This is a genomic window from Paracoccus sp. 228, assembly GCF_000967825.1.
Lineage (GTDB): Bacteria > Pseudomonadota > Alphaproteobacteria > Rhodobacterales > Rhodobacteraceae > Paracoccus > Paracoccus marcusii.
Genome location: NZ_JYGY01000006.1, coordinates 1 through 113594, shown reverse-complemented (window position 1 = coordinate 113594; position 113594 = coordinate 1). Strand labels below are relative to the sequence as shown.

Annotated in this window: 104 protein-coding genes; 49 read left to right on the top strand and 55 right to left on the bottom strand. The window is 68.4% G+C overall.

Annotated elements, in window-relative coordinates; translation table 11 throughout:
• Positions 1–99 precede the first annotated feature (99 nt).
• On the top strand, positions 100–357 hold the full coding sequence (locus SY26_RS17275) for a PepSY domain-containing protein (RefSeq protein ID WP_198143198.1): 258 nt from the start codon (positions 100–102) through the stop codon (positions 355–357).
• The gene (locus SY26_RS17270; RefSeq protein ID WP_046001550.1) at positions 347–889 is read left to right on the top strand and encodes a cytochrome b/b6 domain-containing protein; all 543 of its coding nucleotides are present in this window, start codon (positions 347–349) and stop codon (positions 887–889) included. Before SY26_RS17275 ends, SY26_RS17270 begins: the two co-directional genes overlap by 11 nt.
• A gap of 680 nt (positions 890–1569) precedes the next feature.
• On the opposite strand, the gene SY26_RS17265 is transcribed toward SY26_RS17270, so the two are convergent.
• From SY26_RS17265 to SY26_RS17255, 3 genes are all read right to left on the bottom strand, one after another.
• Positions 1570–2289, bottom strand: a complete 720-nt coding sequence (locus SY26_RS17265; RefSeq protein WP_046001549.1) for a transporter substrate-binding domain-containing protein — start codon at positions 2287–2289, stop codon at positions 1570–1572.
• A complete protein-coding gene (locus SY26_RS17260) occupies positions 2279–3382 on the bottom strand; it encodes an isocitrate/isopropylmalate dehydrogenase family protein (protein WP_046001548.1) in 1104 nt (367 codons plus the stop codon). Before SY26_RS17260 ends, SY26_RS17265 begins: the two co-directional genes overlap by 11 nt.
• Before the next feature lie 499 nt (positions 3383–3881).
• A complete protein-coding gene (locus SY26_RS17255) occupies positions 3882–4934 on the bottom strand; it encodes an Ldh family oxidoreductase (protein ID WP_046001547.1) in 1053 nt (350 codons plus the stop codon).
• A 112-nt stretch (positions 4935–5046) separates the two neighbouring features.
• Between SY26_RS17255 and SY26_RS17250 the strand changes: the two genes are divergently transcribed.
• Positions 5047–5967 (top strand): GntR family transcriptional regulator, encoded by a 921-nt coding sequence (locus tag SY26_RS17250; RefSeq protein ID WP_052715346.1) that lies wholly within the window; start codon positions 5047–5049, stop codon positions 5965–5967.
• On the opposite strand, the gene SY26_RS17245 is transcribed toward SY26_RS17250, so the two are convergent.
• A complete protein-coding gene (locus SY26_RS17245) occupies positions 5964–7034 on the bottom strand; it encodes an AbrB family transcriptional regulator (RefSeq protein ID WP_232303380.1) in 1071 nt (356 codons plus the stop codon). The genes SY26_RS17250 and SY26_RS17245 overlap by 4 nt on opposite strands.
• Before the next feature lie 70 nt (positions 7035–7104).
• Here SY26_RS17245 and SY26_RS17240 point away from each other — a divergent pair, with 70 nt between their 5' ends.
• The 3 genes from SY26_RS17240 to tcuB are packed head-to-tail and all read left to right on the top strand — an operon-like array spanning position 7105 to position 10245.
• Positions 7105–7770, top strand: a complete 666-nt coding sequence (locus tag SY26_RS17240) for a GntR family transcriptional regulator (protein WP_045982523.1) — start codon at positions 7105–7107, stop codon at positions 7768–7770.
• Positions 7767–9161 (top strand): FAD-dependent tricarballylate dehydrogenase TcuA, encoded by a 1395-nt coding sequence (gene tcuA / locus SY26_RS17235; RefSeq protein ID WP_046001546.1) that lies wholly within the window; start codon positions 7767–7769, stop codon positions 9159–9161. Before SY26_RS17240 ends, tcuA begins: the two co-directional genes overlap by 4 nt.
• Positions 9151–10245 carry a tricarballylate utilization 4Fe-4S protein TcuB gene (tcuB, locus tag SY26_RS17230; protein ID WP_046001545.1) on the top strand — a complete coding sequence of 365 codons (1095 nt, stop codon included), beginning with the start codon at positions 9151–9153 and terminating at the stop codon, positions 10243–10245. Before tcuA ends, tcuB begins: the two co-directional genes overlap by 11 nt.
• 68 nt (positions 10246–10313) lie before the next feature.
• On the opposite strand, the gene SY26_RS17225 is transcribed toward tcuB, so the two are convergent.
• The 5 genes from SY26_RS17225 to SY26_RS17205 form a co-directional block, all read right to left on the bottom strand.
• Positions 10314–11408 carry a 4-oxalomesaconate tautomerase gene (locus SY26_RS17225; RefSeq protein WP_046001544.1) on the bottom strand — a complete coding sequence of 365 codons (1095 nt, stop codon included), beginning with the start codon at positions 11406–11408 and terminating at the stop codon, positions 10314–10316.
• Positions 11409–11469: 61 nt separating this feature from the next.
• Positions 11470–13470, bottom strand: a complete 2001-nt coding sequence (locus SY26_RS17220; RefSeq protein ID WP_046001543.1) for a tripartite tricarboxylate transporter permease — start codon at positions 13468–13470, stop codon at positions 11470–11472.
• 204 nt (positions 13471–13674) lie between these two features.
• Entirely contained in the window at positions 13675–14772 is a 1098-nt protein-coding gene (locus SY26_RS17215) for a tripartite tricarboxylate transporter substrate binding protein (protein WP_046001542.1), read from the bottom strand.
• A gap of 98 nt (positions 14773–14870) precedes the next feature.
• A complete protein-coding gene (locus SY26_RS17210; RefSeq protein WP_046001541.1) occupies positions 14871–16283 on the bottom strand; it encodes a sensor histidine kinase in 1413 nt (470 codons plus the stop codon).
• Positions 16280–16954, bottom strand: a complete 675-nt coding sequence (locus tag SY26_RS17205; RefSeq protein WP_046001540.1) for a response regulator transcription factor — start codon at positions 16952–16954, stop codon at positions 16280–16282. The genes SY26_RS17210 and SY26_RS17205 overlap by 4 nt, the downstream gene beginning before the upstream one ends.
• A gap of 122 nt (positions 16955–17076) precedes the next feature.
• Between SY26_RS17205 and SY26_RS17200 the strand changes: the two genes are divergently transcribed.
• Positions 17077–18189 (top strand): tripartite tricarboxylate transporter substrate binding protein, encoded by a 1113-nt coding sequence (locus tag SY26_RS17200; RefSeq protein ID WP_052715345.1) that lies wholly within the window; start codon positions 17077–17079, stop codon positions 18187–18189.
• On the opposite strand, the gene SY26_RS17195 is transcribed toward SY26_RS17200, so the two are convergent.
• From SY26_RS17195 to SY26_RS17130, 14 genes are all read right to left on the bottom strand, one after another.
• Entirely contained in the window at positions 18173–19162 is a 990-nt protein-coding gene (locus tag SY26_RS17195; protein WP_046001539.1) for a D-2-hydroxyacid dehydrogenase family protein, read from the bottom strand. The genes SY26_RS17200 and SY26_RS17195 overlap by 17 nt on opposite strands.
• A gap of 72 nt (positions 19163–19234) precedes the next feature.
• Entirely contained in the window at positions 19235–19948 is a 714-nt protein-coding gene (gene arsH, locus SY26_RS17190; protein WP_046001538.1) for an arsenical resistance protein ArsH, read from the bottom strand.
• Positions 19945–21024 (bottom strand): ACR3 family arsenite efflux transporter, encoded by a 1080-nt coding sequence (gene arsB, locus SY26_RS17185; RefSeq protein ID WP_046001537.1) that lies wholly within the window; start codon positions 21022–21024, stop codon positions 19945–19947. The genes arsH and arsB overlap by 4 nt, the downstream gene beginning before the upstream one ends.
• Entirely contained in the window at positions 21021–21383 is a 363-nt protein-coding gene (locus SY26_RS17180; RefSeq protein WP_046001536.1) for a helix-turn-helix transcriptional regulator, read from the bottom strand. The genes arsB and SY26_RS17180 overlap by 4 nt, the downstream gene beginning before the upstream one ends.
• A 46-nt stretch (positions 21384–21429) precedes the next feature.
• Positions 21430–24636: an error-prone DNA polymerase gene (locus SY26_RS17175; RefSeq protein ID WP_046001535.1), complete on the bottom strand. Its 3207-nt coding sequence runs from the start codon at positions 24634–24636 to the stop codon at positions 21430–21432.
• Positions 24633–26141, bottom strand: a complete 1509-nt coding sequence (locus SY26_RS17170; RefSeq protein WP_046001534.1) for a DNA polymerase Y family protein — start codon at positions 26139–26141, stop codon at positions 24633–24635. Before SY26_RS17170 ends, SY26_RS17175 begins: the two co-directional genes overlap by 4 nt.
• Positions 26062–26808, bottom strand: a complete 747-nt coding sequence (locus SY26_RS17165) for an ImuA family protein (protein WP_046001533.1) — start codon at positions 26806–26808, stop codon at positions 26062–26064. The genes SY26_RS17170 and SY26_RS17165 overlap by 80 nt, the downstream gene beginning before the upstream one ends.
• A gap of 84 nt (positions 26809–26892) precedes the next feature.
• Entirely contained in the window at positions 26893–28095 is a 1203-nt protein-coding gene (locus tag SY26_RS17160; RefSeq protein ID WP_046001532.1) for an MFS transporter, read from the bottom strand.
• Positions 28096–28244: 149 nt separating this feature from the next.
• Positions 28245–29324 carry a DUF475 domain-containing protein gene (locus SY26_RS17155; protein ID WP_045981808.1) on the bottom strand — a complete coding sequence of 360 codons (1080 nt, stop codon included), beginning with the start codon at positions 29322–29324 and terminating at the stop codon, positions 28245–28247.
• Positions 29325–29754: 430 nt separating this feature from the next.
• A complete protein-coding gene (locus tag SY26_RS17150; protein WP_046001531.1) occupies positions 29755–30324 on the bottom strand; it encodes a type 1 glutamine amidotransferase domain-containing protein in 570 nt (189 codons plus the stop codon).
• 112 nt (positions 30325–30436) lie between these two features.
• Entirely contained in the window at positions 30437–32236 is a 1800-nt protein-coding gene (locus SY26_RS17145) for a glycoside hydrolase family 15 protein (RefSeq protein WP_046001530.1), read from the bottom strand.
• Positions 32236–33015, bottom strand: a complete 780-nt coding sequence (locus SY26_RS17140; protein ID WP_046001529.1) for an SDR family oxidoreductase — start codon at positions 33013–33015, stop codon at positions 32236–32238. Before SY26_RS17140 ends, SY26_RS17145 begins: the two co-directional genes overlap by 1 nt.
• Positions 33016–33116: 101 nt before the next feature.
• Positions 33117–33977, bottom strand: coding sequence for a gamma-glutamyl-gamma-aminobutyrate hydrolase family protein (locus SY26_RS17135; RefSeq protein WP_046001528.1), 861 nt, complete (start codon positions 33975–33977; stop codon positions 33117–33119).
• Between the two features lie 119 nt (positions 33978–34096).
• On the bottom strand, positions 34097–34315 hold the full coding sequence (locus tag SY26_RS17130; protein ID WP_045981813.1) for a DUF3072 domain-containing protein: 219 nt from the start codon (positions 34313–34315) through the stop codon (positions 34097–34099).
• Positions 34316–34464: 149 nt separating this feature from the next.
• Here SY26_RS17130 and SY26_RS17125 point away from each other — a divergent pair, with 149 nt between their 5' ends.
• The 5 genes from SY26_RS17125 (at position 34465) to minE (ending at position 38636) form a co-directional block, all read left to right on the top strand.
• Positions 34465–35394 carry a DMT family transporter gene (locus tag SY26_RS17125; RefSeq protein WP_232303379.1) on the top strand — a complete coding sequence of 310 codons (930 nt, stop codon included), beginning with the start codon at positions 34465–34467 and terminating at the stop codon, positions 35392–35394.
• Between the two features lie 138 nt (positions 35395–35532).
• Positions 35533–36543 (top strand): peptidoglycan-binding protein, encoded by a 1011-nt coding sequence (locus SY26_RS17120; RefSeq protein ID WP_046001527.1) that lies wholly within the window; start codon positions 35533–35535, stop codon positions 36541–36543.
• 220 nt (positions 36544–36763) lie between these two features.
• Positions 36764–37525 (top strand): septum site-determining protein MinC, encoded by a 762-nt coding sequence (minC, locus tag SY26_RS17115; RefSeq protein ID WP_046001526.1) that lies wholly within the window; start codon positions 36764–36766, stop codon positions 37523–37525.
• Positions 37522–38370 carry a septum site-determining protein MinD gene (gene minD, locus SY26_RS17110; protein ID WP_045981816.1) on the top strand — a complete coding sequence of 283 codons (849 nt, stop codon included), beginning with the start codon at positions 37522–37524 and terminating at the stop codon, positions 38368–38370. Before minC ends, minD begins: the two co-directional genes overlap by 4 nt.
• Positions 38367–38636: a cell division topological specificity factor MinE gene (minE, locus tag SY26_RS17105; RefSeq protein WP_176695051.1), complete on the top strand. Its 270-nt coding sequence runs from the start codon at positions 38367–38369 to the stop codon at positions 38634–38636. The genes minD and minE overlap by 4 nt, the downstream gene beginning before the upstream one ends.
• 39 nt (positions 38637–38675) lie before the next feature.
• Here minE and SY26_RS17100 read toward each other — a convergent pair whose 3' ends face one another.
• Genes SY26_RS17100 through SY26_RS17090 form a run of 3 tightly spaced genes read right to left on the bottom strand, consistent with a single transcriptional unit; the run spans position 38676 to position 42416 of the window.
• Positions 38676–40913, bottom strand: coding sequence for a xanthine dehydrogenase family protein molybdopterin-binding subunit (locus tag SY26_RS17100; protein WP_046001525.1), 2238 nt, complete (start codon positions 40911–40913; stop codon positions 38676–38678).
• Positions 40906–41928 carry a xanthine dehydrogenase family protein subunit M gene (locus SY26_RS17095; RefSeq protein ID WP_046001524.1) on the bottom strand — a complete coding sequence of 341 codons (1023 nt, stop codon included), beginning with the start codon at positions 41926–41928 and terminating at the stop codon, positions 40906–40908. The genes SY26_RS17100 and SY26_RS17095 overlap by 8 nt, the downstream gene beginning before the upstream one ends.
• Complete coding sequence (locus SY26_RS17090; protein WP_046001523.1) at positions 41925–42416, bottom strand: (2Fe-2S)-binding protein; 492 nt, start codon at positions 42414–42416, stop codon at positions 41925–41927. The genes SY26_RS17095 and SY26_RS17090 overlap by 4 nt, the downstream gene beginning before the upstream one ends.
• Before the next feature lie 110 nt (positions 42417–42526).
• Here SY26_RS17090 and SY26_RS17085 point away from each other — a divergent pair, with 110 nt between their 5' ends.
• On the top strand, positions 42527–43066 hold the full coding sequence (locus tag SY26_RS17085; protein WP_046001522.1) for a TetR/AcrR family transcriptional regulator: 540 nt from the start codon (positions 42527–42529) through the stop codon (positions 43064–43066).
• A 12-nt stretch (positions 43067–43078) separates the two neighbouring features.
• Here SY26_RS17085 and SY26_RS17080 read toward each other — a convergent pair whose 3' ends face one another.
• Positions 43079–43969, bottom strand: a complete 891-nt coding sequence (locus SY26_RS17080; RefSeq protein WP_046001521.1) for a LysR family transcriptional regulator — start codon at positions 43967–43969, stop codon at positions 43079–43081.
• 111 nt (positions 43970–44080) lie between these two features.
• On the opposite strand from SY26_RS17080, the gene SY26_RS17075 reads away from it, so the two are divergent.
• The 5 genes from SY26_RS17075 to SY26_RS17055 all read left to right on the top strand — a co-directional run bounded on the left by SY26_RS17075 (position 44081) and on the right by SY26_RS17055 (position 46961).
• Positions 44081–44404 (top strand): nuclear transport factor 2 family protein, encoded by a 324-nt coding sequence (locus tag SY26_RS17075; protein WP_046001520.1) that lies wholly within the window; start codon positions 44081–44083, stop codon positions 44402–44404.
• On the top strand, positions 44401–45177 hold the full coding sequence (locus SY26_RS17070; RefSeq protein ID WP_046001519.1) for an SDR family oxidoreductase: 777 nt from the start codon (positions 44401–44403) through the stop codon (positions 45175–45177). The genes SY26_RS17075 and SY26_RS17070 overlap by 4 nt, the downstream gene beginning before the upstream one ends.
• Before the next feature lie 94 nt (positions 45178–45271).
• The gene (locus SY26_RS17065) at positions 45272–45466 is read left to right on the top strand and encodes a hypothetical protein (RefSeq protein ID WP_046001518.1); all 195 of its coding nucleotides are present in this window, start codon (positions 45272–45274) and stop codon (positions 45464–45466) included.
• Positions 45467–45925: 459 nt separating this feature from the next.
• A complete protein-coding gene (locus SY26_RS17060; protein ID WP_198143197.1) occupies positions 45926–46291 on the top strand; it encodes a hypothetical protein in 366 nt (121 codons plus the stop codon).
• A 292-nt stretch (positions 46292–46583) separates the two neighbouring features.
• Positions 46584–46961 carry a DUF1622 domain-containing protein gene (locus SY26_RS17055; RefSeq protein ID WP_046001517.1) on the top strand — a complete coding sequence of 126 codons (378 nt, stop codon included), beginning with the start codon at positions 46584–46586 and terminating at the stop codon, positions 46959–46961.
• 30 nt (positions 46962–46991) lie between these two features.
• Here the strand turns inward: SY26_RS17055 and malQ are convergent, their stop codons facing one another.
• From malQ to SY26_RS16995, 12 genes are all read right to left on the bottom strand, one after another.
• The gene (gene malQ / locus SY26_RS17050; RefSeq protein ID WP_046001516.1) at positions 46992–48824 is read right to left on the bottom strand and encodes a 4-alpha-glucanotransferase; all 1833 of its coding nucleotides are present in this window, start codon (positions 48822–48824) and stop codon (positions 46992–46994) included.
• A complete protein-coding gene (glgB, locus tag SY26_RS17045) occupies positions 48821–51001 on the bottom strand; it encodes a 1,4-alpha-glucan branching protein GlgB (RefSeq protein ID WP_046001515.1) in 2181 nt (726 codons plus the stop codon). Before glgB ends, malQ begins: the two co-directional genes overlap by 4 nt.
• Positions 50998–54297, bottom strand: coding sequence for a maltose alpha-D-glucosyltransferase (gene treS, locus SY26_RS17040; RefSeq protein ID WP_046001514.1), 3300 nt, complete (start codon positions 54295–54297; stop codon positions 50998–51000). Before treS ends, glgB begins: the two co-directional genes overlap by 4 nt.
• A complete protein-coding gene (locus tag SY26_RS17035) occupies positions 54294–56261 on the bottom strand; it encodes an alpha-1,4-glucan--maltose-1-phosphate maltosyltransferase (protein WP_046001647.1) in 1968 nt (655 codons plus the stop codon). Before SY26_RS17035 ends, treS begins: the two co-directional genes overlap by 4 nt.
• A gap of 205 nt (positions 56262–56466) precedes the next feature.
• Positions 56467–56673, bottom strand: coding sequence for a hypothetical protein (locus SY26_RS17030; protein ID WP_046001513.1), 207 nt, complete (start codon positions 56671–56673; stop codon positions 56467–56469).
• 10 nt (positions 56674–56683) lie between these two features.
• Positions 56684–57541 carry an SDR family oxidoreductase gene (locus SY26_RS17025; protein ID WP_046001512.1) on the bottom strand — a complete coding sequence of 286 codons (858 nt, stop codon included), beginning with the start codon at positions 57539–57541 and terminating at the stop codon, positions 56684–56686.
• A gap of 80 nt (positions 57542–57621) precedes the next feature.
• Positions 57622–58185, bottom strand: a complete 564-nt coding sequence (locus SY26_RS20060) for a hypothetical protein (RefSeq protein WP_052715344.1) — start codon at positions 58183–58185, stop codon at positions 57622–57624.
• 116 nt (positions 58186–58301) lie between these two features.
• On the bottom strand, positions 58302–59045 hold the full coding sequence (locus SY26_RS17015; RefSeq protein WP_046001511.1) for a DUF2243 domain-containing protein: 744 nt from the start codon (positions 59043–59045) through the stop codon (positions 58302–58304).
• Positions 59045–60016: an NAD(P)/FAD-dependent oxidoreductase gene (locus SY26_RS17010; protein WP_157020514.1), complete on the bottom strand. Its 972-nt coding sequence runs from the start codon at positions 60014–60016 to the stop codon at positions 59045–59047. Before SY26_RS17010 ends, SY26_RS17015 begins: the two co-directional genes overlap by 1 nt.
• 210 nt (positions 60017–60226) lie before the next feature.
• Positions 60227–61051, bottom strand: a complete 825-nt coding sequence (locus SY26_RS17005) for a manganese catalase family protein (RefSeq protein WP_045981831.1) — start codon at positions 61049–61051, stop codon at positions 60227–60229.
• Between the two features lie 55 nt (positions 61052–61106).
• Complete coding sequence (locus tag SY26_RS17000; protein ID WP_046001510.1) at positions 61107–61598, bottom strand: ferritin-like domain-containing protein; 492 nt, start codon at positions 61596–61598, stop codon at positions 61107–61109.
• A gap of 75 nt (positions 61599–61673) precedes the next feature.
• Complete coding sequence (locus SY26_RS16995) at positions 61674–61907, bottom strand: hypothetical protein (protein ID WP_046001509.1); 234 nt, start codon at positions 61905–61907, stop codon at positions 61674–61676.
• A gap of 168 nt (positions 61908–62075) precedes the next feature.
• Here SY26_RS16995 and SY26_RS16990 point away from each other — a divergent pair, with 168 nt between their 5' ends.
• On the top strand, positions 62076–62525 hold the full coding sequence (locus SY26_RS16990) for a DUF892 family protein (protein ID WP_045981834.1): 450 nt from the start codon (positions 62076–62078) through the stop codon (positions 62523–62525).
• Positions 62526–62688: 163 nt separating this feature from the next.
• Positions 62689–63480, top strand: coding sequence for a hypothetical protein (locus tag SY26_RS16985; protein WP_046001508.1), 792 nt, complete (start codon positions 62689–62691; stop codon positions 63478–63480).
• Positions 63481–63586: 106 nt separating this feature from the next.
• Here the strand turns inward: SY26_RS16985 and SY26_RS16980 are convergent, their stop codons facing one another.
• Positions 63587–64060 carry a sigma-70 family RNA polymerase sigma factor gene (locus tag SY26_RS16980; RefSeq protein ID WP_046001507.1) on the bottom strand — a complete coding sequence of 158 codons (474 nt, stop codon included), beginning with the start codon at positions 64058–64060 and terminating at the stop codon, positions 63587–63589.
• Between the two features lie 318 nt (positions 64061–64378).
• Between SY26_RS16980 and SY26_RS21240 the strand changes: the two genes are divergently transcribed.
• On the top strand, positions 64379–64540 hold the full coding sequence (locus tag SY26_RS21240) for a hypothetical protein (protein ID WP_157001366.1): 162 nt from the start codon (positions 64379–64381) through the stop codon (positions 64538–64540).
• Here SY26_RS21240 and SY26_RS16970 read toward each other — a convergent pair.
• A complete protein-coding gene (locus tag SY26_RS16970) occupies positions 64537–64959 on the bottom strand; it encodes a response regulator (RefSeq protein WP_052715341.1) in 423 nt (140 codons plus the stop codon). The genes SY26_RS21240 and SY26_RS16970 overlap by 4 nt on opposite strands.
• Before the next feature lie 187 nt (positions 64960–65146).
• On the opposite strand from SY26_RS16970, the gene SY26_RS16965 reads away from it, so the two are divergent.
• Positions 65147–66394, top strand: a complete 1248-nt coding sequence (locus SY26_RS16965; RefSeq protein ID WP_052715340.1) for a glycosyltransferase — start codon at positions 65147–65149, stop codon at positions 66392–66394.
• Here the strand turns inward: SY26_RS16965 and SY26_RS20055 are convergent.
• Entirely contained in the window at positions 66357–66932 is a 576-nt protein-coding gene (locus SY26_RS20055; protein WP_052715339.1) for a DUF2585 family protein, read from the bottom strand. The genes SY26_RS16965 and SY26_RS20055 overlap by 38 nt on opposite strands.
• A gap of 1 nt (position 66933) precedes the next feature.
• Positions 66934–67086 carry a hypothetical protein gene (locus tag SY26_RS21235; protein ID WP_157001368.1) on the bottom strand — a complete coding sequence of 51 codons (153 nt, stop codon included), beginning with the start codon at positions 67084–67086 and terminating at the stop codon, positions 66934–66936.
• A gap of 142 nt (positions 67087–67228) precedes the next feature.
• On the opposite strand from SY26_RS21235, the gene SY26_RS16955 reads away from it, so the two are divergent.
• From SY26_RS16955 to SY26_RS16945, 3 genes are all read left to right on the top strand, one after another.
• Positions 67229–67771, top strand: a complete 543-nt coding sequence (locus SY26_RS16955) for a cysteine hydrolase family protein (protein WP_045981838.1) — start codon at positions 67229–67231, stop codon at positions 67769–67771.
• 163 nt (positions 67772–67934) lie between these two features.
• On the top strand, positions 67935–69035 hold the full coding sequence (locus tag SY26_RS16950; protein ID WP_232303378.1) for an HPP family protein: 1101 nt from the start codon (positions 67935–67937) through the stop codon (positions 69033–69035).
• Between the two features lie 83 nt (positions 69036–69118).
• A complete protein-coding gene (locus tag SY26_RS16945) occupies positions 69119–69961 on the top strand; it encodes a DUF1206 domain-containing protein (RefSeq protein ID WP_045981840.1) in 843 nt (280 codons plus the stop codon).
• Between the two features lie 16 nt (positions 69962–69977).
• Here SY26_RS16945 and argE read toward each other — a convergent pair whose 3' ends face one another.
• Positions 69978–71144: an acetylornithine deacetylase gene (argE, locus tag SY26_RS16940; protein ID WP_046001505.1), complete on the bottom strand. Its 1167-nt coding sequence runs from the start codon at positions 71142–71144 to the stop codon at positions 69978–69980.
• 10 nt (positions 71145–71154) lie between these two features.
• A complete protein-coding gene (locus SY26_RS16935; RefSeq protein ID WP_046001504.1) occupies positions 71155–72111 on the bottom strand; it encodes a LysR substrate-binding domain-containing protein in 957 nt (318 codons plus the stop codon).
• Between the two features lie 144 nt (positions 72112–72255).
• On the opposite strand from SY26_RS16935, the gene SY26_RS16930 reads away from it, so the two are divergent.
• The 6 genes from SY26_RS16930 (at position 72256) to SY26_RS16905 (ending at position 79220) form a co-directional block, all read left to right on the top strand.
• Positions 72256–73860: an ABC transporter substrate-binding protein gene (locus tag SY26_RS16930; RefSeq protein WP_046001503.1), complete on the top strand. Its 1605-nt coding sequence runs from the start codon at positions 72256–72258 to the stop codon at positions 73858–73860.
• 64 nt (positions 73861–73924) lie between these two features.
• Positions 73925–74902, top strand: a complete 978-nt coding sequence (locus SY26_RS16925; protein WP_045981844.1) for an ABC transporter permease — start codon at positions 73925–73927, stop codon at positions 74900–74902.
• On the top strand, positions 74899–75813 hold the full coding sequence (locus SY26_RS16920; RefSeq protein ID WP_046001502.1) for an ABC transporter permease: 915 nt from the start codon (positions 74899–74901) through the stop codon (positions 75811–75813). Before SY26_RS16925 ends, SY26_RS16920 begins: the two co-directional genes overlap by 4 nt.
• Positions 75810–76790 carry an ABC transporter ATP-binding protein gene (locus SY26_RS16915; RefSeq protein WP_046001501.1) on the top strand — a complete coding sequence of 327 codons (981 nt, stop codon included), beginning with the start codon at positions 75810–75812 and terminating at the stop codon, positions 76788–76790. Before SY26_RS16920 ends, SY26_RS16915 begins: the two co-directional genes overlap by 4 nt.
• Positions 76787–77788, top strand: a complete 1002-nt coding sequence (locus SY26_RS16910; protein WP_052715338.1) for an ABC transporter ATP-binding protein — start codon at positions 76787–76789, stop codon at positions 77786–77788. The genes SY26_RS16915 and SY26_RS16910 overlap by 4 nt, the downstream gene beginning before the upstream one ends.
• 16 nt (positions 77789–77804) lie before the next feature.
• Positions 77805–79220 (top strand): M20 family metallopeptidase, encoded by a 1416-nt coding sequence (locus SY26_RS16905; RefSeq protein ID WP_046001500.1) that lies wholly within the window; start codon positions 77805–77807, stop codon positions 79218–79220.
• 333 nt (positions 79221–79553) lie between these two features.
• Here SY26_RS16905 and SY26_RS16900 read toward each other — a convergent pair whose 3' ends face one another.
• Positions 79554–80663 carry a ParB N-terminal domain-containing protein gene (locus tag SY26_RS16900; protein ID WP_046001499.1) on the bottom strand — a complete coding sequence of 370 codons (1110 nt, stop codon included), beginning with the start codon at positions 80661–80663 and terminating at the stop codon, positions 79554–79556.
• A complete protein-coding gene (locus SY26_RS16895) occupies positions 80641–82047 on the bottom strand; it encodes an AAA family ATPase (protein WP_045981848.1) in 1407 nt (468 codons plus the stop codon). Before SY26_RS16895 ends, SY26_RS16900 begins: the two co-directional genes overlap by 23 nt.
• Before the next feature lie 518 nt (positions 82048–82565).
• Between SY26_RS16895 and SY26_RS16890 the strand changes: the two genes are divergently transcribed.
• Complete coding sequence (locus SY26_RS16890) at positions 82566–83732, top strand: replication initiation protein (RefSeq protein ID WP_148911573.1); 1167 nt, start codon at positions 82566–82568, stop codon at positions 83730–83732.
• On the opposite strand, the gene SY26_RS16885 is transcribed toward SY26_RS16890, so the two are convergent.
• The 6 genes from SY26_RS16885 to SY26_RS16860 all read right to left on the bottom strand — a co-directional run bounded on the left by SY26_RS16885 (position 83729) and on the right by SY26_RS16860 (position 90314).
• Positions 83729–84802 carry a Fic family protein gene (locus SY26_RS16885; protein WP_046001497.1) on the bottom strand — a complete coding sequence of 358 codons (1074 nt, stop codon included), beginning with the start codon at positions 84800–84802 and terminating at the stop codon, positions 83729–83731. The genes SY26_RS16890 and SY26_RS16885 overlap by 4 nt on opposite strands.
• Before the next feature lie 69 nt (positions 84803–84871).
• Positions 84872–86089 carry a mannonate dehydratase gene (gene uxuA, locus SY26_RS16880; RefSeq protein ID WP_046001496.1) on the bottom strand — a complete coding sequence of 406 codons (1218 nt, stop codon included), beginning with the start codon at positions 86087–86089 and terminating at the stop codon, positions 84872–84874.
• Positions 86086–87159, bottom strand: a complete 1074-nt coding sequence (locus SY26_RS16875) for an L-idonate 5-dehydrogenase (protein WP_046001495.1) — start codon at positions 87157–87159, stop codon at positions 86086–86088. Before SY26_RS16875 ends, uxuA begins: the two co-directional genes overlap by 4 nt.
• 10 nt (positions 87160–87169) lie before the next feature.
• On the bottom strand, positions 87170–88567 hold the full coding sequence (locus tag SY26_RS16870; protein WP_084693902.1) for a TRAP transporter large permease subunit: 1398 nt from the start codon (positions 88565–88567) through the stop codon (positions 87170–87172).
• Between the two features lie 51 nt (positions 88568–88618).
• A complete protein-coding gene (locus SY26_RS16865) occupies positions 88619–89584 on the bottom strand; it encodes a TRAP transporter substrate-binding protein (protein ID WP_045981855.1) in 966 nt (321 codons plus the stop codon).
• A gap of 37 nt (positions 89585–89621) precedes the next feature.
• Complete coding sequence (locus SY26_RS16860) at positions 89622–90314, bottom strand: GntR family transcriptional regulator (protein ID WP_084693911.1); 693 nt, start codon at positions 90312–90314, stop codon at positions 89622–89624.
• Positions 90315–90432: 118 nt separating this feature from the next.
• Between SY26_RS16860 and map the strand changes: the two genes are divergently transcribed.
• The 9 genes from map (at position 90433) to SY26_RS16815 (ending at position 101664) form a co-directional block, all read left to right on the top strand.
• Positions 90433–91182, top strand: a complete 750-nt coding sequence (map, locus tag SY26_RS16855; RefSeq protein WP_046001494.1) for a type I methionyl aminopeptidase — start codon at positions 90433–90435, stop codon at positions 91180–91182.
• A gap of 103 nt (positions 91183–91285) precedes the next feature.
• Positions 91286–91867, top strand: coding sequence for an ANTAR domain-containing response regulator (locus SY26_RS16850; protein ID WP_046001493.1), 582 nt, complete (start codon positions 91286–91288; stop codon positions 91865–91867).
• The gene (locus tag SY26_RS16845) at positions 91864–93036 is read left to right on the top strand and encodes an ABC transporter substrate-binding protein (RefSeq protein ID WP_046001492.1); all 1173 of its coding nucleotides are present in this window, start codon (positions 91864–91866) and stop codon (positions 93034–93036) included. Before SY26_RS16850 ends, SY26_RS16845 begins: the two co-directional genes overlap by 4 nt.
• Positions 93037–93304: 268 nt before the next feature.
• Complete coding sequence (locus SY26_RS16840) at positions 93305–94609, top strand: CmpA/NrtA family ABC transporter substrate-binding protein (protein WP_046001491.1); 1305 nt, start codon at positions 93305–93307, stop codon at positions 94607–94609.
• 4 nt (positions 94610–94613) lie between these two features.
• Complete coding sequence (gene ntrB / locus SY26_RS16835; RefSeq protein WP_046001490.1) at positions 94614–95501, top strand: nitrate ABC transporter permease; 888 nt, start codon at positions 94614–94616, stop codon at positions 95499–95501.
• A gap of 11 nt (positions 95502–95512) precedes the next feature.
• A complete protein-coding gene (locus SY26_RS16830; protein ID WP_218062271.1) occupies positions 95513–96307 on the top strand; it encodes an ABC transporter ATP-binding protein in 795 nt (264 codons plus the stop codon).
• A gap of 5 nt (positions 96308–96312) precedes the next feature.
• Positions 96313–98742 (top strand): nitrite reductase large subunit NirB, encoded by a 2430-nt coding sequence (gene nirB, locus SY26_RS16825; RefSeq protein WP_046001489.1) that lies wholly within the window; start codon positions 96313–96315, stop codon positions 98740–98742.
• Positions 98743–98752: 10 nt separating this feature from the next.
• Positions 98753–99079 carry a nitrite reductase small subunit NirD gene (gene nirD / locus SY26_RS16820; RefSeq protein ID WP_046001488.1) on the top strand — a complete coding sequence of 109 codons (327 nt, stop codon included), beginning with the start codon at positions 98753–98755 and terminating at the stop codon, positions 99077–99079.
• Complete coding sequence (locus SY26_RS16815; RefSeq protein WP_046001487.1) at positions 99076–101664, top strand: nitrate reductase; 2589 nt, start codon at positions 99076–99078, stop codon at positions 101662–101664. Before nirD ends, SY26_RS16815 begins: the two co-directional genes overlap by 4 nt.
• 4 nt (positions 101665–101668) lie before the next feature.
• Here the strand turns inward: SY26_RS16815 and SY26_RS16810 are convergent, their stop codons facing one another.
• Positions 101669–102304 carry a TetR/AcrR family transcriptional regulator gene (locus SY26_RS16810; RefSeq protein WP_046001486.1) on the bottom strand — a complete coding sequence of 212 codons (636 nt, stop codon included), beginning with the start codon at positions 102302–102304 and terminating at the stop codon, positions 101669–101671.
• Between the two features lie 137 nt (positions 102305–102441).
• Between SY26_RS16810 and hpbA the strand changes: the two genes are divergently transcribed.
• The 5 genes from hpbA to SY26_RS16785 all read left to right on the top strand — a co-directional run bounded on the left by hpbA (position 102442) and on the right by SY26_RS16785 (position 108653).
• A complete protein-coding gene (hpbA, locus tag SY26_RS16805) occupies positions 102442–104478 on the top strand; it encodes an N-methyl-L-proline N-demethylase HpbA (RefSeq protein ID WP_046001485.1) in 2037 nt (678 codons plus the stop codon).
• A gap of 42 nt (positions 104479–104520) precedes the next feature.
• The gene (locus SY26_RS16800; protein ID WP_046001484.1) at positions 104521–105507 is read left to right on the top strand and encodes an ABC transporter substrate-binding protein; all 987 of its coding nucleotides are present in this window, start codon (positions 104521–104523) and stop codon (positions 105505–105507) included.
• Between the two features lie 66 nt (positions 105508–105573).
• Positions 105574–106617, top strand: coding sequence for a proline/glycine betaine ABC transporter permease (locus tag SY26_RS16795; RefSeq protein WP_046001483.1), 1044 nt, complete (start codon positions 105574–105576; stop codon positions 106615–106617).
• Positions 106617–107654: a glycine betaine/L-proline ABC transporter ATP-binding protein gene (locus SY26_RS16790; protein ID WP_046001482.1), complete on the top strand. Its 1038-nt coding sequence runs from the start codon at positions 106617–106619 to the stop codon at positions 107652–107654. The genes SY26_RS16795 and SY26_RS16790 overlap by 1 nt, the downstream gene beginning before the upstream one ends.
• Positions 107655–107702: 48 nt before the next feature.
• Positions 107703–108653: a 2-hydroxyacid dehydrogenase gene (locus SY26_RS16785; protein ID WP_045983667.1), complete on the top strand. Its 951-nt coding sequence runs from the start codon at positions 107703–107705 to the stop codon at positions 108651–108653.
• Here the strand turns inward: SY26_RS16785 and SY26_RS16780 are convergent.
• Positions 108650–109588: a LysR family transcriptional regulator gene (locus SY26_RS16780; protein WP_046001481.1), complete on the bottom strand. Its 939-nt coding sequence runs from the start codon at positions 109586–109588 to the stop codon at positions 108650–108652. The two genes, SY26_RS16785 and SY26_RS16780, sit on opposite strands and share 4 nt — an antisense overlap.
• 119 nt (positions 109589–109707) lie before the next feature.
• On the opposite strand from SY26_RS16780, the gene chvE reads away from it, so the two are divergent.
• Genes chvE through mmsB form a run of 3 tightly spaced genes read left to right on the top strand, consistent with a single transcriptional unit; the run spans position 109708 to position 113531 of the window.
• Positions 109708–110763 carry a multiple monosaccharide ABC transporter substrate-binding protein gene (gene chvE, locus SY26_RS16775; RefSeq protein ID WP_084693901.1) on the top strand — a complete coding sequence of 352 codons (1056 nt, stop codon included), beginning with the start codon at positions 109708–109710 and terminating at the stop codon, positions 110761–110763.
• A gap of 49 nt (positions 110764–110812) precedes the next feature.
• Entirely contained in the window at positions 110813–112330 is a 1518-nt protein-coding gene (gene mmsA / locus SY26_RS16770; RefSeq protein WP_046001480.1) for a multiple monosaccharide ABC transporter ATP-binding protein, read from the top strand.
• A gap of 7 nt (positions 112331–112337) precedes the next feature.
• On the top strand, positions 112338–113531 hold the full coding sequence (gene mmsB, locus SY26_RS16765) for a multiple monosaccharide ABC transporter permease (protein ID WP_046001479.1): 1194 nt from the start codon (positions 112338–112340) through the stop codon (positions 113529–113531).
• Positions 113532–113594 lie beyond the last annotated feature (63 nt).

The window sequence follows — 113594 nt, the reverse complement described above, 5'->3', positions numbered from 1 at the left end:
CGTTCGCGCAGGCACCGCCTGCCCGCCGGGGTTGTAAGGTTGCTGCAAGGTCCGCCGTTCATTGCGGTGCGCATCGAAACACCGATGACGGAGAGATCCATGCGTACCCCCCTTATTGCCCTGATGCTGGCCGGACTGGCCTTTCCCGCCCTGGCCGCCGATCGCTGCGACGTGGTCCAGGCCGACTGGCGCCCGGTCGAGGAGCTGACCGCCGCGCTGACCGCGAAAGGCTGGACCGTCAGCAACGTCAAGACCGAGGACGGCTGCTATGAGGTCTATGGCCACGACCAGGACGGCAAGCGCATCGAGACGTTCTTCGACCCCGCCACCTTCGAGGCGGTGGGCGATGACGACTGACAGGGTGCGCGTGTGGGATGGCTTCGTGCGGCTGTTTCACTGGTCGCTGGTCGCGTTGATCGCGGGGGTCTGGCTGACCGCCGAGGGGCCCAAGGTCGTGCACGAGCGCATGGGCTATGTCATCGCGGCGCTGATCGCGGCGCGCGTGGTCTGGGGGCTGATCGGCCCCCGCCATGCCCGCTTCACGGATTTCGTCCGCGGGCCGCGCCCGGTGCTGGCCCATCTGCGCGACCTGCGGGCGGGCCGCGAACGCCGCTATCTGGGCCACAACCCGGCGGGCGGCGCGATGATCGTGGCGCTGCTGCTGACGGTGGCGGGCACCGCGCTGACAGGCTGGCTGCAGACGACCGACGCGTTCTGGGGATCGTCCACGATGGAGGAGGTCCACGAGGTTCTGGCCACGCTGATCCTGGTGCTGGCGTCGCTGCATGTCGCGGGCGTCCTGGTCGAGAGCCTGCGCCACCACGAGAACCTGGTCCTGTCGATGCTGACCGGCACAAAACGCCCCCTTTCCGACAGGGACCGCGGCTGAGGCGTGGCGCGCCCCGGCCGCGGCCACCGTGCCCCGCAGCATCGTCGCGCGATCCACACCGATTTGATTGTGGCCGGCTTTGTACCGGCCAACCACCCGGTCGGCCGGGGGGCCTCGTGCAAATGGCCCCTGTCGCTGCATCCTTGGAGCACAGTCGAGATGTGAATTTCGTGCAGCATTCTCGCTGCGTGCCGACAAAAGGCAAAGCAAAGCTGCACTCCGGCGCTGACCGGTGAGATGCGGCGTCCGAGGCGATGACATCCTTGCTGATCCTCGCACCCGACACAGGGCATCGAACCATTGCCGCACGCTATTGCCCGTTACCCCTGCCCTGCGCGTGATCCGCGGCGATGATGACGTCGCGATCCCGAATGCAGGCTATCTCCACTGCGGTTCGCGTCGCCCGGATGACCTCGCATCGCGATTGATCGCGGCCATCGTGCGCCACCGATGCCCGTCAGAGGACGGCAGCACGTAGCCCGTTGCAAATGGCAAAGGTGGCCCTCCGGGCCAATCCCAATTCCGCTGCGGCCAAGCACAGACGGCATTCCGCCGGGAACCGAGATGCGGCCGATTCAAAAACCATCGCGTGCATGGCGTTCGCAACCGGCGCCAAGGCGATGCTCCCGCCCTATAGAGCAAAACGTCACGTTGGAGACGAGACCACCACACCCGTGCGGTCAGGGCAGGACCGCACCCTGGGTGGCATTCCGCGTCATCATGTCGGCGATCAGGCCCGACTGCCGGGCATCCGCAAGGAACGCGTTCAGTGCGGCGACCACGGACGCATCGCGGCCGGCCGGCACGCCCAGGGCCTGGGGGATCACCATGAACCGTTCGGGCAGCAGGCGCAGGCCGGGGTGACGGCGCTGGTCGAATTCAAGCTGCTGGCGGATGCCGGCGGCGACCTCGAACCCTTCGCGCAGGGCGAAATCGACGACTTCCTGCGAGGTCGTGACGCGTTCCAGACTTGCCTGCGCGATTGTACGGGAGAGGTGCAGGTCATAGGCGCTGCCCCGCCCGACCGCGATGCGGATGCCGGGACGGTCGACCTGATCCAGCGCGGTGACGGGCGATCCGTCGCGCACCAGATACCACCCCTCGATCAGCACCCAGGGGTCGGTGAAGGCCACGGTCGCGGCACGCGCCGGATCGACCGCGAAGAACCCCAGATCGGCGCGCCCCTCCGACACCATCGCGACCGAGGCGGCGGCATTCGGCACGGTCGCCAGATCCAGCGGCAGCCCGCGCCGCGCGGCCAGGGCGCGGGCCAGATCGACCGAGATGCCCGCGGGCTGCCCGTCCGCCGTGGGGCGGGTCAGGATCGCGTTCCCGGTGTTGATCACCACGCGCAGCGTGCCGGTGGGTGCCAGGGCGGCGTTGAGGTCGTCATCGGTCATGGGTGGCTCCGGGGTTGCGGATGGTGTCGACGATGCGCGCGGCAAAGGCGGCGGTGCCAAGCGGCCCGCCCAGGTCGCCGGTCCGCCAGGCAGGCACGGCGATGACGCGGGCCACGGCATCCTCGATCAGGTCGGCCGCGGCCCCCAGGGCGGAGTCGCCGCGCCGATCGCCCAGCCAGCGCAGAAGCATCGCGGTCGAATTGATCAGCGATGCCGGGTTCGCGCGGTCCTGGCCCGCGATCGACGGCGCCGATCCGTGCTGGGCCTGCGCCATGGCATGGGACTCTCCGGCGTTCAGCGATGCGGCAAGGCCGATGCTGCCCGCGATCTCGGTCGCCTGGTCAGAGAGGATGTCGCCGAACATGTTGGTGGTCACGATGGTGTCGAAGGCCGACGCGTCGCGCACCAGCAGGGCCGCCATGGCGTCGACCAGCACCTCCTCGACCGCGACATCGGGATAGGACTGTGCCACGGCGCGCGTGCAGGACAGGAACAGGCCGTCGCTGATGCGCAGGACGTTGGCCTTGTGGACGACGGTCAGCCGGCCGCCCCGCTGGCGCGCGATCCGGAACCCCGCCTCGGCGATGCGGGTCGAACCCTGGCGCGTCACCTTGCGCATGGCGATGGCCACGTCCTCGGTCGGCATGAACTCTCCGGTGCCGGCGAACATCGTGCGGTCGGCGTAAAAGCCCTCGGTGTTCTCGCGCACGATCACCAGGTCGACGGGTACGCCGCAGCGGGCCGGAAAATCGGGGTGGGACCGGGCCGGGCGGATGTTGGCGAACAGGTCCAGGTGCTTGCGCAGATGCCCCGACGGATTGACGCCGCCCTGTGCCTCGGGGGGATAGTCGTTGTGCGACACCGGCCCCAGGATCACCCCGTCCGCCGCGCGGGCCCGGTCCAGCAGGCCCGTGGGAAAGGTCGTGCCCTGCGCCGCAAGCGGCCGCAGCCCGACCTGGGCGCGGTCCAGGCGGAACCGCAGGCCGGTCCGGTCCTGCACCGCGTCCAGGACGTCCAGCGTCGCCGCGGTGATTTCGGGGCTGATGCCGTCGCCGTCCAGGACCAGAAGCGTGACAGGGTCGGATGGGGTCATGAAGGATCTCCGTTCTAGGAAGGGTCAATGCGGCGGGCGTTGTCCGGCAAGGTGCCAAGCCAGCATCTGTTGCCGGCGCGGCACGTGCTCAGACAGTCGCCGCGGTCGCTCACCAGCGGCAAGTCGTGCCAGCAGGCAGGGATCGCGCTAGGCCGTCCGCACCGCAGATCGCGGATGCAGGTGATGGTCGCGCTGCGGACTGGTTTGTACCGGTGCTCAATCCACCACCGGACACATTGCGGATGAAGACCGCCAGCTGGCCTGGCAGATAGCGGCATAAACAGGGGGCGGAGAGCCGAGCCAAGGCATCGGTTCGCCCGCGCCAAGGGGGATTACCCATCCCATCTGCTGCCCGGCAAGGTCAACCTTGTGCGCGCGGGGGCGGCGGGAATGGCCATCGTGGCCAGCAGCGCAGTCGCCAGGTTCCGTCGTCTGGTTGATCTCATGTCGTGGTTCCTTCGTCGGGAAATGCCCGCTGCGGCCCCGAGGCGGGCGCCTGTCACGGCTTCAGTGTGACACCCGCGCGCGCCGCCTCCTGCGCCAGCAGGCGCAGGTCCTCGCCGTCAAGGCGGATGCCGGCGCGCCTGCGGATCTGGGTCGCGCGCGCCTCGATCTCTCCGGGCATCATGATCCGGTCCACGCCGGCGGCGCGGGGCTGGTCCCTGGCGCGGCGGATCAGCTCCTCGATCCGCGCCTCGTACTGGCCGGTTTCTAGGAACAGGTCCGGGCGGAAGGCCAGGAAGACGTGGCCCACATTCTGGGGGGCGTCGAAATCGCTGTACTGATTGCCCACCGCCCCCCCGAAGGCTGCGCCTGACATCACCCCCGCCATGATCTCCATCATCAGGGACAGCCCCGACCCCTTGGCGCCGGCCAGCGGCAGCACGACGCCCTCGTATCCCTTCTGCGCATCCGTGGTGGGGTTTCCGTCGGCATCCAGCGCCCAGCCAAGCGGGATCGGTTCGTTGCGGGCGGCGGCGCGGCGCACCTTGCCGCGGGCCACGACCGACAGCGCCATGTCCAGGACGATCGGACGATCACCCGCCGGCGCGGCAAAGGCGAAGGGGCTGGTTCCCAGAAACGGCGCCCGCCCGCCCCAGATCGGCATCGCCCGGGACGCGTTGGTGAAGACGAAGGCCGCCATTCCCGCATCCGTCGCCTGCAGCAGATAGCTTGCCGCCATACCGAAATGCGTCGACCGCCGCACCGCGCACATGCCCATGCCATGGTCGCGCGCAATGCCGACCGCTTCGGCCATGGCACGGGTCGCGGCGACAAAGCCAAGCGCGTCATCCGCATCCAGCCGTGCCGCGACCGAGGCCGGGCGGTCCAGCACCATACAGGGCCTGGCCTTGACCAGCCCACGACGCAGCCGATCCAGATAGATCGGGACGCGCGACACGCCATGTGACGACACCCCGCGAAGATCTGCCAGCACCAGGCATTCGGCAACCCGCCGCGCGTCGGCCTGGGGCACGTCATGGGCCGCGAAGATCGCGGCGACCGCAGACGTCAGACCGGCTTCGGTGAAGACTTGGCTTTCCTGCAGCATGCGCGGTCCTTTCGCTGTCGCGCAATTTATCCATTTGCGGTCGTTAAAATGCAATAGTGAAGACGACGACCGCGTGTGTTAGATCGGGCGAACCCAAACAAAGGCCCCGCATTTGTCCCCCACGCCCCCGTCACGCAGCCGCATCGGCCCACATCTAGCCGCCGACATCGCGGCGCATATCACCGCCGAATCTCTGACCGAGGGCACGCATCTGCGCACTGCCGATCTGGCCCGAAGGTTCGCGGTGTCGCGCTGGCCGGTCGAGCAGGCCCTGAAGGAACTGGCAGAGAGCGGCCATGTCCGGCACGAACCGAACCGCGGCTTCTTCGTGCGCGGAAACGGGCCCGCGGCACCGGCCGCGCCGCCCGATCCGGTCCATGCGGCCTATCTGCGCCTGGCGGTCCTGTTGACGGAACAGGCCATCGGTCCGCAGGTTACCGAGCAGCAGATCCGCGACCGCTTTGCGCTGACACGGCGGCAGACCTCGGACCTGATGGGGCGGCTGATCCGCGAGGGGATCGCGGAGAAGCGCGCGGGCTATGGCTGGAACATCAACACCGAACTGACCGCGCCAGACGCGCTGGACCATACCACGCAGATGCGGCTGATCCTGGAACCCGCGGCGCTGCGCCTGCCCCGCTATCACCTGCCCCAAGGCGACATCGCCCGCCTGCGCCGGGTCGAGCACGACCTGCTGGACGGCACGATCGACCGCGCGCCGCCCGACGCCCTGTACCTGCGCGGTGCGCAGTTCCATGAGGCGGTCATGGCCGGGGCGGGCAATCCCTTCATGCTTCAGGCGCTGATGCGGGTAAATCGGGTCCGCCGGCTGCTGACCTATCGTGCGATGGACGACCGCGAACGCTATTACCGGCAGTCGCGGGAACATCTGGCGATCCTGGACCTGATCGAGGCGGGCGACCATGCCGGCGCCGCCCTGCAGATGGAGGCGCATCTGAACAAGGTGCGCCACAGCCTGTCGGCGCTTGGCTTCATCGTCACGCAGGACGTGGCGGGGACGACGCCCGGCTAGGGTCGGCGCCGGACCGGCCGCGGCACGCCCATATAGCGCGCCATCAGCGGCGCGCCGGTGATGACCACGACGATCCGCGTCAGATGGTGCAGCACGACAAAGCCCAGGTCGGCACCCACGACGATGGCCAGCACCGTCAGTTCGGCCTGCCCGCCGGGGGCAAAGGCCAGGAACCCCTCCAGCGGGCGGGCCAGGCCGGTTAGGACCACGAATTCGGTGAAGGCCGCGGCCAGCACCGCCAGCACCATCACGAAGGCCAGCCCCGACAGCACGAACATCCGCAGCTCGCGCAGCGTGACGCCGACATACTGCACGCCGATGCCGATGCCGATGAACAGCTGCGCCAGCATGATCGCCTCGGCCGGGGGGCGCTGCGTGATGATGCCGGCCATCGACAGGGCGGCGGTGGTGATCATCGGACCCAGGATCGAGGCGCCGAACAGCCCCAGGTACTCGCCGCCCTTCCAGCCGACGATCGCGGATACCGCCATCCAGCCCAGCTGCCCCGCGCCGAAATCGCGCAGCGGCGCGCCCATCGCCCCGGTCAGCGGCGCATCGTACAGCCAGACCAGGATCGCCGGCGCGATGGTGACCAGCACCGCGACGCGGGTGGCGTGGATCAGGGACAGCGCCCGGACGTCGGCACCGGCCTCCTGCCCGAAGATGACCATGTCCTGCAGCCCGCCGGGCATGGCGGCGTAATAGGACGTGGCCGGGTCAAACCCCAGCCTGCGAAAGAACGGCACCCCGATCAGGCCGATCAGCAGCACATAGACCGGGACCAGCGCCACGCTGAGCGCCATCTGCGGGATCTGCGCGACGACCTGGGGGGTGATCGACGCGCCGACGGCGACCCCCAGGATGGTCCGCGCCCCGACCGAGACCGGTCCCATCCCGCGCAGCCGCGCGCCCGTCAGCGCCGCCGCCAGGCAGAACGACATCGGCCCGAACAGGAACGGCAGCGGCAGTCCCAGCAGGTGGAACGTCGCCGCGCCCGCCAGCGCCAGCATCAGGGTGCCGGCCCGCGGGACCAGCGACGACAGCATGGAACGGTCGGGCTGCGTCATGGCATTCTCCTTGTTGACGCTTTATGTATCCAACTGTATGCAGCAGGATGCAACAAGGATCTGCAGGCCCATGACCGACGACACCGACGGCCCCCAGGGGCAATCCGCCTATCGCCGCCTGCTGGCCGACATCAAGTCGGGGCAGCTGCTGCCCGGCGCCCGCCTGCGCGAGACCGAACTGGCCGAGCGCTTGGGCATCTCGCGCACGCCGGTGCGCGAGGCGATCCGGCAGCTGGAGGCCGACGGCCTGGTCACCCACCAGGCGCGCCAGGGGGCCACGATCCGCAACCTGGACTATGCCGAGGTGATCGAGCTGTACGAGATGCGGTCGGTCCTCGAGGGCACGGCCTCGCGCCTTGCCGCGCGGATGGCGCAGCGCGTCGAGGTGGTCGAGCTGACCGAGCTGAACGACGCCTTGGCCGCCAGCGAACCGGGCGCCGCCGCGCAGGAGCTGAACCGCCAGTTCCACCGCACCCTGCTGGACGCCGCGCGCAACCGGTTCCTGGTCAAGACCATGAGCGCGCTGCAAAAGACGCTGCTGATCCTGGGGCCCACGACGCTGGCCGATCCGACCCGCCCCGAGGCCGCCGCGGCCGAGCATGCCGCCGTGATCCGCGCCATCGCCGCCCATGACGGCGACGCGGCCGAGGCCGCGATGCGCGCCCATGTCGAGGCCGCCCTGAACGCGCGCATCCGCGCCATGCGCGGCCGTGAAATACCGATGGAGGACGAATGACCCGATACAGCGACCTTTACGACATCGCGGTGGTCGGCGGCGGCAATGCCGCGCTGTGCGCCGCGATCACCGCGGCCGAGGCCGGCGCGCGGGTCATCATCCTGGAGGGCGCGCCCCTGCCCTATCGCGGCGGCAATTCGCGGCACACGCGCAACTTCCGCTGCATGCATCGCGGCCCGATGTCGCCGCTGACCGGCGCCTATGAAGAGGACGAATACTTCAACGACCTGATGCTGGTCACCAAGGGCAAGACCGACGAACACCTGGCGCGCATGACCATCCGCACCTCCGAGGAGTGCCTGCCCTGGATGCAGGACCACGGGGTCCGCTTTCAGCCGTCCCTGTCGGGCACCCTGTCGCTGTCGCGCACCAACGCCTTCTTCCTGGGCGGGGGCAAGGCGCTGGTGAACGCCTATTACAACACCGCCGCCGACCTGGGCGTCACCATCGTCTACGAGGCGCAGGTCCGCCATGTCCACCGCGAGGGCCAGGCCATCACCCATCTGGACGTCGAGATCGCCGAGGCCCCGCCGGTCACCATCCGCGCGCGGGCCTTCGTGCTGGCATCGGGTGGGTTCCAGGCGGATCTGGACTGGCTGGCGCGGGCCTGGGGGCCGTCGGCGCGCAACTTCCTGATCCGGGGCACGCCCTATAACCGCGGCGTCGTGCTGAAGGACATGCTGGACCAGGGCGCCGACAGCGTGGGCGACCCAACGCAGTGCCACGCCGTGGCTATCGACGGCCGCGCACCGAAATACGACGGCGGCATCGTCACGCGGCTGGACTGCGTGCCCTTCTCGATCGTGGTGAACCGCGACGGCCAGCGCTTCTATGACGAGGGCGAGGATACCTGGCCCAAGCGCTATGCGATCTGGGGCCGCCTGGTCGCGGCCCAGCCCGACCAGGTCGGCTATGCGCTGATCGATGCCAAGTCGATCGACCTGTTCATGCCGTCGGTCTTTCCCCCCATCGTGGCCGACACGATCCCCGAACTGGCCGCCAAGATGGGGCTGGACCCCGCCGCGGTGCAGACCACCGTTTCGGCCTTCAACGCCGCCTGCCGCCCCGGCACGTTCCACCCGACAGAGCTGGACGGGATGGCGACCGAGGGGCTGGACATCCAGAAGACGAACTGGGCCCGCCCGTTGGATACGCCGCCCTATTACGGCTATCAGCTGCGCCCCGGCGTGACCTTCACCTATCTGGGCCTGAAGGTGTCCGACAGCGCGCAGGTCCACACGCCCGACGGGCCGATCACCAACCTGTGGGCCGCCGGAGAGATCATGGCGGGCTCGATCCTGGGCCAGGGCTATCTGGCAGGCTTTGGAATGACCATCGGAACTGTCTTCGGACGCATCGCCGGCAAGGAGGCCGCCGCCCATGTCGCTTGATTTCGCCGCAACCACCCCGCTGACCGCCACCGAGGAGGCCCGCCGCCAGATCGAGATCTGCAATGCCTGCCGTTACTGCGAGGGGTTCTGCTCGGTCTTTCCCGCCATGACGCGCAGCAAGGCCTTTGCCGACGGCGACCTGACGCATCTGTCGAACCTGTGCCACAACTGCCGTGGCTGCCATTATGCCTGCCAGTACACCGCGCCCCATGAATTCGACCTGAACATCCCCGCCGCCCTGGCCGAGGTCCGCCAGGACAGCTGGGAACGCCTGGCGCGGCCGCAGGCGCTGGCCCGGATGTTCCATGAACGCGGCGTCGCCATGGCGGGACTGCTGGTCGTCGCGCTGACGCTGTTCTTCGCGCTGATCGCGGCGGCGCGCCCGACCGGGGGCGAGGGGTTCTATGCCTACATGGCGCACAATATGATGATCGCGATCTTCATCCCCGCCTTCGTCGCGCCCCTGGCGCTGATCGGGCTATCGCTGCGCGACTATTGGCGCGAGGTCGGCGGCGGGCGGGTCCGGCTGCGCCACCTGGCCAAGGCGGGCGACATGGCCGGGCGGATGAAGAACCTGAACGGCGGGCATGGCGACGGCTGCAACTTCGAGGATGGCGACCGCTTCAGCCAGAAACGCCGCATCGCCCATCAGCTGATGATGTGGGGGTTCCTGGCCTGCTTTGCCGCGACATCGTCGGGCACGATCCTGCATTACGTCTTCGGCTGGTACGCCCCCTATCCGCTTTGGGCGCCGCCCAAGCTGCTGGGCGTGCCGGGCGGCATCGCGATGGTCGCGGGCGCGATCGGGCTGGCCGCGCTGAAGCTGCGCGCCGATCCCGACCTGGGCGCGCGCCGGGTCTGGGGCGGAGAGATGGCCTTCATCGTGCTGCTGGGCGCGGTGGCGGCGACGGGGCTTGCGCTCTATGCGGCCACGGGCACGGGGGCGGTCGGCCCGCTGCTGGCGTTCCACCTGGCGACGGTCATGACGCTGTTCCTGCTGATGCCCTTCTCCAAGATGATCCACGGCTTCTTCCGCTTCACCGCGCTGGTGGCCGAGGCCGGGAAGCTGGAAAAGACCCGCTGATCCGTCATCCCCGCGCATGAAAAAGGCCCCGGCTGCGATGCCGGGGCCTTTGTCGTCCAGGGGCGGGCCTATGCCCCGGCCAAGGCGGCCGCGGGGACGAAGACCTCTCCGGTGACCAGCTTGCGCGCGGTGCGGATCGCGCCGGCGCTGACCACCTGCAGGTCGTGACCCCGGCCGCTGGTGCGCAGGGCCACGTCGATCATGCCGCTTGGATGCTCGATCAGGATCTCTCGGTCCTCTCCCTCCGGGCGCTGCGCCAGCCCGTCCGAGACCGACCCCTCCAGGACCGACACCGTCGCCACGCACAGCGCTCCGGTCACCGCGAAGGCGGCATGCGCCTTGTGCGGCACGAAATAGCGCGCGGCGACATGGCCGCCGTCGCGCGGCGCGGCCAGGATCGCGACCTTGGGGATGACCTTTCCGGTCACGTCGCCCAGGCCCATGCGGCGCCCGGCCTCCAGCCGCATCGCCTCCAGCCGGGCAAAGAAGTCGCGGTCGGCGTCCAGTTCGGCGGGGGTCTCATAGCCGGTCTTGCCCAGGTCCGCCGCGCGCAGGATCATCATCGGCACCGCCACGTCGATCAGCGTGACGTCGATGCCGTCGATCTGTTCCAGCAGATGGCCCGAAGGCAGCAGCCCGCTGGTCTTGGATCCGACGATGTCCATGAAGTTCAGCCGCACCGCGGCGGCCGTGCCGGGCACCCCGGCGATGGCCTGATCGCCGTCGTAATCGACCGCACCGTCATCCGTGCTGACCACGGCCTCGATCCGGCTGGCGGTGTTCTCGTTATAGATGACGACGCGCGTCTCGCGGCCGGTTGCCGCGACCATGCCGCGTTCGATGGCAAAGGGACCGACGCCGGCCAGGATGTTGCCGCAGGACGGCCCGGTATCCACCACCGCCTCGGTCACCGAGACCTGGGCGAACAGATAGTCGACATCCACCCCCTCGCGCGCGGAGGGACGCACCATCGCCACCTTGGAGGTCAGCGTGTCCGCGCCCCCGATGCCGTCGATCTGGCGCGCATCGGGCGAGCCCATCGCCGCCAGCAGCACGCGGTCGCGCGCGGTCGTGTCGGCAGGCAGGTCGTCGGTGCGGAAATAAGGCCCCTTCGAGGTACCGCCGCGCATGATGATGACGGGAATGCCGTGCTGTTTGGCCATGTTGTTCCTCCGTTCGTTCAACAGGAATGGCCCGCGCCTTTCGGTGCGGGCCAAGCTTTCGTCAAGAGACCAGCGGCCAGGGCAGCCGGTCGTAGAAGTGGTTCTGAAGCAGCCCCTCGGGCAGGATCAGATTCAGCGCCGATGTCAGGATCAGCAGGATAATCGCCCCCATCAGCGTCAAGAGCAGGGTCTGCACCCAGCCAGACCTGGCGACGATGCGCAGGAACGCCACGAAGAACAGCACGACCGCCAGGAAATAGCCGACCAGCGCGATGGTGGCGACAAAGCCCACCAGCCAGCCGATGTATTTCAGCGGCGTCATCGGGCCCAGCTGGTCCGACACCTCCTTGGATTCCGCGTCGAAGACCGCCCCACTGGACCGGTTGCCGCGGATCTGCGGCCACAGGACCATGGCCGCCGTGGCCATGCCCACGACCGCGATGCTGACCGGGAAGATGCGGCCCAGCTGCGACAGGTTGATCGTCTCCATAAAGGTGAAGACGAACAGCGCCATGATGCCCAGGGTGAAGGCGATCTGCGGCCACATGGGCTGGGTCAGGGTCGCGGCGGACTTGCCCTCGACCTCGATCTTGCTGCCGCTCTTCTTCTGGGAATACATGCTGAAGCCGACGGACAGCAGGATGATCGCGCCGATGATCAGCACGATGGGACGCTGGAACGCGTTCCACCCCGAGAACTGCAGCGCCTGGTACAGATAGCGTTCGGCCTGCGTGGCCAGAACGAAGCCGATCAGGAAGGCCGGGCGCGGCCAGCCGAACCGGCGCAGCATCATGCCGACGACGCCCAGCACCACCAGCGCCACCAGATCATAGAGCGAGCGGTTGGGCTGGAACGCGGCAAAGGTGATGACCAGGATCATGAACGGCGCGACCAGGGGATAGCGCACGACCGTGACCTTGGCGATGGCGGGCGCCAGCAGGATGCACAGCGCCGTGCCCAGGACGTTGGCGATCGCCAGCGACCAGACGATCGTGTAGGTCACGTCCAGGTTGGTGCTGACCATCGACGGCCCGGGCTGCAGGCCGATCAGGATCATGCCGGCCAGGAAGATCGCCATGGACCCCGACCCGGGAATGCCGAACAGCAGGGTCGGCACCAGGCCGCCGCCATCCTTGGAGGCGGTGGTCGATTCCACCGCGATGACGCCGCGGATGTCGCCCTTGCCGAACTGGCTCTTGTCGCGCGAGGTCTGCACGACGTGGCCATAGGCGATCCAGTCGACGACCGATCCGCCCAGGCCCGGGATCATGCCCAGCATCGCGCCAAGCGCCGCCAGCCGCAGCGTCAGCCAGCGGTACATCCAGGTGTCCTTCAGCCCCTGCGACCAGCCGGCGCCGATGGCAGAGCCTTCCTGCGCGATCGAGCTGTTGCGGCGCAGAAGGTCACCGATCTCGGGGATGGCGAACAGCGCCAAGCCCACGATGACCAGCGGGACGCCGTTCATCAGATACAGCGAGCCGAACTCCATCCGGTATTCGCCGGTGGCGGGCGCCGCGCCGACCGCGCCAAGCGCAAGCCCCGCCGCGCAGGCGGCGACGCCCTTGGCCAGGCTGGAGCCGGACAGCGCGCCGACCATCGACAGGCCGAACATGGTCAGCATGAACAGTTCGGCCGCGCCGAAGGACAGGATCAGCGGGCGCGCGATCAGCACGCAGACCGTCAGGACCAGCGCCCCGAACAGACCGCCGATGAACGAGGCCGAGAATGCCGCGCTGAGCGCGCGGGCCGCCTGGCCCTTCTTGGCCAGCGGAAAGCCGTCCAGGATCGTCGCCTGCGAGGCCGACGACCCCGGGATCCCCATGAGGATCGAGGCGAAGGTGTCCGATGTGGACAGGACCGGCAGGATGCCGATCAGCATCGCCAGCGCCAGCGTCGGTTCCATGCCATAGACGAAGGGCAGCAGCAGCGACATCCCGACGATGCCGCCCAGGCCGGGCAGGACGCCCACGACCAGGCCGGTCAGGACGCCGATCATCAGGTACTGGATATGTTGGAACGTCAGCACAGTGCCGAGCGCAGAAAGTATCGCGTCAGTGACCATGGTAAGCCCTTGGACCTTCTGATGGGGTGATGGCGCCGTGCAGCACGCGCGTCGCAGGACGCGGCGGCATGCCGCCGGGGGCGATCACCCGGTTTGCGGGGAACCGGCCGCACTCGGGCCCGGGCTGCGTGTCGCAGGGGCATCGTGGCGCGGTCGGAACGGGGGGCGGGCGGCGCGCGTGTCGCGTGCCGCCCGCGGGTCAGGTCAGTCCAGCATCACGCTGTGGTTCTCGCTCAGATAGGTGCGAACCCATTCGCGGGCCTCAGGGTCGATGGTGGTCGCGACCTTGTAAAGATCGACGACCTCGTCGCCCACGGCCTGGTCATAATCGCCCAGCACCTCGCCCGAACTGGCGATCAGCTCCGGATCCTGGACCGCGGCGGCGAATGCGTCGCGATAGGCCTGCACGATGTTCTCGGGCGTGCCGCCGGGCAGCATCGCGGGCTTCTGCGCGGCAAAGCCCGAGCTGAAGAACGCCTTGTACGCCTCGAAGGCCACGCCCGAGGGCGGCTCTCCGTGCATCATCTCGTAGGCTTCGACGAAATGCGGGATGTCCGGGAAGGACGGGTCGCGCTGCACGTTGCCTTCCGCGTCCAGCACCCCGTAGGAGAACAGCGGCACGGCCGAGCCTTCCTCGACCAGGGGTGCCACATTCGTCAGATAGGCCGACGAGGTCTGATAGTCGATCGTGGCCTCGCCACGCTCGAACGCCAGGCGGCCGTCGCCGCGTCCGGTCATGCCGAAAACGTGGCGCACGTTCAGGCCCATCACCTCGAAGGCCAGCATCGGCACCAGGTCCAGCGAGGTCGCGCCCTGGCTGGCATAGACCAGTTCGGTGTCGGCCAGCTTGCCCAGTTCGGACGCGTCGGCCACACCGGCGCTGGCCGGGATGTAGACCACGCCGCCCGTGGGCGAGACCAGCACCGGCTCGAAATCGGCATAGTCATAGCGGACGCGCGTGTCGCCCAGCAGGAACGGGAACTGCGTCGAACCCGACGTGCCCAGCAGCTGCAGGCCGTTCGGACGCGCGCGGGCCGCGAATTCGTTGGTTCCGGTGATCGAGCCGCCGCCGGGGACGTTGCGGATGATCACGTTGGGATTGCCGGGCAGATGCCGCGACAGGTAGGGGGCGAAGAAACGCGCCCAGACATCCGAACCGCCGCCTTCCGAAAAGGGAACCCACCATTCGACGGTCTGGCCCGAGAAATCGACGTCCTGCGCGGTGGCGGGGGCTGCGGTCAGGCTGGCGGCCACGAATGCGGCGGCGACGGCGCCCTTGAGGCGACGCAGTGTTGCTTGCATGTTTTTATTCCTCCCATTGGTCCGGCACCTGGGGCACCGGGCGAACGGGACAGTCATCGCACATGAAGCTGTCCAAAGACTGTCAGGATGCCGCTGCGTTAACTTTTTCTGCCCGATGGGGCATCAGCCGCTGCCAAGGGAAGCGTCAGCAGGATGACGCAACCGCGGTCGGACGGTTCGACACGCGCGTCGCCGCCCGCGCGCCCGGCGATGGCGCGCACGATGGGCAGGCCCAGCCCCGATCCGCCGTCATCCGCTGTGCTGACGCGGAAGAATCGCTCGAACACCGCGTCGTGCAGCTGGGCGGGGATGCCGTCGCCCTGGTCGCGCACGCGCAGCGCGGCCATGCCCCCGTCGCGCGACAGTTCCAGCCGCAGCGCGCTGCCCTGGGGGGTGCCGTATTTCAGGGCATTGTCGATCAGGTTGTCGACCGCCTCCTCCAGCAGGACGGGGTTCGCGGCCACGGGCAGCGGCCCCTCGACCCCGTCCAGGGACAGGTCGACCTCGCGGCGCAGGGCCGCGGGCACATGGCGGCGCGCGACCTCGGCCACGATCTGCGCCAGATCGGCGGGGGCGCCGCCCTGCGCGTCCAGCGCGTCGCTGGCCGCGTCCAGCCGCAGCATCTGCTGGGTCAGGCGCGACAGGCGGCGGGACAGTTCGTGCAGGTCGGTCAGCCGCTGCTGGCGGTCGGCATCCGATCGCGCGTGCAGCGCGGATTCCGCCTGCGCCTGGATCGCGGCCACGGGGTTGCGCAGCTGATGCGCCGCGTTCGAGATGAACGCCCGCCGCCGGTCCAGTTCCGCGCCAAGCCGCTGGAACAGTCCGTTGATGGTCGCGACCAGCGGCACGACCTCGCGCGGGACGCGGCGGCGGATCGGGCGCAGCTCCTGGGGATTGCGCAGGGCGACCGCGTCGCGCAGGTCGGTCAGCGGCGACAGGCCGCGATTGATGCCGAACCAGACCAGCGCCGCCCCCAGGGCCACCATCAGCGCGACGACCGCTGCCGCCTGTCCCAGCATCTGCAGGGTCAGCGCCTCGCGCCGGGTCACGGTCTGCCAGACGCGCACGGTCGTCCAGCCGTCCAGTTCGGGATCGGTGATGTATTCGCGCAGCACCACCGCGCGGACCGGCTGGTCGTTGTAGACGGCGTTGTAGAAGACGGGCACGGCCTCGGGGTATTCGCGGCCCGCCGGGATGGGCGGCGCATCGGTGCGCCCCACGATGAAGCGCCCGCCCGCGGCATGGACCTGATAGAACAGCGGATCCCCGATCGCGCCCTGCAGCGATGTCAGCAGCGATTCCGCGATCAGGTCGCCCTTGGTCACCATGACCTCGCGCGCGACGGCATGGGCCACCACCTTCAGCGTGTCGTCATAGAGGTTGCGCGACATGTCGCGCGCCATCCAGTGCAGCACCACGCTGGCCAGGACCGCCAGCACGAACTGTGGTACCACGATCAGCACGAACAGCCGCGTCCGCAGGCTGACCGCGCGACCGTCGGGCGCGGTCATGCGGGTCCGTCCTGCTGCAGGATATAGCCCAGCCCGCGGATCGACCGGATCTGCACCCCGCCGCCGTCGATCTTGCGCCGCAGCCGCGAGACCAGCAGTTCGACCGCGTTCACGTCCACGTCCGCGCCGGTGCCGTAGATGCTGTCGCACAGGGCCGATTTCGCGACAACGCGTTCGGCGTTGTCGAACAGCGCCTCCCACAGGGCCAGCTCCCGGCGGGACAGCTCGATCACCCCGTCGGGCCCGCTGAGGCGGCGCCCCGCGCGGTCGAAGGACAGCCCGCCGATCGTCTCGACCATCTGACCGCGCTTGCCGCGGCGCCGGCCCAAAGCACGGACGCGTGCGCACAGCTCTTCCATCTCGAAGGGCTTGGTCATGTAGTCGTCGGCCCCGGCATCCAGCCCCGCCACCCGGTCCTCCAGCCTGTCGCGTGCGGTCAGGACCAGCACCGGGATGTCCAGGTCCATTGCGATGGTGCGGCGGATCACGTCCAAGCCGCCAAGCCGCGGCAGGTTCATGTCGACGATGGCCAGATCGGCGCCGTCATGGGTCAGGAAGTCCAGCCCATCCTGCCCGTCGGCCAGCCAGTCGACGGAATGGCCCTGCTCGCGCAGCGCCTGCTCGACCGCGCGGGCCAGCATCTGGTTGTCTTCGATCAGGACGATCCGCATGGCCTTCGCCTCGGCTCGGGGGACTTTTCCCTCTTAGGGGGTGGATCGGCGAAGATACAGCCCCTAAACATGACGCAGCAGGGAGAGACGGCCGCAAGGTCGCCACGCCAGGGAGGCAAGCCATGCGACACGCACCGACCGCGCACGGCTTTGCCGGCGCGCTGATGATCTGCGTCACCGCCGCGATGGCGATTTTGTCGCCGCGCGCGGCCACGGCTCAGGATGTCGACTTTGCCGGCCAGACGGTCGAACTGGTCATCCCGTTCTCTCAGGGCGGGGGGTCGGATGTCTGGGCGCGGTTCCACGCGCCGCTGCTGGCGCGTCACCTGCCGGGGCAGCCCTCGATCGTGGTGCGCAACGAACCGGGCAGCGGCGGCACGCGCGGCTCGAACGCCTTCGCCGAAGACGCGTCGGCCGACGGGCTCAGCCTGCTGGGCACGTCGGGATCGTCGCTGTTCGCCTATCTGCTGGGCGATTTCCGCGTGCGGTACGATTTCGACGACTGGTCGGTGCTGATGGCATCGCCCACGGGCGGCGTGGTCTATGTGGCGGGCGATCTGGGGGTCGCATCCTGGCGCGACATCGCGGCGCTTCAGGACCACCAGCTGGTCTTTGCCAGCCAGGGGATCACCTCGTTGGACCTCGTGCCGATGCTGGCCTTCCGGGTGCTGGGCCTGGATGCGAACTATGTCTTCGGTTATACCGGCCGGCACGACGGGCTGGAGGCGATGCGCCTTCACGAGGTCAATATCGACTATCAGACCACCTCGGCCTATCTGCAGAACGTGGCGCCGATGGTCGCCGCAGGCGATGCGGTGCCGCTGTTCAGCTGGGGAATCGTGGACGCCGATGGCAGCGTCCGGCGCGACCCGACCTTCCCCGACCTGCCCACGCTGGAGGAGCTGTACGAGCACCTGCACGGCACGCAGCCGTCAGGGCCGGAATACGACGCCTATCGCGTCTTTGCATCGGCAGGGTTCGCGGCGCAGAAGATGCTGGTCCTGCCCGGCGACACCCCGCCCGCGATCCGCGAGACCTGGCTGCAGGCGATCCGCGCGGCGCGCAGCGACCCCGAATACATCGCGCGCGCGCCGGCGATCCTGGGCGCCTATCAGTCGCTGGTCGGCGACGATGCCCAGCACCTGGCCGCCAGCGTGACGCGCATCGACGATGCCACCCGCCGCTTCGTGCTGGAATGGCTGGCCGACGAATATTCGATCAGGTTGACGGAGTAGCCTGCGGCCCGCCCCCGATGACGCGGATCGGCCCGCCGGCCTTCCAGGCCTCGACCGCCTCGACGGTCTGGCGGTAGAACATCCGGAACGTCTGGTCGCTGACATAGCCCAGATGCGGCGTGACCAGCAGCTGCCCGCTGTCGATCAGGTCGCGATCCAGGACCGGCGCCCCGTCGGGCAGCGGCTCGACGTCATGCACGTCCAGCGCGGCACCGCCCAAGCGTCCGGCGCGCAGCGCCGCCAGCAGCGGGTCCACCTGCACGATCGGCCCGCGGGATGTGTTCAGCAGCAGCGCGTCGGGACGCATCAGCGCCAGTTCCCGCGCCCCGAACAGGCCGCGCGTCGTGTCGGACAGCACCAGGTTGATCGACACGATGTCCGATCCTTGCAGCAGCGCATCAAGATCGGGCGCATGGCGCACCCCGTCGGCCGCAGCCCGATCCGCCGTCAGGCTGCGCGACCAAGCCAGGATCTCGACCCCGAAGGGCCGCGCCAGCGTGGCGACCTGGCGCCCGATACGGCCAAAGCCCGCGATGCCAAGCGTCAGCCCGGACAGGTCGCGGCCCATGCCCGTCTGCCAGCCCCCGGCGGCGGCGGAATTGGCCTCGGGGACGATGCGCCGGGTCAGGGCCAGCATCAGCGCCATCACGAATTCGGCGGTGGTCGTCCCCCGTGATTGCGTGCCGCAGACGGTGATGCCGCGTTCCTGCGCGGCGGCCACATCGATCGACAGGTTGCGGGCCCCGGTGGTCACGATCAGCTTGAGGTTCGGAAGGGCGCGGATCAGCGCGCCGTCCAGCGGCGTCCGTTCCCGCATGACGCACAGCACGTCGAAGGGCGCCAGCGTCGCGGCCAGTTCGGCGGGGTCGGTCATCGTACGGTGAAAGACCGTGACATCGTCGCCCTGCGGCCAGTCGGCATATCGGCGCGCCACGTCGGCGTAGTCGTCAAGAACCGCTATCTTCAGTGCCATGGAGTGCCTTCCGGGATCGGGTCGGACCGACTGTCGGCAACCCCGGCGGCACCGTCAAGCCTGCACGACCCGTCAGACCGCCTGGCCCTGGTTCACCCGCCGCGACAGCGCCTCGTGGCTTTCGACGCGTTCCGAGTAGCGGTCGACCAGTTGATCGCGGATGTCGCGGGTCAGCAGGGTAAAGCGCACCAGTTCCTCCATCACGTCCACGATGCGGTCGTGATAGGGGGACGGCTTCATGCGGCCGTCGTCGTCGAATTCATCCCATGCCTTGGCGACCGAGGACTGGTTCGGGATTGTCAGCAGCCGCATCCAGCGGCCCAGAATGCGCAGCTGGTTCACGGTGTTGAAGCTTTGGCTGCCACCGCAGACCTGCATCACCGCCAGCGTCTTGCCCTGCGTGGGGCGCACGCCGCCCAGGGACAGCGGGATCCAGTCGATCTGCGTCTTGATCACCCCGGTCATCGCGCCGTGGCGTTCGGGCGAACACCAGACCATCCCCTCGGACCAGCCGACCAGGTCGCGCAGTTCGGCCACCTTGGGATGGTCGGCCTCGGTCGCATCGGCCAAGGGCAGGCCGCGGGGATCGAAGATGCGCGGTTCGGCCCCCAGGGCGGTCAGCATGCGGGCGGCCTCCTCTGTCGCGAAGCGAGAGAAACTGCGCTCGCGCAGCGATCCATACAGCATCAGGATCCGTGGCGGATGGCTGCTGCGGGCGGCGGGCACGAGGTCGGCGGCCCGGACCGGGCGAAAGGCATCGGGGTTCAGGGTCGCGGCATCGCTCATCGGGCAGGTCCTTTCGGTGCGGGGGCTGAAGAGAGGTCCGGGAACCGACCCCGCGTACGGTTGGCGAAGGCGACCAGGGACAGCATCACCGGCACCTCGACCAGCACGCCGACCACCGTGGCCAGCGCGGCACCGGAATTCAGGCCGAACAGGCTGATGGCGACCGCGACTGCCAGTTCGAAGAAATTGGACGTGCCGATCATCGCGCAGGGGGCCGCGATGCGGTGCGGCACGCGCATCAGCCAGGCCGCGCCATAGCCGATGGCAAAGATCAGATAGCTTTGGATCAGGATCGGCACGGCGATCAGCGCGATGATGGCCGGGCGGTCCAGGATGGTCCGGCCCTGCAGGCCGAACAGGATCGCGACCGTCGCGATCAGCCCCAGGACCGACAGGGGCTTGACCCGCGCCGAGAACGCCTCGATCCGGGCGGGGTCGCGCAGGAAGTGCCGCGTCAGCAGGCCCGCCGCCAGCGGCAGCACCACATAGAGGACGGTTGCAAGGACCAGCGTCTGCCACGGCACCGCGATGTCGGTCACGCCCAGCAGCAGGGCCACGATGGGGGCAAAGGCCACGACCATGATCAGGTCGTTCACCGACACCTGCACCAGGGTATAGGTCGCGTCCCCCCGTGTCAGCTGCGACCAGACAAAGACCATCGCGGTGCAGGGCGCGGCGCCCAGCAGGATCAGACCGGCGATGTATTGCTGCGCATCCTGCGGCGCGATCCAGGGGGCGAAGACGTGATCGAAGAACAGCACCGCCAGCAGCGCCATCGTGAAGGGTTTGACCAGCCAGTTCACCACCAGCGTGATCAGCAGGCCCCTGGGCTGCCGGGCGACGCCGCCGATGGCCGCGAAATCGACGCTGACCATCATCGGATAGACCATCGCCCAGATCAGCACCGCGACGACGAGGTTGATCGAGGCGACCTCGGCCGCGGCGATAGCCTGCACGGCGCCGGGTGCCAGTGCGCCCAAGGCCAGCCCGGCGATCATCGCCAGCGCGACCCACAGGGTCAGCCAGCGTTCGAACACGCCAAGGGGGCTGGGCTGTGCGGGGGACGCTTCGGTCATGGGGCGGCATCCGTGCATGTCATGGGCCCGCAAGTGCAGGCGATCTGGTCCAGTACCGGCTGGCACAGGTCGGGGCGGCCGCCGCAGCAGTCCTGCAGCAGAAAACCCAGCAGGCCGCCCATCGTGTCCATTCGCGCGAAATAGCGGATCGAGCGCCCCTCGCGGACCGACCGGACCAGGGCCGCGGCGGTCAGGATGGTCAGGTTGTTCGACAGCGTGTTCGGGCGGATGTCCAGCCGCGTGGCGATGTCGCCGGCCGCCATGCCCGCGGGCCCCGCCTGCACCAGCAGACGAAAGACGTCCAGGCGGATGTCATGGGCCAGCGCGGACAGGACGTCCAGGGTGCGGTTCTTTTCCATACTTCATGTTATACAGAAACGTCATGGCCCCGCAAGGACCGGACCGTCAGCGGAAATCGCGGGTCTTCACGGTGATCCCGTCACGCGGCAGGTCACGGACATAGATCTGGCGGGGCTTGGGGCCTTGGCTGCGCGGATCGGGGGGCGGCGCGCCGCGGTGGAATTCGTCGCCGCGGCCGTGCGGCAGCGGAAAGGCGCCCTGCCGACCGACGGAGGCAAGCTCTGCCGACATGTCGGTCAGGCGGTGGGCGACCAGATGGACCACCTCTCCGGCGCGCTGGACGCGGCCCTCGACCCCGATCATGCCCGCACCCAGGATGATGCGGCGGTGCCGATCGAAGACCTTGGGCCACAGCACCAGGTTCGCGATGCCGCTTTCATCCTCCAGAGTGATGAACATCACGCCCTTGGCCGATCCGGGGCGCTGACGGACCAGGACCAGCCCCGCGACATGCATCCAGCGGCGGTCGGCGCTGGCCATCGCCTCGGCACAGGGGCGGATGCAGCGGCGGGTCAGGCTGTCGCGCAGGAAGGACAGCGGGTGGCGGCGCAGGGTGACGCCGGTATGGGCGTAATCCTGGACCACCTCGCGTCTGTCGGGCATGGGGGATAGGGCGACGGCGGGTTCCGGGGCGGGGATGGCGGCGAACAGCGGCAGGTCCGGCTGATGGCCGCGAATGGCCCACAGTGCCTCGCGACGCGCCAAGCCATAGGTCGGGCGAAAGCCGTCGGCCTCGGCGATGCGGGTCAGGGCGGCGGCGGGCACGCCCGCGCGGCGGCACAGGTCCTGGGCCGTGGCGGCGGGCCGGGCGGCCACGATGGCGCGGGCATGGGTTTCGGCCAGCCCCCTGACCATGCGCAGACCCAAGCGGACGGCGAACCCCTGCCCCGCCGGTTCCAGCGTGCAGTCCCAATCCGACAGCGCGATGCAGACGGGGCGGATCGCCACGCCGTGATCGCGCGCATCGCGCACGATCTGGGCCGGGGCATAGAACCCCATCGGCTGGCTGTTCAGAAGCGCCGCGCAGAACACGTCGGGATGCCAGCATTTCAGCCAGGCCGAGGCATAGGCGATCAACGCAAAGCTGGCCGCATGGCTTTCGGGAAAGCCGTAGCTGCCGAACCCCTCCAGCTGGCGAAATATCTTTTCCGAGAATTCGGGATCATAGCCGTTGGCAATCATCCCCTCGATGACGCGGTCGCGAAAGGCCGACACCCCGCCGGTCAGCTTGAAGGTCGCCATCGACTTGCGCAGCATGTCGGCCTGGCCGGGGGTAAAGCCCGCGCATTCGATGGCGATGCGCATCGCCTGTTCCTGAAACAGCGGCACGCCATAGGTGCGGCCCAGCACCTGTTCCAGTTCCGGCTTGGGATAGACCACCGGCTCCAGCCCGGCGCGGCGGCGCAAATAGGGATGGACCATGTCGCCCTGGATCGGGCCGGGCCGGACGATGGCCACCTGGATGGTCAGATCCGCGATGCTGCGCGGCTTCAGCCGGGGCAGCATCGACATCTGCGCCCGGCTTTCGATCTGAAAGGTGCCAAGCGTGTCGGCCCGACAGATCATGTCGAATGTCGCCTCGTCGTCGGCCGGGATCGTGGCCAGGTCCAGCCGCAGGCCCTTGTGGCGGTCCAAGAGGGCGAAGCAGCGCGCGATGCAGGTCAGCATCCCCAGGGCCAGCACGTCCAGCTTCATGAACCTCAGCGCGTCGATGTCGTCCTTGTCCCATTCGATGATCTGGCGGTCCTGCATCGCGGCCGGTTCGATCGGGACCAGCTCGTCCAGCCGGTCCTGGGTCAGGACGAAGCCGCCGGGATGCTGGGACAGGTGCCGGGGCGTGCCGCGCAGCCGCGCCGCCAGGTCCAGCGTCAGCCGCAGGCGGCGGTCGGCGGGGTTCAGGTTCAGCTCCCGCAGCAGGGTTTCGGGCACGCCGTCCTCGGACCAGGCCCAGATCTGGCCGGAGATGGCGCGGATCACGTCCTCGGGCAGGCCCAGGGCCTTGCCCACGTCGCGCAGCGCGCCCTTGGTGCGATAGCGGATCACGGTCGCGGTCAGCGCGGCGCGATCGCGGCCATAGGTGCGATAGATCCACTGGATGACCTCCTCGCGCCGCTCGTGTTCGAAATCCACGTCGATGTCGGGGGGTTCGTGGCGTTCCTCGCTGATGAAGCGCTCGAACAGCAGGTTGCCGCCCTGGGGGTCGATCGCCGTGATGCCCAGCACGAAGCAGACCGCAGAATTGGCCGCCGACCCCCGCCCCTGACACAGGATGCCCTGGCTGCGGGCGTGGCGGACGATGTTGTTTACGGTCAGGAAATAGGGCGCGTATTCCAGCTTGGCGATCAGGGCCAGTTCGTGGCGCAGGGTCGCCGCGACCTTGGGCGGGGTCCCGTCCGGATAGCGGACGGCCGCGCCCTGCCAGGTCAGCGCCTCCAGCGTCTGCTGCGGGCTGACCGAGGGGTCGGGGCGTTCCTCGGGGTACTGATAGCGCAGCTCCTTGAGCGAGAATCGGCAGCGGTCGGCGATCTGAGCGCTGCGGGCCAGCGCATCGGGATAGCGGGCGAACAGGCGCGCCATCTCGGCCGGGGTCTTCAGGTGGCGGTCGGCATGGCGTTCGCGGCGAAAGCCCAAGGCGTCGACGGTCGTGTTGTGGCGGATCGCCGTCATCACGTCCTGCAGGATGCGGCAGTCGGGGTCATGAAACAGCACGTCGTTGGTGACCACCGTCGGCACCCCGGCCCGCGCGGCCAGCAGGGATAGCCGATGCAGGCGCAGCGGATCGTTGGGCCGCCGCCGCAGGGTCAGCGCCAGATAGGCGCGATCGCCGAAGACCTCGCGCATCCGGCGCAGGCGCAGCGCACAGTCGTCATCGGCCATGTCGGGGACCAGGACCGCCAGAAGGCCCTGGGCGTGGTCCGCCACATCGGCCCAGTCCAGGTGGCACGCCCCCTTGCCCGCCCGCGCCTTGCCCAGGGACAGCAGACGGCACAGTCGGCCATAGCCCGCGCGGTCCATCGGATAGACCAGCACCGACATGCCGCAGCGCAGGTCCAGGCGGCAGCCGACGATCAGCCGCACGCCGGTGTCGTTGGACGCCTCGAACGCGCGGACGATGCCCGCCAGGCTGTTGCGGTCCGTGACGGCCAGCGCCCGCATGCCCATCAGCGCCGCGGTGGCGAACAGCTCCTGCGCGGAGGACGCCCCGCGCAGGAACGAGAAATGCGAGGTCACCTGCAGTTCGACATAGCTCATCCGAAGACACCGTGCAGGAACCAGTTGTGGGACCCGGTGGTCACGTCCTCTCCGTCGCCCTGGCGAAAGATCCAGAACCGGCGCCCGGCCTGGTCCTCGATGCGGAAATAGTCGCGCACCGCGCGGGTTTCGGCATCGCGCTTCCACCATTCGCCGAAGATGCGTTCCGGCCCGTCGGCGCCCTCGACGTCGTGGCGGGCGCCGCGCCAGACGATCCAGCGGGGCGGGTGGTCGGGCAGCAGGGCCATGGTGTCGATCGGTTCGGGCCGCGCCAGCAGCCGCGAGGGGCGCGGCCAGTGGTCGGGCCAGCCCTCGGCGATGACGCTCATCGGCGCCACGCGGATGACCGACCGTTCGGGCACGTCGCTGGCCACCGGCGCCAGGCGATAGACGGCACGCGCGCCGACCCGGTTCGTCAGGCTGTCGATCAGGCTGGACATGTCGGGGGCCGCGGGTTCCAGCAGGCTGTCGGTCTGGCGCGGGGCCAGGGGTTCGGCAAGGGTCGCGGTCAGGGACATGATCTCGATCCCGAAGCCCGGATCGATGGTGGGGATCCTGTCGCACAGCAGGCGCACCAGGCGTGCGGGGTCACGCAGGGGCGCGGCCAGGCCCACGCGCACGGGTTGGGCGCGGCTGTCCACGCGCCAGCAGATCAGGTCCAGCCGCCGCGCGCCCAGGCCCCGCGCCTCCAGCTGGCGGCACAGGTCGCGGACCAGCTTGTCGATATAGCGGGCGATGGTTTCGGCCGCGCCGATCGGTTCGGCAAAGGCACGGCGTGCGGTCACCAGGTCGGCAGGGCGCAGCGGGTCCACAGGTTCGCCCAGGGTGCCCAGGGCCTGGTCCAGGCGGCGCATCACTTGGGGTCCGAACCGGCGGGTCAGCGGCGCGCGCGGCACCGCGATCAGATCCGCGATGGTCGCAAGGCCCAGATCCTGCAGCCCGCCGACGATGGCGGGCGGCAGGCGCAACGCGGACAAAGGCAGCGGCGCCAGCGCCGCCTGCATGTCGCCGGTCGCGACGATGGGCAGGTTCGTGCCGTGGCGGGCCAGGGCATGGGCCGCGCCCCACGTGTCGGCCATGGCCAGCCGCGCGACGATGCCCGACAGGGTCAGCCGGCCCAGGATCGCCTGCAGCATCGCGTCCTCTCCGCCGTGCAGATGGTCGGTGCCGGTCGCCTCGATCACCACCCCGTCGGGCGGATCGACCGCGACGATGGGCGCGAAGCGCTGCATCAGCCACAGGGCCAGCCGTTCCAGCGCCGCCATGTCGGCATCCGGGTCGGCCGGTTCGACGCGCAGGTCGGGGACCATCGCCTGCGCCTTGCTGACCGACATGCCCGGCCGCAGCCCAAGCGCCAGCGCGCGGTCGCAGGCGGCAGTGACCACCCGGCGGCTGCCCGCCCGGCCCGACAGGATCAGCGGCGCGCTATCCGAAGGCGTATCGCCCACCCGCCGCAGCCGGTCGATCGGCCACATCGGCAGGCAGACCGAGATGACCCGTGCCATCGCATGCCTCCACTTCCAGATCGAAGGTCTCGCCCGCCCGTGCGCGCATCAGTTCCACCAACCACAGCGCACGGCCAAGGCCCGGCACCGGCAGCGCGACTGAGGGGCGTTCCGACACGCGCCAGCGCGTCATCGCCGCGGTGGGCTGGCCAAAGTCGTCGGCATCCGCCAGCCACCGCCAGCGGCGCAGCGCGATGCCCGTGGTGCCGGTGTTCTTGGCCGCCAGGTGCAGCCTGCGCGAGGCGGTCATGGACAGGCGCCCGATCTCGGCCACGACGGCGGCCAGGCCGCCATGGCGCAACCCCTCCTCCATGCAGGCCAGGACGGATGTCTCGTCCCCGGCCTCGACATGGATGACCCGGTCGGGGGTCAGACCGGCCTGCGCCAAGCCCGGCGCGAACAGGTCCGCCCGCGTCACGCACCACAGGACCTGACCCGGCAGGCGCGCGGCGATGCCGGCCGCGAAGCAGGCGGCCGCGGCCCCGTCATCGGCGCCCGCACCGCTGCCCGCGACCTCGTGCAGACAGCCCAGGGGCAGCCCGCCTTGGGGCAGGCGGCGGTCCAGCTCGGGCAGCCCGAAGGGCAGCACCGCATGGGCCTGCACATGCCCCTCGAGATGCGAGATGCGACTGCGAAGCGCGGAAAGCGTGGCGGAGGAGGCAGACATGGGGTTACCGGAACAGGGCTGTAAGTTCCTGTTTTGTTCTTTTCACCATCAAAAGTCAACGCATCAGGCCATTCCCCTGCCCGGTCAGTCCGCGGACCGGGGTCCCGGCGCGATGGTCCGGCTGAAGAGCAGGAACACCGCCAAGGCCGCAAGGGCCACGCCCGCGCCGATGAAATGGGACATGCCATAGCCGTGGCCAGACACGATCCAGCCGGCAAAGACGTTGGAGAAGGTCGCCCCGACCCCCTGCACGGTCATCACCGTCGCAAAGCCCAGATTGAACCGCCCGGTCTTGGCCAGCAGCCGTTCCGCGGCAACCGGGGTCAGGATGCCCAGCATGCCGGCGCCGATCCCGTCCAGCATCTGCACCGGAACCACGACCCAGAAATCCGGGACCATCCCCGCCAGGACGCCGCGCAGCGGCAGCGCGCACAGCGCGATGAGAAAGCACGACCGCAACCCAAGACGCCGGATCAGCCACGGGGTCGCCGCGGCCACCGCGATCATCGTCGCCTGTGCAACCCCGGTGATCAGCGCCGTCGTGCGGAAAGGCGTTCCCAGCTGGATCGAGAATTCCTGCGCGATCAGCCGGCTCATCGGGGCATTGCCGAAATGGAACAGCATCATCACCAGCGCCAGCAGGATCAGGCCGCGGTTGTGCAGCAGCACCGACAGACCGGATGGCCGGGCATGGTCGTCCGTACCCTGGCCCCTGACCATGCCGCGTGCCACGTCATGGTCGATCCGATCCGGGCGGATCATCCGCAGCGCGATCAGCGCCCCAAGCGCCGTCACGATCATCAGCCAGACGACTGAGAACTCTCCGAACAGGCTGACGGCCAGATAGATGGCCATCAGCGATGCCAGGTTGCCGCTGTGGTTCCAGAATTCGTTGCGCGAGATCTGGCGCGGAAAGGCGCGCTGCCCGACCAGCCCCAAGCTGAGCCCTGCCAGGGCGGGGGCGATGACCACGCCCAGCACCGCGGTGGCGATGGTGCCGACCCAGACCACAGCCGGATCAGGCACCAGCAGCGTCAGCAGCGCCCCCGCGGTGATGACGATCACCGGGCCGGCGATCAGCGCACGTTTCCAGTGCGACCTGTCGACCAGCGCCCCCGCGAACGGGGTCGCGATCGCTCCCAGGGTCAGCGGCGACCAGCCACGCGTCGCCAGAAAGGCGTCCAGGAACGGGCCAAGCCCGTCCCGCGCATCCGCCAGGAAGAAATTCAGGATCGCCAGGCCCAGCAGGGAGCTGTCCGACAGGCCGGAACGCGAAACTGTGGCCATGGGATGCGCCCTTGTGATCAGTGGTCCGTCTGCCGAACCCGCCGATCACGCCATCGTTCCCGTTCGAACGATGAAATTGCGACATAAATGATGGTGCGCCATTAATGCCGCTCCTGCGGCCGCGTCGGGCGCGGCCGCAGGGTGCGTCGTCACTGGGCGGCGAGCTGTGCCTCGTGCCGATTCCAGCGGATCGACGACCACAGCGAGATGCCGATCAGCGTCGCACCGCCCAGGCCGGTGATGACCTCGGGGATGTGGACAAGGGACTGGGCGAACATCACCACGGACAGCGCGATGATCGCATAGAAGGCGCCGTGTTCCAGATAGCGGTATTCCGACAGGGTGCTGTTCTCGACCAGCATGATGGTCATGGACCGCACGTACATCGCCCCGATGCCCAGGCCGATCGCGATCACGAACAGGTTCTGGCTGAGCGCGAAGGCACCGATCACGCCGTCGAAGCTGAAGGACGCGTCCAGGACCTCAAGGTACAGGAACGCGCCCAGACCGCCCTTGGCGGCACCGTGCAGGGTCTCCTGCGTGCTGTCCAGCAGCCCGCCCAGAACCTCGACCAGCAGGAAGGTCATCAGGCCCCAGATCGCGGCGGTGAAGAAGGTCGTGCGTTCCGCACCCTCCAGAAGATGTGAGAAGCCCAGGACGAACAGCAGGACCACCGCGACCTCGACCCCGCGGATCGAGGCGTACTTGGCCATGTGATGTTCGATCCAGCCGACCCAGTGCACGTCCTTTTCGTGGTCGAAGAAGAAGCTGAGCCCGACCATCATCAGGAACGTCCCCCCGAAGGCGGCGATGGGCAGGTGCGCGTCATGCATGATGCGGGCGTATTCATCGGGCTGGCTGGCGGCCAGCACCAGCGCCTGCCACGGGCCGATGCCCGCCGCGATCACCACGATCAGCAGCGGGAACACGATCCGCATGCCGAAAACGGCGATCAGGATGCCCCAGGTCAGGAAGCGGCGCTGCCAGACCGGCTGCATGTCCTTGAGCTTGTTGGCGTTCACGATGGCGTTGTCGAAGGACAACGAGATCTCCAGCACCGCCAGCACCGTGACGATGAACAGGATCGACAGCATGCCCCCAAGCGTGCCGGTCGTCTGCCATCCCAGCACCGCGCCCAGGGCCAGGCCCAGGAAGGTGACGATGATCGCCCATTTCAAATAGGAAAGGACCGGGCGCTTTTGCGCAGTGGATAGGGTGTCCTGTGTCATGAGGAAAAGTCCAGGCGGTGAATCCGAAAACAGGTGCCGACATCACGAAAGCGCCGCCACTTTCGTCAGAGGGGCCCGGACACCACTCGATGCGTTCACGACGCCGTGCGACCGTGTGTCCGCCGGGAAGATTCGGCAAGCCCTTCGTTCAGCTTTTCCCGCGATGGGCGCCGTTCCGCGGATCGGGCCGGGGGATGTCGTGTCGATAATGGGAGGCATGGACCCTGTGCTGATCTTGTCAGATCGGCGACAACGGTTTGGAAAACGGCCAATGTTGGCGTTGGCACGATTGCACCACTATGGCTGCGTCATCTCAGGAGCAAAAAAAAGGCCCGATGGGCCCTGAATTTTGCGTCCCGATGGGACGCGGCTTGACCGTAAAATGGGTCGGCAGACGCGCCCGTCACGGCTGACGGGCGCGGGCAGCGGATCAGGCGCTGCGGGTCTGGTCTTCGTGGCGCCCTTCGCCGAATTCCTCGATCAGCTTGGCGCAGAAGGCGGGCAGATCGTCCGGGTTGCGGCTGGTCACCAGACCGCTGTCAGTCATGACCTCCTTGTCCACCCAGGTCGCGCCGGCATTGGTGATGTCGGTCTTGAGGCTGGGATAAGAGGTGATAGTCCGCCCCTTCAGCACACCGGCCTCTATCAGCACCCAAGGGGCGTGGCAGATGGCACCGACGGGCTTGCCCTGCGAGAAGAAGTCGTGGACGAAGGCCACCACATCCTTGTCCGCGCGCAGCGTATCCGCGCCCACGGTGCCGCCCGGAATGACCAGCCCGTGGAAATCGCTAGCCGAGACCGACCCGACCGCGCTGTCAACCTGGTGATCCGACCCCGGATCCAGATCGCCGTTCACCGTTTTGGCGGTGCCGGTCTTGGTGCTGACGACCGTGACCTTGGCACCGGCGTCGCGCAATGCGGCCAGCGGCTTGGAAAACTCCGGCTCCTCGGTTCCACGGGGAGAGATCAGCAGGGCGATGTTCTTTCCGTCCAGTTTCATGGGACGTTCCTTTCAGCAGCAACTCGTTCGCTGATGAAACGCGGCCCCCCGGGGGAACGGTTCCTGCGCGCTGACCGGATGGCGCGCAAGCCGCGGGTCATCCTGAAAACTTTCACGGCGCTTGGCGCGACAGGGCCAGGCTGGCCTGCAAGGCCGCCAGATGGCTAAGACCCTGGGGCATGTTGCCCAGCCATTCGCCGCTGTCGGGGTCGATCATCTCGGGCAGGATGCCCGGCGCATCGTCGATACGTGCGCGCAGCCCCGACATCAGCGCAAGCGCCTTGTCGCGCTGATCCAGCAGGACGCGCGCCTCGACCATCCAGAACGAACAGGCCAGAAAGCACCCCTCCTCGGCGTCCATCCCGGTATATCGGTAGTGCAGGTGCCCGCCCGCGCCCAGTTGCGCGTCGATCGCGTCCAGCGTGCTGCGCAGACGGTCATGGCCGTCGTAATCGAAACGCACCGCCAGAATCAGCGCCGCGTCCAGCCGCGTGGTGCCGGGATGCATGACATAGGCGCCGATGTCCGCGTCCCAGCAATGCGCATCGATCCAGGCGGCGATGCGGGCGCGCTCGCGGCTCCAGCGGTCGCGGCAGGTGGTGGGCAGCTGGCCGGCATCGGCCAGTTCGACCGCGCGGTTCAGCGCCTGCCAGCAGCTGATCTTGGACATCGTGTAATGTTCAAGCTGCGGCAGTTCCCAGATGCCGCTGTCCTTCTGCTTCCAGCGGTCGGCGCATTCGTCGGCCAGATGCGACAGCGTCTCGGCGCTGCGGTCGTCGATCAGGCCGCCGGCGCGCACGAATGCCGACACCGTCTCGAAGATGTCGCCATAGATGCCGTGCTGATGCTGACGCGCCGCACGGTTGCCCGACAGGACCGGGCGTGATCCGCGATAGCCGGGAACGGGGATCTCCTCCATGCCCTCCTCGACGCCGCCGTCCAGCGAAAAACAGACCTTGGCCCCATGCGCGCACAGCTGGTTCAAAAGCCAGGTCAGCGCGGCCTTGGCCTCGGCCATGATCCCCAGGTGCAGGAAGGATTCGATGACGTAGCCCGCGTCCCGGACCCAGGCAAAGCGATAGTCGTAGTTCTTGTCGCCCCCGATCCGTTCGGGCAGCGAGGTCGTGGCCGCCGCGGCGATCGCCCCACTGGGCGCATAGAGCAGCACCTTGAGCGCCAGCGCCTGCCGCATCAGGAAATCGCGGTCGGGCAGGTCGGGCGCGATCAGGGCGCACCAGTCGCGCCATTCCTGGTCGGACAGGTCGATCCGGGCGTCGATGTCGGACAGGGGCGGCACGACCAGCGGCTCGTTCGCGCCGGCGACGATGGCGATGACCTCCGTCTGGCCCCGGGTCAGGACCAGCCGCGCCTCGACCCGGTCGTCGCCGCGATGGTCGATCTGCAGCTGTTCGCCATGCAGGAACAGGCCCAGCACCGATCCGACATGGAACGTCTCGTAGGGGCCGCGCTTGGCCATGTAGGGGCTGCGCTTGCCCGACCGGTGGCCCAGCTGCAGCACCACGTCAAAGCTCATCCGCCCGTCCAGAACCTGAATGCGTCGCGCCAGCTCCGCCCAAGGCAACCGTCCTGCGGTGGAGCTGTTCAGGCTTTCGGTCAGCACGGCCACGCCGTCATCGGTGCGAAACCGCGTCTCCAGCACATTGCTGTCGGGCCGGTAACGCCGGGTGGCCGAGAACGACCCCCGCGGCATGATAGTGAAATGGCCGCCCTGCGCGCCGTTTTCCAGCACGTCGTGACCGACCAGAAGGCGATCGAACAACGGCGGGCTGTCCATGTTCGGCACGCACCACCAGTCGATGCCCCCGTCCGCACCGGACAGGGCCACGCCGCGCCCGTCGCCAAGCGCCGCATAATCGGACAGGGGCAGATAGCCCGCGGCGTCGCGCGCCATCAGGCGCCCTGCCCCAGGTTGATCGACAGCCCGCCATCGATGAAGAAGCTCTGCCCCGTCACGTATGCCGCCGCGTCCGATGCCAGAAAGGCGATCAGGTCGGCGACCTCGTGCGGTTCGCCCGCGCGGCCCAGGGGGATGTTCTTCTCCATCTTGCGGCGCAGGTCGGGGTCGTCCTTGGCTGCCTGGTTGATCGGGGTCAGGATCATGCCGGGCGCCACGTTGTTCACGGTGATCGCATCGCCCGCCAGCTCCAGCGCCAGCGTGCGCGTCAACATCCGCAGCCCGCCCTTGGCCGCATCATAGGCGGCCGAGCCGATGCGCGGCGTATCCTCATGGATCGAGCTGACATTGACGATCCGCCCGCCGTTCCCCGCCTTGACGGCACGGGTGGCAAAGGCGCGGCACAGCATGAACGGACCGGTCAGATCCGTGGCGATCGTCTTGAGCCAATCATCGTCGGTCATCTGTGCCGCCGGCGTGCCGCTGGCGTCGATGCCGGCATTGTTGACCAGCACGCGCGCGGCGATCCCCTGGTCATCCAGGTCCGCGAACATCGCGGCGATGTCGTCAGGGACGCTTTGGTCGCAACGCACATGGCGTGCCCGGCGGCCGATCTGGGTGATCTTGGAGACGGTCTCGGACGCGCCGTCGCGGTCCGACCGATAGGTGATCAACAGGTCATGGCCCGCCTTGGCCAGCGCGATGGCGGTTGCCCGCCCGATGCCGGAATCGGCGCCGGTCACGATGGCAAGGGGGTTCTGCAGGGTGTCTGGCATGGGATGCGGTCCGAATGGCTGAGTTCCGAGGCCAACGCCCGCCCCCGACCGTCGTTCCGCGCCGCGGCATCGCGTCCCGATGTTACGGGCCGCAGTCGGGGTCAACGCCCGTGCGGCAGGCGCAGGGCGTCCCCCTCCAGTGCGGACAGGAAATTGCCGATCTCTCGCATGCGGTTGGCCGTATCGGTCACCTGATCATCCACGCCCAGCTGCCAGGCCAGGTCCATGCGGGCGGGGTCGTCGCTGAGCGCCTGCAGCCTGTCCGCATGATCCTCGACCGCCTTGATGCTGGCGGCCAGCCCGGCATCGACAAGGTCGGACGCCTGGCGGCGCAGCGAGGCCGCGACCTCGGCCAAGGTGATCTCGGGGTGATACTGGACGCCCCAGAAGACGCCGTTGCCATGCCGGATCTCGGCCGCCTCGACGGGGGTGTCGGCGTTCCGGGCCAGCACCCGTGCGCCCGGGGGCAGGGTCGTCACGACGCTGGAATGCATTGCGGGCGCCGTCCAGACCGGCGGGCGTCCGGCCAGCATAGGGTGGTTGCGACCGTCATCGGTGGTCAGGATGTTGCGGGCCAGCGCGGCCTCTATGCCCGGCTGTCGCGGGCCGGTCGCGCCCCCGGCGGCAACCGCCGCGATCTGCAATCCCGCACATGATCCAAAGGACGGCGTCCCTGAATCGAAAACCAATCGCATGAATGCTGCGGCTCGGCGCGTCTCGTCGCTGACATGGTGCATCTGGATCGGCGATCCGGCAAAGACGATGCCGTCGAACTGCGCCAGATCGCGCAGGCTCATCTGCGTGCCGTTCTCTACACAGGAGGTCGAATCGACCTCAAGATCATCGCGCAAGGCCCTGAGCGCCAAGGCATAGCTTTCGTGGGAAGCGGTATTGGCATAGCGGCGCCGTTCGTCACGCTGGTCTTTGGTCTCGCTGGCGACAACCAGGATGCGAAGGGGCACGGTTCAGGTCCGATCAACAGGGAAAAGGGTGCCGGCCAACGCGACGGCGATCCGGTCGTTCCCGCACGATCGCGACAGACGGGATCAGGCTGCGGGCCAGCGCAGCCCGCAGCCCGGTCTTATTCAAGGTCCAGCTTGGCCTTCAGCGCATCGATGCGGGTCGACGCCTCGGCCTTGCTGATGCTCTCGTCATAGGCGTCGGGCTGGTGCGCCTGCTCGCTGAGCGTCTTGAGATAGGACGCCTGTGCGCCGGTCATCGGATCGTCGCCGCTGACCCAGGCCGAAGGGTCCTTTTCGGCATTGTCGACGGGATGGGACTTGGGATCGGTATCGTCCATAGGAACAGCCTTTCGTGTTTCAGCATGGTTAACGCGATACGCATGTTCCGGTTCCGTTCCATTTGCACCGTGGACGACGGATGGTTGGGGTTTGCACATCGCAACCGGGACGCCTATGCGCAGGGCGCAAGGCAGCGGTGGGGACCACGATGTTGAAGACGGACACGCCCGCGCGGCTGAACGCCATCGGCGCGGCATGGATGATCGTCGCCATGGCGGCCTTCGCGCTGGAGGATGCGCTGGTCAAGGCAGTGTCGGACCTGCTGCCCGTGGGCCAGATCATGATGCTGTTCGGCCTTGGCGGTGCGGCGCTGTTCGCGGTCATCGCCCGTGCGCAGGGCGACGCGCTGATGGCGCCGGACGTGCTGTCGCGGGCCATGCGGGTCCGAGTATTCTTCGAGATCACGGGACGGCTGTTCTATGTCCTGGCGCTGGCGCTGATCCCGCTGTCCACGGCGACTGTGATCCTGCAGGCGACGCCGCTGGTGGTGGTGGCCTGCGCGGCCCTGATCTTTGGCGAACGGGTGGGCTGGCGGCGCTGGACGGCGATCGGGCTGGGCCTGCTGGGCGTGCTGATCATCCTGCGGCCGGGGACGGGCGGGTTCTCGGCCCTGTCGCTGCTGGCGGTGATCGGCATGCTGGGCTTTGCGGGCCGCGACCTGGCCAGTCGCGCAGCGCCCCGCAGCCTCAGCACCGCGATCCTGGGGCTGTACGGGTTTCTGGCGCTGGCCGTGGCCGGCCTGCTGTTTTCCCTATGGCAGCAGCAGGGCTTTGTGATGCCCGATGCGCGCGCCGCCCTGCTGCTGTCGGCGACCGTCCTGATCGGCATCGGGGCCTATTCCTGCCTGATGAAGGCGATGCGCACCGGCGACGTGTCGGCCGTGACCCCGTTCCGCTATACCCGGCTGCTGTTCGGCGCGGCCCTGGGGATCGCGCTGTTCGACGAGACGCTGACCGTGGGGATGCTGGTCGGATCGGGGCTGATCGTGCTGTCCGGCCTGTTCATCCTGTGGCGCGGCAAGGCCAAGGCCGCCGCCATCGGCGATCCCGTCCCGGTCCGCCCCGCCGCGCGGCGATAGGCGTCGCGCGGGGGCCCTCCGGTCCCGACACGAACGGACACATCTGCTTTATTTTGCGTCTTCGCCGGTTCCGCGGGAAATATTTCGGGTATCACGCACGTTGACAGTACGGCTTTGATCCGCGCGGGAAGGACACACATGATGCGACGCTTTATCATTTCCACGATGCTGGCAGGCACGATGGCCCTGCCCGGCCAGATGGCAATGGCGGAAACCGACCTGGGCGAGATGGTCGGCACGATCGCCAAGACCCTGCTGGAACAGCAGCAGGCCGCCCAGGAAAGCTCGCTGTGGCAGGGCGTGGTCGAGAACGGCTCTGCCGCGGCCTATCGCCAGTATCTCGACGCCTATCCGAACGGCACCCATGCACGCGAGGCCCGCCAGCGGCTGTCGAACCTGGGCGGCGCGCCCGTGGCGCAGAACAACGCCGCACGGGCCGAGGCCGATCTGGACCTGTCGCGGGCCAGCCGCATGGCGATTCAGCGGCGGCTGGCGACGCTTGGCTTCTATCGGTCGGGGATCGACGGCGTCTTCGGGTCCGGCACGCGCCGCGCGATCGCGGCCTGGCAGGATTCCCGACAGCTTCCCGGCAACGGCTATCTGAATGCCAACCAGGCGCGGATGCTGCAGAACGGGGCGGCCGCATCGAACCCCGCCCCCGCCGATCCGGCGACATCCGCGGCGCAGGCCGAACTGGACCTGCGCCTGTCGCGCAGCCAGCGCGTGCAGATCCAGCGCAACCTGATTGCCCTGGGCTATGACCCCAAGGGCGCGGACGGCCTGTTCGGCACCGGCACGCGAGAGGCGATCCGCATGTGGCAGCGCGACACCGGCGAACGGGTGACGGGCTATGTCACCAACGCGCAGGTCCGGTCGCTGCAGAGCGATGCGGCAGGCCGCGACCCGGCGCCGACGGAGAACCGCGCGGCTGCCATCGACGAGGAGCTGCTGGGCCTGACCCGCGACGAACGCGTGGCGATCCAGCGTCAGCTGATCAGCCTTGGCTATCTGAACGGGCGCGCCGACGGGGCGTTCGGACCCTCGACCCGCAGCGCCATCGCCCGCTGGCAGGGCGACAACGGTCTGGCGGCCAGTCGTTATCTGACGGCCGAACAGGTCCGCACGCTGCGGCAGCAGGCGCGCATCTGACCCGACCCGGCCCTGCGCGGCGGTCGCGATCGCTGCGCAGGGGGTCGCGCGCGTCGGCAGGGAACCGCCTGTCTGCCATGGGCGGGCCATTCCGGCGGCAGGTTCCTGCTGAAAATGCGCGGAGATTCTTCCTTTGTCCGCCAGTTCGTGAAAGAGGAGGGTCAACAAAAGCGGCGCGGCACCGAATCGCGACCCGCCCCAGAGCAGGAGCAGCCTCGACGTGTCAGAACGATACGCCCGGAACCGGCAAGATCGCGCGCCGGCCACCGTCGCCGCCTTTCAGGTGCGCGGTCGATTCCTGACTGCGCTTGTCCTGCGCATCGATCGTGACAGCCCGGACCCGGCTTTTTATGCCCAGCTGGACGAACAGCTGCGCACCACGCCCCAGTTCTTTGCCGGCGCGCCGATGGTGCTGGACCTGGCCAACGCCCCCGGCCTGCGCGAGGACGGCCGCATCGGCGACCTGCTGGCGCATCTGCGGACCCGCGAACTGCGGGTCTTCGGCGTCCAGAACGCGCATGGCATGGACGAGGCGCTGCTGGACCGGCACGGGCTGATCCCGGTGACCACCGGACGCGACGCACCGCTGCCCCGCGCGGCCGCCGCTGCCGCCGCCGCGTCGGGTGCCGCGGCTGCAGCCGACGTGCCCCCGGTCCAGAACGTCGTCATCCACGCGCCCGTCCGGTCCGGACAGCGGGTGATGGCCGAACATGGCGACCTGACCATCATCGGAACCGTGGCGTCGGGCGCCGAGCTGGTGGCGGCGGGCAACATCCATGTCTATGGCACGCTTCGGGGGCGCGCGATGGCGGGATGTCATGGCGACGAGGGCGCGCATATCTTCTGCCAGAACCTCAGCGCCGAACTGGTGGCCATCGCGGGCCTTTACCAGACCAGCGAGACGCTGGATGCGGCGGCCCTCCAACGCTGCACGCACATATATCTTAGGGATGAAAAACTTTGCATGGAGGTGATCGCATGACGACAGAACCCAAGACCAACCCGCCCCTTGGGCGGGTCATCGTGATCACGTCGGGCAAGGGCGGCGTAGGCAAGACGACATCGTCGGCGGCGATCTCGGCCGCGCTGGCCAAGAAGGGCTTCCGGACCGTCGTCATCGATTTCGACGTGGGTCTGCGCAACCTGGACATGACGATGGGCTGCGAACGCCGGGTGGTGTTCGACTTCATCAACGTCATCCAGGGCGACGCCAAGCTGAAGCAGGCGCTGATCAAGGACAAGCGGGTCGACACGCTGTCGATCCTGCCGACCTCGCAGACCCGCGACAAGGACGCCCTGACCAAGGAAGGCGTCGAGAAGGTCCTGAACGAGCTGAAGGCCGAATTCGACTATGTCGTCTGCGACAGCCCGGCGGGGATCGAGCACGGCGCCCAGATGGCGATGTATTTCGCCGACGAGGCCGTCGTCGTGACCAACCCCGAGGTCTCGTCGGTGCGCGACAGCGACCGCGTCCTGGGCCTGCTGAGCAGCCAGACCAAGCGCGCCGAGACCCAGGGCGCCGAGCCCATCAAGGCGCAGGTCCTGATCACCCGCTATGACCAGGAGCGCGTTGACCGCGGCGAGATGATGACCGTCGACGACGTGCTGGAGATCCTGGCCGTCCCGCTGCTGGGCGTCGTGCCGGAAAGCAAGGCGATCCTGAAGGCGTCGAACGTCGGCACGCCCGTCACCCTGGACGGCCCTTCCGCCGCGTCCCAGGCCTATAACGACGCCGTCAGCCGCCTGACCGGCACCCAAGTCGAGATGCGCATCCAGGGCGAACGCCGCCCCGGCCTATTCCAGCGTCTGTTCGGGCGGGCGTCATGAACCTGTTCGGATTCGCCCGCAAGAAGACCCCGCCCGCGACCGCGCAGACGGCCAAAGACCGCCTGCAGATCCTTCTGGCCCATGAACGCAGCAGCAGCGGCACCGCCGAGGCGGATTACCTGCCGATGCTGCAGCGCGACATCGTCGCGGCGATCCGCAAGCACGTGCCGATCGGCGACAAGGATGTCGACGTCCGCATGGAGCGCGGCGACAACATGTCCAGCCTTGAGATCAACATCGACTTGCCCGCGGTCAAGTCGAACTGATCCCTGCGGCCGGCCCCTGCGCGGGGCCGGCCCTTTCCGTCAGATCAGGCTTTCGGGATGGATCGGGAACCGTGTCGGGCGGATGCCGGTCGCATGCCAGACGGCATTGGCGATGGCGCCCACCGTGCCGGTGACGCCCAGCTCTCCGACACCCTTGATGCCAAGCGCGTTCACGAACTCGTCGTCCTCGTGGACGGTCAGCGCCTCGACATGCGGCACGTCGGCATTGACCGGGATGTGATATCCGGCAAGGTCGTTGTTGGTGAACCGCCCCGTGCGCGGGTCATGGACCGCCTCCTCGTGCAGCGCAAAGCCGATGCCCCAGATCATCCCGCCCAGCAGCTGGCTGCGCGCCAGATGCGGGTTGACGATGCGACCGGCGGCAAAGGCACCGACCAGCCGGCTGACCCGGATCTGACCCAGGTCCGGGTCGACCAGCACCTCGGCGAAGACCCCGCCATGAGAGAACATCGCCCGTTCCGGCTCGCCCTCGCGGGCGCCCCTGCCCTCTCCGCGCAGCAGGTCCAGCCCGGCGCGGGCCAGAATGTCCTCATAGGCCTCGCTGCGGCTGTCGTCGTCGTTGCGGTACAGGCGCCCGCCCCGCGCGGTGACGCCCGCATTGCCGGCCCCGAACAGCGGTGATCCGGGATCCTTCGTCGCGATGTCGGCCAGCTGCCGCACCGTGTCGGCTCCCGCGTTGAACAGCGCCGTGCCCGCCGTGGCCGTGTGACACGATCCGCCCGCCACCCCGGCATCGGGCAGGTCGGAATGGCCCGACCGGAACTCCAGCCGGTCGACATCGATGCCAAGCCCGTCGGCGGCGATCTGCGCCAGCGCGGTCCAGGCGCCCTGCCCCATGTCCGCGGCCGAGGTTTCGACCACAGCGCTGCCATCGGCACGAAGCGTCGCATGCGCCGCGGCCTGGAACATCGGACAGGGAAACTGCGCCGTGCCCATGCCCCAGCCCTTGAGGAGCCGCCCCTGGCGCATCTGCCGCGGCGCGGTCGGGCGGTCGGCCCAACCGAACAGGTCAGCGGCCCGCGCATAGCATTCGCGCAAGGCCTTGGACGAAAACGCCATCCCCGATGCCGGGTCGGTTTCGGCATAATTCAGCAGGCGGAAGGCCAGCGGATCCATGCCCACCGCATGGGCCGCCCGGTCGATGGCCACCTCCAGGGCCGCCGATCCCGGCGCTTCTCCGGGCGCGCGCATCGGGCCGGGCGTGCCGGTATCGGCGCGCACCGCGCTGTGCGTCGTGCGCATCGCGGTCGTGGCATAGACGCTGTGCGAGGCGTTCGATGCGCTTTCGATGAAATCGTCGAAGCTGGAGGCGACGGCCAGCGTGTGATGGTCCAGCGCCATGATGCGCCCCTTGTCGTCCAGGTCCAGCCGCAGCGTCTGGCGCGTGGCGGGACGGTGGCCGACCGGGCCGTACATCTGGTCGCGCCGCAGGGCAAGCTTGACGGGCCGGCCCAGGTCCCGCGCCGCCAGGACCACCATCAGCTGGGCACCGTAGAGGATTGCCTTGGACCCGAAGCCGCCGCCCAGGAACGGGCTGCGGATCACGATCTGCGCCGGATCGATGCCCAGATAGGCCGAAAAGCTTTGCTTGAGCAGGCCGATGGCCTGGTTCGGCGTGTCGATCTCCAGCCGGTCGCCGATCCACCGGGCGGTGATGGCATGGGGTTCCAACGCGTTGTGATACTGGGCCGCGGTTTCGATCACCGTATCGACATGGTGGGCGGCCCCCGCGCGGACGGCGTCCATGTCCCCCACCTGCAGCGATGGCGGGCGGCCGATGCTGACGGTCTCCGGCTCATAGGGCGCATTGCCGTCCAGGCCGATCCGCGGCGGGTCGGCACGATACTGCGGGTTCAGCAGGCGCGCGCCCTCGGTCGCGGCCTCCAGCGTCTCGGCGACGACCAGCGCGATGGGGTGGCCGGCATAGCGGACCGTGTCGTCCTGCAGCGCCTCGGTCTTCCAGGCAAAGCCGTGGATCTTGGTGTCGGGATGGACCGCCAGCGGGGGTCGGTTCGCGGGGGTATAGACCTTGACCACGCCCGGATGCGCCATGGCCGCATCGGTGTCCAGATGCGTGACCGTGCCCCGCGCGATGCCCGCGACGGCCGTGACGGCATGCAGCACGCCCTCGGGCCGCAGGTCGGCCGCATAGGGCGCCCGGCCCGTCACCTTCAGCACCCCGTCCCGCCGGGTCATCGGCTGACCCGCGTTCGAGCCCAAGCGCACATGCTGCTGGGTGGTCGTCATGTCAGCCATGGTCGTCTCCTTCGAAGACAGAGGCGGGAAGCGCCGGCATCCGGTCGGGCGTGCCCGCCGCGGCCAGCATCAGCGCGCGTAGGGCGATCCGCTGTGCCAGCACGATCTTGGCGGCATTGTCCCCCGACGGCGCGGCACCCTGCACCGCCAGCGCGGCGGCATGGGCAAAGGCGTCCCCGGACGCGGGCTGGCCGATCAGGGCGGCCTCGGCCGCATGGGCGCGCCACGGGCGGGCCGCGACCCCGCCCAGGGCCAGGCGGGCGGCCACGATCCGGCCGTCTTCCACATGGACCCCCGCCGCAGCCGAGACGATGGCAAAGGCATAGGACGTCCGCTCGCGCAGCTTCAGATAGCGGGCGTGTCGGGCCATGCCGCCGGGATCGGGCAGGGTCACATGGGTGATGACCTCTTCGGCTGAAAGGGCGAGCGGCACGCCGACCGCATCGGGCAGCGGGTGGAACACGGCCATCGGCACGCTGCGGGTGCCGGTGGGGCCCGCGACATGGACCACCGCGTCAAAGGCCGCCAGCGCCACGCACAGATCGGACGGGTGCGTCGCGATGCAGGCGTCGGACCAGCCAAGGATCGCGTGGTTGCGCGTCACGCCGCCGATGGCGGAACAGCCCGATCCGGGTTCGCGGCGGTTGCAGGGCGACAGCGGGTCCTGGAAATAGCTGCAGCGGGTCGCCTGCATCACGTTGCCGCCCGTGCTGGCGGCGTTGCGCAGTTGCGGGGACGCGCCGGACAGCAGCGCCTCGGCCACGGCGGGAAACCGGGCCAGGATGCGCGGGTCGCGCGCCAGATCCGCATTGCTGACCATCGCGCCGATGCGCAGGCCGCCGTCATGGTCGTCGATCTCCCGCAACGGCAGCCGCGAGATGTCGACAAGCCGCGACGGCGTCGCCACGCCGATCTTCATCAGGTCCAGCAGGTTCGTCCCGCCTGCCAGGATCGCGCCATCGGCGCCCACCGCGGCCTCCAGCGTGTCGGCGCGGGTGTAATCGAACGGGTTCATGCCGCGTCCTCGCGGGCGGTCATGACGCGGGTCGCGTCCAGCACGGCCTGGGTGATGCCGGCATAGGCGGCGCAGCGGCACAGGTTGCCGCTCATCCCTTCGCGGACGCGTTCGGGGTCCAGCCCGGCCTCGCCCTCGGCGATCAGGGCGACGGCCGACATGATCTGGCCGGGCGTGCAATAGCCGCACTGGAACCCGTCATGGCGGATGAACGCGGCCTGAACGGGGTGCAGTTCCTCGGCCTGGGCCAGGCCTTCGACCGTGGTGATGCTGGCCCCGTCATGGGACAGCGCCAAGGCCAGACAGGCATTCATGCGCCGCCCGTCGATCAGCACCGTGCAGGCGCCGCACTGGCCGCGGTCGCACCCTTTCTTGGTCCCGGTCAGGCCGATCCGTTCGCGCAGCACATCCAGCAGGGTCGCGCGCGGGTCGTCCAGGGCAATCGCCCGGGCGGTTCCGTTGATGGTCAGGTTCAGGGTCTGTGTCATCTTTCCCTCGTTGGCGGTAAGCTATCGGGAAGTCGGGCCGGTGGCGGCCATGGCATCACTATACGGAGGCATCCTCCGTTTCGCAACAACGATGAAGGAGACGCCGGGGGATGGGCGAAGACACGCCAGTCGCGCGCAAGCCGCGGGCCGATCAGGCCCGCAACCGCGACCGCCTGCTGACCGCCGCGCGCGAGGTCTTTCGCAGCGACGCCGCCAGCCTGGAGGCCGTGGCGCGGCGCGCGGGCCTGGGCATCGCGACGCTGTACCGCCATTTCCCCACGCGCGAGGCGCTGTTCCAGGCCGTCTATGCCCGCGAGGTCGAGGTGCTGGAGGCACTGGCCCGCGCCGACGACCTGCCCGTCTGGATGCACGCCGCGCTGGACATGATGGCCACCAAGCGGGGCATGGTCGCGGCCCTGGCCCCGGTGCTGGACAAGGAGGCGCCGTTCTTCACCGAACAGTCGGCGCGCATGCTGGCGGCCGTGGGCGGGCTGCGCGACCGCGCCGTGGCCGCGGGACAGGTCCGCGGCACGGTCACGGCGGACGACCTGATCCGGGTGCTGCTCAGCCTCAGCTATGGTCCCGGCGCGGACCCGGCGCGGGCCGGCCTGCTGCTGGACGTGTTCCTGGACGGGCTGCGGCCGCGATAGGACCGCGGACCATCACGCACGCCCCGCGTCGCGGACCATGGCCAGGAACGCCGAAAACCCCGCCGACGGGTTGCGCCGGTCCGGATAGTACAGGCTGAACCGCGCCCGCGGCGGCGTCCAATCGGCCAGCAGGCGCACCATCCGCCCGGCAGCAATGTCATCGGCCACGTCCTGTTCGATGAAGAACCCGATGCCGGCGCCATCCAGCACCGCGGTGCGGGCAATGGCGGCCTCGTCCAAGGTCAGGCGGCCCTGGGCCTCGATCTGCACCACCTCGGCGCCGCGCTGGAACGGCCAGCGCAGCAGCGCGCCGTTGGGCAGCCGCACCCGGATGCACTCCGCCGGCGGCAGGTCGGCGGGCGTCAGGGGCGTACCATGCGCCGCGATCCAGTCCGGCGATGCGACGACGGCATGGCGCTGCGGCCGCCCCACGGGCAAGGCGATCATGTCACGCGGCACCAGGTCCGCAGGGCGCAGGCCCAGGTCGAACCCTTTGGCCACGATGTCGACCAGCCGCCCTTCGGTGACAAGATCGACCTGCATCCGCGGGTGACGGCGCAGGAAGGCCAGGACCAGCGGCGCCACCTCGCGCCCCGCCTGGACGGATGCGTTGATGCGCAGCAGGCCGGAGGGGGTCGTCCCTTGCGACTGCGCGGTCTCCATCGCGGTGCGGATCTCGGTCACCGCGGGGCCGATGCGGGCGACAAAGGCGCGGCCGGCATCGCTCAGCGACACGCTGCGGGTGGTGCGGTTGAACAGGCGGACGCCAAGCGCCGCCTCTAGCCGTGCAATGCTGTGCGACAGGGCGGTCGTCGACATGCCCAGGTCCAGCGCCGCGGCCCGGAACGATCCGCGCCGCGCGATGGCCAGCACTGCCTCCAGCGCCTTCAGCCCTGCATCCATCGCACGACGCCCATTGTCCCGATCCTGTCATCACCAGATGCCGATCTATCCCGATTATCCGCATGACCGTCCAGCGCTATGTTGGGGGCAGCAGACATGAAAGGACGTCCCATGCAGATGCCGCCCCCGATCCGCACCTATTTCACCGCCCGCGCGCCCCAGGATGGCGACGCCCTGGCCGCCGCCTTCGCCGACGATGCGGTTGTCCACGACGAAGGTGGCAACCATCACGGGCCGCGGCAGATCCGCGACTGGTGGCTGGCCGCCAAGGCCAAGTACCGCCACCATGCCGAACCGATCGACATGATCCAAGCCGATGGCAGGACCATCGTCCGCGCCACTGTCACAGGCGATTTCCCCGGCAGCCCGGCCGTGCTGCGCTTTGCCTTCGCGCTGTCAGACGATCGCATCACCGCATTGGAGATCGGCGCATGACTAGGTTCCTGACGCTGCAGGGCAAGCGTGCCCTGATCACCGGAGGAACGCAGGGCGCGGGCGCGGCCACGGTGTCGCTGTTTCGCGACCTTGGCGCGCGGGTGCTGACCACGGCGCGCAAGGCCGCCGACCTGCCGGACGACCTGTTCGTCGCTGCCGACCTGACCACCCTGGCGGGATGCGACAGCGTCGCGGCCGCCGTGCGGGATCGGATGGGTGGCGTCGACGTCATCGTGCACATGCTGGGCGGATCGTCCGCCCCCGGCGGCGGCTTTGCCGCCCTGGGAGAGGCGGAATGGGAGGCCGAACTGGACCTGAACCTGCGGCCCGCACTGCGTCTGGACCGCGCGCTGGTGCCCGGCATGGTCGCGCAGGGGTCGGGCGTGGTGGTCCACGTGACCTCGATCCAGGCGCTGCTGCCCCTGCCCGAGGCCACGACCGCCTATGCCAGCGCCAAGGCCGCCCTCTCGGTCTACAGCAAGAGCCTGTCCAAGGAGGTCGCGCCCCATGGCGTGCGCGTGGTCCGCGTGGCGCCGGGATGGATCGAGACCGAGGCCTCGGTCCGGCTGGCCGAACGCGTGGCGGCGGATGCGGGAACGGACCTGGACGGGGGCCGGCGGATCATCATGGACAGCCTTGGCGGCATTCCCCTGGGCCGCCCGTCCCGACCCGCCGAGGTGGCCAGTCTGATCGCGTTCCTGGCGTCCGATCGCGCCGCCAGCATCACCGGCACGGAATACGTGATCGACGGGGGGACCGTGCCAACCGCATGACGGTCGGCGCCATTTCCGCCCGGCGTGCGTTGCAGCAGGGATCGGCGGGCGGCAGCCATGCCCGCCCCCATCAGTCCGGACCGGAGAGAGCAGAATGCAGACATTCGTCATCGCCCTGGGCGCCGCCCCGCACATGAAGCTGTCGCAGGCAGGCGACGGCTTCACCGCGACCGACGCGCCCATGGCATTCGACAGCCATCAGGCGGCCTATGACTATCTTGTCCGGCACACCGAGGACGACCCGCTGAAGGGCGTGCGGGCCGAGATCATCGAGGATCTGTCGCTCTAGGCAATCTTGCCCGCATAGGGTGAAACTTTTCCGGACCCCGCCCGTAAACTGTATGTGCAGGGTTTGCCCGATCAGCGAGTTCCCTCTCCTCTCAGCCTTCATTAGGCGGGTGGATCAGGCCCCTGCAGCGGCCCCCGGTCCCGTTTCCGGGGGCCGGTCTTGTTCGTGCCGTCCGATGTGCGATTACCCACCCTGTCGAAACAGATAGGCTGACTGGTCAATCAATTTCAGGCATAAGGTACATAACAACCGGGGACGTTGATTGGTGTTGTTTTAGGTTCTTTCCCCGGTTGTTTATCTGCCCGAACCGGTTTTGTACGCGACGCGTGCGGGACGGGATTGCCGATCGATCCATCCGCGATCACCGCAACGCCCCCTGTCATCATCACGACACTGTGCCGGCCTTCGGGGAACCGGCTGCGATCCCTCCTGTTGAGGTGGAACGCAAACGGGAGATGCATGATGGATGACACACGGGTCTGGAACTTTGAGGAAAGCCTGTGGCGCGCCTCGGAAGGGCGGTACCATGAGCGGGTTGACTCCGAATGCGTGATGGCGCTGAGCCATGCGCCCTATCTGTTTCACGGCGAGGCCGCGGTCGAGGCCGTCACCGGCACGCCGGAATGGGATGAGGTCGCCTTTTCCAACCGCCATATCTCTCGTCCCCAGGAGGGTCTGATCGTCGTCGGCTATGAAGTCAAGGCGCAGAAGGGCGACACCACCTTCACCGCCGCCTGCACATCCGTCTATCGGCAGAAGGCCCATGAGGACTGGACGGTCGTCCAGCACGCGCAGGTCGTGCAGGGGCATGGCGATCAGGCCTGATGACCGGTCAACAGTTCAGGCAGTAGGATCGATCCCGGCAGGAATGCCGGGATTTTCTGTTGGGTTTGAATGGTCCGGGATCGAACCTTTTCCGTAACGCTTTCCTTGTAACGGTCTTGAATAACGCCCCAATGGCCGCGCCGGAGGGCGGACAGGCGATCACCTTTTGGCGTCGGGCATGAGGGCGACGATGTCCGTCGAACCTTGGGTGGTGCATCGGATGCCGTCTTGCTCTATTCCCTGCCTGAACGGACCGAAACGGCATGAACCGGCAGCCACCAGATGAGGCAGCATGACTGACACGACGATGTCCTCCATGGCGGATCACTTGGGCATGGTGGCGACGGGGCTGGAATGGATCGTGATCGCGCTGGAGCTGTTCGCGATCGGAATCCTGCTTCTGGGCGTGGCGCGTTTCGCCACGCGCTTCGTGTCGGGCGACGTGATGCACCGCGACGCGCATGACCGCCATCATCAGCTGAACCATGGGCGGCTGGCACTTGGCCGGCACATTCTGGCAGGGCTGGAGGTGCTGATCGTGGCCGACCTGATCCGCACCATCCTGCATCTCAGCCTGGCAAACATCCTGCTGCTGGGCGCGATCGTGATCATCCGGTCCTTCATCTCGTTCATGATGGAATACGAGATGAAGGCGTTGAAGAACGACTGACGGCCCTTGACGCTGCCTGATCCACAGGGGTCAGACAGCGTTGGGTTCGATCGGCCGTTCCGCCGCCAGTCCGCCTGTCAGATCCCGAAACAGCGCCGTTGCCACCAGATCGTCCAGTGGCATTGACAACTTGCGCCGCCAGTTGGGATATTCGTCCACCGTCGACGGCACGTTGACCGGATGCAACTCGGCCGCCATATCCTCCAGACGCACGGCGAACAGGCGCGACGGCGCGCTGGCCAAATGGCGATGCACGGCGATGGTCAATGTGGCGGGGGCGTCGCTCGGGTCGATCCCCGCCGCGACGTCGGCCGTCAGCAGCCCTGCCGCGACAAGATCGGTCAACAAATCGGCGCGTTGCACCGTACGCGCATCGCGCTGTTCGGTCGCGGCCGCGTCGCTGATGAAGCCGAACCGCTGGCGCAGGGCCACGTCATCGCCCTTCCACCAGCCGCGAAACGTCGGCAGGTCATGCGTGGACAGGCAGGCCAGCGCATCGCGCGGATAGTCCGCAGGCGGGATGAAGCCGTCGTCGCGCCGCTCGAAAAAGAAAATGCGATAGGACAGGATGCGGCACGCCTCCATCACCTCGCGGAAGCCCGGGGGGACGTTGCCCAAGTCCTCTCCGATGATGGTGGTCCGGTTCTGCCGGGACGCCTCGGCCAGGGCAGACAGCATGTCCTCCAGCGGATAGCGGGCATAGGTTCCGTCGGCGGCCCCCGCCCCCTCTGGCATCAGGAACAGCTGCCACAGTCCCATCGCATGATCGATCCGCAGCGCGCCTGCCTGCCGTGTCGCGTGTCGGATCAGGTCGCGGAACGGCGCCGCGCGGGTCGCGGCCATGGCGACGGGTGACAGCGGTGCCAGACCCCAGTCCTGCCCCTGTTCGTTGAAGTAATCGGGCGGCGCGCCGATGCGCACGTCCGGCAGCACGATGTCGCTGCCCCAGCTGCCGGACCCGTCGGCCGCCTCTCCGACGGCGAAATCCAGATAGAGGCCGATCGCCATGCCCAGATCGCGACAGCGGTCGCGCAGGGCCTGAAGTTGCGACTGGCACAGATATTGCAGCCACATATGAAAGGCGACGTCATCCGCCCGTTCCTGCGCCATCTGCCGCATGGCATCGCCATCGACATCGCGCCACGCCTTGGGCCAGCCAAGCCAACCTGCGCCATTACCGGCATCGACCATCGCGGCCGAGGCGACCTCAAACAGCGCATGACGGCGCAGATCGTCGCCGCCTTGGGCCACGAAATCGTCCGGCAGGGTCGCGCCCGCGGACCAGATGGCGCGCAAAGCCGACAGCTTGGCCGCGGCTACGCCCGGATAGTCGACCAGTTCCGCGGCGCGCAGGTCCTCAAGCACCGCCGCATCGGCCATGTCGGCGCGAAATCCCGGCACCTGATCGACCGCCAGGTACAGCGGGTTCAGGAACCGACGGTTCGACGGAGAGAACGGGCTGCACCGTAACGGGTCGGACAGAAACATCGCGTGCAGCGGGTTGAGGCCCAGAAACGCCGCTCCGGCTTGTGCGGCATGACCGGCCAGCACGTGCAGATCGCCGAAATCGCCGATGCCCCAGTTGCGGTCGCTGCGCAGTTGGTACAGCTGCAAGGCGATGCCCCAGTGACGACCCTGACCGGGCACATGGCATTGCGCATCGGCGGGCGCGGTCAGGCGCGGCTCTGACACCAAGGGCGGCAGCGTGTCCGCGTCGAACGCCCCCAGCAACCCGCGCAAAGTTTCGTCGGGGGCGTCATGCACGGCGCCCCCGACCAGATCGTATCGCGGCTGGATGCCATAGGCGCGGGCGCGGGCATGCAGGTCGCTGCCATCACCCTGCGCCGGAGGGGCAGAGGTCATGCCTGCACCGGCATCAGCACGATGGTCGCCAGCGGCGGCAGGGTCAGGCTCAGCGACTGGTCGCGACCATGCCAGACGACGGCTTCGGCATCGCGCACCGCCGCGTTGCCGACACCCGATCCGCCATAGGCCTGATCGTCGCTGTTCAGCACCTCGCGCCAGGCACCGGGAACCGGAACGCCGATCCGGTAATCCTCGCGCACGACGGGGGTCAGGTTGCACACCACCACCACCGGGGGCGCGCCGTCGTCCGACTTGCGCATCCAGACCAGCACGCTCTGGGCGCTGTCGCTGCTGTCGATCCATTCGAACCCGTCGGGATCGCAATCCAGCCGGTGCAGCGCGGGCGTGTCGCGATACAGCCGGTTCAGGTCCCCGACCAGCGCCTGCACGCCGGAATGCATGGGATCGTCCAGCAGATGCCAGTCCAGCGACTGGTCGTGGTTCCATTCACGATCCTGCGCGAATTCGCAGCCCATGAACAACAGCTTCTTGCCCGGATGGGTCCACATGAAGGCGTAATAGGCCCGCAGGTTCGCGAACTTCTGCCAGCGGTCGCCGGCCATCTGGCGGATCAGCGATCCCTTGCCGTGCACGACCTCGTCATGGCTCAGCGGCAGGACGAAATCCTCGGAGAAGGCATAGACCAGGCCGAAGGTCAGATCGTGCTGATGATACTGCCGATGGATCGGGTCCAGCCGGAAATAGGCCAGCGTGTCGTGCATCCAGCCCATGTTCCACTTGAACGCAAAGCCCAGGCCCCCCTGGTCGACCGGACGGCTGACCATCGGGAAGGCGGTCGATTCCTCGGCGATGGTCACGGTGCCGGGATGGTCGGTGATGACACGGGTGTTCACCTCGCGCAGAAAGTCGATGGCCTCCAAGTTCTGGTTGCCGCCATGGCGGTTGGGCACCCATTCGCCGGGCTGGCGCGAATAGTCCAGATACAGCATCGACGCCACCGCATCCACGCGCAGCGCGTCGACATGGAACTTGTCGACCCAGTAGAGCGCGCTGGCCTGCAGGAAATTGGCAACCTCGCGGCGGCCGAAGTTGTAGATCAGCGTATTCCAGTCCTGATGGAACCCCTGGCGCGGATCGGCATGTTCGTACAGCGCCGTGCCGTCAAACTGCGCCAGACCATGCGCGTCGGACGGGAAATGCGCGGGCACCCAGTCCATGATGACGCCGATGCCCGCCTGGTGCAGCCGATCCACCAGCCGCGCGAATGCCTCGGGGGAACCAAAGCGGCTGGTCGGCGCGAACAGGCCCACGGGCTGATAGCCCCATGATCCGGTAAAGGGATGTTCGCCCACCGGCAGGAATTCGACATGCGTAAAGGCCATCTGCTGGACATAGGGCACCAGCAGATCGGCCATCGCGTCATAGTCCAGGATCTCGGCATCGCCGCCCCGGCGCCATGACCCCAGATGCACCTCATAGATCGAGATGGGCGCCTGGCGGTCCTGCCGGCGCGCGCGTTCGGTCATCCATGCGCCGTCGCGCCAGTCGTGATCGGGCAGCCCGTGGACGACGGACGCGGTTTCCGGCGGCTGCTGATGGGCAAACCCGACAGGGTCCGCCTTGAGCGGCAGGCGTTCGCCATGCGCGCTGAGGATTTCGTACTTGTAGACCTCTCCGGTCGTCAGGCCGGGGATGAACAGCTCCCAGATGCCGGGTCCAAGACGGCGGCGCATCGGGTGGCGGCGTCCGTCCCATGCGTTGAAATGGCCGACCACGCTGACACGCCGCGCGTTGGGCGCCCAGACCGCAAAGGCCACGCCGGCCACGCCCTGATGAGTGACCGGATGGGCGCCCAGCTTGTCGTACAGGCGTCGGTGGCTGCCTTCGGCCAGCAAATATTCGTCCATCTCTCCCAGCACGGGGCCAAAGTGATAGGGGTCGTCGACCTGCCATTCATGATCGCCCGCCCGCATCGCCAATCGATAGTCCCCCTGCGGGGCGGGCCCGCAGAAGAACCCCTCGGGGTGGATACGTTCCAGCGGAAAGACACCGTCATCGGCCACTGCGCGGACCTCGGCGGCTTGGGGCGCAAAGACGCGCAGCTGCCCGTCATGCGGACCTAGGATCGCGAAGGGATCGTGATGCTGGCCCCGCAGGATCGCCTCGATTCCGGTGGAGGTCAGCCCGTCGGGCAGATATGCGACATCGGTCATGCGTTCTCCTGCGTCAGCAGTTCCAGGATACCGGCCAGCGGGATGCCGACCCAAGCCGGGCGATTGCCCAGCTCGTATCCGGTCTCGTAGATGGCCTTCTGCAGCAGGAACAAATCCAGCAGCGCATCGGCCGCGGCGCGATCGGACGGCAGGTTCGCGGACCCCTCGACATGCTGGCGATAGCTGTCCAGGAAGGCCGCGCTGGCAGTGCGCCGCCAATCCTCGATCCGCTCCAGCGCCTGTTCGACCGTCGTGCCAAAGCTGGCGCGATGCCGTGCCACGACCGTCATCGCGGCATAATCAAAGGACCGCAGCATGCCAGCCACGTCGCGCAAGGGCGACGAGAGGGCCCGACGTTCGTCCAGCGACCGCGCGGGTTCGCCTTCGAAATCGATGATGGCCACGTCGTTCTGCGCCAGCAGGACTTGGCCCAGGTGATAGTCGCCATGGATGCGCGACAGCCCGCCGGACGGGGTCAGCTTCGCAACCCGGCGCAGGCGTTCCAGCAACGCGTCACGCTGCGCCAGCACCTGTTGCGCCAAGGGCGCCGCATCGTCCGGCAGGTCGGCCTGTTCCAGCCGTGCCAGCATCGCCTCGGCATCGGCGACCGCATCATCGGCCCAACCGCGCAGCGTCTCGGCGGTCAGGTCCTGCAGAGCGAAAGCCGGATCATCGGTGGGCGTCGCCAGGGCGCGGTGCAGCTCGGCAGTCCGCTGTCCCAGCAAGGTGCCGATCGACAGCGGAAAGTCGTATCCGTGCCGCACCGGCGCGGCATCGCCCGCCGAGGTCCATCCGTCGCTTTCGTTCAACTCCAGCATCAGCGCATCGACGATGCCCGTCCAGGCATCACCCCGGTTGGGAACAAAGGCAAAGGCCGCCGCCAGGGTCGTGTCCTGATCACCCTTGTGATCCAGATGGCCCAGATAGCGCGGCGTATGGGCAAAGCCCGCGACCGTGGTCAGGAACTGCGCCACCTCGACATCGGGCTGATGCCCGGTGCGCAGGCGACGATACAGCTTCAGGATGATCTGGTCCGAGAAGGCGATCGACAGGTTCGACTGCTCGACCCCCATCTGGCGCGGGGTGCCGGGTTCAGTGATGGCACGCAGGGCATCGGTGCCGTGGAACTGCAGATCGCCCTGGGCCTTGCCTTCGACCATCCCGTCCAGCAGCAGCTGCGGCAGGCGTTCGTCGAAGGCGCCGTCGACCAGCGCGCCAACCCGTGCGGTGTGGCGGATCTTGGCCAGCGTCCAGGACAGCTTGGGCGCACCGGGACGCAGGTTCTCGTCGCCCCACCGGGCCGACAGCGGCAGGAAATAGCTCTGCTCCTCGCCCTCACCGCCGGGGGTCACGTCCAGTGCGACCATCGCATGTTCGCCCTGCCCCAGATCGCCCAGCTGACGCAGACGGACACGGGGCGGGACGGACTGATCCTTGGCCGCGAACCAGCGCTGCAGCGGCAGCCACTGGGGCAGAACCTCTGCCTGCAGCTGCGCGCCCTCCCGGCCGGCCAGCGCGGTGCTGACCTTGCCGTCACGGGTGGTCAGCGTCATGAATTCCGGCAGGATGTCGGGAAGCTGTTCGTGCCAAGACGGCATCTCCTCCTCACCCGACAGGGCGAACCAGAAGAACCCATAGGCCGGCAGCGTCAGCATGTAGGGCAGATCGCCGATCGGCGGAAAGGCCGACCGACCGGTCAGCTCGACCGGCACCATGCCGCGGCGGCTGGCCAGGTCCAGCTCGACCGCCTGCGCGCTGTCCGACAGGTTGGCGACGCACAGATAGGCGCGCCCCTCGTGTTCGCGGACATAGGCCAAAATCTTGCGGTTGCGCGGATAAAGCAGCGTCATCTCTCCACGCCCGAAGGCGGGATGCTGGCGGCGCACGGTGATCATCCGGCGCATCCAGTTCAGCAGCGACGACGGGTCATCCGCCTGCGCCTCGACGTTGATCACCTGGTGGCCATAGACCGCGTCGATGATCGTCGGCAGATACAGCTGCTGCGGCTTGGCCGTGGAAAAGCCCGCATTGCGGTCGCCCGACCACTGCATCGGCGTGCGGACCCCGTCACGGTCGCCCAGGTAATAGTTGTCGCCCATACCGATCTCGTCACCGTAATAGATGATCGGCGTGCCGGGCATCGACAGCAGCAGCGAATTCAGCAGTTCGATCTTGCGGCGGTCGTTCTGCATCAGCGGCGCCAGGCGGCGGCGGATGCCCAGGTTGATGCGCGCCCGCGTGTCGGTGGCATAGGTCTGCCACAGATAGTCGCGCTCCTCGGACGTCACCATCTCCAGCGTCAGCTCGTCATGGTTGCGCAGGAAGATGCCCCACTGGCAGTTTTCCGGGATCTCGGGCGTCTGGCGGATGATGTCGGTGATCGGGTGACGGTCAGCCTGCGCCAGCGCCATGTACATGCGCGGCATCAGCGGGAAATGGAAACCCATGTGGCACTCGTCACCCTCGCCGAAATAGGGGCGGGTGTCCTCGGGCCACTGGTTCGCCTCTGCCAGCAGCATCCGGTCCGGGAAATGCTTGTCCAGATCGGCACGGATGGCCTTCAGGACGTCATGTGTCTCGGGCAGGTTCTCGTTGTTGGTGCCGTCGCGTTCGACCAGATAGGGGATCGCATCCAGGCGCAGCCCGTCCACGCCCATCTCCAGCCACATGCGCATGACCTTGAGAACCTCGGCCAGCACCTTGGGGTTGTCGAAGTTCAGGTCGGGCTGGTGCGAATAGAACCGGTGCCAGTAATAGGCGCCCGCGACCGGATCCCAGGTCCAGTTCGACTTCTCCGTGTCCAGAAAGATGATCCGCGTCTCGGGCCATTTCTCGTCCGTGTCGGACCAGACATAGAAGTCGCGCGCCGCCGATCCGGGCTTGGCATGGCGGGCCTTCTGGAACCACGGATGCTGGTCGCTGGTGTGGTTGATGACCAGTTCGGTGATCACGCGGATGCCGCGCCGATGCGCCTCGGTCACGAAGGCCTTGAAGTCGCGCATCGCGCCATAGGACGGATTGATCGACCGATAGTCGGCGATGTCATAGCCGTCGTCGCGCAGGGGCGAGGGATAGAAGGGCAGCAGCCAGATGGCCGTCACGCCCAACTCCTGAACATAGTCCAGCCGCTGCATCAGCCCGGCGAAATCGCCGATGCCGTCGCCGTTCGAATCCATGAACGCCTTGATGTGCAGCTGATAGATGACCGCGTCCTTGTACCAGTCGGCCTGGTCGCGGTCGATGCCGCCGGTCACGGCGAAGGTTGCGCCGTCGCGCTTGGGGTTCGGGATGTTCATGGGCGCGGCGCTCCGGGTGCGATGAGTTGCCAGATGGCATAGGGACGGGTCTGCGGATCAAGATCCAGGGTCTGGGTCTTGCCGTGCCAGGTGAAGCTGTTGCCGTGGATCAGGTCACGGACCTCGATCGACGCGTCGTCGGGCAGGCCGAATTCCCACAGCGGGACCTCGAACTGGAACACCTGGGTGTTGTGCGGGTCCAGGTTGACGTGGATCAGCACGTAATCGTCCCCGGAACGCTTGCCATAGGCCAGAACCTGGTCGTTATGGGCCACGTGAAAGGTCAGATCGGTGAACTGGCGCAGCGCCGGATGATCGCGGCGCAGACGGTTCATCAGCCGGATGTCGTCCTGGATGTTGCCCGGCTGGTCCATGTCCCAGACCCGCAGCTGATATTTCTCGCTGTCCAGATACTCTTCCTTGCCGGGCACGGGCGCGGCCTCGCAGATCTCGAAGCCGCTATAGACGCCGTAATTCCCGCCCAGGGTCGCGGCCAGTGCCAGGCGGATGCGAAACCCGGGCCGACCGCTGGACTGCAGATAGCGTGGATTGATGTCGGGGGTATTCACGAAAAAGTTCGGGTTCATCACCAGACGGCTGTCGGTCTGCGTCAGCTCGGTCAGGTACTCGGTGATCTCGGCCTTTTCGTTGCGCCAGGTGAAATAGGAATAGGATTGCGAAAAGCCGACCTTGGCCAGCCGCTTCATCACCTTGGGCCGGGTGAAGGCTTCGGCCAGAAAGATCACGCCCGGATCGACGCGACGGACCTCGGCGATCATCCATTCCCAGAAGGGGAAGGGCTTGGTGTGCGGGTTGTCCACGCGGAAGATGCGCACCCCGTGGTTCACCCAGAACAGCACGATGTCGCGCAGCGCGTACCACAGCCCCGGCAGGGCATCGCGATAGAAATGGACGTTGACGATGTCTTCGTACTTCTTGGGCGGGTTCTCGGCGAACTTGATGGTGCCGTCGGGGCGCCAGTCGAACCATTCCGGGTGTTCCCTGATCCACGGGTGATCCGGCGAACACTGGATCGCGAAATCCAGCGCGATTTCTAGACCTTGGTCGCGGGCGGCGTCAATCAGGCGGCGGAAATCGTCGAAATCGCCCAGTTCGGGGTGGATCGCATCATGCCCGCCATCCGCGGACCCGATGGCATAGGGGCTGCCGGGATCGTCCGGCCCTGCGGTCAGGCTGTTGTTCGGACCCTTGCGGTTCGTACGCCCGATCGGGTGGATCGGCGGAAAATACAGCACGTCAAAGCCCAGATCGCGCACATAGGGCAGGCGCGCGATCACGTCGTCGAAGGTGCCGTGCCGGTCCATGCTGCCCGATTGTGACCGGGGCATCAGTTCATACCACGCGCTGAAGGCCGCGGCCTGCCGGTCGACATGCAAAGGCAGCGTGTCGGACAGCGTCAGGTCGGTCCTGGGTGCAGCGCGGTTCATCAACGCGGTCACCTGATCATCCGTCAGCGCGGCCAGGCGGGCCGCATCGCCCTGCGCCGCCAGACCGTTGTCCTGCGCCAGAACCGCCTCCAGCGCGGCCCGGTCGTCGGCGCCGGCGCGGCCCTTGGGGCCCATGGCGGCCTCGACCAGGCGCCGGCCCTCGGTCAGTTCCAGCGATATGGCCTGACCCGCGGCATGCTTGGCCAGGATCTCCTTGCGCCATGTCGCGAACAGGTCGCGCCAAGCGGCAAAGCCGATCTGATAGTCCCCCGGCGCGTCGAAAGCGTGACTGGCCTGCCAGCGGTCGTTGATGACGAAGGTCATCGGCACCTCGGCAAAATCCTCCTGCCCGACCGGGCGCCACAGCAAAGCGGCGTCGATGATGTCGTGCCCGTCCGAAAAGATGTCCGCCTGGAACAGGTCCGGCTGCCCGGCCACGACCTTTGCCGCAAAGCGCCCGCCATCGACCTGATGGGAAATCCCCTCGATCGCCAGACGCGCGGCGGCAAGGCGCAGCAGGGTCGGATCGGCGTCGGCTGCCCGTCGCGGCGATCGCCGGGGAGTGCGGGCCTTGGCGGGGGATGGCGTAGCGGGCTGGTCGTTGGACACGGATATGCCTCCTTGGATCGGACAGGAACAGAACAGGCACCGCCCGCGAATGTTCCGGCAGAAGGCGAAACAAGGGTCGATTTGCCCGCACCAAAGGCAGGAAGGCCGGGCCCTAGTAGGTCCCCGGCGGATCGCTGGCCGGAAAGGATTCGTCCCCGCGTTCATCGACATCGGACCAGTCCGGGGGCGGATCGCGCATCTGGTCGGGCCCGGCAGGTCGGATCGCATCGCCCGCGTCGGGGCCGGATCGGCGCGCCACGGATCGGACCAGCAGCGCGACCCCCGCAAGGGCCGCGACAAGGGCAAGGGTTCTGGTCATGGCATCCCCCTCAGATGATCGGCTGACCGCCGGTGACCGCGATGGTCGCCCCGGAGATGTAGCTGGAGGCCGCCTCCGCCAGCATCACATAGGCCGATGCCAGTTCCGCGGGCTGCGCCGGCCGCCCGATGGGATAGTTCTGGCCGAAGGTGGCGACCTTGTCGCCCGGAAAGCTGGCCGGGATCAGCGGCGTCCAGACCGGCCCCGGCGCCACGACATTCGCGCGGATGCCGCGATCGGCCAGCATCTGCGCAAGGCCCGCGGTGAAGTTCTGGATCGCGCCCTTGGTCGTGGCATAGGCCAGCAGGTCGGGGCTGGGCTTGTCGGCATTCACCGACGCGGTGTTGATGATCGCGGCCCCCCGGCCCATATGCGCGACCGAGGCCTTGGTCAGATGGAACATCGCGTCGATATTGGTGGCGAAGGTATAGCGCCACTCCTCGTCGCTGATGTCCTCGATTTTGGCAAAGCTGCGCTGATGGGCGGCGTTGTTGACCAGGATGTCGATGCGCCCGAACCGATCGGCGGTCTGCGCGATCACGTCGCGACAGTTTTCGGCCTTGGACAGGTCGGTCATGATGACCAGACACTCGCGGCCGGCCTGGCGGACCAGGGCGGCGGTATCCTCCATGTCCCCCTTTTCGTCCAGGCAGACCAGCGCCAGGTCGGCCCCCTCGCGGGCATAGGCGATGGCCACGGCGCGCCCGATGCCGCTGTCGGCGCCGGTGATCAGCGCCACGCGACCCTTCAGACGGCCGTTGCCCTTCCAGCTGTCCTCGCCGTGATCGGGAACCGGGTCCATCCTACGGAAGCTGCCGGGCAGGTCCTGTTCCTGTTCGGGAAAGGGCGGATAGGGATAATCGGTCATGCGCGGTCTCCTGTGGCATTCGGGCCCGTCACGGGACGGACCGGTGCCTGCAACCGGCGACAGGGCGCGATGTTCCCGCCCTAGTGGAAATGGCGGGACAGGTTCCGCGCGATTTCGTGGTCCATCAGGGCGATCATCAGGCCGCGCAGGGTGCCCGTGACGGCATCGCCCTCGATGGCGCGGATCGCCTGCAGCATCACCCGCTCGACCAGGCGTTCGGCCGCAGCGGCGTCCGAGGCGACGAGGCGGACATAGGACAGCATGTCCACCATGACCTCCTGCACCCCGTCCGCGTCACCGAACCGCAGGCGTTGCGCATGCAGCTGCAGCAGCAGGCTGCGCGTCGGGCTGGGCTTGGCGTGGATGACGGTCTGGCTGAACCGGTCCGGGACGTCCCGCACGGTATAGCCGGTCAGAAAGACGAACGGCACCTCCTGCAGGCTCAGCTGATCGGCGATGCAGAACGACGTCTGCGCGCCCAAGCGCACGTCCAGGATCGCCGCGTCGGCATCCGCGCTGGTCAGGCTGCACATCGCATCGCCGATGTCCGAAAAGGGACCGATCACGGTATCGCCAAGATTGCTGATGTCGCGGGACAGCTGTTCGGCGATCAGGAATTCGTCTTCGACCACCAGAATGCGCATGGTCCCCCCGGATCGCCATCGTCAGGCATGACCCTATCCAATCACGCAACGACTGCCCATTAAACATACCTTAACGGAAGGGCCTGTTTCGGCGAAAAATTGCCTATCGTGCAATATCAGGTTCTGCGCCATCCTAGGCAGCCCGCGGGCAGGCCCCCGCCCGCGACCAGCAGGGCGCCCTGTCCATACAGACGCCATGCGCCGCCTGCGGGCATGTCGACCACGGCCAGGGACAGGCCCGCGTCCTGCCACAGGATGGCTGCGCCTGTTGCGGTCAGGCGGTCGCGGATCTGGGCGTCCGTCAGGTCCTTGCGGAACACGACCGAGGCAACCCGGCCGTCGCCGGGCGGCTGTGCGGCCCAGGTGCCCATCCCGACGGTCAGCGCCAGCAGCGCGGCCGTGACGCCCCCGATGCGACCTTCGGGACCGCGCGACCCCATCGCCACGTACAATCCCGCGGCTGCGGGCAGGATGCCGAACCCGATCAGCCAGCCCGCATCCCACAGCAGCGGGACCAGGCTGTCGTCCCGGATGCGATGGATGCCCAACACCCAATGCGACAGCACCGCATCGATGCCGTGCCACAGTCCGAACCCGACCGGCAGCATGGCCCACAGCCGGCGGCGCGGATCGGCGCCGATCACCGACCGTTGGCGCCACACCGCCGCCAGCCCGACCAGCGCGACCGCGTACATGGCGGCGTGGAAATAGCCGTCCCACAGGATCTGCAGCCGCAGGTCGTCCATGCCCGGCACCAGGCTGAGAAGATGGTGCCATTGCAGGATCTGGTGCAGCAGGACCCCGTCGAAAAAGCCGCCCAAGGCAAATCCCAGGATCACCGCGGGCAGCCACGCCCGCATCACCCGCCCTCCTGCCGAACGGGGGCCAAGGCACGCCCCTCGGCGCTGCGCAGGATGCTGTGGATGCGGCTGGCGGCGATCTGGGCCTGGCCCATCGCGGTGCCGATCTGGTTCAGCCCGGTCGTCAGATCGCCCGCGGCGAACAGGCCCGGCACCGTCGTCTGCTGATGATCGTCCGTGGGGATCCGGCCATCCGGCGCGGGGATCAGGCCAAGCCGGGTCGCCAGTCCCGCCTGCGCCACGGCCCCCAGGCCCGACCAGACCGCCTCGACCCGCAGCGGGGGCGCGTTCGGGCGGATCAGCGTGACCCCCGGCCCGGACAGGTCCCAAGTCACGTCCGGCGACGTGTCGACCGCGACGCCCGCATTCGTCAGGCTGCCGTGATCGTCAGGCGACAGTCGCAGCGGCGTGCCAAGCGTCAGCAGGGTGACCTGCCGGGTGTAATGGGACAGGAACAGCGCCTCGGACGCGGCATGGGCATCGGCGCCGATCACGGCCACCGGCCTGTCCGTCGCCTCATAGGCGTCGCAGACGGGACACAGGCGCAGCTGGCCGGCCAGGATCGCGGCACGGGCATCGGCGATCTGCGGCAGCCGGTCGACGGCCCCGGTGGCCAGGATGACATGCCGCGCGATGTACAGGCTGCCCGCCAGAACCTCGAACCCGCCATGCGGCAGGGGGTCCAGGCGCACCACGCGTCCCCGGATGATGGGAACGCCCAGATCGGTCACCTGCTGGCGCATCCGCCCCAGCAGGCGACCGCCCCGGATGCCCGTTGGATAGCCCGGATGGTTCCAGGTCCGCGGGATCAGCGCGGCGCGGCTGGCGCCTGCATCGATGACGACCACGCGACGCCGGAAGCGGGCCAGGTGGATCGCCGCCGTCAGTCCGGCCGGACCCCCGCCGATGATGACGCAGTCCAGCATCACGCTGTCGCCCGCGCCGGCGTGACCGAAGGTCGACTGTCTCATGATCGCGTCGGCATCCGGCCGTAGATTGGCGTCGCGCAATGACCGATCCGCCGTTCCGTGCGAAGGGCTGTCGCGCGGTGCGACCTGTCGCAAGGTGCCGAAAGACTGCGGCGCCCGATTCCAGGTACGGTGGCGGCGGATAGGTTGTCGGTCATGGGCATGTCCTGGAACGAGGGCGTGCCGGCGACCCCAGGGCCGCCGGCACGGATGCTACATCTGTTCGGTCTGCGCGCCGCTGCCGGTGCGGGCCGGACCCAGGTCGGGCTGCTGACCCATCGCGGTCGTGGGCTGGGACGTGAATTGGCCCTTGCCGTCGACGGACGGACCCTGCGACCAGCGGCCGTCGACCGGCGCGCTGCCATCCGCCTGGAACCCCAGGAAGGCATAGCTGAACTCGGACTGCTCCTCGGCCTGGGGAAAGCTGTTGGGGATCGGGAAAGCGCCCTGCGCGCCGCCCAGTTCCTCCAGCGCGGCCATCCACTGGTTTTGGTGCATCGTGTCCCGCGCGATCAGATAGGACAGCATGTCCTTCATCCCTGGGTCGTCGGTCATGTTGTACAGCCGCACAGCCAACGTGCGCCCGGTGGATTCGGCAGCGATGTTGGCGGTCATGTCGGCGGCGATATTGCCGCTGGCATAGATGTGGGACATGTCGAAGGGCACGCCGTCGCTGTCCACCGGCATCGCCGACAGACCCGCCGACAGCAGGTTCTTGAGGTTCATGCCACCCATCACGGCCTCCACCGCCTTGTCGCGGGCGCCCTCCTCTTGCATCGCCAGGGGCGCGCCTTCCAGGTTCAGGGCGACCGCGGTGGCCAACATCTCGATATGGCCCAGTTCCTCGGCGGCGGTGTTCATCAGCAGGTCGCGGAACCGGGCGTCGCCGCGCGCGCCGCAGGCTTGGAAGAAATACTGCATCGCCACGCGGATCTCTCCCTCGACGCCGCCGATGGCCTGCTGCAGGGCGCGGGCGAACAGCGGGTTCGGGGCATCGACGCGGACGGGATATTGCAGCTTGTTGTCGGTATAGAACATGGATCTCTCCGGTTTGGGGGACCGGCGCCGCGCGATGCGGGCCGGTGGGGTCGGGTCAGCCCTGGGCGGCGGCGTTGATGACGGTCTCGGCCAGACCGGTCAGGATCTCGTCGGTGGCCGTCTCCTCCTGCAGGGTCTGGTCCAGCAGGCGCTCGGCATCCGCCAGGCCCAGCTGCGCGGCCCAGGCCTTCAGTGTGCCATAACGGGCGATCTCGTAATGCTCGACGGCCTGGGCCGCGGCCAGCAGGCCCGCATCCAGCGCGGGGCTGCCCTTGAACTCCTCCATGATCTCCTGTGCCTCGGCGATGATCCCCTCGATCGCGTCGCAGGTCTTGCCGGTCGGGCGCTTGCCCAGGGCATCGAACACCTCGGACAGGCGCTCGTACTGGGCCTGCGTCTCCTGTTCGTGGGTCTGGAAGGCGGCCTTCAACTCGGGGTCCTGGGCCGCACGCGCCATCTTGCGCAGCGCGGTGCCGATCTTGCGTTCGGCGTAATAGATGTCCTTCAGCGTTTCATGAAACAGCGTGTCCAGTGTCTGTTCGGCCATGGGTGCTCTCCTTGACGTTTTGGGGCCGCTGAACCGGCGGTTGCGGCGAATGTTCCAGCGCGCCGACCGAAAAACTCACAGCGCGATCAGCAGGACGACGGCGATCCCCACGATCACCGCCAGCGGGATGGCGATGGTGCCCAGCAGCATCATCGCCCCCGACCTGGCGGGGACGCGGTAATAGGCCATGTCGGCGGGCTGGCCGCTTTCGGCGGCGGATTCGTCGATCCTGGCGGACGGGGGCGCGGTGCCGTCGGTCTGGGCGCCAGGTCGATCGGCGGGCAACGGGCGTTCGGGATCCTGGGTCATGGGCCTCTCCTGTTGGGGCGGGGCGTGCAACCGGGACGGGGCCGCGATGTTCCCGCCCATCGTCGCGGCGGGCGGATCGGGTGCCGTCGAACGATGCCCTGGAACAAACCGGCGATCCGCCGGTTGCACGCCCCCAAATTCGGAACGTCCCACAGAAAGGACCCTCCCATGGCCACCACCGTCGGCACCGAAGACACGATCACAGACCTGGTCACGAACCTGATCCTGCTGGAGCGCGATGCCATCGCCGCTTACGAATCCACGATCTCGCGGTTGTCGGACCCGGCTTTGTCGCAGCAGGTCGAGACGTTCCGCCAGGATCACCTGCAACACCTGGAGGTGCTGAACCAGATCGCCGCCGAGACGGGCGCCGACGCGCCGGCGGAAGGCGACATGAAGCAGATGCTGACCACGGGCAAGATCGCCCTGGCCGGGCTGATGGGCGACGGCACGATCCTCAAGGCCATGCGCACCAACGAGGAAGACACCGTCACCGCCTATGAACGCGCGTCGAGCCACCCCTCGGCGCTTCCCAAGACGCTGGCCTTCTTCCAGAAGGCTTTGGCGGACGAACGTCGGCACCGCGACTGGATGCAGCGGACCGCCGACATGCTGTGAAGGACGCCCAACTCCCCCGGGTCGTCCTTCGGGACCGGCGCTGTGCCCGAGCGCCGGTCCTTTTTTCGTCTCACGCAGGCGTGCGGGAACATCTGCGGGTGGCCCCGGTTGGGACCGTCCAAGCGCATGACCATGGCGCATCATCATCTCCGGAGGAGACATCATGACCTGGACATTGACACAGACCAGCCGCGCGGCCCTTGTCGCGGCGACTCTTGCCCTGGCACTGCCGGGCGCGGCCCTGGCTCAGACCACCGCACCCGACAGCGCAGGCGGCGGCGCGGCGGCGGACGGTGCCATCTTGGGCGGCGGCGGAGCCCCGATGACCGGCACGGAGGATGCCGGGGCCGAAGGCTCCAGCACCGCCGACATGAGCACCACGACCGGCAGCGGTCAGAATACGGGATCGGCCGCGCAGTCGGGCGGTTCGGCCGACATGTCGCTGACCTATGAACGCGTCGTGGCCGACCTGCAGTCGGGCCGCGACTACGGCGATCAGCTGGAGGGGATGGATGCGGACACGACCGTCACCGTCATGGGCCTCAGCGAGCTGGAACAGGTGGGCGGCGGCGCAGTCTCGACCGCCGAGGAGGGCACGCCCCCGATGACCGGCGGCCAGACCACGATCGACACGAACGGCTCGGCGGCGATGCAGTCGGACACCACCTCCGGCGCCTCGGCCGGCGGCGCGGCGGATGCCCCCGCAGGCATCGCGGACGGGATGGCGACCGGAGGCGGAACCCAGACCAGTGCCGTGACCGAAAGCACGCCGGGCGATGTCGACGCGGCGCTGGAGCAGGCCCAGGACAACCTGACCACCCTGCGGGAAACCCTGTCGGAAAACCAGGCCGTCACCGACGCGCTGGAGGCCACTGACCACACCACCGACGACGTGATCGCCCTGCATCGCGATGGTCAGGAACTGACGGTGATCGTGGACGACCGCGACGAATGACGATCAGAGCGGGGCCCGATCATCGGGCCCCCTTCACCCGGCGCAGGGACATCATGCGATGTCATCGGAACTGCGGTCGCTGACTGGCCTGACGCATGCGGACGCGTCAGAATTCCGGTTCCAACGCCCGTTTCAGCATCGTCCGCGCCCGGTTCACGCGGCTCTTGATGGTGCCGATGTCGCATTCCAGGATCTCGGCCGCGCGGATATAGCTTTCGCCCAGGACCGATACCATAACGATGGCCTCGCGGTAATGGACGGGGATCCGGCCCAGCTGGTCCCACATTTCCTGATGGCGCAGGTGCCATTCCTGCGTGGCTTGCGATATCGGCTTGTCGGACACGCAATCCTCGGAGCCGGTGCGTTCGCGGGCCGACTTGCGGACATTGGTGTAGAAGCGGTTGCGCATGATCGTGAAAAGCCAGGCCCGCATATGGGTGCCCGGCTGGTACTTGTCGGCATGTTCGATGGCCCGCAACAGGGTCTCCTGGACCAGATCGTCGGGATCCTCCTGTCGCCCGCACAACGAGCGCGCATAGGCGCGCAGTGCAGGAATGTGGTGAAGTACATTGTCGGACATGGTCGGCTACGCCTGTTCCCAAAGCAGCACGCTAAACAAATGCGTACATACCGATCTGGTTCCGCAAACGTGATCGACCGGCCGTTTCCCGCCTGTTTCGGCGATGCGCGCGTCTTCGGGAACATTCCAACGGTTTGCAGGTTCAGCGGACGGACATCACGGGGGGTGCCTGCGCCGTTTTCGCAACGATGCGTGACCGTCGGGGACGAATTCGCGGTGCCACGGCAAATGTGAACTGTCACCGACCCCGCACCGTGGTATCTGCTGAAGGCAATGGAAGACGTGTTTGGCAGGCCGCCAGGCGCTTTTGAGGTCACGATGAGCAAGACGGATCCCCGCCCGCCCCAGGACGAAATGGACGACAGCATGAAGGAACTGCTGATCGAGATGGAAAAGGTGGCCGTGCCGCCCCGGCTGCAGGAACTGGCACGCCGTCTTGAGGCCGCCATCGCGGCGTCCAAGGCGCGCCGGGACGGCTAGCCCCCGATCACGCCGCGCCGGCCCGACCGGACGCGGCATTGCGGCCCGAACACGCGGGTCCGGCGCGCCGCGTCGGCCAGGGCCATCACCGCGTCGATGCAGGCACCGCCGATGATCGGCTTGACGAAATGCGGCACCGCGTCAAAGCGTTCGGGCATGTCCTCCCTTTCGAAACCGGTCACGAAGATGAAGGGCACCCCCTGTTCCGCCAGCGCGTCGGCCAGGGGAAAGGCCAGTTGGGTGCGCAGCTGGACGTCCAAGATCGCCGCATGCGGACGCCTCCGTGCGGACATCAGCGCGACGGCCAGGGGGATCGATCCGGTCGGACCCAGAACCGTCGCCCCGCGGTCGCGGACCTCTGTCGCCAGGTGCAGCGCGGCCCAATAGTCGTCCTCCACGATCAGTATCCTGCAGGTCATGGCCGTTCCTTTCGTTCCGCACGGGCGGCGCAACCGGCAAGTCGGGACCATGTTCCTGACGGCGCGGAACAAACCACCCCGATCGCGGTTCAGCCCGCCACGAAGGCCCGATCCGTCGATGGCGCATTGCCGGGGACAAAGTTTTGCAACGATTGCCCCAAGCCGTCGTTGGGCCTGCAAGAGGACGATGATGGTACAATACGACCGGCTTGCCGCCCGCATCCTGATGATCTGCCCGCCCTATCCCAGCCATCGCCAGGCCTTCGCCGCGCTGGCCGAGGAGCTGCGCGCCCGCGGCCACCATGTCCGCTTTCTGGCAGGCGACACGGTCCGCTCCAGGCCCTGCCTGCCGCCCGACAGCCGCCCCCATTCGGCGCGCCTGCACGGAGAGATCGCCGCGGGCGCCGCGCGCACGCAGATGCTCTGCCGGCTTGGTCCGGCGGCCATCGCCGCCTATCGGCCCGACCTGATCCTGGGCGACCAGACAGAGCCGGCGGCAGGCCTGCTGTCGCGCCACATGCGCATCCCGATGGTGTCGATCGCCTGCGCCCTGCCCTTCGACGACGAACCCGGCGTGCCGATCCCGTTCCTGGGCTGGCGCCCCGACCACAGCGAACGGGGGATCGAACGGCTGCGGACCGCGCGGCGGATCGCGCAATGGGTGATGCGGCGGCAGTCGCGGGTGATCCAGACCATCGCCCTGGACTGGGACCTTGGACCGCTGCGCGATTTCACCGATTGCGTGTCGCCCCTGATGACGCTGGCCCAGGCCGTGCCGGGGTTCGACCACCCCCGTCCCGTGACCGGCGGGCGGGTGCGCCACATGGGCCTGTTCCGCGCCCCGGTCGCCGAGCCGCTGCCCTGCGACATCCGCCCCGACCCGGATCGACCGCTGGTCTATGTCAGTTTGGGTACGCTGCAGGGGCACCGGCACCGCCTGCTGGCGCGGATCGCGCGGGCCTGTCGCCGGGCCGGGGCGCAGGTGCTTGTCTCGCTTGGCGGCCAGTCGGCCGAGGGCGCGCGCGACATCCCCGCGGATTGGGTCCGCAGCTTTGTCCCGCAGCGCGCGATCCTGGAACGCGCGCAGGTCTGCGTGACCCATGCGGGCATGAACACGGTCATGGAGTGCCTGGAACAGGGCGTGCCGATGCTGGCCTTGCCCTTGACCAACGATCAGCCGGGCGTCGCCGCCCGCATCGCCCGGACCGAAACCGGCCTGCGCCTGTCGCCCCGGTGGGCGTCCGAGGCACGCATCCACGACGCGCTGTGCCGCTTGCTGGACGACCCGTCGTTTCGGGCGAACGCCCACGGCTTTGCGCAGGACGCGCCGCATTGGCCGCGCGCCGTCGGGGCCGCGGACGCGATCGAAGGCGTGCTGGGCCGGCGCCCGACCCTGGTCACAGCGCCTGTTGCAGCGCGCGAATGGCGGCGATGATGAAACCGTCCTGAATCCACAGGGACAGCGCGATCTCTGTCCCGACCGCCAGGGCCAGCACAACCCGCGCCGATGCGACCCGCGCGAACACCGCCCCGGCGACCGCGCAGGCCGTGTCGGCGAATGCGTTCAGGCGACTGTCGCCGTGATAGGCCAATGGGTCCGCCGCGTCATAGCCGAACAGGCGGATGCTGACGGGCAGGTTCTCGATCACCTCCCAGGTCGTGCTGCTGGCGACGACGACGGCCAGCAGCGCCCAGAGGCCCAGATCGGGCCGCAGCCGCGTGACCAGCAGGACCAGCAGCGCGCCCGTCACCGCATGCAGCAGGGAATAGGGGTCCAGCAGGGTCTGGGAATTCAGCGCCGGATCGCCGGGCATCGCCCAGATCCGGCCGCAGTCGCAGCCCCAGGGACGTTCCAGCGCCGCAAAGACCGCCAGCTTGACGGCGGTTGCGATGACGATCACCGCGACCGCCCGTGCGGCCTGGCGCGACCCCTGATCGTCGGGGGTCGCGGCCGCGTCGGGATGCGCCGTCACGTCAGGATTTGGACGGGGTTTCGTCGGCGGACGGCTTGTCCATCTTGGCGGGGTTCATCACGTCGAACTCCTTGGGGTCGTGGGGTACGCCCTGGCCCTGGCCCTGGCCGTTCTGGCGGGGCACGACGGGGTCGGATTTCTTCTTGTCGTCCATGGCGCGGTCCTTTCGTCGGTCATGTCCGCATCAACATCCCGCCGCGGGCGATGTTCCGTCCGGATCGCAGGCTTTGCGCCATGACCCCTATCGCGATGGGGGGCATCCGGTGCACCATGGCCCGACTGACAGGAGGAACCCCATGTCCAAACGCGCCATTCTGGTCGTCGATCTGCAGAACGAATACTGGCCCGACGGCAACCTTCCCCTTCACGGGATCGAGGCCGCCGCCCACAACGCCGCCCGCGTGATCGCCCATGCCCGTTCCAGGGGCGATCTGGTCGTGAACATCCGCCACGAGATTCCCGGCGGCCCGATCTTCGTCCCCGGCAGCGCGGGCGCCCGGATCAACGACGTCGTGGCCCCCGCCCAGGACGAGGCGGTCATCACCAAGAACCACCCCAACTCGTTCCGCGAGACCGGGCTCAAGGATCTGCTGGACGAACACGGCGTCCGCGACGTGGTCGTCGTCGGCGCCATGAGCCACATGTGCATCGACGCGACCACGCGCGCCGCCAACGACCACGGCTTTGCCACCACCACGATCCACGATGCCTGCGCGACCCGCGACATCGAGTTCGGCGGACAGACCGCCCCCGCGGCGCATGTCCACACCGCGATCATGGGCGCGCTGGCGTTTCTCTATGGCGATGTAATCAGCACCCAGGATTTCCTGAAGACCTGACGGCCCCGGCCCGATGCGCGGACCGCGTGTCGGGCGGCTGCTGAGGGATGAACACCGCACAGGCTGCAGGGGCCCGCCGCGGGCATATCCCGGAATGCCCTTTCATCTGCCCAAATAATGGACATAGTGACCGCGAAACGTGCAGTTGACCGGGACCGTGACCATGCGACCACTGATGATCAGCGCACTGCGCGCCTTGGGGCCGTCGGTCGCCTCGACCCCCCTGCCCGAGGCGGTGCGGGCGGGCGTCGGGGCCGTCGCGGGCCTGATCATCGCCGGGCTGTTCGTGCTGTCGCCCGCGGTCGACAGCCAGCTTGGCCTGTACCTGATCGCGCCTTTCGGGGCCAGTTCAGTCCTGCTGTTCGCGGTTCCGAACAGTCCGCTGGCGCAGCCCTGGGCCGCCATCGTGGGCAATACGGTGGCGGCGCTGATCGGTGTCGCGGTGTGCTTGCATGTGGCCGATCCCGCGCTGCGGATCGCGGTGGCGGTGGGCCTGGCCATCACCGCGACGATCCTGTGCCGCGCTTTGCACCCCCCTGCCGGGGCCGTCGCCATGACCGCCGCGATGAGCCCCGACGCCATCGCGGACCTGGGCTATCGCTTTGCGGTGACGCCGGTGGCGGCGGGGACGGTGCTGCTGGTCGTCGTCGCGGCGGTCTATGCGCGGCTGACCGGGCGCCGCTATCCGATGCGCCAGGTGGACGACCGCAACGCCCACCGCACCGCCGACCCGGACCCCGCCGCGCGCATCGGCCTGTCCGAGGATCAGCTGACCGATCTTCTGGAACGCTATCGGCAGAACTTCAACCTGGGCGCGGGCGATCTGGCCCGCCTGGTGGGGGCGGCCGAACTGCAGGCGGCGGCGCAGCGGGTCGGGCCGGTCACGGCGGGCACGATCATGTCGCGCGATCTGGTGACCGTCGGCCCCGACGCCCCGGCCGAACGGGTGGCGGCGCTGTTCCGGCGCCACCGCTTCACCTCGATCCCCGTTGCCGGGCCCGACGGACGCTATCTGGGCATGATCTTCCAGATCCACATGATCGCAACCGATGTGCGGCCCGCGGGCCCGGCGGCCGCGCTGATGCGGGCCGACATGCCCACCGCGCGGGCCGACACGCCGCTTGGCGATCTGCTGACCCTGATGGCCGAGGGCGACGTGGACGCCGTCCCGGTCCTGTCGGGGCCGTCGCTGGTGGGGGTGGTGACGCGCACCGACCTGATCAGCGCCTTTGCCCGACACGATCCGCGCGGGCCGGAGGGCTGACGGCGGGTTTTCGGGCCAATCGCTTGACGCGGCCGCCCGGACCTGCGGTAGGTTCGGCACAAACCGGAACGGGAACGACGAACATGACCGAAAGCAAGCTGGGCTGGGCCATGCCGCTGATGCGGGCAGGCTATATCGGCAAGGGGCTGGTCTATCTGGCCGTCGCGGGGATCTCTCTCTATTCGATCTGGCGGGGGGGCAGCGCGCAGGACACGTCCTCGGCCCTGGGCTGGCTGGACACGACCTGGGGCGGCGGCGTGCTGCTGTTCGTCATCTTCATCGGCATGCTGGCCTATGCGCTGTGGCGGGTGCTGGACGCGGCCTTCGACCTCGAAGACTACGGCAGCGACGCAAAGGGCATCGTCGCCCGCATCGGCATGCTGGTGACCGGCGCGATCCACCTGGGGATCGGCGCGACCGTCTTTCCGCTGCTGTTCGGCGGCGGGTCGGGGGGCGGCTCGGGCGAGGGGTCCAGCATCCCCGGCCATGTCCGCACCGTCATGGAATGGCCCGGCGGCCGCTGGCTGATCGGGGCCGCGGCGGTGCTGATCATCGGGGCGGGCGGGCATTACATGCGCCAGGGCTGGACCAACGAATACCGCCAGCACCTGCGCGCCAACCCGGTCACCACGCGCTGGAACCCCGTGCTCAAGGCGGGTCTGATCGCGCATGGCGTGGTGGTCGGCGTGGTGGGCCTGCTGTTCGGCTTCGCGGCCTGGCAGGCCAACCCCCAGCAGGCCGGCGGCACCGGAGAGGCGTTCTCCTGGCTGTCGGGGCAGGTCTATGGCCAGATCCTGGTGACGGGCGTCTGCCTGGGGCTGCTGGGATTCGCACTGTTCTGCTTCGTGAACGCGGCCTATCGGATCGTGCCCAAGGTCTCGGGGCCGGACGTCCAGACGCTGGCCGCCAAGCTGATGCCGCGCTGACGGCCAGCGGGCGGCGTCACGCCCCCCGCGTCGCCCAATCGGCCAGCCGCCCCAGGAAGGCGTCGCAGGCGTCCAGCTGGGACCGCTCGATGTATTCGTCGGGCTTGTGGGCCTGGGCGATCGCGCCAGGCCCGCAGATCACCGTGGGCACCCCCAGCATCTCCGCAAAGCGGCCGCCCTCGGTACCGAAGGCGACCTTGGAATGGCCGTTGCTGCCGGTCAGGCGCTTGACCAGGGTGACGGCCTCGGCGTCGGGCGGGGTCTCCAGGCCGGGGAACTGGGCAAAGACCTCGATCTCGATCCCGGCCTCGGGGGCGATGCGCCGCATCATCGGTTCCAGCTCGTCGCGGGCGTAATCACGCAGCTCCTGGACCAGGGCGTCGGCATCCTCCTGCGGAAGCACCCGGAACTCGCAGTCCAGCGTGCACAGGTCGGGCACGATGTTCAGTGCCGTGCCGCCGCGGATGGTGCCGGTATGGGCGGTGCTGTGCGTGATGTCATAGTCGGCGTCGCGCCCGCCTTCGGTCGCCAGCCGGGCTGCGATGTCCTGCATCCGCACCACCAGCCGGGCGGCGTAATCGACCGCATTCACCCCCTGCGGCGCCAGCGAGGAGTGGCACCCCCTGCCCCGCACCGTCACCCGCATCGAGCGTTTGGCCTTGTGCCCGATCACCACCTGCATCGAGCTGGGCTCTCCGACGATGCACAGGGCGGGGCGGATGCCCTCGTCGCGCAGCATCTCCAGCAGGCCGACCACGCCCACGCAGCCGACCTCCTCGTCATAGGAAAACGCCAGGTGCACGGGCCGCGCCAGATCGCGCGCCACAAGGTCCGGCACAGCGGCCAGCACGCAGGCCAGGAACCCCTTCATGTCGCAGCTGCCCCGCCCGTACAACCGCCCGTCGCGCGCGGTCAGCGCATAGGGGTCGCTGGCCCAGTCCTGGCCCTCGACCGGAACCGTGTCGGTATGGCCCGACAGGATCACCCCGGGGCGGTCCGCGGGCCCGATCGTCGCCCACAGGTTGGCCTTCTGCCCGGTCGCATCCATGACCAGCCGGCTGTCCACCCCGTATTCGGCCAGATAGGCCCGGACATGGTCGATCAGCGCAAGGTTGGAGCGGTGGCTGGTCGTGTTAAAGGCGATCAGCTGCGCCAGGATCTGCTGGCTGGTGGGGGTCTGCATCGGGATTCCTTTATCGCAGGGCGGTGGGGGTCGGATAGGCGGCGCGGTCCAGGCTGTCGGTGACGTCCTGCATGAAGGCCCGCGTCACCGCGGAGGGCGCCCGGCTGGCCGGCAGCAGGAAATGCGTGCTGTAGCGGATCGCGGGCAGGAAGGGGCGCATCGCCACCTGATCGGCCATCTGGTGGACCAGCGGGAACGGGTTCAACAGCGACACGCCCAGACCCTCGCGCACGAACTGGATGACGGATACGTTGGTCGACGCCTCCAGCTCGATCCGCAGGGCCAGGCCCGCGCGGTCGAACAGGCGGTCGATGGCGGCGCGGCTGGAATGGCGGCGCGACAGGGCGATGAACGGCTCGTCATGCAGGTCCTCGGGGCGGATCACCTCGAACGCGGCCAGGTGGTGGTCGCGCGGCAGGACACAGATTGCCTGCGTTTCCAGCAACAGCTCGGATGTGATGCCTTCATGGGCAACGGTGCTGTCGCTCATCCCGACATCGAACCGACCCTCGGCGATGCCGGTCAGCAGGCTGTCGCTGGCCAGCACGTCGAAGGTGATCTGGCAGCCCGGATTGGCCCGCTTGAAGGCCGCGATCCGGCTTGGCAGGAACCGGTGCGCGATGGTCGGCGGGGCCACGATGGACAGCGTCCCCTCATGCGCGCCCTGCGGCCGGTCGGCGCGATGGACCAGCCGGGCCAGCGTCTCCAGCACCGGCGCCAGCTGCTCGCTCAGCGACAGGGCCTCGATCGTGGGAACCAGGCGACCATTGGTGCGCAGGAACAGCTTGAAGCCAAGCCGCTCCTCCAGCTGCGCCAGCCTGCGGCTGACCGCCGACTGAGAGATGTCCAGCCGACGCGCCGCGCTGATTGCGGTGCCATTGGCCACCAGCGCCTGCAGAACCTCCAGTTCGCGCAGGGATATTCCCGACCGGCTATCCCGGTCGGCGGCAGTGTCATCCGGTTCCATCGCCACCCTATGAGAAAAACGCATTGATATTCGCGATTGACATCTGATTATCGCATCATACCCTGATCTCCAAGCGGGATTGCACCACCGGGGAACAACTTCGGGGTGACCGATCCGCGCATCACCAGCAGAGAGGATATCGCGATGAAAGCATTCGGCTTGCCCCTGGCCGCGGGCATCGTTCTGGCGGGCCTGGCCCCCGCCGCCGCCCAGACCCTGACCATCGGCCTCAAGTCCGAGGCCACCTCGATGGACCCGCTGTTCCACCAGCTGTCCACCAACATCCAGGTCTCCAAGAACATCTTCGAGGCGCTGACCACCCAGGACGCGCTGCAGATGGTCACCCCCGGCCTTGCCGAAAGCTGGGAGGCGGTGGACGACACCACCTGGCGGTTCAAGCTGCGCCAAGGCGTGAAATTCCACGACGGCGGCGACTTCACCGCGCGCGACGTGATCTATTCCTTCTGCCGGGTGCCGCTGGTGCAGAACTCGCCCTCGGCCTACACCATCTTCACGGGCGGCATCGCCGACATGGCGGCCGAGGACGACCACACGCTGACCATCACCACCAAGGCCACCAATCCCCTGCTGCCGGTCGACCTGTGGAGCCTTGCGATCCTGTCCGCCGATGCGCTTGGCGCCGACGACCAGGTGACCTACGGCCCCGACGGCACCTGCGAGGGCATGGGCGACGTGCCCCAGGCCCCGGCCTTCAACGACCCCGCGGTCGCGGTGGGCACCGGCCCCTATGTGCTGGACCGCTATACCCGCGGGTCCGAGGTCGTGGTGACGCGGTTCGACGACTACTGGGGCGGCACCCCGCAATGGGAAAGCGTCACCATGCGCCCGATCACCAGCGACGGCCCCCGCGTGGCGGCCCTGCTGGCGGGCGACGTGGACATGATCGAATCGCCCCCCATCCAGGACATCCCGCGGATCGAACAGGGCGGCTTCACCATCGTCGACGCGCTGTCCAACCGCGTGATCTATCTGCACATGCTGCAGCAGCCCGACGCCCCCGGCATCGGCGGCACCGACGGGGAAAACCCGCTGATGGACGCACGGGTGCGCAAGGCAATCTCGATGTCGATCAACCGCCAGGCCATCACCGAACGGATCATGGGCGGCTATGCCCAGGCCGCGGGCGAACTGCTGCCGCCGCCGATGTTCGGCACCTCGGACCGCCCGGTCGAGGCCTATGACCCCGACGCCGCCCGCGCCCTGCTGGCCGAGGCGGGCTATCCCGACGGGTTCTCGCTGACGCTCGGGACACCGAACGACCGCTACATCAACGACGAGCAGGTGGCGCAGGCCGTGGCCCAGATGATGGCCCAGATCGGCATCCGCGTCAGCGTGGACGCCAGCACCGCCAGCCAGTTCTTCTCGCGCCGGAACGCGCTGGAATTCCCGATCTACCTGGCGGGCTGGGGCGCGTCCTCGGGCGACATGTCGTCCCCGCTGAAATCGCTGGTGGCCACCTATGACGAGGCGACGGGCATGGGGCCGACCAATGCCGGCCGCTATTCCAACCCCGAGATGGACGCCCTGCTGACGACGGCGATGGCCACCATCGACGACGCCGCGCGCGACCAGATGCTGCAGGACGCCCAGACCCTGGTGCTGGACGATACCGGGATCATCCCGCTGCATTACGAACAGACGGTCTGGGCGATGAAGCCGGACCTGACCTACGAACCCCGCGTCGACCAGTACACCCTGGCCGCCGAGGTCAAGCCCGCCGCAGAATGATTCGCCCCTCCGGCACCTCGCGTCGCGGGGTGCCGGACCCCAGCCCCATCACAGGGACCCCGTCATGATCGTCTATCTTGTCCGCCGCGTGGGCCAAAGCCTGCTGGCCGTCATGGCCATGGCCGTGCTGGTCTTCCTCGGCGTCTTCTTCATCGGCAATCCCGTCGATGTGCTGGTCAGCCCCGAGGCGAGCCAGGCCCAGATCGCCGCCACCGTCGAACGGTTGGGCCTGGACCGGCCGCTCTATGAGCAGTTCGGAATCTTCGTCTGGAACGCCCTTCACGGCGATCTGGGCACCTCCTTCGTCTATGGCCGGCCCGCGCTGGAGATCATCCTGGACCGCCTGCCCGCCACGCTGGAACTGGCGCTGGTCGCGCTGGCCCTGTCGGTGGGCATCGGCATCCCGCTTGGGGTCTGGGCCGGGCTGCGGCCCCACGGCATCGCGGGGCGCACGATCATGGGCGGGTCCATCCTGGGCTTCTCGCTGCCCAACTTCTGGCAGGGGATGCTGCTGATCCTGGTCTTTGCCGTCCTGCTGGGCTGGCTGCCCGCGGGCGGGCGCGGCGAGACCACCGAATTCCTGGGCATGCAGGTCAGCTTCCTGACCTGGGACGGGCTGTCGCACCTGATCCTGCCCGCCATCAACCTGGCGCTGTTCAAGATGTCGCTGATCATCCGCCTGGCCCGGGCCAACACGCGCGAGGTCTGCATGCAGGATTACGTCAAGTTCGCCCGCGCCAAGGGCCTGTCGCCGCGCCGCGTGGTACTGGTCCATGTGCTCAAGAACATCATGATCCCGGTGGTGACCATCATCGGGCTGGAGCTGGGCTCGATGGTGGCCTTTGCCATCGTGACCGAAACCGTCTTCGCCTGGCCCGGCATGGGCAAGCTGCTGATCGACAGCATCAACCTCTTGGATCGCCCGGTGATCGTGGCCTACCTGATGCTGACGGTGCTGATCATCGTGGGCATCAACCTGCTGGTCGACGTGATCTATTCCGCCCTGGACCCCCGCATCCGCCTGTCGGAGATGAAGGGATGACCGACATCGCACCCCCCTCCCCCGCCCCGGTCCGCATCGACAGCCCCGCCAAGCGCATCGCCAAGCAGTTCGTCGAGGACCGCATCGCGGTCCTGGGCCTGGTCCTGTTCGTGCTGATCGCGCTGATCGCCATCGCGGCCCCCTGGATCGCACCCCAGAACCCCTACGACCTGATGCAGCTGAGCATCATGGACGGCGGCCTGCCCCCCGGAGAGGTCAGTATGGCCACCGGCCAGACCTTCTGGCTGGGCACCGACCAGCAGGGCCGCGACATGCTGTCGGGCATCATGTACGGGCTGCGCATCAGCCTGATGGTCGCGGTCGTGTCGCTGACCCTGGCCATCACCATCGGCACCATCGTCGGCGTCGCCGCCGCCTATTTTGGCGGGCGCTTCGACAGCCTGGTGATGCGCATCGTCGACCTGCAGCTGTCCTTTCCCGCCATCCTGATCGCGCTGATCCTGCTGGCGCTGCTGGGACGGGGCGTGGACAAGGTGATCCTGGCGCTGGTCATCGTGCAATGGGCCTATTACGCGCGCACGGTGCGCAGCTCGGCCATGGTGGAAACCCGCAAGGATTACATCGACGCCGCCCGCTGCCTGGCCCTGTCGGACCGCCGGATCATGTTCCGCCACCTGCTGCCCAACTGCGTGCCGCCCCTGATCGTGGTCGCCACCGTGCAGATCGCCCAGGCCATCGCGCTGGAGGCGACGCTGTCCTTCCTGGGCGTGGGCGTGCCCATCACCGAACCCTCCCTGGGGCTGCTGATCGCCAACGGCTACGACTACCTGCTGTCGGGCCGCTACTGGGTCAGCGTCTTTCCCGGCATCGCCCTGGTCGTCACCATCATCGCCATCAACGTCGTGGGCGACCGCCTGCGCGATGTCCTGAACCCGAGGTTGCAGACATGACCGCCCTGCTGGACGTTCGCGAACTGCAGACGCATTTCATGACCCGCGACGGCACCGCCCGCGCCGTGGACGGGGTCAGCTTCACGCTGGAGCGTGGCCAGATCCTGGGCCTGGTCGGCGAATCCGGGTCCGGCAAGTCGGTCACCGGCTTCTCGATCCTGGGGCTGGTCGACCCGCCCGGCCGGGTGGCCGGGGGGCAGGTCGTCTTTGACGGCACCGACCTGATCGCAGGCGGGGAAAAGGCCATGCGCCCCCTGCGCGGCAAGCGCATCGCGATGATCTTCCAGGACCCGATGATGACGCTGAACCCGGTCCTGCGCATCGACACCCAGATGATCGAGACCGTCCGCGCCCACGAAACCGTCTCGCGGGCCGAGGCCCTGCGCCGCTGCCGCGAGGCGCTGGTCCAGGTCGGCATCTCCTCCCCGGACGAGCGGCTGAAAAGCTATCCGCACCAGTTCTCGGGCGGCATGCGCCAGCGCGTGGCGATCGCCATCGCGCTCTTGCACAAGCCCGACCTGATCATCGCGGACGAACCCACCACCGCGTTGGACGTGACCATCCAGGCCCAGATCCTGTCCGAGGTGCAAAAGCTCTGTGCCCAATCGGGCACCGCACTGATCTGGATCACCCATGACCTGGCCGTCGTGTCGGGCCTGGCCGACCGCCTGGCGGTCATGTACGCGGGCCGCATCATCGAGGAAGGGCCCACCGCCGCGATCATCGCCAACCCCCGCCACCCCTATACGCGCGGCCTGATCGACAGCGTCCCCCACGGCAAGCGCCACGGCGCGATGCTGACCCAGATCAAGGGCATGACGCCGTCGCTTCTGAACCTGCCAAAGGGGTGCAAGTTCGCCCCCCGCTGTCCGCGCGCCGATGCCGCCTGCCAGGTCGAACCCGCCCTGACCCCCGCCGGCCCCGGCCGCCAGGTGCGCTGCCACCACCCCCATGCCGACGCAGAGGCCACCCCGTGACACCACAGCCCATTTTGCAGATCGACGGCGTGTCCAAGCGGTTCACCAAGGACCTGGACATCGCCGAACGCACCGCCCGGTCCCTGGGCGCCCGCATCGCCCCGGTCACCGTCCACGCCGTCGACGGCATCGACCTGTCGGTCCGCCGCGGCGAGGTGCTGGGCCTGGTCGGCGAATCCGGCTGCGGCAAGTCCACGCTTGGCCGCATGGTGGCGGGGCTGGCCCGCCCCAGCCAGGGGCGCATCCTCTATAACGGCCAGGACGTGGCGACCCTCAAGGGCCCCGCCGTACGCGACGCCGCGCTCAAGATCCAGATGGTGTTTCAGGACCCCATGTCGTCCCTGAACCCCCGCCTGCAGGTCCGTGATATCGTCGGAGAGGCGCCACGCGTCCACGGCATCGTGCCCCGCCGCGACATCCCCGCCTATGTCGAGCGGATGCTGGAACAGGTGGGCCTGGACCCCAGCATGGGCAAGCGCTATCCGCACCAGTTCTCGGGTGGACAGCGGGCGCGGGTGGGCATCGCCCGCGCGCTGGCGGTGCGCCCCGATTTCCTGGTCTGCGACGAATCCGTGGCGGCGCTGGACGTGTCGATCCAGGCCCAGGTTCTGAACCTTTTCGTTCAGTTGCGGCAGGATTTCGACCTGACCTACCTGTTCGTCAGCCACGACCTGGGCGTGGTCGAACATATCTCGGACCGGATCGCGGTCATGTATCTGGGCCGCCTGGTCGAGCTGGGCGAGGCCGAGGACCTGATCGCGCGCCCGAACCACCCCTATACCCAGGCCCTTGTCAGCGAGATCCCGACCTTCGAAACCGGCAAGAAGACCTATCATGCCATCAAGGGAGAGATCCCCTCGCCTCTGAACCCGCCGCCGGGGTGCCATTTCCACCCCCGCTGCCCCCATGCCCATGACCGCTGCCGCCTTGAGGTGCCCGCGCTGCGCGAGGTGGCCCCCGGCCGCCTTTCGGCCTGCCACCTGAACGACCAAGCCTGACCAAAGGAAAGACCCCATGCGAAACGACAACCCCCTCTGGCCGCTGGTCGATGCCCGCGCCGCCCAGTTCACCGGCCTGGCCGATGCCGTGTTCGACACGCCCGAACTGGCCTATGGCGAGGTCAAATCCTGCGCCGCCCACACCCGGATGCTGCGCGACCAAGGCTTCCGCGTGACCGAGAACCTGGCCGGCATCCCGACCGCCGTCATGGGAGAGGCGGGCACGGGCGGCCCGGTCATCGCCATCCTGGGCGAATACGACGCCCTGCCCGGCCTGTCCCAGGAACCCGGCCTGGCCGAGCCGCGCCAGATCGCCGATCACGGCTTCGGCCATGGCTGCGGCCACAACCTGCTGGGCTCGGCCGCGCTGTCGGCGGCCACCGCCGTCAAGGACTGGCTGGAGGCCAACGGCGTGCCGGGCCGCGTCCGCTACTACGGCTGCCCGGCCGAGGAAGGCGGCGCCGCCAAGACCTACATGGTCCGCGACGGGCTGTTCGACGACGTCGACATCGCCATTACCTGGCACCCGGCGAGCTTCAATGCAGTCGACGACATGCGGTCCCTGGCCAACACGCGCATCGACTTCACCTTCCACGGCAAGGCCGCCCACGCGGCGGGCGCGCCGGAACTGGGCCGGTCCGCCTTGGACGCGGTCGAGCTGATGAACATCGGCATCAACTACATGCGCGAACACATGCCCGACGCGGCGCGGGTCCATTACGCCTATCTGGACGCCGGCGGCATCGCGCCCAACGTCGTCCAGGCCAAGGCGACCGTGCGCCAGCTGATCCGCAGCCCGGACCTTGCAGGCCTGTCGTCGCTGGTCGACCGCGTGCGCAAGATCGCCGACGGGGCGGCGCTGATGTCGGGCACCACCGTGACCTCGCGCGTGTTCTCGGCCGTGTCCAACCTGACCGAGAACCTGCCCCTGTCCCGCGCCATGCAGGCCCAGTTCGAGGCCCTGGGCCCCGTCCCCTTCGACGCGGACGACACGGCCTTCGCCACCGCCATCCGCGAAAGCCTGTCGCGCGAGGACATCGCCGACACGTTCAAGCGGCTGGCGATGAAGCCCGACTACGACCTGCCGCTGTGCAACTTCATCGCCCCCCTGGACCGGCCCTTCATGGGCGGCATGGGTTCGACCGACGTGGGTGATGTCAGCTGGGCGGTGCCCACCGTCCAGGCCCGCGTCGCCACCTGTGCGGTGGGCACCGCGCTCCACAGCTGGCAGCAGACCGCCCAAGGCAAGGCCCCCGCCGCGCACAAGGGCATGCTGCATGCCGCCAAGGTCATGGCCGCGACCGCCCATGCCGCGCTTACCGACCCGGCGCTGATCCAGGCGGCCAAGGCCGCCCATGCCGACCACCTGGCCCAGCACCCCTATCGCTGCCCCATCCCGCCCGAGACCCGCCCCCCGGTCGAGGGCCTCTGACGCCAACCGCCGCCTCAGAACCGGCGGCGGCAGCACCCGTCATGGTCTTCGCCCCGCCGGTTCCCGACCAGCGGGGTGAAGACACATGTGAGTAAGGGTTGAAGCACCATGGCCAGTGAACGCGGCGAATGACACTAGTCGCTCTGCGTCTCGACACCGTGCCGTCGAAATGGGCTCCATCACCGATAATTCAGCGCCTTTACAACGCCCTAAAGACACAACCCCGCGGCGACCTGAAGTCTTGCCCATAAGTGCCCACTGCCCCGCAGCCGTACCCCCCTGCCCTACCGCCATCGCCCGAACTTCCGGCCGGCCGGTTTCGCCACGAAACCGTCAGCGCTCCAGCAGCGCCCGTATCTCCAGCATCAGGCTATCCACCAGTTCGGTGGTCAGGGCAGCCCCCTCCAGGCGCAGCAGGTGCCCCCTGCTGTCGCTGGACCGCCGGATCGTCACCCCGCTGGATGTCCGCAGGGTCTTGTCGTCCAGCCAGCCATGGGCCGTTGCAGGGCGCTTGGGGCGCCCTCCCCGTCCCGGGTCGCGGACCCCCTGATCCTGCTGCCGGATCACCGGTTCGATCACCGCCCATTCTGCATCCGCATCCTCGGGGGCTGCATGGGACAGGGCCTGGCGAACCTGGCTCTCGGCCCCCTGGCGCAGTGCGGTCGCCAGCTGCAGCCCGCGACGCTCGGTCAACTGCTCGGGGAATTGCAGCATGTCGCCAAGTTCTTCAAATATAAGAGAAAAAGACCGAATCTTGGACCGTTTTGCCTTCGATCCGCTGCCGAACAGCTTGTCGACGGCATCTTCGGTATTGGCAAAGGCACCATGGTTCGCCGCGATGACCGCGATACGCCCCCGCTCGAAATGGCTCAGGTTCTCGCGGACCTCGTTCTCCTCGATCATCTGGACAAAGGCGTTGCCTGCATCGGCACGGGGGCGGACGATCGCCCGGATGGTCGCGTACTTGTCCGCCTGCGTCAGGTCGCGCAGCCCCCGCGTGGCCAGCAGCCGGCGATAGCCCGACAGAAGACCATAGCGCTGCCCCGCCCTGCCCTCCTGCTCCAGCGCAAAGACCTCGATCGGCAGCCGCAGCCCGTGCGAGGCGATCGACTGGCGCAGCTCCAGCATCTCGGCCTCGCCCATGGTCATGCGGTCGCGGATCATCGCGTCCTCGTCGATCTGCTCCAACGGCAGGTCGACCATCAGCAGGCCGCTGTCCTGTGCCGCATGCAGACGCGCGGCGTCGGCCTCGGCACGGGCACGCGCTGCACGACTGTCCGCCCCGTCAGGCTGGAATTGGGACGCGCTGTCGGCCGCGACCTGGGCGATCGGCGCGATGCCCCGGACCGAGGCGGCACGGTCAAAGGTTTCGCTGCGAAACTCCGCCTCGATGCGGGTCAGGTCATCGGTGCTGGGGGCTTCAAGACGTCTGCGCTTGACCATCGGTCTGCTCCTGTTCCTGCTTTTCCATCTGAAGATCGCGCCACCAGGCCCCCAGGATCAGCTCCTTCACCTCGGCCCAGGTGCGGTCGAACGTCTCGCGGCCGCGGACATAGGTGTCGCGATTGAACTCCCGGTAGTCGGCCTCGTAGATGCCATTCACCTGCTCCCCGGCCTGGCCCACCATGGCGGTCAGCTCTTGGCGATAGGTCGTCATGAAGTCGCCGAAATAGGCCTGGATCACGTTGGCCAGGTCGGTCTGCTGACCAGCCTCGAAACGGGTGATGATGGCGCGGACCGCGTCCCATTCGAACCGCATCTCGGGCAGGCCGTCGCGGCGGCGGGCGGTGTTCTCTCCATCCTCGACGCTGGCGAAGGTCGAATAAAGCATGTCGAAGAACCGGCCCGTCGAATCGAACTCCAGGAAGGTTGCCCCCAGGGGCACCAGCAGGATGTCGGCGGCCGCCAGCGCGTTGATCGTCAGGTAGCCAAGGGCAGGGGGCGTGTCGATGATGATGATGTCATAGTCGTCCACGACCCCGTCATGGGTCAGCCCGTTCGACAGCGCATCCCACAGCGGCCAGCCGCGCAGACCCATCCGCCAGACCGGCACCTGGAATTCGGCCCAGTACAAGTTCAGCTGAGCGCCCAGAAGGTCGATATTGGGCCAGTGGGTCTTCTGGATCAGGTCGCGGGCGCCGATCTTCAGCGCCTCGGTCAGGGTCTCGTCGAAGGGCAGGGGGGGCTGGCCGCGGGCCTCGCGGACGCGGTTCTCGTCCTGCAGGGCCAGGGCATAGTCCTTGGCCAGCAGGGGGAAGGCCGTGGACCATTCGTCCGTCACCTGCCCACCCATGATCGAGGTCATGCTGCCCTGGCTGTCCAGGTCGATCACCAGCACCTTGTAGCCGTCCAGCGCCGCCGACATGGCCAGATGTGCCGCGGTCGAGGTCTTGCCCACGCCGCCCTTGAAGTTCGCCACCGCCAGCACCTTGGCCGGCAGGCCCTCCGGGCGCCAGGGGCGGTATTCGCGGTCGGCGGCCCCCTCCTGGGCGAAGTGGTCGCGCAGGCGCAGGACGTCGTCCAGGGTGAACCACTTGGAGTTGCCCTCGCCGACGCCCTGGGGCAGGTCGGGGTTCTTGCGCAGCACGCGGCGGAAATGGGCGGTCGCGACGGGGATCAGATAGCGGCAGATCTCCCAAGTGGAAAAGCGGCGCAGGCGCTTGCGTCCGTCGGGGGCATAGCCGCGCTCTGCCAGGTCCTGCCGTCCACGGGCGGCGAAGGCCGCGGCCTTGGCGAATCGGGCGGTGCCGATCGGCTCTGACAGGCGCTTGGCGGCACGGGCGGGGTCTATGCTGAAATAGGGGGGAAGCGGCTCTTTGCCTGACATCTCGTTCCTGCTGCGATGTATCGTGTTCCGAGGCGTACTGCACTTTCTATCGCACATCATCCGTTGGTTGGGAACAAAATTGCCCGGTTTCGCCGCGAAACCCTTCTCAAATCAGAAAAAGCACCCTTCTAAAGCTTGTATCTTGTTTAGAGATTTTAGAGTCTTTGCGATAAGGAAATATCGTACTTTCAATGAGCTAAAGTCAGTTCAGGACCCATATGCGGGACGAAGGGGACCCTTATCCGGGATGACGGGTGCCCGGGAACAGGGGGAGGGGCGCCGATTCTCGGGTTGAGGGGTGCCGAGGAACGGGAGGGGCCTGTTTGGGGCAGAAAAAGCCCACGGGGCACGGTTTGCCAGGGGTGTCCGTCCCGGAAACGGGTGCCTTAGTGCGACGCCTGCGATGCAAGGTGCCCGTCTTCGGGATCGCGACAGTCGCGGCAAGGGTGCCTGAAAGGCTGTTGCCGCAGGGTGCCTTTTGCGGCAGCATGGGGATAGGCAGGACAATGGCAGACCTCATGGACGACATCCCCCGCGACCAGCTGTCCGGCGCGCTCAGGCGCGGTGCGGTCAAGAAGCATGTGGCGGCGATCCACGTGTCGGGCAAGCTGACGCTGCTGCAGCGCAAGCTGTCCAACGTGCTGCTGCTGAACGCCTATGACACGCTGATGTCGAGGCCCAGCCACCAGATCGACGCGCGGACCCTGTGCCTGATGATCGGGTACAACAGCAACGACATGGACACGCTGAAGCAGTCGCTGCGCGGGCTGGTCGAGACCGTGGCGGAATGGGACATGCTGGACGACAAGGGGCGTCAGGAATGGGGCGTGTCCAGCCTGCTGAGCTATGCCAAGCTGAAAGGCGGGATCTGCGAATACGCCTATTCCCCGGCCCTGGCCGAGAAGCTGCACGACCCCAAGGTCTTTGCGCTGATCAACCTGAACATGCAGCGGCGGTTCACCTCCGGGCATGCGCTGGCGCTGTACGAGAACTGCTATCGCTTCGTGCGGACCGGCTCGACGGGGTGGTGGCCGCTGGATCTGTTCCGGCGGCTGATGGGGGTCGAGGGGTCGGCCTATTACGAGGTGTTCAAGCAGCTGAACGCCAAGATCATCAAGCCCGCCGTGACCGAGGTGAACAAGACCTCGAACATCATCCTGACGCCCGAGACCAAGAAGCAGGGCAGGGCGGTCACCCATATCCGGTTCCTGATCACCGAGAACCCGCAGCTGGCGATCCTGGACATGGACGACGGCGAGGGGGCGCGGCATGGCGCCGTCTATGGCCGGCTGCGCGCGCTTGGGGTCAGCGACCGGCTGGCGCGGCAATGGCTGTCGGCGCATGGCGAGGAGGTCGTGTCGGCCAAGCTGGATTACGTCGAGGCGCGGCGGAACGTGGTCAGCAAGGTGGGCTATCTCAGCGCCGCGCTGGACGGTGATTTCGGCACGCCCGACCCGGTGACGGTCGAACCGCCCAACCCGCAGGCCGAACGGCTGCGCCGCATCCTGGAGGTGATCCGCCAGCGTACCCCCACGCAGCGCGACGCCGACCGGCGGCTGTTCCTGAGCCAGCTGACCGACCGCGCCGCGCGCGCCGATTTCGAGCGCCACGGCTGGATGTCGCCCCTGAACGCGGCCCGGATCGGGGCGTTCTGGGAGGACATGTCGCCGGGCCTGTTCGGCTAGGCCATCACCAGAAGATAGCGGGTCGACCGGCCGCCTTCGGGGCCGCGGCGCAGGATTCCGGCAGCCTCCAGGTCGGTCAGGTCGCGCGTCGCGGTCGCGGCGGACACGCCCGCGATGCGCCCGTAGGGGGCGGCCGAGATGCCCTGGGCCACGCGGGCCGGGCCTTCGGCGAACAGGCGGCGCAGCACGCGTTCGGCGCGCGGCGGGGGGCGGTGGCGCAGGAAGAAGGCGTTGCGCGCCACCAGGAAGCGGGCGTCCGTGACCGCATCGTCGACCCCCGCGATCAGCCGGTCCAGGAACCACATCATGAAGGGCGTGGCGTCGATCGCCGGGCCCACCACCTGCCGCCCGGCCTGCAGCGCCGCGTAATAGCCGCGCTTGTCGGCCTCGATCTGGCGCGACAGCGAGAAGGGCAGGGCGGCCCCGTCGCGGGCGAAGACATGTTCGACCAGCGCCCGGCCAAGCCGCCCGTTGCCGTCCGAGAAGGGGTGGATGGATTCGAACCACAGATGCGCCAGCGCCGCGCGGATCGGCGCGGGGCGGTCGTCGGTCTGCAGGGCTGTCAGAAAATCGTCCATCATCGCGGGGACGCGGTCGGCAGGGGGCGCGGCATAGAGGACCTCGTCCCGGCCGGCGGTCGCGCTGCGGGTGATGACCATGGCAAAGCGACGCCAGCGGCCCTTGTCCTCAACCTCTAGCCCGTGGAACAGCAGGCGGTGCCAGTGCCACAGGGTGGGCGTGTCCAAGGGCGGTCCGCCCGCGCGGGCCTGCAGCATCAGGTCGGCGATGGCGTCGCTGCGCCGCACGGGTTCGGCGCCCCGATGCGCCATCGAGGCCACGACCGAGGCCTGGACCTGGGCCGCGGGCAGGCTGGCCCCCTCGATCGCGAAGGAGGACACGGCCTCGGTCGTGACCGCGCGCAGGAAGGCCTCGCGCCGTTCGTCGGGGGTCAGGGCGTGGTGCAGGCCGGTGATGGCGCCGAGGCGTGCGGAAAACGCCGCCAGCCGCCCTTCGGTCAGGGACGGGTCGTGGCGGAAATTGGGCCAGGCAGGGCTTTCCCAGATCTGCATGAGGGGATTATGGTGGTTATTCGCATCATGACAAGGCGTTTCATGATGCGAATAACCCGCCCAATCGCCTCAGCCGCGCTGCGCCACCAGCGGATGGGACAGCGCGGTCTCGATTCCGCGCAGTTCGGCCAGGCCCTTGAGGCGGCCGATGGCGGGATAGCCGGGCTGCGCCTTGCGGGACTGGTCGTCCAGGATGTCCTGGCCGTGATCGGGGCGGAAGGGGATCTGCCAGTCGTCGCGGCCCTGTGCACGGCGGCGGCTCTCCTCCGCCAGGATGGCGGCGATCATCGCGACCATGTCGGTGTTGCCCTCCAGATGCGCGGCCTCGTGGAAGGACCCGCCCAGATGGGTCTCCTCCAGCGCGACGTTGCGCAGATGCAGGAAATGCACCCGGTCGCCCAAGCGCGCCATCATGCCCGGCAGGTCGTTGTCGGCGCGCGCGCCGAGCGATCCGGTGCACAGCGTGATGCCGTTGGCGGAGAGGTCCACCGCATCCATGACGGCGCGATAGTCGGCCTCGGTCGACATGATGCGGGGCAGGCCCAGCAGCGGGAACGGCGGATCGTCGGGGTGGCAGCACAGGCGCATGCCCAGCTCCCGCGCCAGGGGCGTCACCTCGGCCAGGAAATCGACCAGATGGGCGCGCAGGCGGTCGGGGCTGATGTCGTCATAGCGCGCCAGGTGGTCCTTGACGTCGTCCAGGGTCATGCGTTCGGCGGCGCCCGGCAGGCCGAAGACCACGTTGCCGGTCAGCTGTTCGCGCCGGTCGTCCGACATGGTGACCAGCCGCGCGCGGGCAGTTTCGGCGATCTGCGGGGCATAGTCGTCGGCCGCGCCGCGGCGCTGCAGGATGAACAGGTCGAAGGCCGCGAAATCGATCGCGTCATAGCGCATGCAGGTCGCGCCGTTGGGCAGCCGATAGACCAGGTCGGTCCGCGTCCAGTCCAGGATCGGCATGAAGTTGTAGCAGATGACCCGCAGGCCCGCCGCGTGCAGGTTTCGCATCGAGGTCTTCCACGCCTCGACATGGGCGCGCCAGTCGCCGGTCTGGCGCTTGATGTCCTCGGATACGGGCAGGCTCTCGACGACCTCCCATGCCAGGCCCGAGGGCGCGCCGTCCCGCATCACGGCCAGCTGGGCCTGGCGGTCCGCGATCTGGTCGGGCTGCCAGACCTGTCCGGTGGGGACGTGGTGCAGGGCGGTCACGACGCCCTGGACGCCCGCCTGCAGCATGTCGTCGACGGACACCAGGTCCTTGGGTCCGAACCAGCGCCAGGTCTGTCTCATGATTGGGTCTCTTCTTCAGCAAAGGAAAGTTGCACCTTGACCGACCGCGCGCGGTCGGCGGCGGTCCGGAACGCCGTTTCGGCGTCGCTCATCGGAAAGGTGGCGGTGATGATCGGGCGGGGGTCGATGGCGCCGGTGCCGATCAGCCCCACCGCATCGGCGAATTTGGTGTCGAACCGATGAGAGCCCGCGAACAGGATCTCCTTGCCGACCATCAGGTTCAGGGGCAGGGGCGTGGGCCCCGCGACGCCGACCTGGACCAGCGCGCCAAGCGGGCGCAGGCAGGCCACGGCGTCGCGGATGGCCGATGCCGCCGCCGAACATTCGAAGACCAGATCGACGCGGCCCTTGCCCTGTTGCCATTCCGCCAGGCCATCGGGGTCGGCCACGGGGTTCACCGCATGGTCGGCGCCCATCCGGCGGGCGACGGCCAGGGTGGCGTCCTGGATGTCGGTCACGATGATCGTTGCGGCCCCGCGCAGGCGGGCCACCGCCACGCAGAGCGCGCCGATCGGCCCCGCGCCCGTGACCAGGACGGTCTTGCCCGCCAGGGGCCCGGCGATCGCCTCGGCGCGGTTGGCGGCGTGCAGGCACACGGCCAGCGGTTCGGCGCAGGCGGCGGCGCCGGGGGTGACGGTATCGGGCAGGGGGTGGCATTGCGCGGCGCCGATGGTGATGCCATCGCGGAACATCCCCTGTTCGTGGGGCAGATACATCGCCGAGCCCTTGAACCGCATCGCCATGCAGTGATGCGGCAGCCCGGCCTTGCAGAAATCGCAGGTCCCGCAGGGATGCGAGGGGTTCATCGCGACCAGCTGGCCCACCTGCAGATGGGTGACGTCGGGGCCCACGGCCCTGATCCGGCCGGCAGCCTCGTGGCCCAGGATGATCGGTTCGCGCACGCGGATCGTGCCAATGCCGCCCTCCTGCCAGTAATGCAGGTCCGATCCGCAGATGCCGCCCGCCAGGACGGCGACGCGGACCTGCCCCCGGTCGGGGGCGGGCAGATCGGTGGCGGCGATGGTCAGGTCGTCCTGGCCGTTCAGGCGGACGCATCGGGTCTGGGTCATGGTGACCTCCTTACGGCATCAGGCGGTTGGGCAGCCAGGTGGACAGTGGCGGGAAATAGCTGACCATCAGCAGCATGATCAGGTTGGTGACGATATAGGGCGTGATCGCCCGGATCACCGGCGACAGCGGCAGGCGCGCGATATTGGCGGCCACGAACAGGCACACCCCCACCGGCGGCGTGGTCAGCCCGATCATCAGGTTCATCACCGCGAAGACCGCGAAATGCAGCGGGTCGATGCCCACGGCCAGCGCCAGCGTCTGCAGCGGCACGAACAGGATGATCAGCGCCGCGATGGTTTCCATGAACATGCCGACGAACAGCAGAAGCAGGTTGATCAGCAGGATCACCACGAACTTGTTGTCGGTGATGGACAGCACCCCTTCGGCCAGCATCTGCGGGATGCGTTCCGACACCAGGATCCAGCCGAAGACGTTGGCCGTGCCCACCAGCACCAGGATGCCGGCCGAGCTGATCGCGCTGTTGGTGATGATGCGCGGGATCGCGCGCCAGGGCAGTTCGCGATAGACGAACAGGCCCACCAGCATCGCATAGAGACAGGCCACGATGGCGGTTTCGGTGGGCGTGGTGATGCCGGTCAGCAGGCCGCCCACGATCAGCGCGGTCATGGCGATGGCCCAGATCGCCCCGGTGAACGAGGTGAACAGTTCGCGCAGCCCCTGCCAGGGTTCGCGGGGAAAGCCGTGCTTGCGGGCCAGGATGACGGTGGTGATCATCATCGCCACGCCCATGGCGATGCCCGGAATGGCCCCGCCCAGGAACAGCTTGCCCACCGACATGCCCGACAGCGAGCCCACGATGATCATCGGCACGCTTGGCGGGATCATCGGGCCCACCGTCGACGACGCCGCGGTGACCGCGGCCGAGAACGCGCCGGGATAGCCCGCGCGCTTCATCCCGGGGATCATCATGCCGCCGACCGAGGCGACGTCGGCCACCGCGGTGCCCGAGATGCCGCCGAACAGCATGGAGGCCGCGATGTTGGCCTGGGCCAGCCCGCCGCGCATCCACCCGACCAGCGCATTGGCAAAGCGGATGATGCGTTCGGTGATGCCGCCCGAGTTCATCAGGTTGCCCGCCAGAAGGCCGCCGGCGAACAGCGCGGTCAGCACCGCGCTGACCAGCCGCAGATGCCACGGCCAGCGGCCCGGCAGGCTTTCGCACAGAAGGTCCACGTTCACCATGTCGCCGCTGCGCAGCGCCAGACCGGCGCCCAGGGCACCGATATAGATCAGGCAGAACCGGGTCAGCTCCTCGGTCCAGACGGGGGCGGTGGACAGGAAGGTGCGCGCAAAGACCTGCAGCAGGACCGATGCCGACAAGAGCAGGAACGCCACGAGGATCAGAAGGCGGCACAGCCCCTCCAACCCCTTGAATGCCTGTGTCATGGGATGTCTCCGGGGGACGGGCGGGGCAGGGTGCGCCCCGCCGCCCTGCCATCAGTTGTTGAAGATCTGTTCGGCCAGCGGGCGGATGTCCGCGTCCACGGCACCGATCACCGCGTCGCGGGCGGCATCGGCGAAGGCCTGCTGGTCGACCTCGACGAAGGTCACGCCCGCGGCCTCCAGCTCGGCGACCAGCTCCTGCTCGTCGGTCAGGAACAGCTCGCGCTCGAAGGCCTGGGTGCTGTCGGCGGCGGCCTGTACGGCGGCCTGGTCGGCCTCGGACAGCTTGTTCCAGGCGTTCTCCGAGATGGTCAGATAGATCCAAGACCGGACATGCTCGGTCAGGTTCACGGTCTTCTGCACCTCGTAGAAGCCGCCGGACTGGAACAGCGCCAGCGGGTTCTCCTGCCCCTCGATCGTGCCGTTCTGCAGCGAGGTGAAGACCTCGGAGAAGGCCATCGGCGTCGGGTTCGCGCCAAGCGCCTGCCAGGCGGTCACGAACAGCGGCACGTTGGGCACCCGCAGCTTGAAGCCGTTCAGCTCGTCCGGGGTGGTGATGGGACGGTTGGCCGACAGGTTGCGCGGGCCGCGTGCGAAATAGGTCAGGGGGCGGATGTCGGCATTGGCGATGATTTCGGCCTCGATCTGGTCGCCGATCTCGCCCGAGGCGACCTCGTCCATGTGCTCCAGCGAGCGGTACGCATAGGGCAGCGCCAGCAGCGCGGCCTTGGGTGCCCAGTTCTGCAGGCTTTCGCCGGTGATGGTCATGTCGGCGGTGCCCAGCTGCATGCCGTTGATGACGTCGATCTCCTTGCCCAGGGATTCGTTCGGAAAGATCTGGACCTCGACCCGGCCCTCGGTCCCGGCGGCGACCTCCTCGGCGAAATGCAGGGCGGCCTTGTGCCAGATGTTTTCCTCGTTGGCCAGGTGGCCCAGCTTCAGCGTGACGTCGGCGGCCATCGCGGTGCTGGTGGTCAGTGCGGCGGCCAGGGTGATGGCGATCATGCGGGTCGGTGTCATGGTGTCCTCCTCCAAGGATTGTCCGGCGGGGCCGGGATCAGGTGAAATAGTCGGGGCAGTCGGCCCGGATGACGGGCAGGTCGTCCAGGATGCCGCGCAGATGGGTGCGGATCGCCCCTTCGGCGCGCGGCGCATCGCCCGCCCGGATGCCCGCGACCAGCGCGCGATGCTGGTCGATCAGGCGGTCGACGGGGAAATGCCGGCTGGACAGGAAGCGGACACGGTCCATCTGGGCCTTCATCTCGACTACGACGCGCCAAGCGCTGGCCTTGCCCGCGCCTTCGGCCAAGGTGCGGTGGAACAGCTCGTCCGCGTCCATGAAATCGCGGGCCGATCCGCCGATCAGGTCCATCTGGCGGGTCAGCTGGGCGTCCAGGTCCGCGATCAGCGCGGGGTCCGGGTCGGTGGCCAGCAGCTTGACGATGTCGGCCTCGATCGCCTCGCGCACGAAGCGCGCGTCCATCACCGCCGCCAGCGAGATGCGCGTCACGAAGGTCCCTCGCTGTGCGCGCACGTCCAGCAGGCCCTGACCCGCCAGCGCGATGAACGCCTCGCGCACCGGCTGGCGGCTGACGCCGTATTGCTGGGCGGTCTCGACCTCGGACAGGCGGGAGTCGGGGGGCAGGCTGTTGTCCATGATCGCCGCGCGCAACCGGTCGGCCAGCTGCGACGCCGCGTTCACGCGGGTCTGGGGCAGCGGCTCGGGGCGGGTGCGGAACGGCGTGGCCATGGTGATCTCCTCAGTCGCGACCACTACACTATACTACCATACCAGTAAAGCGTCTTTTCGGGATGCCGGGTGTGGGCGCAGGCGCTATGCTGGACCGGCACCAAGGGCGGAGGGCGCGATGACGGTCACGAATCAGGCGGAGCTGGAGGGGTTGCAGGCCATCGGCCGGATCGTGGCCACGACCCTGCAGGCGATGGCCCGCGCGATGGAGCCGGGCATGACCACGCGCGAGCTGGACGGAATCGGCCGTGCCCTGCTGGAACGCGCGGGCGCGGTGCCTGCGCCCGAGGACAGCTATGGCTTTCCCGGCGCGACCTGCATCAGCGTCAATGAGGAGATCGCGCATGGCATCCCCGGCGACCGGGTGATCGCCGCGGGCGATCTGGTCAACATCGACGTGTCGGCCTCCAAGGACGGGTTCTTTGCTGATACCGGGGCCAGCTTTGCCGTCGGCGCCGTGGCGCCCGCCATCGAGCGGCTGTGCCGCGACGGCCGGCGCGCGATGGAGGTCGGCATCGCGCAGGTGGGCGCCGACAGGCCGCTGGACGGGATCGGCAACGCCATCGGCCGCTTTGCCGCGGCGCGCGGCTATACGCTGATCCGCAACCTGGCCAGCCACGGCGTGGGCCGCGCCCTGCACGAGGCGCCCGAGGTCATCGCGACCTGGCCCACCAAGGGCGACCGCCGCCGCATCGACCGCGGCCTGGTGTTGACGGTCGAGCCGTTCCTGTCGCGCGGCGGTTTGCGCGCCGCCGAGGGGCGCGACGAATGGACCCTGTTCAGCCAGCCCCGCGCGCCCGTCGTGCAGTACGAACACACCGTCGTCGCGACCGAGCGCGGCGCGATCATCGTCACCCTGCCGCACTGAGCGTCCCGGACCGCTGCCCACGGATCGGGCAGTTCGCGCCGGCAGGCCCCGCCGCGGGCGAGCGGGGCTTGCCATCGCCCCGCGCGCGGTCGTCAGTGGCGGGATGGAGCGGCTGTCAATCATCGTGGTCGAACGCGACCGGGACCGGGCGATCAGGATCGTCGACGGGCTGCGCGCGTCCGGCGATCACCAGATCACCGTCATCGCCGAGGAGACGGGCCTGGCGCGGCGCATCGCGCGGGCGCAGCCCGACATCGTGCTGATCGACGTCGCCGACCCGTCGCGCGACGTCCTGGAGGAACTGGCCCTGGCCTCGGGGCCGCTGGACCGGCCGGTGGCGATGTTCGTGGACCGGTCGGACGAGCAGCTGACCCGCACCGCGATCGAGGCGGGCGTGTCCGCCTATGTCGTGGACGGGTTGCAGCGCGACCGGATCAAGCCGATCCTGGACGCGGCCATCGCGCGGTTCCACCTGTTCCACAAGATGCGCGCCGAACTGGCCGCCACCAAGGCCGCGCTGGAGGAGCGCAAGATCATCGACCGCGCCAAGGCCATCCTGATGAAGGCGCGCGGCATCGACGAGGAGGCGGCCTATGCCCTGCTGCGCAAGACCGCGATGGACCAGAAGCGCCGCGTGGCCGACATCGCCCAGCAGCTGGTGATGGCGGCGGGGCTGCTGACATGACCGACCGCCTGCGCCTTGGCTATGTGCCGCTGACCGATGCCGCGCCGCTGATCATCGCCCGCGAGCTGGGTTTCGCCGCCGAGGAGGCGTTGGACCTGGACCTGGTCCGCGCCGGCAGCTGGGCGCAATGCCGCGACATGCTGGGCACCGGGGCGGTGGTCGCGGCGCATATGCTGGTGCCGCTGCCCATCGCGCAGGGGCTGGGGCTGGGCCCGGCGTTCCCCGACCTGGACCTGCTGATGGTCCTGTCGCAGGGCGGGCAGGCCATCGCCGTGTCGCGGGCCATCGCCGCGCGGCTGAAGGGCCAGGGCCACGGGTTCGATTTCCGTGATCCGCGCGCGGCGCGCGATGCCTTGGCGCGCGCGCATCCGGGGCCGCTGCGGGTGGGGGTACCGTTCCCGTTCTCGACCCAGGCCGAACTGGTGCGGCACTGGCTGGACGGGACCGGGCTGGCCGCGCGGCTGTCCATCCACACCGTGCCGCCGCCCCTGATGGCCGATGCGCTGGCCGCCGAGGAGGTCGATGCCTATTGCGTCGGAGAGCCCTGGGCGTCGCGCGCGGTGGAACGCGGCGTCGGCGCGCTGCTGCTGCCGGGGTCCGCCATCTGGGCTGCGCCGCCGGAAAAGGGGCTGGTGATGACCCGCGCCTTTGCCGAAGGCCATCCCGACCCCACGGGCCGGCTGATGCGGGCGCTGTGGCGGGCGGGCCGCTGGCTGGACCAGCCCGGCAACCGCGGCACCGCGGCCGAGATCCTGTCGCGCCCCGACTGGCTGAACCTGCCGCCCGAACTGTGCGAACGCGGGTTGCTGGGCCGCCTGCATGTCACGCCCGAGGGCGATCTGCGCGACTGTCCGGGTTTCATCCGCTTTCACGCGCAAGGCGCGACGTTCCCGTGGCGCAGCATCGCGGCGATGCTGGGCGCGCGCCTGGCCGCGCGGCACGGGCTGGACCCCGAATGGGCGATGGCGCGGGCGGCCGCCTGTTTCCGCACCGACCTCTATCGCCGTCACCTGCGCGAGGCGGGGGCCGACCTGCCCGCGGCATCCGCCAAGGTCGAGGGCGCGATGGCCGCCCCGACCCCGGTGGCAACCGAACAGGGCCGGATGATTCTGGGCGCCGATGCGTTCTTCGACGGCCACCGGTTCGACACGGCGTTCGCGCGGCGCTGAATTCGCGGGCAGGCTGGCGCAATTCGCGGCGATGGGCGGGGCAGGGGGGGCGGACGCGCCCCGCAGGCTTGACCGGCGGTGCCAGCGCCGCGAATGATCAGAGAAAGGCGGATGCAACGGCGCACCGCGTTTGACCCCCGGCCGCAAGGATGCGGTTCCCCATCTTTAGGCAATGACGCCATCTGATCGTGCCCTGTCCGCAGGGCCGCGGCAGGTGGCCTTTCGTGTTCGTGCGCCCTGCTGCGCGCCAGTCCAAGGACCAGCCCCCATGACCCAGATCACGTCCCTGATCACGCCCCCCTCGCGCCGCCGTTTCCTGCAGGCCACCGGCGCGATGGCCACGATGGCCGCCGCCCGCCTGGCCCTGCCCGCCGGGGCATGGGCCGCCACCCCCGGCACGCCCGAGGTCACCGGCTGCACCCTGGGTTACATCGCCCTGACGGACAGCGCGCCGCTGATCATCGCGTCCGAAAAGGGACTTTACGCGAAATACGGCATGCCCGACGTGCGGGTCGAAAAGCAGGCCAGCTGGGGGGCCACGCGCGACAACATGGCGTTGGGGGCGGCATCGGGCGGCATCGACGGCGGCCACATCCTGCGCCCCAAGGTCCACCTGTACTCCACCGGCAGCGTGATGCAGAACGGCCAGCCTCTGGCGATGTACACGCTGCTGAACCTGAACGAGGACGGGCAGGGCCTGTCGGTGCGCCAGGATTATGCCGACAGCGGCGTGGGCATCGACAGCAGCCCGCTGAAGGAGATCTTCGCCGCCCGCCGCGCCGCGGGCGAGGACATCCCCGTCGCGATGACCTTCCCCGGCGGCACGCATGATCTGTGGATGCGCTACTGGCTGGCGGCGGGCGGGATCGACCCGACCCGGGACGTCGACCTGATCGTGGTGCCGCCCCCGCAGATGGTCGCCAACATGAAGGTCGGCAACATGGAGGCCTTCTGCGTCGGAGAGCCGTGGAACGAGCAGCTGGTGAACCAGGGCATCGGCTTTACCGCCGCCACGACCGGGGAACTGTGGGCGCGCCATCCCGAGAAGATCCTGGGGATGCGGGCCGATTGGGTGGACGCCAACCCCAATGCCACCGTCGCGCTGATGATGGCCGTGATGGAGGCCCAGATGTGGTGCGACCTGCCCGAGAACAAGCAGGAGATGGCCGAGATCATCGGCCGCCGCCAATGGTACAACGTCCCCGTGGCCGACATCGTCGGCCGCATCCAGGGCCAGATCAACTATGGCAACGGCCGCGACGAACTGCGCCCCGAGCTGGCGATGAAGTTCTGGGGCCGGAACGGAGAGACGTCCTATCCCTGGAAATCGCTGGATGCGTGGTTCGTCACCGAAAACAAGCGGTGGGGATACCTGCCGGGGGATCTGGATACGGCAGCCCTGGTGAACGGCACCAACCGCAGCGACCTGTGGCTGGCCGCCGCCGCGGGCCTGGGCCTGACGCCCGATTTCGGCGACAGCCGCGGGGTCGAGACGTTCTTCGACGGCAAGACCTTCGATCCGGCGGACCCGGACGCCTATCTGGACGCCCAGTCCATCAAGGCGATGGTGTGATCCGATGAACGTCACAGCCCTCAAGCGCAAACTGGACCTGACCCCGAAGCCCGCAGCCCCCGTCGTGGCGCTGCCCCCCCGCAGCACCCCCCGCCGGGCCGCCTGGCGCAAGCGCGGCCAGGCGCTGGCCGCCGGCGTCCTGCCCCCCGTGGCCGTGCTGGTCGTCCTGCTGACGATCTGGCAGGTCGGCGCATCGGGCGAGGGCAGCGGCCTGCCCACGCCGGTCCAGGTCTGGATCGACAGCGGCTTTTTGATCCTGGAGCCGTTCTACGTCTATGGCACCCAGGACATCGGCCTGGGCTGGCGTGTGCTGACCTCGCTGGAGCGGGTGGCCTATGGCTTTGGCCTGGCCGCGGTGGTGGGCGTGCTGACCGGCGCGGTCATCGGACAGTCGGCGCTGATGATGCGCGGCTTCGATCCGATCTTCCAGATCCTGCGCACGGTGCCGCCGCTGGCCTGGCTGCCCATCAGCCTGGCCGCCTTCATGGACAGCGGGCCGTCGGCGATCTTCGTCATCTTCATCACCGCGATCTGGCCGGTGATCATCAACACCGCCGCGGGCGTGCGCGCCATCCCGCAGGATTACCGCAACGTCGCCGCCGTGCTGCGCCTGAACCAGATCGAGTTCTTCTGGAAGATCATGGTCCCCGCCGCCGCCCCCTACATCTTTTCGGGGCTGCGCATCGGGGTGGGCCTGTCCTGGCTGGCCATCGTCGCGGCCGAGATGCTGACCGGCGGCGTGGGCATCGGCTTCTTCATCTGGGACGCGTGGAATTCGTCCCGCCTCAGCGACATCATCGTGGCCCTGGCCTATATCGGCGGCACGGGCTTCATCCTGGATCGTCTGGTCGGCTGGATCGGACGCGTCGTCTCTCGCGGCACGGCCGCGTAAGGGGAATGACCATGAAATACCTGTCCATCGAACACCTGTCCAAATCCTTTGTGAACGGGTCCAGGACGGCGCATGTGCTGTCCGACATCACCCTGACGATCGACAAGGGCGAATTCGTCAGCATCATCGGCCATTCCGGCTGCGGCAAGTCGACCCTGCTGAACCTGGTCGCCGGTCTGACCGACGTGACCCGCGGCGCGATCACCCTGGACGGGCGCGAGGTCAACGCGCCGGGCCCCGACCGGGCCGTGGTCTTCCAGAACCACAGCCTGCTGCCCTGGCTGACGGTCTATGACAACATCAAGCTGGCCGTGACCAAGGTCTTCGGCCGCACGAAGACCCGCGCGGAACGCCACGACTGGATCATGCAGAACCTGGACCTGGTCCAGATGAGCCATGCCGCCGACAAGCGCCCGGCCGAGATCTCGGGCGGGATGCGTCAGCGGGTCGGCATCGCCCGCGCCCTGGCGATGGAGCCCAAGGTCCTGCTGCTGGACGAACCCTTCGGCGCGCTGGACGCGCTGACCCGCGCGCATCTGCAGGACGCGGTGATGGAGATCCACGCGCGGCTTGGCAACACCATGATCATGATCACCCATGACGTGGACGAGGCCGTGCTGCTGGCCGACCGCATCGTGATGATGACCAACGGCCCCGCCGCCACCATCGGAGAGGTCGTCACCGTCGACCTGCCCCGCCCGCGCGACCGCATCCGGCTGGCCAGCCAGCCCGATTACGTGCGCGCCCGGGAATCGGTCCTGCGGTTCCTGTACGAACGCCACCGCTTTGTCGAAGCCGCGGAGTAGGCATCATGGCACGAAAATTGGTCGTCATCGGCGCGGGCATGGCCTCGGGCCGGATGCTGGAGCATCTGTTCGACATGGCCCCCGGCCAGTGGGACGTCACCCTGTTCAACGCGGAACCGCGCGGCAACTACAACCGGCTGATGCTGTCGCCGGTCCTGTCGGGCGATAAAACCTATGACCAGATCGTCACCCATGACGACGCCTGGTATGCGGCGCAGGGTGTCGCCTGCCGGTTCGGCGAAAGCGTGACCGCCATCGACCGCGACGCGCGGGTCGTGCAGGGCGCGAACGGGCCCGTGTCCTATGACGCGCTGGTCATCGCCACCGGGTCTGCGCCCTTCATCATCCCGCTGCCGGGACACCGGCTGCCCGGCGTCGTTGCCTATCGCGATCTGGAGGACACCAACGCGATGATCGCGGCCAGCCGTCCCGGCGCCAGGGCGGTCGTGATCGGCGGCGGTCTGCTGGGGCTGGAGGCCGCCGCCGGCATGGCCGCGCGCGGCGCGGAGGTCACCGTGATCCACCTGATGGGTCACCTGATGGAACGCCAGCTGGACCCTGCCGCCGCCTATCTGCTGCAGCGCGACCTGGAGGGGCGCGGCATCCGCGTCCATTGCAAGGGCGCGACCAAGGCGATCCTGGGGACCGATCGCGTCGAGGCGGTGCTGCTGGAGGACGGGACCGTCTATCCCGCCGATCTGGTCTGCATGGCCGTGGGCATCCGCCCCGAGACGCGGCTGGCCAATGGTGCGGGTCTGGAGGTCGCGCGCGGCATCACCGTCGACGACCAGATGCGGACCAGCGATCCGGCGATCTTTGCGCTTGGCGAATGCGTCGAACATGACGGGCAGCTGTTCGGCCTGGTCGCGCCGCTTTACGATCAGGCCCGCGTTCTGGCCGCGACGCTGGCGGGGCAGGATGCCGCGTTCCAGCCCGTCCAGACCGCGACCAAGCTGAAGGTCACCGGCTGCGATCTGTTCAGCGCAGGCGATTTCGCCGAGGCGCCGGGACGCGAGGACATCGTGTTCCGCGACCCCGGCCGCGGCATCTACAAGCGCCTGATCCTGGAGGGTGACCGCCTGATCGGCGCCGTCATGTATGGCGACACGGCAGATGGGGCGTGGTTCTTTGACAAGATCCGCAGCGGGGCCGACATCACGGCGGATCGCGATACGCTGATCTTTGGTCCCGCATTCGCCGGGGGGGCCCAAGCGGACCCTCTGGCAGCCGTTGCAGCCTTGCCGCCTGAGGCGGAGATCTGCGGTTGCAACGGCGTCTGCAAGGGACAGATCACCAGGGCGATCGAGGGCGGCGCGCACAGCCTGGACGCGGTGCGGGGCCTGACCAAGGCCAGCGCCTCCTGCGGGACCTGCACGGGACTGGTCGAACAGGTCATGGCGCTGACCCTGGGAGACGGCTTCGCGGCCAACGCCAACCCGCCAATGTGCAAATGCACCGACCACACGCATGAGGACGTGCGCCGCCTGATCAAGACGATGGGGCTGAAGTCCATCCCCGCGGTCATGCAGGACCTGGGCTGGCGCACGGTCGGCGGCTGTGCGTCCTGCCGCCCGGCGCTGAACTATTACCTGATCGCGGATTGGCCCACGGAATACCGAGACGACCGGCAGAGCCGTTTCGTCAACGAACGCAACCACGCCAACATCCAGAAGGACGGCACCTATTCAGTCGTCCCCCGCATGTGGGGCGGCGTCACCACCAGCGCGGAATTGCGCGCCATCGCGGATGCCGCCGACCGATACGCGGTGCCGATGATCAAGGTCACCGGCGGCCAGCGCATCGACCTGCTGGGCGTCCGGAAGGAGGATCTGCCCGCGATCTGGGCCGATTTCAACGATGCCGGGATGGTGTCAGGCCACGCCTATGCCAAGGGGCTGCGGACGGTGAAGACCTGCGTGGGCGAACAGTTCTGCCGCTTTGGCACGCAGGATTCGACGGGTCTGGGCATCCGGCTGGAGAAGCTGCTGTGGGGGTCGTGGACGCCCGCCAAGGTCAAGCTGGGCGTGTCGGGCTGTCCCAGGAACTGCGCCGAGGCGACCTGCAAGGACATCGGCATCATCTGCGTCGACAGCGGTTTCCAGATCAGCGTGGCGGGCGCCGCCGGCATGGACGTGCGCGAGACGGTGCCCCTGCTGACGGTCGCGACCGCCGACGAGGTCTGCGACGTCACCGCCGCGTTCGTGCAGCTTTACCGTGAGAACGCCCGCTATCTGCACCGCATCTACAAATGGGTGGACAAGGTGGGGCTGGACTGGTGCCGCGATCAGGTGGCGGATGCCGGGACGCGCGCCGCGCTGGTGGCGCGGTTCGCGGAAAGCCAGGCGATCTATCAGACCGACCCCTGGGCCGATCACGCCGCCCGTCCCGCCGAATGGGCCCCCGTGGCCGACCTGACCCTGAAGGCCGCCGAATGAGGACCGTCGCATGAGCATGATCGACATCGCCGCACTGGACGACATCCCGCCGCAGGGCGCCCGCGTGGTCCGCACCCCGCACGGCTGCGTCGCGGTGTTCCGCACTGCCGACGACCGCGTCTTTGCGCTGGACGACCGCTGCCCGCACAAGGGCGGCCCCCTGTCCGAGGGGATCGTGCATGGCGCCCAGGTCACCTGCCCGCTGCACAACTGGGTGTTCGACATGGCCACCGGACGGGCGCAGGGCGCCGATCGCGGCCAGGTCGCCACCCATCCCGTCCAGGTCGAGGGCGGGCGGATCTGGCTGGATGCCCGCGCGCTGAGGCGGGTTGCATGACGATCCGCACGACCTGTCCCTATTGCGGGGTCGGCTGCGGGGTGCTGGCCACCCCGGACGGGCAGGGTGGGCTGACGGTCCGGGGCGACCCGGACCACCCCGCGAACCGCGGTCGTCTTTGCGTCAAGGGTGCCGCCCTGGGCGAGACCGTCGCCACCCAGGGCCGCCTGCTGACCCCGCGCATCGACGGGATCGAGGCGTCTTGGGACCGCGCGCTGGACCTGGTCGCCGACCGCTTTGCCGCGGCGGTGCGCGATCACGGGCCGGATTCGGTGGCCATGTATGTCTCGGGCCAGTTGCTGACCGAGGATTACTATGCCGCCAACAAACTGATGAAGGGTTTCATCGGCAGCGCGAATATCGACACCAACAGCCGGCTCTGCATGGCGTCCAGCGTGGCGGGGCACCGCCGGGCCTTTGGCAGCGACACCGTGCCGGGCCTTTACGAGGATCTGGAGCTGGCCGATCTGGTCGTGCTGACCGGGTCGAACCTGGCCTGGTGCCACCCGGTCCTGCACCAGCGGCTGATGGCCGCCAAGGCCGCGCGACCTGACATGCGCGTCGTCGTCATCGACCCGCGCCGCACCGCGACCTGCGAGGGGGCCGACCTGCATCTGGCGATTGCGCCGGGGGCGGACGCGCATCTGTTCAACCTGCTTCTGTGCCACCTGTTCGACACGGGCCGGATCGCGGCAGGGTTCATGCCCCATGTCGCGGGGCTGGACGTGGCGCTGAGCGCGGCGCGCCGCGCCGACCCGGCCGCCACCGGTCTGGAGCCGTGCGACCTCTCAGCGTTCCTGGAGATGTGGGCGGCGACCGACCGGGTCGTCACCGTCTATTCCCAGGGCATCAACCAGTCCGACACCGGCACCGACAAGGTCAACGCGATCCTGAACTGCCACCTGGCGACGGGCCGCATCGGGCATCCGGGCATGGGCCCGTTCAGTGTCACCGGCCAGCCCAACGCCATGGGCGGGCGCGAGGTCGGCGGCCTGTCGAACATGCTTGCCTGTCATCTGGAGTTGGAGAACCCCATCCACCGCGATGCCGTCCGGGCATTCTGGGACGCGCCGCGGATGGCCGAACGCCCGGGCCTGAAGGCGGTCGACCTGTTCCGCGCGGTCGAGGAGGGGCGCATCAAGGCGCTGTGGATCATCCACACCAACCCCGCCGTCACCATGCCCGACGCGGACCGCGTGGCCCGCGCCATCGCCGCCTGTGATTTCACCGTCGTCAGCGAGGCCTGGCCCGACACCGACACCGCGCGGCTGGCCCATGTGCTGCTGCCGGCGACGGCATGGGGCGAAAAGGACGGCACTGTCACCAATTCCGAACGCCTGATCAGCCGCCAGCGCGCCGCCCTGCCGGCGCCGGGGCAGGCGCGGCCCGATTGGTGGGCGGTGGCGCAGGTGGCGCACCGTATGGGGTTCCGCGGCTTCGGCTGGACCGAGCCTGCGCAGATCTTTGCGGAACATGCCGCGCTGTCGGGCGTCGCGGGCGCCTTGGGCGGCGATTTCGACATCTCGGACCTCGCGGGCGCGGAATACGAGGCGTTGGCGCCCGTCCACTGGCCCCAGGGGCCCGCGCAGCGTGCGGGGCGGTTCTTTGGCACGGGGCGGTTCCACACGCCGGACGGGCGGGCGCGGATGGTGCCGGTCACGGCCCGGCTGCCCGATCACCCCGTGGGCCGGATGCTGCTGAACACCGGGCGCACGCGGGACCAGTGGCACACGATGACCCGGACCGGCCTGTCGCCCCGCCTGGCACGGCACCTGGCGGAACCCTATCTGCAGCTGCATCCGGACGATGCTGGGCGCCTTGGGCTGGCCGCCGCCGATCTGGCACAGGTGGACAGCCCGCAGGGCCGCGCCATCCTGCGCGTGATGATCAGCGACGCCGTGCGCCCCGGCCACCCCTTCGCCCCGATCCACTGGAGCGGGCAGAGCGCATCGGCCGGGCGCATCGACGCACTGGTCGCGGGGCAGGTCGATCCCGTCTCGGGCCAGCCGGCCAGCAAGGCGGCGGCGGTGACGGTGGGGCGGTTCGCGGCCGCGTGGCACGCGTTCCTGGTCAGCGACGCGCCGGTTTCGCCGGACTGCGCCTATTGGGCGCAAAGCCGTCTGCCCGGCGGCTGGCAGGTCGAGATGGCGGGCACCCGCGCCCCCGACGACTGGCAGGACTGGGCGCAGCGGCTGCTGGGCCTGGGCGCGCCCGCCCAGCAGATGGGCGATCCGGCGCGCGGTCTGCACCGGATGGCCTTTCACCGCGACGGCCGGCTGGCGGCGGCGCTGTTCGTCGGCCACCGGCCCGTCGTGCTGTCGCGGTCGCACCTGGCCGCGATGCTGGGCGGGGCCCCGGCGGGCGCGCTGGCCGGGCGGCCCCGGTCGGACATGCCCGATCCGGGCGCGATCGTCTGTGCCTGCCTTGGCGTGGGGGTGAACACGATCCGTCAGGCAATCGGGCAGGGATGCGCCGGCGTCGCGGCCCTGGGCCAGGCCACCGGTGCGGGCACGAATTGCGGATCGTGCCGCCCCGAACTGGCGGCCCTGCTGGCCGGCGCGGCGCGACTGCAGGCGGCGGAATAGCCGCCTATGCCGCCCCGTCGCGTCGGAGCCGCGCGTTGAAGCGGGCGATCTCGCGCGGTTCGGGGGCGGTGCCGGTATAGATCTGGACATAGGACGGGATGCGCGACAGGCGGGTCTCGATGTCCTCGGACGACTGCATCGAGATGTAGCCGATCTGGACCAGATAGATGGTGCGCGCGCGGACATCGGCCGACATCGGGTCATGGCCCCAATCCGCCATCATCCGCGTCAGCGCGGCGATGCGCGCGGCATCGGCGACCGTGACGCGGTCGGCCACCGCCTGGTCCTGCAACGCCCAGCTGCGCACCGCGAATTCCAGCCGCGAATCAAAGACGCCCGGTGTCAGGAAACAGCACAGGACGTTCAGCATTGCCTCGGCCTGGGTCTCGGCATACTGGCGCGTTGCCGCGATCAGGGGCACCGTGGTCCGTGCGTGCCAGCCGTCCAGCAGGGCGGCCAGCAGCGCCTCGCGGTCGTGAAAGAACCAGTAGAAGCTGGTGCGCGACAGGTTCAGCTGGCGCGCCAGCGGCATGATCTTGACCGCGTCCACGCCGCCTTCGATCAGCGCGCGATAGCCCGCCTCCAGCCAGCCGTCCCGCGATCCCCGCCAGCCCGTGCCGGCCGTGTCCTGTGCATCCATGCGGGAACCCTAGGCGGTGGCCGCAACCCCTGCAAGACGTCACTCCGCCCAAAGTATGCAGTGCTGTCTTTTTATTTGACACAGGTGAACATTTTGCGCCGTATGACCGCAATCGGTTTCCCCAACGGCAGGCACGGATGTCCCAAGACCCCCTTCTGCAGCCCTATCGGCTGAAACATCTGACCCTGCGCAACCGGATCATGATCACCAGCCACGAACCGGCCTATCCCGAGGACGGGATGCCCAAGGACCGCTATCGCGCCTATCACGTCGAACGGGCCCGGGCGGGGGTGGCGCTGACCATGACGGCGGGGTCGGCGGCGGTGTCGCGCGACAGCCCGCCGGTCTTCAACAACATCCTGGCCTACAAGGACGAGGTCGTCGGATGGATGCGCAAGCTGGTCGATGAATGCCACGACCACGGCGCGGCGGTGATGATCCAGCTGACGCATCTGGGCCGGCGCACCCGGTGGGACAAGGGCGACTGGCTGCCCGTGGTGGCCCCCGGCCACGAACGCGAGGCCGCCCATCGCGCCTTTCCCAAGCGGATCGAGGACTGGGACATCTCCCGCATCACCCGCGATTTCGCGGATGCCGCCGAACGGATGCAGGCCGCGGGCGTCGACGGGATCGAGCTGGAGGCCTATGGCCACCTTCTGGAACAGTTCTGGTCGCCCCTGACAAACGACCTTGACGCACCGTGGGGCGGCAGCCTGGAGAACCGCCTGCGTTTCACGATGCAGGTGCTGGGCGCGATCCGCGACCGCTGCGGGCCGGATTTCATCGTCGGCCTGCGCTATACCGGCGATCAGGTGCTGGCCGGCGGCATGGGTGCCGAGGAGGGGTTCCGGGTGTCGCATCTGCTGAAGGACAGCGGGCTGGTCGATTTCCTGAACGTGGTGCGCGGCCATATCGACACCGATGCCGGGCTGACCGACCTGATCCCGGTGCAGGGCATGCGCAACGCGCCGCATCTGGAATTCGCGGGCCGGATCCGGGCCGAGACGGGGTTTCCCACCTTTCACGCCGCCAAGATCCCCGACGTCGCGACCGCGCGTCACGCCATCGCCGCGGGCCTGCTGGACATGGTGGGCATGACGCGGGCGCACATGGCCGACCCGCATCTGGTGCGCAAGATCACCCAAGGCCGCGAGGATGACATCCGCCCCTGCGTCGGTGCCAACTATTGCCTGGACCGCATCTATCAGGGCGGGCTGGCCTTCTGCCTGCACAATGCCGCGACCGGGCGCGAGGAGACGATGCCCCACGACATCCCGCCCGCATCCGACAGGCGCCGCGTGACGATCGTGGGCGCCGGTCCCGCCGGGCTGGAGGCGGCGCGCGTGGCCGCCGAACGCGGGCATGCCGTGACCGTCTTCGAGGCCGCGGACAAGCCAGGCGGCCAGATCCGCCTGACCGCCCAGCAGGAGCGGCGGCGCGAGATGATCTCGATCATCTCGTGGCGGATGGCGATGTGCGAAAAGCACGGCGTATCGTTCCGCTTCAACAGCTATGCCGAGGTGGACGACGTGCTGGCCACCGACCCCGACGCGGTGATCGTCGCCACCGGCGGGCTGCCCCATACCGAGGTGCTGGGCGCGGGCAACGACCTGGTCTGTTCGGCCTGGGACATCCTGTCGGGCGATGTGAAACCGGGCCAGGACGTGCTGATCTTTGACGACGCGGGCGACCATGCGGGCCTGCAGGCCGCCGACATCATCGCCGCCACCGGAGCGCGGGTGGAGATCGTGACCCCCGACCGCGCCTTCGCCCCCGAGGTCATGGCGATGAACCTGGTCCCCTACATGCGCAGCCTGCAGCGCCGGGACGTGACCTTCACCGTGACCTGGCGCCTGGTGTCGGTGGTGCGCGACGGCAATCGCCTGCGCGCCACGCTTGGCAGCGACTATGGCGACATGACCCGCGAAAGGCTGGTCGATCAGGTGGTGGTGAACCATGGCACGCGTCCGCTGGACGATCTGTATTTCGACCTCAAGCCCCTGTCGCGCAACCTGGGCGCGGTCGATTACGACGCGCTGATCGCGGGCGGGGCGCAGGATGTCGCCGCGAACCCCGACGGGCGGTTCCGCCTGTTTCGCATCGGCGACGCGGTCGCCGCCCGCAACACCCATGCCGCGATCTATGACGCGCTGCGGCTGGTCAAGGACCTTTGACGGGCCATGGCGCCTCAATCGACATCAACCGGGAGACTGACGATGAGACATCTTCTATCCATGACGACCCTGGCCCTGGGCACCGCGCTGGCGGTGCCCGCCGTGGCGCAGGACGCACCGGGGACCTGCGGTGATCTGTCGATCGCGCAGATGGGCTGGACCTCGGCCGAGATCATCACCGAGGTGGCCAAGTTCCTGCTGGAGCAGGGCTATGGCTGCGACGTGACCCTGGTCAAGTCGGACACCATCCCGGCCATCACCTCGGTCGCCGAGAACGGAGAACCGGACATCGTCACCGACCTGTGGCTGAATTCGGCCGGAGAGGCCTATACCCGGCTGGAAGCCGAGGGCACCATGGTGACGCTGGCCAACGTCCTGGACCCGGGCGGGATCGAGGGCTGGTGGATCCCCACCTATCTGGCCGAGGCGCATCCCGAACTGACCACCATCCAGGGCGTGCTGGACAATCCCCAGCTGGTGGGGCGGTTCAACAACTGCCCCGAAGGCTGGGGCTGCCGCGTGGTCAGCGACAACCTGATCCGCGCGCTGGACCTGGAGGGTGCGGGCATCGAGGTGTTCAACCACGGGTCGGGCGAAACGCTGGCATCGTCGATGGGATCGGCGGTCAGCGCGCAGGAGCCTTGGTTCGGCTATTACTGGGGCCCCACCGTGCCGCTTGGCAAGTACGACATGACGCGGATCGATCTTGGCGGCTATGACGAGGCCAAGTTCACGCCGCTGCAGAATCCGAACGCGCCCGACCCGCAGGTGTCCGATTTCCCCGAGGCGCCCAGTGTCACCGCCGTCACCGCCGCCCTGGTGGACGAGCAGCCCGAGGTGGTCGAGTTCCTGCGCAAGATGACCTTCAAGACCGACGAGCTGAACACCCTGCTGGCCTGGCAGGACGAGAACAGCGCATCGGCCGAGGAGGTGGCGGTCCATTACCTGACCACCAACACCGACGCCTGGTCCGGCTGGCTGTCGGACGAGGCCAAGGGCAAGCTGTCGGCCCTGCTGGGCCAGAACTGACCGGCTGGCCGGGCCGGGACGATCCCCGGCCCGGCCTGGCGGACGCGCATTCATCGGGGGACTGACATGGCGACCTATGACGGGCTGTTCGACGCCCTGGGGCTGAGGGCATGGTGCGACGCGGGCGGCGGAGGGGGCGGGCCGATGTCGATGGCCGACCTGATGGCGCGGGCATCGGGCGGTTCGGCCGCGCCGGCGGGGTCGTGGTGGGACCTGCCGCTGCCGTCGCTGAACAACCTGCACGCGGCCTGCGGTGCGATCTGGCAGACGCGCGACCTGACCCTGGGTCTGGAACGTGCGTTCCTGTCGGCGCGCGACGCGCTGCGCATCGTGCTGGACCCGGTGACCCAACCGCTCAGCTGGATGCTGCGCCAGATGATCTGGCTGATGGTGGCGACGCCGTGGCTCATCATGCTGCCCCTGCTGCTGGCCGTGACCTGGGCGGTGGCGCGGTCCTGGCGCGTGGTCGGGCTGGTGGCGCTGTCCCTGGGGTTCCTGGCCTTCGTCGACCACTACACCGAGGCGATGCAGACGCTGGCGATCATCTTCGTCTGCGCCTTCATCTGCGTGCTGATCGGGGTGCCGGTCGGCATCGCCATGTCGCGCAGCGCCGCGCTGCGCCGGATCGGCACGCCGGTGCTGGACATGCTGCAGACGCTGCCGGCCTTCGTCTATCTGATCCCGCTGATCTTCCTGTTCAGCGTGACCGAACCCAAACTGTACGGCATCGCGATCATCCTCTATGCCATCGTTCCGATCATCCGCCTGACCGACCTGGGCATCCGCCTGGTCGATCCCGACGTGATCGAGGCCGCCGACGCCTTCGGCATGACCCGCGGGCAGAAGCTGTGGCGCGTGCAGATCCCGCTGGCCCTGCCCAACATCATGGCGGGCGTGAACCAGACCATCATGATGAGCCTTGCGATGGTGGTCATCGCGTCGCTGGTCTCGGCGCCGGGCTTGGGCGTGCTGGTGCTGCGCGGCATCCGCAATCTGGAACTGGGCGTGGGGCTGGTGGCGGGCTTCGGCATCGTGCTGCTGGCCATCATCCTGGACCGCGTGACCAAGGCATCGCTGGCGCGCATCGACGTCAGCCGGGACGGCCGCTGATGGATGCCCCGGTCAAGATCCGTATCCGCAATCTGTACAAGATCTTCGGCAGCAGGCCCGCCGCGGTGCTGCCGCAGGTGCTGGAGGGCCTGTCCAAGCCCGACCTGCTGGCGCGCCACAACCACGTGCTGGGCCTGCGCGACATCAACGTGGACATCCGCGAGGGTCAGATTACCGTCATCATGGGCCTGTCCGGGTCGGGCAAGTCCACGCTGATCCGCCACCTGAACCGGCTGATCGATCCCACCGCCGGAGAGGTGCTGGTCGACGGCGACAACATCCTGACCTGGAACGAACGCCGCCTGCGCGACCTGCGGCGGCGGACCATGTCGATGGTGTTCCAGAAATTCGCGCTGCTGCCGCACCGAACGGTGCTGGACAACGCGGCCATGGCGCTGCTGACGCAGGGGGTGCCGCGCGCGGGATACGAGGCCGACGCCCGTGCCTGGCTGGACCGGGTGGGCCTGGGCGGATACGGCGCGCATTTCCCCCACCAGCTGTCGGGCGGCATGCAGCAGCGTGTGGGCATCGCGCGGGCGCTGACCTCGAACGCGGGGATCATGCTGATGGACGAGGCGTTCTCGGCGCTGGACCCGCTGATCCGCACCGACATGCAGAACCTGCTGCTGGAGCTGCAGGCGGAACTGCACAAGACCATCGTCTTCATCACCCACGACCTGGACGAGGCGCTGAAGCTGGCCGATCACCTGGTGATCCTGAAGGACGGCCAGGTGGTCCAGCAGGGAGAGCCGCAGGGCATCCTGCTGAACCCGGCCGATCCCTATATCGAGGCGTTCATCGCCGACATCAACCGCGCCCGCGTGCTGCGCGTGCGCTCGGTCATGACGGGGCCGGGCGATGGCGCATCGTCGGGTCAGGTGGATGCGGACGACACGCTGGAAAGCGTGATCGCCCTGTCGCGCGGCGACATGGCGCGGCGTTACCAGGTGATGCGCGACGGGCAGGCGGTGGGCATGGTCGACATGGGCGCGGTCATCCGCGCGCTGGTCCCGCCGCAGCGCATGGGTGGCGATTGACGGCCGCGCGGTGCATGCTGGCGCCCGAACCGCCAGAAAGAGAGCCCGATGAAGCCCGACGTCCTGATGCTGTCCCCCACCCGACCCGATGCCCAAGCCCGCCTTGAACAGCAGTTCACCCTGCACCGTCTGGACCTGGCCGACGACAGGCCCGCCTTCCTGGCGCGCCACGGTGCCGCCTGCCGGGGCATGGTCGCGATGGGGCACACGAGCGTCGACGCGGCCCTGCTGGACCAGCTGCCCGCGCTGGAGATCATCAGCTGCGGGTCGGCGGGCTATGACGCGTTCGACGTCGATGCCATCGCGCGCCGTGGCGTGGCCCTGACCAACGCCTCTCCGGCGCTGGCGCAGGAGGTCGCGGACATGGCGCTGCTGCTGGCGCAGATGGGCTGGCGCAACGTCGTGGCCGCCGATGCCTGGGTCCGCAACGGCGATTGGGCGCGCAAGGGCGCCTTCCCCCTGCAGCGCAGCTTTCGCGGGCGCAGGCTGGGCATCGTGGGCATGGGCACGATCGGCCACAAGATCGCCGAACTGGCCAGCCAGCAGGGGTTGCAGGTCGCCTATTGGAACCGCCGCGACAAGGATGCGGGCTATCCGTTCCAGCCCGACCTTGAACAGCTGGCGCAGGACAGCGACATCCTGATCGCCATCGTGGCTGGGGGGCCGGACACGCAGGGGCTGATCTCGGACCGGGTGCTGCGCGCGCTTGGGCCGGACGGGCTGTTCGTGAACGTCGCGCGCGGGTCGGTGGTGGATGAACCCGCGCTGATCGCGGCGCTGCAGGACGGGGGCCTGGGTGCTGCTGCGCTGGACGTGTTCTGGTCAGAACCCGACCCCGATCCGCGCCTGACCGCGCTGCCCAACGTCACCCTGTCGCCGCATCAGGGGTCGGGCACGGTGCAGACGCGGGACGCGATGGCGTCGCTGATCGTCGACAACCTCGAGGCGCATTTCGCGGGACAGCCGCTGATCAGCCCGGTGGACCTGACGCGGCCCTAATCGGCGGCCAGGGTCTTTTCGATTACCTTCTGGCGCACGCGCCGCGCCAGCCGCGACAGCGGCCGGCGCCGCAGGTTCAAAAGGTAATAGGGGTCCACGCGGATCTCGCGGGGCTGGGACAGCAGCGCGAACCCCGCATGGACGGGCGGCCGCATCAGCAGCTGCGCCACCTCCTCCGAGACCGAGGCGATGGCGTCGCTGTTCGCCAGATAGGCGATGGTGAACAGGATCGACGGGCTGTTGACGATGTTGCTCGGCTCGGCCAGGCCCACGGCGGCGAAGGCCTCCATCGTGGCCTCGCGGATGGGGGCGCCGCGGCTTTGCATGATCCATTCGTGGTCATGCAGCTCGGTCAAAGTCACCATCGGGGCGCGCGCCATCGGGTGATCGGCGCGCACGCAGAAGGTCACCTTCTCGTCGCGCAGGGGCAGGATCTCGAAATCGCGGCTGTCGAATTCCGGCAGGATCCGGGCCAGCGCGAAATCCATCTGCCCCGTGGTCAGATGGCCCAGCAGTTCGCGCGACGGCATCACGTCGACGGTGATGTCGGCCTCGGGCGTCTCCTTCTTGATCTCGCGGATCGAGGCCATCAGATAGCCGACCGCGGGCCCGGTGACCGCGCCCACATGCACCGACCCCGCCTGGCCGCCGCGCAGGGCGTGGACGTCGGCCGACATGCTGTGCATCTCGCGCAGGATCACGCGGGCGCGGCGCAGGACGGTGCTGCCGATCTCGGTGGGCGACATGCCCTTGGGCTGGCGCTCGAACAGCGGGGCGCCGAACAGGCGCTCGACCTCGGCCAGCATCCGCGATGCGGCGGGCTGGGTCATGGCGCAGTTCGCCGCCGCCTGCCGCAGTTGCCCGCTGTCGGCGATCTCCAGGATCAGGCGCAGCTGCGCGGGTTTCAGATAGGACCGTGCGGGAATCTCGGACATGCGTTTTCCGGTATGTTGAAGGTCGCAAATCTCATTTTACTGATAACCCGTCGCTTTGCTATCGTCCTGTCGGGAGCATTCGAGAGGGGCGGCGCCACGGCGCCGAAAGGGAGAATCACATGAGACTGAACACCGCCGCGATCGCGCTGGCGATCGGAACGTCGTGGCTGGCCTTCGGCGCCGCGGCCCAGACCGTGGGCATCTCGATGCCCACGCAATCGTCGGCCCGCTGGATCGACGACGGCAACAACATGGTCCGCCAGTTCCAGGAAGCCGGCTATGAGACCGACCTGCAATACGCCGAGGACGACATCCCCAACCAGCTGGCCCAGGTCGAGAACATGATCACCAAGGGCGTCGACGTCCTGGTGATCGCCGCCATCGACGGCACCACGCTGTCGAACGCGCTGGCCAATGCCGCCGCGTCCGACATCAAGGTCATCGCCTATGACCGACTGATCCGCGACACGCCGGATGTCGATTATTACGCGACCTTCGACAACTTCTCGGTCGGCGTCGAGCAGGCCAATTCGCTGGTCGCGGGCCTGGAGGAGCGGTTCCCCGACGTAAAGCCCTGGAACGTCGAGCTGTTCGGCGGCAGCCCGGACGACAACAACGCGTACTTCTTCTATGACGGGGCGATGTCGGTCCTGCAGCCGCTGATCGACGACGGGCGCATCGCGATCCCGTCGGGCCAGATGGGCATGGACACGGTCGGCACGCTGCGGTGGGACGGATCGGCCGCGCAGGCGCGGATGGATAACCTGCTGTCGTCGAACTACACCCAGGCCACCGTGCATGGCGTGCTGTCGCCCTATGACGGGCTGTCCATCGGCATCCTGTCGTCGTTGAAGGGCGTGGGTTACGGGTCGGGCGACCAGACCATGCCCATCGTCACCGGCCAGGACGCCGAGGTCCAGTCGGTCAAGTCGATCCAGGCCGGAGAGCAGTATTCCACCGTCTTCAAGGACACCCGCGAACTGGCCCGCGTCACCGTGGGCATGGTCGATGCCATGCTGAAGGGCACCGAGCCCGAGGTGAACGACACCGAGACCTATGACAACGGCGTCAAGGTCGTGCCGTCCTATCTGCTGGAGCCGGTGCCGGTCGACGCCTCGAACTGGGAGCAGATCCTGGTCGAGAGCGGCTATTACACCCCCGAGCAGTTGCAGTGACACCAGCCGGACCGTCCCCCGCGGGGCGGTCCCCATCCGGGGCAGGGCCATGACAGACCTTCTGGAAATGCAGGGGATCAGCAAGACATTTCCCGGCGTCAAGGCGCTGGACGATGTCAGCCTGACCGTCGCGCAGGGCGAGATCCACGCCATCTGCGGAGAGAACGGCGCGGGCAAGTCCACGCTGATGAAGGTGCTGTCGGGCGTCTATCCCACCGGCAGCTATGACGGGCGGATCGTCTTCGACGGCCAGCCCGTCGATTTCCGCACCATCCGCGACAGCGAGGATCGCGGCATCATCATCATCCACCAGGAACTGGCGCTGGTGCCGCTGCTGACCATCGCCGAGAACATCTTCCTGGGCAACGAACGCGCCACCCGCGGCGTCATCGACTGGCCCGAGACGTACCGCCAGACCGAGGCCCTGCTGGCCAAGGTCGGCCTGCGCGAGACGCCGGGCACCATCGTCGACACCCTGGGCGTGGGCAAGCAGCAACTGGTCGAGATCGCCAAGGCCCTGTCCAAGAACGTGCGCCTGCTGATCCTGGACGAACCGACCGCGGCCCTGTCGGAAAGCGACAGCCAAGCCCTGCTGGACCTGCTGCTGGAGCTGAAGGGCCAGGGCGTCACCAGCATCATCATCAGCCACAAGCTGAACGAGGTGCGCCGCGTGGCCGACAGCGTCACCGTGATCCGCGACGGCGCCACGATCAGCACGCTGGACGCGCGGCAGGGCCTGACCGAGGACCGCATCGTGCGCGACATGGTGGGCCGGGACATGGCGCATCGCTATCCCGACCGCGACCGCCGCGCCGGAGAGGTGCTGTTCGAACTGCGGGGCTGGAACGTCTGGCATCCCGAACAGCGCGACCGCCAGATGATCCGCGACCTGTCGATGACCGTCCGCGCCGGAGAGGTCGTGGGCATCGCCGGGCTGATGGGGTCAGGTCGGACCGAGCTGGCGATGAGCGTCTTCGGCCGCAGCTATGGCCGCGACATCGCGGGACAGGCGCTGGTCCGGGGGCGTCCGGTGGACCTGTCCACCGTCGACCGCGCCATCGCCGCAGGGCTGGCCTATGTCACCGAGGACCGCAAGACCCTTGGCCTGATCCTGGACGAGACGATCCGCCGCAACACCATCCTGGCCAACCTGGACGGCGTCGCGCGCCGCGGCGTCGTGGACGAAACCCGCGAGACCGAGGTGGCCGAGACCTATCGCAGGCAGCTGCGCATCCGCACCCCGTCGGTGTTCCAGAAGGTCATGAACCTGTCGGGCGGCAACCAGCAGAAGGTCGTCCTGGCCAAATGGCTGTTCACCGATCCCGACGTGCTGATCCTGGACGAACCCACGCGCGGCATCGATGTGGGCGCGAAATACGAAATCTATAGCATCATCAATGACCTGAGTGCCGCCGGCAAGGGCGTCGTCATGATCTCGTCCGAGATGCCCGAGCTGCTGGGCATGTGCGACCGCATCTATGTGATGAACGAGGGCCGCTTCGTGGGCGAACTGACCGCGGATCAGGCCAGCCAGGAAGCGATCATGTCGCTGATCGTCAGGGAATAGAAAGGACATGGCCGTGGAACAGACGGACCGCGCGCCGGGCATCGGCATCGGCGACTACATCATGCGGCACATCCGCGAATACGGGCTGCTGTTCGCGCTGATCGCGATCATGGTCTTCTTCCAGATCGTGACGGGGGGTGTGCTGCTGCGCCCGGTGAACATCACCAACCTGTTCCTGCAGAACAGCTATATCATCATCATGGCGCTTGGCATGCTGCTGGTGATCGTGTCGGGCCATATCGACCTGTCCGTGGGGTCGGTGATGGGGTTTGTCGGTGCGCTGGCGGCGGTGATGATCGTGACCTGGGGCATGCCGGTCTGGGCCGCGATGGCGATCTGCCTTGTCATGGGCATGGCGATCGGCGCGGTGCAGGGCTATTTCGTGGCCTATTGGAAGATCCCGTCCTTCATCGTCACGCTGGCGGGGATGTTGGTCTTTCGCGGGCTGTCGCTGTGGCTTCTGGCGGGGCAGTCGGTCGGACCGTTCCCGGCGAACTTCCAGCTGCTATCGACGGGGTTCATCCCCGACATCCTGGGCATCGGGCGGCCGAACGGGCTGGCCATGGCCGTGGGCGTGATGGCGACGCTGCTGATCGTGTGGCTGGGCCTGCGCACCCGCGCCCGCAACGCCCGCTATGGCATCGAGGACGAACCCTTCGCCCTGTTCGTGCTGCGCAACGCCATCGTCGCCGCCGCGCTGCTGTTCGTAACGTGGAAGCTGGCCTGGTTCCGCGGCCTGCCCAACGTGCTGCTGTCGATGGTGGTGCTGACGGTCATCTATGTCTTCCTGACCGAGCGCACGACGATCGGGCGGCGCATCTATGCGGTCGGCGGCAATGCCAAGGCTGCAAAGCTGTCGGGCATCCGCACCGAACGGTTGACCTTCCTGACCTTCGTCAACATGGGCCTGCTGGCGGCGCTTGCGGGCCTGATCTTCGCGGCGCGCCTGAACACCGCCACGCCCCGCGCGGGCTTTGCGGTCGAGCTGGACGTGATCGCCGCGGTCTTCATCGGCGGGGCGTCGATGTCGGGGGGCGTGGGCCGCATCGTGGGCGCCGTGGTCGGCGCCTTCATCATGGGCGTGATGAACAACGGCATGTCCATCATGGGCATCGGCATCGATTACCAGCAGGTGATCAAGGGCCTGGTCCTGTTGGCCGCGGTGTTCTTCGACGTCTACAACAAGAACCGCGAGGTCTGATCCATGTTCCTGTCGCAACTGACCCTGACCGACGGCACCCGCGCCGTCGCCGCCCGCACCGAC

What these genes read in the sequence shown, in the direction of transcription:
- SY26_RS16925 (WP_045981844.1), top strand. Translation starts at nt 73,925, where the DNA reads ATGATCGTCTATCTTGTCCGCCGCGTGGGCCAAAGCCTGCTGGCCGTC.
- SY26_RS17090 (WP_046001523.1), bottom strand. Translation starts at nt 42,416, where the DNA reads ATGACACAGACCCTGAACCTGACCATCAACGGAACCGCCCGGGCGATT.
- SY26_RS17255 (WP_046001547.1), bottom strand. Translation starts at nt 4,934, where the DNA reads ATGCTGCAGGAAAGCCAAGTCTTCACCGAAGCCGGTCTGACGTCTGCG.
- arsB (WP_046001537.1), bottom strand. Translation starts at nt 21,024, where the DNA reads ATGACCGAAGCGTCCCCCGCACAGCCCAGCCCCCTTGGCGTGTTCGAA.
- minD (WP_045981816.1), top strand. Translation starts at nt 37,522, where the DNA reads ATGACGACAGAACCCAAGACCAACCCGCCCCTTGGGCGGGTCATCGTG.
- hpbA (WP_046001485.1), top strand. Translation starts at nt 102,442, where the DNA reads ATGTCCCAAGACCCCCTTCTGCAGCCCTATCGGCTGAAACATCTGACC.
- minE (WP_176695051.1), top strand. Translation starts at nt 38,367, where the DNA reads ATGAACCTGTTCGGATTCGCCCGCAAGAAGACCCCGCCCGCGACCGCG.
- SY26_RS16950 (WP_232303378.1), top strand. Translation starts at nt 67,935, where the DNA reads ATGCGACCACTGATGATCAGCGCACTGCGCGCCTTGGGGCCGTCGGTC.
- SY26_RS16995 (WP_046001509.1), bottom strand. Translation starts at nt 61,907, where the DNA reads ATGACCCAGGATCCCGAACGCCCGTTGCCCGCCGATCGACCTGGCGCC.
- SY26_RS16885 (WP_046001497.1), bottom strand. Translation starts at nt 84,802, where the DNA reads ATGCAGATCTGGGAAAGCCCTGCCTGGCCCAATTTCCGCCACGACCCG.
- SY26_RS17270 (WP_046001550.1), top strand. Translation starts at nt 347, where the DNA reads ATGACGACTGACAGGGTGCGCGTGTGGGATGGCTTCGTGCGGCTGTTT.
- SY26_RS16790 (WP_046001482.1), top strand. Translation starts at nt 106,617, where the DNA reads ATGGATGCCCCGGTCAAGATCCGTATCCGCAATCTGTACAAGATCTTC.
- treS (WP_046001514.1), bottom strand. Translation starts at nt 54,297, where the DNA reads ATGAACATCCCGAACCCCAAGCGCGACGGCGCAACCTTCGCCGTGACC.
- SY26_RS16915 (WP_046001501.1), top strand. Translation starts at nt 75,810, where the DNA reads ATGACCGCCCTGCTGGACGTTCGCGAACTGCAGACGCATTTCATGACC.
- SY26_RS17065 (WP_046001518.1), top strand. Translation starts at nt 45,272, where the DNA reads ATGCAGACATTCGTCATCGCCCTGGGCGCCGCCCCGCACATGAAGCTG.
- SY26_RS17205 (WP_046001540.1), bottom strand. Translation starts at nt 16,954, where the DNA reads ATGCGGATCGTCCTGATCGAAGACAACCAGATGCTGGCCCGCGCGGTC.
- SY26_RS17195 (WP_046001539.1), bottom strand. Translation starts at nt 19,162, where the DNA reads ATGGCACTGAAGATAGCGGTTCTTGACGACTACGCCGACGTGGCGCGC.
- SY26_RS17085 (WP_046001522.1), top strand. Translation starts at nt 42,527, where the DNA reads ATGGGCGAAGACACGCCAGTCGCGCGCAAGCCGCGGGCCGATCAGGCC.
- SY26_RS16810 (WP_046001486.1), bottom strand. Translation starts at nt 102,304, where the DNA reads ATGGATGCACAGGACACGGCCGGCACGGGCTGGCGGGGATCGCGGGAC.
- SY26_RS17000 (WP_046001510.1), bottom strand. Translation starts at nt 61,598, where the DNA reads ATGGCCGAACAGACACTGGACACGCTGTTTCATGAAACGCTGAAGGAC.
- SY26_RS17210 (WP_046001541.1), bottom strand. Translation starts at nt 16,283, where the DNA reads ATGACCGCGCCCGACGGTCGCGCGGTCAGCCTGCGGACGCGGCTGTTC.
- SY26_RS16955 (WP_045981838.1), top strand. Translation starts at nt 67,229, where the DNA reads ATGTCCAAACGCGCCATTCTGGTCGTCGATCTGCAGAACGAATACTGG.
- SY26_RS17095 (WP_046001524.1), bottom strand. Translation starts at nt 41,928, where the DNA reads ATGAACCCGTTCGATTACACCCGCGCCGACACGCTGGAGGCCGCGGTG.
- SY26_RS17070 (WP_046001519.1), top strand. Translation starts at nt 44,401, where the DNA reads ATGACTAGGTTCCTGACGCTGCAGGGCAAGCGTGCCCTGATCACCGGA.
- SY26_RS17170 (WP_046001534.1), bottom strand. Translation starts at nt 26,141, where the DNA reads ATGGCACGGGTCATCTCGGTCTGCCTGCCGATGTGGCCGATCGACCGG.
- SY26_RS17160 (WP_046001532.1), bottom strand. Translation starts at nt 28,095, where the DNA reads ATGGCCACAGTTTCGCGTTCCGGCCTGTCGGACAGCTCCCTGCTGGGC.
- SY26_RS16795 (WP_046001483.1), top strand. Translation starts at nt 105,574, where the DNA reads ATGGCGACCTATGACGGGCTGTTCGACGCCCTGGGGCTGAGGGCATGG.
- SY26_RS16945 (WP_045981840.1), top strand. Translation starts at nt 69,119, where the DNA reads ATGACCGAAAGCAAGCTGGGCTGGGCCATGCCGCTGATGCGGGCAGGC.
- SY26_RS21235 (WP_157001368.1), bottom strand. Translation starts at nt 67,086, where the DNA reads ATGGACGACAAGAAGAAATCCGACCCCGTCGTGCCCCGCCAGAACGGC.
- SY26_RS16850 (WP_046001493.1), top strand. Translation starts at nt 91,286, where the DNA reads ATGGAGCGGCTGTCAATCATCGTGGTCGAACGCGACCGGGACCGGGCG.
- SY26_RS17025 (WP_046001512.1), bottom strand. Translation starts at nt 57,541, where the DNA reads ATGACCGATTATCCCTATCCGCCCTTTCCCGAACAGGAACAGGACCTG.
- SY26_RS16965 (WP_052715340.1), top strand. Translation starts at nt 65,147, where the DNA reads ATGATGGTACAATACGACCGGCTTGCCGCCCGCATCCTGATGATCTGC.
- SY26_RS16875 (WP_046001495.1), bottom strand. Translation starts at nt 87,159, where the DNA reads ATGACCCAGACCCGATGCGTCCGCCTGAACGGCCAGGACGACCTGACC.
- SY26_RS16990 (WP_045981834.1), top strand. Translation starts at nt 62,076, where the DNA reads ATGGCCACCACCGTCGGCACCGAAGACACGATCACAGACCTGGTCACG.
- tcuA (WP_046001546.1), top strand. Translation starts at nt 7,767, where the DNA reads ATGACCCGATACAGCGACCTTTACGACATCGCGGTGGTCGGCGGCGGC.
- SY26_RS16970 (WP_052715341.1), bottom strand. Translation starts at nt 64,959, where the DNA reads ATGACCTGCAGGATACTGATCGTGGAGGACGACTATTGGGCCGCGCTG.
- SY26_RS16785 (WP_045983667.1), top strand. Translation starts at nt 107,703, where the DNA reads ATGAAGCCCGACGTCCTGATGCTGTCCCCCACCCGACCCGATGCCCAA.
- mmsA (WP_046001480.1), top strand. Translation starts at nt 110,813, where the DNA reads ATGACAGACCTTCTGGAAATGCAGGGGATCAGCAAGACATTTCCCGGC.
- SY26_RS17215 (WP_046001542.1), bottom strand. Translation starts at nt 14,772, where the DNA reads ATGCAAGCAACACTGCGTCGCCTCAAGGGCGCCGTCGCCGCCGCATTC.
- ntrB (WP_046001490.1), top strand. Translation starts at nt 94,614, where the DNA reads ATGAACGTCACAGCCCTCAAGCGCAAACTGGACCTGACCCCGAAGCCC.
- SY26_RS16815 (WP_046001487.1), top strand. Translation starts at nt 99,076, where the DNA reads ATGACGATCCGCACGACCTGTCCCTATTGCGGGGTCGGCTGCGGGGTG.
- nirD (WP_046001488.1), top strand. Translation starts at nt 98,753, where the DNA reads ATGAGCATGATCGACATCGCCGCACTGGACGACATCCCGCCGCAGGGC.
- SY26_RS17080 (WP_046001521.1), bottom strand. Translation starts at nt 43,969, where the DNA reads ATGGATGCAGGGCTGAAGGCGCTGGAGGCAGTGCTGGCCATCGCGCGG.
- uxuA (WP_046001496.1), bottom strand. Translation starts at nt 86,089, where the DNA reads ATGAGACAGACCTGGCGCTGGTTCGGACCCAAGGACCTGGTGTCCGTC.
- SY26_RS17200 (WP_052715345.1), top strand. Translation starts at nt 17,077, where the DNA reads ATGCGACACGCACCGACCGCGCACGGCTTTGCCGGCGCGCTGATGATC.
- SY26_RS17260 (WP_046001548.1), bottom strand. Translation starts at nt 3,382, where the DNA reads ATGACCCCATCCGACCCTGTCACGCTTCTGGTCCTGGACGGCGACGGC.
- SY26_RS16830 (WP_218062271.1), top strand. Translation starts at nt 95,513, where the DNA reads ATGAAATACCTGTCCATCGAACACCTGTCCAAATCCTTTGTGAACGGG.
- argE (WP_046001505.1), bottom strand. Translation starts at nt 71,144, where the DNA reads ATGCAGACCCCCACCAGCCAGCAGATCCTGGCGCAGCTGATCGCCTTT.
- SY26_RS16895 (WP_045981848.1), bottom strand. Translation starts at nt 82,047, where the DNA reads ATGTCAGGCAAAGAGCCGCTTCCCCCCTATTTCAGCATAGACCCCGCC.
- SY26_RS20060 (WP_052715344.1), bottom strand. Translation starts at nt 58,185, where the DNA reads ATGCGCATTCTGGTGGTCGAAGACGAATTCCTGATCGCCGAACAGCTG.
- mmsB (WP_046001479.1), top strand. Translation starts at nt 112,338, where the DNA reads ATGGCCGTGGAACAGACGGACCGCGCGCCGGGCATCGGCATCGGCGAC.
- SY26_RS17150 (WP_046001531.1), bottom strand. Translation starts at nt 30,324, where the DNA reads ATGAAACTGGACGGAAAGAACATCGCCCTGCTGATCTCTCCCCGTGGA.
- SY26_RS17010 (WP_157020514.1), bottom strand. Translation starts at nt 60,016, where the DNA reads ATGAGACAGTCGACCTTCGGTCACGCCGGCGCGGGCGACAGCGTGATG.
- SY26_RS16840 (WP_046001491.1), top strand. Translation starts at nt 93,305, where the DNA reads ATGACCCAGATCACGTCCCTGATCACGCCCCCCTCGCGCCGCCGTTTC.
- glgB (WP_046001515.1), bottom strand. Translation starts at nt 51,001, where the DNA reads ATGACCGATGTCGCATATCTGCCCGACGGGCTGACCTCCACCGGAATC.
- chvE (WP_084693901.1), top strand. Translation starts at nt 109,708, where the DNA reads ATGAGACTGAACACCGCCGCGATCGCGCTGGCGATCGGAACGTCGTGG.
- SY26_RS17240 (WP_045982523.1), top strand. Translation starts at nt 7,105, where the DNA reads ATGACCGACGACACCGACGGCCCCCAGGGGCAATCCGCCTATCGCCGC.
- map (WP_046001494.1), top strand. Translation starts at nt 90,433, where the DNA reads ATGACGGTCACGAATCAGGCGGAGCTGGAGGGGTTGCAGGCCATCGGC.
- SY26_RS17265 (WP_046001549.1), bottom strand. Translation starts at nt 2,289, where the DNA reads ATGACCGATGACGACCTCAACGCCGCCCTGGCACCCACCGGCACGCTG.
- SY26_RS16865 (WP_045981855.1), bottom strand. Translation starts at nt 89,584, where the DNA reads ATGACACCGACCCGCATGATCGCCATCACCCTGGCCGCCGCACTGACC.
- SY26_RS17220 (WP_046001543.1), bottom strand. Translation starts at nt 13,470, where the DNA reads ATGGTCACTGACGCGATACTTTCTGCGCTCGGCACTGTGCTGACGTTC.
- SY26_RS17130 (WP_045981813.1), bottom strand. Translation starts at nt 34,315, where the DNA reads ATGGACGATACCGATCCCAAGTCCCATCCCGTCGACAATGCCGAAAAG.
- SY26_RS16930 (WP_046001503.1), top strand. Translation starts at nt 72,256, where the DNA reads ATGAAAGCATTCGGCTTGCCCCTGGCCGCGGGCATCGTTCTGGCGGGC.
- SY26_RS17075 (WP_046001520.1), top strand. Translation starts at nt 44,081, where the DNA reads ATGCAGATGCCGCCCCCGATCCGCACCTATTTCACCGCCCGCGCGCCC.
- SY26_RS16920 (WP_046001502.1), top strand. Translation starts at nt 74,899, where the DNA reads ATGACCGACATCGCACCCCCCTCCCCCGCCCCGGTCCGCATCGACAGC.
- SY26_RS17155 (WP_045981808.1), bottom strand. Translation starts at nt 29,324, where the DNA reads ATGACACAGGACACCCTATCCACTGCGCAAAAGCGCCCGGTCCTTTCC.
- tcuB (WP_046001545.1), top strand. Translation starts at nt 9,151, where the DNA reads ATGTCGCTTGATTTCGCCGCAACCACCCCGCTGACCGCCACCGAGGAG.
- SY26_RS17120 (WP_046001527.1), top strand. Translation starts at nt 35,533, where the DNA reads ATGATGCGACGCTTTATCATTTCCACGATGCTGGCAGGCACGATGGCC.
- SY26_RS17165 (WP_046001533.1), bottom strand. Translation starts at nt 26,808, where the DNA reads ATGTCTGCCTCCTCCGCCACGCTTTCCGCGCTTCGCAGTCGCATCTCG.
- SY26_RS17140 (WP_046001529.1), bottom strand. Translation starts at nt 33,015, where the DNA reads ATGCCAGACACCCTGCAGAACCCCCTTGCCATCGTGACCGGCGCCGAT.
- SY26_RS16900 (WP_046001499.1), bottom strand. Translation starts at nt 80,663, where the DNA reads ATGGTCAAGCGCAGACGTCTTGAAGCCCCCAGCACCGATGACCTGACC.
- SY26_RS17005 (WP_045981831.1), bottom strand. Translation starts at nt 61,051, where the DNA reads ATGTTCTATACCGACAACAAGCTGCAATATCCCGTCCGCGTCGATGCC.
- SY26_RS17030 (WP_046001513.1), bottom strand. Translation starts at nt 56,673, where the DNA reads ATGACCAGAACCCTTGCCCTTGTCGCGGCCCTTGCGGGGGTCGCGCTG.
- SY26_RS17225 (WP_046001544.1), bottom strand. Translation starts at nt 11,408, where the DNA reads ATGGCCAAACAGCACGGCATTCCCGTCATCATCATGCGCGGCGGTACC.
- nirB (WP_046001489.1), top strand. Translation starts at nt 96,313, where the DNA reads ATGGCACGAAAATTGGTCGTCATCGGCGCGGGCATGGCCTCGGGCCGG.
- SY26_RS16905 (WP_046001500.1), top strand. Translation starts at nt 77,805, where the DNA reads ATGCGAAACGACAACCCCCTCTGGCCGCTGGTCGATGCCCGCGCCGCC.
- malQ (WP_046001516.1), bottom strand. Translation starts at nt 48,824, where the DNA reads ATGACCTCTGCCCCTCCGGCGCAGGGTGATGGCAGCGACCTGCATGCC.
- SY26_RS16860 (WP_084693911.1), bottom strand. Translation starts at nt 90,314, where the DNA reads ATGGCCACGCCGTTCCGCACCCGCCCCGAGCCGCTGCCCCAGACCCGC.
- SY26_RS16845 (WP_046001492.1), top strand. Translation starts at nt 91,864, where the DNA reads ATGACCGACCGCCTGCGCCTTGGCTATGTGCCGCTGACCGATGCCGCG.
- SY26_RS16935 (WP_046001504.1), bottom strand. Translation starts at nt 72,111, where the DNA reads ATGGAACCGGATGACACTGCCGCCGACCGGGATAGCCGGTCGGGAATA.
- SY26_RS16800 (WP_046001484.1), top strand. Translation starts at nt 104,521, where the DNA reads ATGAGACATCTTCTATCCATGACGACCCTGGCCCTGGGCACCGCGCTG.
- SY26_RS17245 (WP_232303380.1), bottom strand. Translation starts at nt 7,034, where the DNA reads ATGACGCAGCCCGACCGTTCCATGCTGTCGTCGCTGGTCCCGCGGGCC.
- SY26_RS16980 (WP_046001507.1), bottom strand. Translation starts at nt 64,060, where the DNA reads ATGTCCGACAATGTACTTCACCACATTCCTGCACTGCGCGCCTATGCG.
- SY26_RS16985 (WP_046001508.1), top strand. Translation starts at nt 62,689, where the DNA reads ATGACCTGGACATTGACACAGACCAGCCGCGCGGCCCTTGTCGCGGCG.
- SY26_RS16780 (WP_046001481.1), bottom strand. Translation starts at nt 109,588, where the DNA reads ATGTCCGAGATTCCCGCACGGTCCTATCTGAAACCCGCGCAGCTGCGC.
- SY26_RS17180 (WP_046001536.1), bottom strand. Translation starts at nt 21,383, where the DNA reads ATGGAAAAGAACCGCACCCTGGACGTCCTGTCCGCGCTGGCCCATGAC.
- SY26_RS21240 (WP_157001366.1), top strand. Translation starts at nt 64,379, where the DNA reads ATGAGCAAGACGGATCCCCGCCCGCCCCAGGACGAAATGGACGACAGC.
- SY26_RS17060 (WP_198143197.1), top strand. Translation starts at nt 45,926, where the DNA reads ATGATGGATGACACACGGGTCTGGAACTTTGAGGAAAGCCTGTGGCGC.
- SY26_RS17055 (WP_046001517.1), top strand. Translation starts at nt 46,584, where the DNA reads ATGACTGACACGACGATGTCCTCCATGGCGGATCACTTGGGCATGGTG.
- SY26_RS17100 (WP_046001525.1), bottom strand. Translation starts at nt 40,913, where the DNA reads ATGGCTGACATGACGACCACCCAGCAGCATGTGCGCTTGGGCTCGAAC.
- SY26_RS17015 (WP_046001511.1), bottom strand. Translation starts at nt 59,045, where the DNA reads ATGCGGGCGTGGCTGCCCGCGGTGATCCTGGGATTTGCCTTGGGCGGC.
- SY26_RS16870 (WP_084693902.1), bottom strand. Translation starts at nt 88,567, where the DNA reads ATGACACAGGCATTCAAGGGGTTGGAGGGGCTGTGCCGCCTTCTGATC.
- SY26_RS17145 (WP_046001530.1), bottom strand. Translation starts at nt 32,236, where the DNA reads ATGGCGCGCGACGCCGCGGGCTATCTGCCCCTGTCCGATTATGCGGCG.
- SY26_RS17175 (WP_046001535.1), bottom strand. Translation starts at nt 24,636, where the DNA reads ATGAGCTATGTCGAACTGCAGGTGACCTCGCATTTCTCGTTCCTGCGC.
- SY26_RS16890 (WP_148911573.1), top strand. Translation starts at nt 82,566, where the DNA reads ATGGACGACATCCCCCGCGACCAGCTGTCCGGCGCGCTCAGGCGCGGT.
- SY26_RS17125 (WP_232303379.1), top strand. Translation starts at nt 34,465, where the DNA reads ATGTTGAAGACGGACACGCCCGCGCGGCTGAACGCCATCGGCGCGGCA.
- SY26_RS17275 (WP_198143198.1), top strand. Translation starts at nt 100, where the DNA reads ATGCGTACCCCCCTTATTGCCCTGATGCTGGCCGGACTGGCCTTTCCC.
- arsH (WP_046001538.1), bottom strand. Translation starts at nt 19,948, where the DNA reads ATGAGCGATGCCGCGACCCTGAACCCCGATGCCTTTCGCCCGGTCCGG.